We start from the raw sequence: 115,343 nt of genomic DNA on the forward strand, positions 1-115,343 counted from the left end.
CTTACAAGTAGTCAGAGCCCGTTAATGGGTGATGGCGTACCTTTTGTAGAATGGACCGGCGAGTTACGATTCCATGCGAGGTTAAGCTGAAAAGGCGGAGCCGCAGCGAAAGCGAGTCTGAATAGGGCGAATAAGTATGGGGTCGTAGACCCGAAACCAGGTGACCTACCCATGTCCAGGTTGAAGGTGCGGTAATACGCACTGGAGGACCGAACCCACGTACGTTGAAAAGTGCGGGGATGAGGTGTGGGTAGCGGAGAAATTCCAATCGAACCTGGAGATAGCTGGTTCTCTCCGAAATAGCTTTAGGGCTAGCCTCGGACACGAGGAATCATGGAGGTAGAGCACTGTTTGGACGAGGGGCCCTTCTCGGGTTACCGAATTCAGATAAACTCCGAATGCCATTGATTCACGTCCGGGAGTCAGACTACGAGTGATAAGATCCGTAGTCGAGAGGGAAACAGCCCAGACCACCAGCTAAGGTCCCCAAGTATCTGTTAAGTGGAAAAGGATGTGGGGTTGCTCAGACAACTAGGATGTTGGCTCAGAAGCAGCCATCATTTAAAGAGTGCGTAATAGCTCACTAGTCGAGTGACCCTGCGCCGAAAATTTACCGGGGCTAAACAGATCACCGAAGCTGTGGACAGAACCATTGATTCTGTGGTAGGAGAGCGTTCTAAGGGCGTTGAAGCGAGACCGTGAGGACTGGTGGAGCGCTTAGAAGTGAGAATGCCGGTATGAGTAACGAAAGACGGGTGAGAATCCCGTCCACCGAATGACTAAGGTTTCCTGGGGAAGGCTCGTCCTCCCAGGGTTAGTCGGGACCTAAGCCGAGGCCGATAGGCGTAGGCGATGGACAACAGGTTGAGATTCCTGTACCAGTTGATTTTGTTTGAACAATGGAGGGACGCAGGAGGCAACGGAATGCGCGCTGATGGATATGCGCGCCCAAGCAACAAGTCTGGGAAGGAGTCAAATGCTTCTACCCGCGAAGGATGAGTTGTGATGGGGAGGGAAATTAAGTACCGAAGTTCCCGCAGTCACACTGCCAAGAAAAGCTTCTCGTTAGAAATCAACTGCCCGTACCGCAAACCGACACAGGTAGTCGAGGAGAGAATCCTAAGGTGAGCGAGCGAACTCTCGTTAAGGAACTCGGCAAAATGACCCCGTAACTTCGGGAGAAGGGGTGCTGACCGAAAGGTCAGCCGCAGTGAATAGGCCCAAGCGACTGTTTATCAAAAACACAGGTCTCTGCAAAATCGAAAGATGACGTATAGGGGCTGACGCCTGCCCGGTGCTGGAAGGTTAAGAGGAGAGGTTAGCTTTCGGGCGAAGCTTCGAATTGAAGCCCCAGTAAACGGCGGCCGTAACTATAACGGTCCTAAGGTAGCGAAATTCCTTGTCGGGTAAGTTCCGACCCGCACGAAAGGCGTAACGATTTGGGCACTGTCTCAACGAGAGACTCGGTGAAATTATAGTACCAGTGAAGATGCTGGTTACCCGCGACAGGACGGAAAGACCCCATGGAGCTTTACTGCAGTTTGATATTGCGTGTTTGTGCCGTATGTACAGGATAGGTAGGAGCCAATGAAGCCGGGACGCTAGTCTCGGTCGAGGCGACGGTGGGATACTACCCTTGCGGCAGGAACACTCTAACCCGCGGCCCTTATCGGGCCGGGAGACAGTGTCAGACGGGCAGTTTGACTGGGGCGGTCGCCTCCTAAAGTGTAACGGAGGCGCCCAAAGGTTCCCTCAGAATGGTTGGAAATCATTCGTAGAGTGCAAAGGCAGAAGGGAGCTTGACTGCGAGACAGACAAGTCGAGCAGGGACGAAAGTCGGGCTTAGTGATCCGGTGGTTCCGTATGGAAGGGCCATCGCTCAACGGATAAAAGCTACCCTGGGGATAACAGGCTTATCTCCCCCAAGAGTTCACATCGACGGGGAGGTTTGGCACCTCGATGTCGGCTCATCGCATCCTGGGGCTGTAGTCGGTCCCAAGGGTTGGGCTGTTCGCCCATTAAAGCGGTACGCGAGCTGGGTTCAGAACGTCGTGAGACAGTTCGGTCCCTATCCGTCGCGGGCGTTGGAAATTTGAGAGGAGCTGTCCTTAGTACGAGAGGACCGGGATGGACACACCGCTGGTGTACCAGTTGTTCCGCCAGGAGCATCGCTGGGTAGCTATGTGTGGACGGGATAAACGCTGAAAGCATCTAAGCGTGAAGCCCCCCTCAAGATGAGATTTCCCATCACTTGAAGTGAGTAAGACCCCTGAGAGACGATCAGGTGGATAGGCGGGAAGTGGAAGTGCAGCGATGCATGGAGCGGACCCGTACTAATCGGTCGAGGACTTAACCAAAAACAGGCAGCGACGTAATGCGGTGCCTGGTCCGACTTTGTTTATCATGTTGTGTATTCAGTTTTGAGGGAACAATGTTTCCTTAACCCCATAAAAATGTGCGGTGGCGATGGCTGGAAGGCCACACCTGTTCCCATCTCGAACACAGAAGTTAAGCTTCCAAGCGCCGATTGTAGTGAAGGGTTTCCCTTTGTGAGAGTAGGACGCTGCCGCGCATTTTTATATTTTATGGAGGTTTAGCTCAGTTGGGAGAGCGTCTGCCTTACAAGCAGAATGTCAGCGGTTCGAGCCCGTTAACCTCCATTTGTTTTATGAGTTATTAGCTCAGTTGGTAGAGCATCTGACTTTTAATCAGAGGGTCGCAGGTTCGAGCCCTGCATAACTCATTTTTAGAATAACTATCTAACTAATAATCAGCGGGTGTGGCGGAATTGGCAGACGCACTAGATTTAGGATCTAGCGCCGCAAGGCGTGGGGGTTCAAGTCCCTTCACCCGCATTCTGAGCCGGCTTAGCTCAGTTGGTAGAGCATCTGATTTGTAATCAGAGGGTCGAGGGTTCAAATCCTTTAGCCGGCATCTCTGCGGAAGTAGTTCAGTGGTAGAACATCACCTTGCCAAGGTGGGGGTCGCGGGTTCGAACCCCGTCTTCCGCTTTTGATTTGAACTTCACAAAATATTAGGCACCCATAGCTCAATTGGATAGAGTACTTGACTACGAATCAAGCGGTTGCAGGTTCGACTCCTGCTGGGTGCATTCTTTAACGGGAAATAGCTCAGCTTGGTAGAGCACTTGGTTTGGGACCAAGGGGTCGCAGGTTCGAATCCTGTTTTCCCGATTGCAACAAAATATTATGTCATAAAATATAAAATACTATTATCGCGGGGTAGAGCAGTTGGCAGCTCGTCGGGCTCATAACCCGGAGGTCACAGGTTCGAGTCCTGTCCCCGCAATTTTTCATTTTTTACGGCTTGATAGCTCAGTTGGTAGAGCACTTGATTGAAGCTCAAGGTGTCGGCAGTTCGATTCTGTCTCAAGCCATTTGTATGGTATTTATTGCGGGTGTAGTTTAGTGGTAAAACTACAGCCTTCCAAGCTGTTATCGCGAGTTCGATTCTCGTCACCCGCTTTTTTAGGGGCCTATAGCTCAGCTGGTTAGAGCGCACGCCTGATAAGCGTGAGGTCGATGGTTCGAGTCCATTTAGGCCCATTTGAATAGTTTTTATTGGCCCGTTGGTCAAGCGGTTAAGACACCGCCCTTTCACGGCGGTATCACGGGTTCGATTCCCGTACGGGTCATTATTATATTATGGAGGATTACCCAAGTCCGGCTGAAGGGAACGGTCTTGAAAACCGTCAGGTGTGTAAAAACACGCAAGGGTTCGAATCCCTTATCCTCCTTACTTTTTAGTCTAAATAGACTGAAAAAATCATTACTATTATCGCGGGGTAGAGCAGTTGGCAGCTCGTCGGGCTCATAATCCGGAGGTCACAGGTTCGAGTCCTGTCCCCGCAATTTTTATTTTACATATATACAGGTTCCGTGGTGTAGGGGTTAACATGCCTGCCTGTCACGCAGGAGATCGCGGGTTCAAATCCCGTCGGAACCGCCATGCGGGTGTAGTTTAGTGGTAAAACTACAGCCTTCCAAGCTGTTATCGCGAGTTCGATTCTCGTCACCCGCTTCTAAAGATAAAAAAAGCTAAGACTTCAATGTCTTGGCTTTTTTTGTTTTAAATTACAGATGAAGATAGGATAATCCTTAAGAACAAAACCTATAGATTGTCCTTTTTTAAATGGAGATATTTAAAAGAACGCTATATAAAACGGTTATTAAACAAACAAAATTAGCTACATAAAGATCTGGTCTAAGCTTATTTCTCAGCTGCTTTACTGTTAAAGGAAATGAATAGATTAATAGAACACTAAAAAAAAGAATTTGCTTCCAAATAAGAACGTTTTGAATATTGAAGAGTATAAAAATGATTACAATCCCGATAATAAAGCTAATCATACTCAAAATGTTATTCTTTTCAATTAATAAATCTTGATAAGGTGAGTAGCTTTTCTTTATCTCTCGAGCAGCAAGAAGTTTTTCTTGTTGATTCAATGTAATGGGAATCATTAGGAAGAGAGTAGGGAGAAAGTAGGGAAGAATTTGAATGGAAATAAACTTTGTTTGAAGATAATAAGAAATTAGGCCAATTATAAATGTCTGAAAGAAAATTTGGAGCAACAAATAATATTCTGTATCTTCCATTTTGACTCCTTTATAAAAGGCTAAAATAATAAAGAAGCAGTAAAGAACAAGTAAAGCTGATATGATCCAGTTTGTGGCAACTAATAACAAAGTCAATAAAATAATTAAAATTGAATAAAAAATATAAGGAATAGATTTTGGTATGGATAAGTCACCACTTGAATTCTTAAAAAATGCAATTTCCATTGCTTTTATTAAGAGTAAAAAAAGATAAAGTAATAAAAAAGGATAAAATTGAAATGAAGCTTTTTTAGCACCGAGAAAAGTACCTACGAATAGAATAGCTAGTGGTGATAAAAGCCAAGAAACGAAAGGAATATTTGTGTACTTAAAGATTTTTTTACTGAGTTCTTCCATGTTAGACATCCTCTACAATCGTATTTAGCCTATCTTCCTTCATAATAGAAGACCCCCTAATCCTTGTCAAGTGAACTTCCTCTCTTAAAAGCTTATTAAAGTATAAATGAACGATTCGATTGAAAAAATATATTCTTACCTGATAAGAGTTGATTTTTCTTCATAAGAAGCGTATAGTAGGCATGTTATTGTTAAAAAGGCTGAAGTAATATCCCGATAGGATCCGCTATAGTGGAGACGCCTTGTAACCGAAAAATGGGGGAATAAAAATGGTAGAGAAAAGATTATTTACATCTGAGTCCGTTACAGAAGGACACCCAGATAAGATTGCTGATCAAATAAGTGATGCAATACTAGATAAGCTATTGAGTATGGATAAAACAGCTCGTGTGGCTTGTGAAACAATTGTTACGACCGGTTTAGTTATGGTATTTGGAGAAGTAACAACTTCTGCATATGTAAATATTCAAGAAGTGGTTCGTGATACTGTAAGTGAAATAGGATATACACGTGGGAAATTTGGATTCGATGCAGAGAATTTGGCTGTAATGGTTTCTTTAGATGAACAGTCTGCAGATATTGCTCAGGGAGTAAATCAATCATTTGAAAATCGTGAGCAAGATGAATCTTCTGAAGATGATACGAATTTGATTGGTGCAGGAGACCAAGGTTTAATGTTTGGCTTTGCTATCAATGAAACCGAAGAATTAATGCCCTTGCCGATTAGTTTGAGTCATAAGTTGACGAAACGTTTAACAGAGCTAAGAAAAGATGGTACCTTGCCATATTTGCGTCCAGATGGAAAAACTCAAGTAACCGTTGAATATGATGAAGAGGGAAAACCGCTGCGAGTTGACTCAGTTGTACTAAGTACACAACATGATGAATTCGTAACTCAAGAAATGTTAAAAGAAGATATTTTAGAGTATGTAATAAAAACTGTTATTGATTCATCATTATTAGATGAAAATACGAAATATTACATAAATCCAACTGGTAGATTTGTTGTTGGAGGACCAAAGGGAGATTCTGGTTTAACTGGTCGTAAAATTATTGTCGACACTTATGGAGGGTACGCACGTCATGGGGGGGAGCATTTTCAGGAAAAGATCCAACAAAAGTTGATCGTTCTGCAAGTTATGCTGCTCGCTATATTGCAAAAAATATTGTCGCTGCTGGTTTTGCTGAGAAATGTGAAATTCAACTAGCATATGCAATTGGTGTCGCTGAGCCTGTATCGATTTCAGTAGATACTTTTGGAACGGGAACAGTTTCTGAGGAAAAATTAATTGCCGCTATTCGTCAATTTTTTTCATTAACACCTTCCGGAATTATTCATATGTTAGATTTACAACGTCCAATTTATAAAAAAACAGCTGCTTATGGACATTTTGGTAGAGAAGATGTAGATTTTACGTGGGAGAATACCGATAAAGTAGAACAGTTAAAAAATCTATTAAAATAAAAGAAATAAAAAACTATTTTGCAGTTGCAAAATAGTTTTTTATTTCTTTAGAATGATAATTACTGTCTTTTTTCAATTGCAATCAGGAATGGTGGAGTGTTTTTCTGATTTATAAATTGATAGAGTAGAACCGTGTATTTTGATTGATCTAGTTCTTTTACATAATCTAATAGAGCTTCTTTTTCAAGTTTACCATTCAGGGGCCACTATAGACAACTAGTAAAAGCAAACCACCTATTTTTAAAGAAGGTAAAATCGCAGAAACACTTTTTAATGTTGTTTCTTTTTCTGTTGTAATTTCCTTATTACCTCCTGGAAGGTATCCTAGATTAAAAATCGCTGCTGAAATTGGTTTTTCAGTAGATAAAAAGAGTTCTACTTGTTCATGACCAACTTGATGCAGCTCGACTCGACTTTGAAGTCCGACTTCCTGTAATTCTTTATAAGTATGATGAATAGCTTTTTCTTGCACATCAAAACCAATAACTGTGCCAGTTTCTCCTACTAATGTAGCTAAAAAAAGGGTATCCTTTCCTTTTCCAACTGTTGCATCAATAACTGTGTCTGGTTCTTGAACAATGTTCTTTAATAACTGATGACTGTATTCAATCGCTTTTTCTAACATTTACTGACCTCTTTTTAATTTTATTGTATCATGAACGTGATGAAGCAAGGGGAAAATTATTATTTTTTCATCTTTATTTGATTTAGATATTAAAAATAATCATTTTGAGAAGGCTAAATACATTTCTTCAAATATTACAAGAGTATTACTTTTTTTACAATTTGAATATATAAAGACTTATGAAGCCCATTCACACTATAATAAGAATAGTTTAACAAAACTTAAGAATTTATTAATTAAAAAATGAGATTTATAAAGTTTACGATAGGAGTGGTATGGTTGAGTATTTCTAGAAAAGAGTGGCTAGCGGGTAAACAGGAAAAGGAATGGAATGAAAAAATTCGTCATTCTGCTAAAAAAATGAGAATGAATTTTGCAGTTATCAGTGCGTCTGTTCTTCTTGCTAACTTAGTAGAACCAGTGAAGCATGTGATGGCAGCAGAAAAAACAACAGAAACACAGAATGAAGTAAAAACTTATTCTGAAAATCCTTTTCTTAACTCTCTCGTTCCTTCTGCATCGAGTATTGCACAGAAAAATGATTTATATGCTTCCGTTATGTTAGCACAAGCAATTCTAGAGAGCGGATGGGGTAAAAGTACGTTAGCTTCAGAACCCAATCATAATTTATTTGGAATTAAAGGAAATTATGAAGGCGAATCGGTTAATATGGGCACTTTGGAAGATAGTGGAAACCAAAATTACTATCCAATTCAAGCAGATTTCCGTAAATATCCTTCGTATCATGAATCTTTAGAAGATTACGCTTCACTTTTAAGAAATGGAACAGGATGGGATCCACTTTTCTACGATGGAGTTTGGAAAAGTAATGCGTCATCCTATCAAGAAGCTACTTCTTATTTAACAGGAAGATATGCAACCGATAGTGCTTATAATTCAAAACTAAATAAAATTATTGAATCAAATGAATTAACTAAATATGACACACCTTCTACCACTGTTCCTTCAGTTGGAACAGAAGAAGTAGTGGACCAAAATATTTCTGCAGCAACGAACACGAGTTATACAGTAAAAAGTGGTGATACCTTATATGCGATTGCTGGTAAATACGGTATTTCCTTAAATGATTTGATGAAATGGAATCAACTAACTAGTAGTTTTTTACAAATAGGCGATATTTTACTGGTTTCCAACAAGAAAGTTGAGACGCCTGTAAATACTCCTGTATCATTTGAAAAAGTAGATACAGAAGAAAGCGCAGTAGAACAAAGTAAACCAACGAGTCTTTCTGTCTATAAAGTTAAATCGGGTGATTCTTTATGGAAAATTGGCCAATTAAATAATGTCACTGTAGCACAATTAAAAGAGTGGAATAACTTGAAAACAGATATCATCCAACCAGGACAAAGTTTACGTTTGATGAATCAGGTTGCACAGGAAGAAAATACGGTAACCGTTCCTGAAAAACCAACAACGGAAAGTAAACCTGTTCAGAATCAGCCCGTACAAACAATAACATCAAAAACAGTAACGGTTGCTTCAGGTGACACTTTATACAAAATTGCTAACCAAGCAAATGTTAGTGTGGCACAATTGACTGAATGGAATCAATTGAAATCTACCATAATTTATCCAGGTCAGAAGTTAATCCTACAAGTCAACAAAGCGAATACAGGAACCACTCCTAGCAAAGAAGAGAGTATTCCAGTGAAAGACCAAGTAGTAGAAAATGTAAAACCAGCTACTTCTTCTAAAGCTTATTCCGTAAAATCAGGAGATACTCTTTATCGAATTGCTAATCAAGCGGGAGTTTCTGTTAAAGAGTTGAAAGAATGGAATCAATTGAATTCTAATATTATTTTAATTGGTCAAAAACTACAAATAGCAAAGGCAACAACTCCTATTCAAGTTGAAGAGTCAACAAGTCAGACAACTGAAAAAGTGTCTCAAACACATTCCGTTAAAAGTGGTGACACACTTTATGCTATTTCAAAACAATATGGTGTATCTATTACTCAACTAATCGAGTGGAATCACGTTACGAGTAATATGATTTACGTTGGACAACAATTACAAGTTAAATAAACAGCTAACAAAAATATTGAATTATCAAGGATACTCTGATACAATTGTGAGTACATAAATGAAATACGATGAGAAGGATCAGTAAAAGATAATGTTCTATAGAGAGTGCATGGTTGGTGTGAATGCATGAACAGAATCTTTGAACTCACCTTTCAGTTGCAATGCTGAATAGTATAGTAAGTATTGACGGATCGCCACGTTATCGGCATGAGAAGATGAATTTTTTTTCATTTCAATATAGGTGGTACCACGATTCTGTCGTCCTATAGTCCTTTCCATAGATGGAAGGACTATAGGACTTTTTTTATGTATAAAAATAAAAAAATCAACAAAAAGAATAGGAGAAATACGCATGGCTTATAATCACCGCACAGTCGAGAAAAAGTGGCAAAAATATTGGTTAGAAAATGAAACCTTTAAAACAGAGGATTCAACTGAGAGACCTAAATATTATATTTTAGACATGTTTCCATACCCATCTGGCCAAGGATTACACGTAGGACATCCTGAAGGGTATACAGCCACAGATATTCTTGCACGTACAAAAAGATCACAAGGATACAATGTTCTTCATCCAATGGGGTGGGATGCTTTCGGATTGCCTGCAGAACAATATGCATTAGATACCGGGAATGATCCAGCAGAATTTACAGAACTCAATATAAAAACGTTCGAACGACAAATTAAGTCATTAGGATTTAGTTATGATTGGTCAAGAGAAATCAATACAACGGATCCTAATTACTACAAATGGACGCAATGGATTTTTACAAAGTTATATGAAAAAGGATTAGCCTATGAAGCAGAAGTATCCGTTAACTGGTGTCCAGCATTAGGCACTGTATTGGCGAACGAAGAGGTGATTGATGGTTTAAGCGAGCGTGGTGACCACCCTGTTTACCGAAAACCAATGCGTCAGTGGATGTTGAAAATTACTGCTTATGCAGAAAGATTACTCGATGATCTTGATTTAGTTGATTGGCCAGAAAGCATTAAAGATATGCAACGGAACTGGATTGGTCGTTCAGAAGGATCAAACGTTGATTTCAAAATAAAAGACACTGATCAAACATTTACCGTGTTTACTACTCGTCCAGATACACTATTTGGTGCTACCTATGCAGTATTAGCTCCAGAATTACCGTTAGTTCAAGAAATTATATCTAGCAATCAAAAAAATGAAGTAGATGCTTACATTGAAAAGGTTTCAAAAAAGAGTGATTTAGAGCGTACAGAACTGTCTAAAGAAAAAACAGGGGTATTTACTGGAGCGTATGCAATAAACCCTGTAAACGGACAAGAAATTCCTATTTGGATTGCTGACTACGTATTGTCTACCTATGGAACAGGAGCAATCATGAGTGTACCTGCGCATGATACAAGAGACTATGAGTTCGCCAAAAAATTCGACCTAAAGATTATTCCAGTTCTAGAAGGTGGAGATGTTGAAAAAGAAGCTTATACGGAAGATGGATTACATATAAATTCTGAATTCTTAGATGGAATGGATAAAGAAACAGCTATTGACACAATCAATGATTGGTTAGTAGAAAAAGGACTTGGAAAGAAAGTTGTCACTTATCGTTTGCGTGATTGGTTATTTTCTCGTCAACGTTATTGGGGAGAGCCTATTCCAGTTATTCATTGGGAAGACGGAACTACCACTACGATTCCTGAATCAGAACTACCATTGCTATTACCAAAAACAGATAAGATTCAACCAAGTGGTACGGGTGAATCCCCACTAGCAGTTATTGAAGAGTGGGTAAATGTAGTTGATTCTGAAACAGGGATGAAAGGTAGACGTGAAACCAATACCATGCCACAGTGGGCTGGTAGCTCTTGGTACTTCTTACGTTTTATGGATCCACATAATCCAGATGCTCTTGTAAGTGAAGAAGCACTTGATTACTGGCAAAACGTTGATCTTTATATTGGTGGTGCGGAACATGCGGTCCTTCACTTATTGTACGCTCGTTTCTGGCATAAATTCCTTTATGACTTAGGCATTGTTCCTACGAAGGAACCTTTCCAAAAATTATTCAATCAAGGGATGATTTTGGGAGAAAATAATGAGAAGATGTCAAAATCAAAAGGAAATGTAATCAATCCAGATGACATCGTAGAAGAATTTGGAGCAGATACTCTTCGTCTTTATGAGATGTTTATGGGGCCTTTGGATGCCTCTACTGCTTGGAGTGAAAAAGGGATCGAAGCGAGCAGACGTTTCTTGGACAGAGTATGGCGATTAATTATGGATGATGAAGGAAAAGTACGAGATCGTGTTACCAAAGTCAATACAGGTGTATTGGATAAGGTTTATCATCAAACTGTGAAAAAAGTTACCGAAGATTATGATTTATTACATTTTAATACTGCTATTTCACAGATGATGATTTTTGTAAATGAAGCTAATAAAGCTGATTCTTTATCAATTGAGTACATGAATGGTTTTGTTCAACTAATTGCTCCGGTTGCTCCACATTTAGCTGAAGAGCTTTGGGAAAAACTAGGTAATTCAGACGGAATTAGTTATGTTGTTTAGCTAACCTATGATGAAAAATATTTAGTGGAAGATGAAGTAGAAGTTATTTTCCAAATCAATGGTAAATTAAGAAGTAAAGCGACAGTCCCTGCGACTTTATCTAAAGAAGAGCTTACTGAAGTTGCGATGCAAGATGAAAAAATAAAACAAATAATCGAAGGAAAAACAATTCGCAAAGTAATTGCTGTACCAGGAAAACTAGTAAATATTGTAGCAAATTAATTTTTTTATATTGAAAAAAGGTAACGGAACTGCATAAATTTATGCAGGTTCTGTTACCTTTTTGTTTACTTTATTATTAAGTTTTGACCTACTCGAATTAGATTGGTGTTAGAAATATTGTTATCTTTTGCTATTTTAGCAATGGTAGTTTTGTATTTTAAGGCAATAGAGTAAAGAGTGTCTCCAGCTTTTACAGTATAAGTAGTACTTGCAGCAGGTGGAGGAGTAGTCGTTCCACCACTTGTTCCCGAAATTTTGAGTACTTGTCCAATACTAATCAAATTCGCATTTTTTATATTATTTGCATTTACAATACTTTGTACCGTAACACCATACCGAGAGGCAATCACAGATAAAGTGTCTCCAGCTTTTACGGTATAGGTGGTACTGCTAGCCGGTGGAGGCGTAGTGGTTCCACCGCCACTTGTTCCAGGAATTTTGAGTGTTTGCCCAATACTAATCAAATTCGCATTTTTTATATTATTTGCACTTACAATACTTTGTACCGTAACACCATACCGAGAGGCAATCACAGATAAAGTGTCTCCAGCTTTTACGGTATAGGTGGTACTGCTAGCCGGTGGAGGCGTAGTGGTTCCACCACCACTTGTTCCAGGGATCCTGAGTGTTTGCCCAATACTAATCAAATTTGCATTTTTAATACTATTTGCACTTACAATACTTTGTACCGTTACTCCATACTTCATCGCAATTGAATAGAGAGTATCGCCAGATTTAACACTGTAGCTAGAGGATCCTGCAGGTGGAGTGGAAGGATTCCCTCCAATATTTAGTAACTGGGAAATGGTAACAAAAGAATATCCCATGTTTTTCAAACGAGGAATAATCGTTTCTAGAGCAGCTAGCGTACCCGTTGCTCCTTGACCAGTATGCATCAAAATAATCGCACCAGGTTCTATGTTATTCATCACAATATTTACGATATCAGTGGAGGAATTTCCCATCCAGTCTTTGGAGTCAATGGTCCAATGAAGAGTATATTGATACCCTGCATTCCCAACAGTATCCAAAACAGTCGCATTAGTTGATCCATAAGGAGCACGGAAAAATGGTTTTGTACTTTTTCCAGATATATTTGAAATTATTTTTTCTGTATTGGAGAGTTGGTTTATCATTTCTGCAGAAGTTATACCAGTGAAATCAGGATGGTTGTAGGAGTGGTTTCCAATATCATGTCCAGCATTGACAACATCTTTTACAGGTTGAGGATGACTTTGGGCACCAGCACCCGTCAGAAAAAAGGTTGCTTTTATACTATGTTTTTTCAGTGTGTTCACGATAGCATTAAAATTCGTGCCATCAGAACCATCATCAAAAGTAAATGCGACAACTTTTTGGCTTGTATTTCCTCTCATTATAAATTCTGAACGTGCAGCTTGGACGGTAGGAGTAATAATTAAAAGAAATAAAATTAAAGCAGAAATGATACTAACGACACGGAAAAAAAGCTTAGAAGGAGAATGCGTTTTCATTTTAATACCTCTTTTCTGTATTCCAAAGGCAAAAAATTAATTATCCAACAGTAGGATGAGAAAAGGTAGATGAGAAATAAAAAAGAAGGAGAAAGAGGGGGAACAGAAGTAATAAGAAATCATTAATCTTTCTACTTAAATTATATCATAAAACAGAGTGATATCCAACGTTATACCAGTCATTGTCCTTTTAAAAAGTTTGTTTACATGGAAATAGACAAGGAAGAACGCTATAATACATAAAGGTAAAAATTTCATAGAATGACTGATTTGAAAAGAAAAATTTATTTGGTAAAATATTTAAAGTGATGAACAACATATTGAAGTAGAGGTAAAAAACATGACAGAATATAATTCAAGAGTAGAAAGAAAAAAAGCCGAAAAAGCATTGAAGAAAGCAGAAAAAGAAGCTGCAAAAAATATAAAGAAACAGAAAATGAATACAAAAAGGAAAATGAAAGATGTTCATATCTCTTCAGATTCAGAAAATATACCTGTGTCTGAACTCCCTATTGAAGCAGCAGTAGAAATATCTGACATCTCTGCTGGAGACAAAATGATTCAAGGAACATTTTGGATGACGTTTGGCAGTATTTTTTCAAGATTACTGGGTGCTTTGTACATTATACCTTGGAATGCGATGATGGGATCTAGCTCAGATATAGGAAACGCATTATTTGCGGTTGGTTATCCACCTTATCAATTATTTCTTGCCTTGGGAATAGCTGGTTTTCCTTCTGCTATGTCCAAAAAAATAGCTCAGTATAATGCGAAGAAACAGTATCGAGCAGGAGAAGAACTATTTAAGAAGAGCATGGTTTTTATGTTAATAACCGGTGTCATAAGTAGTATCATTATGTACGCGATTGCTCCAATTATTGCCTCAAATAGCCCAGGTTCTTCAGTTGAAGATAATACGTTAGTAATTCGGGCGTTGGCACCAGCTTTACTTGTTGTACCAGCCATGAGTCTTGTTAGAGGGTATTTCCAAGGGTATCAAAATATGATCCCTTCTGCGATTACACAAGTAGTAGAACAAGTGGTTCGTGTTGTGTATATTTTATTTGCTACTTTTTTGGTCATGCAAGTATTTAATGGAAGAATCGCAGTTGCAGTAGCTCACTCTACTTTTGCAGCCTTCATTGGTGCGGTAGCTTCTTGTATGATGTTAGTATGGTACTATCGGAAGCATATGCAAAAATTTGCACCTGTTATTGAGAGTAGTCCAGATGATGTAGAAATCGATATTAAAAGTGCTATTAAAGAAATGCTCAAAGAATCGATTCCATTTATTCTAATTGGATCAGGAATCACCTTTGGGAAGTTGATTGATCAATTTTCCTTTTCCCGTTTTATGGCAGTAACAACAGAGTATAATACAGTTACAATAGCAAAATTATATGGATTATTTAGTTTTAATGCAGATAAATTGATTATGATTATTATTTCTTTAGCCGTTGGACTTTCTGCAACTGCTATTCCCTTATTAGTAGAAAACTATACTCAAAAAAATATAAATGGATTACGAGAGCAAATTAAAAAGATTTTTGAATTATTTGCATTTGTTATGTTCCCTTCTGCATTAGGAATGATGGTCGTTTCTAAACCTATCTATAATTTATTTTATGGGGTTTCTGATTACAATATTCAAGGGGTACAGCTTCTTGCGATTGCATCCATTATGAGTATTATTTTAGGAGCGTTCACCATTTCTGCAACGATTCTTCAATCATTCGGAAAACATATCCAAGCTATTTTATATTTAGGAATTGGCTTATTGGCTAAAATGATTTTACAATATCCAATGATTGCATTATTTGAAACGGCGGGACCGTTGTATTCGACGAGTATCGGATTCCTACTAACAACTGTACTTTGTATGTGGAACATTCACAAAATTGTTTCTTTTGATCTACGAAGTATTGGTAAATCGGTTTTAATAATTTCACTAATTACCGGCTGGATGACTTCCGTAGCATTCATCGCACGTTTATTATTGGAAGTCTTCCTTTCACCAGATCGTAGATTAACCGCTCTATTACTAGTTGCAGGAATTGCTGTAGCTGGAGGTAGTGTCTTTATGTACCTTGCACTGAAGACAAGGATTGCTGATCAAGTATTGGGAAATCGAATCGGTTCTCTACGTCAGAAATTTCATATTAAATAAAACTAGTTAAATAGGGGGATTGTATGCGACTGGATAAGTTTTTATCTCATAGTGGATTTGGTAGTCGTAAAGAAGTAAAACTCCTTTTAAAAAAGAAACAAGTACAAGTGAACAGCCAAGTACAGACAAAAGGAGATTTCAAAATTTCTACGAAAGAGGATGAAGTCACTGTCGTAGGAGAAAAGGTTCTCTATCAAAAATATGTTTATCTTCTATTAAATAAACCTCAAGGAGTATTGAGTGCTACAGAAGATTCAAAACAAAAGACAGTCATCGATTTAATTGACGAAACGTATTCACATTATGATCTTTTTCCAGTAGGGAGATTAGATAAAGATACGGAAGGTTTGTTATTGCTAACGAATGATGGAGAATTGACTCATTTTTTGCTTTCTCCTAAACGTCATGTGAAGAAGACCTATTTTGCTCATATTGATGGAATCATGACCGAGGATGATCAAGAATATTTTAAAAAAGGAATCACGTTAGAAGATGGCTCCAAATGTTTGCCCGGCCATCTTGAAGTTTTGAAAAAAGATGAGGCTAATAATAGTTCTGATGTTCTTATTACCATAAAAGAAGGGAAATTCCATCAAGTAAAACGAATGGTACTTGCTTGTGGAAAAGAAGTGACATTTTTGAAGAGAGTAACAATGGGAAGCTTGCGGCTGGATGAGACTTTGCAACCAGGAGAATATCGAGAGCTAACTGAAAAAGAACGTACAGAACTTCAACAATTCTTGCCAGAAGAATAAAGACAAGGGAAATTTACACATTATGGAAGTACTTCGTTCAAAAAAATGATAAGATAGAAAAAGACAAGCTCATTTTTTAAGAGCTAGTAATAAGGGGAGTGACAATATGGAAATAAATTGGCAAAAAGAAGTAGAGTCAAGAAAAGAAGCATTGTTGGAAGACCTATTTACTATTTTAAAAATAGACAGTGTACGAGATGATGCAAAAGCAACAAAAGAAATGCCTGTAGGTCCAGGACCTAAAGAAGCTCTTGAAGCCTTTTTGGAAATTGGAAAAAGAGACGGGTTCCTAACTAAAAATGTCGGCAATTTAGCTGGTCATATTGAATATGGTGAAGGCGAAGAATTGATGGGAGTATTTGGACACGTTGACGTAGTTCCTACTGGATCTGGTTGGGATACAGACCCATTTGAACCAATTATCAAAGAAGAACGAGTATACGCTCGTGGATCAAGCGATGACAAAGGGCCTTCTATGGCTGCCTACTATGCAATCAAAATCATTCGCGATCTAGGTCTGCCAGTATCAAAACGAGTACGAATGATTATTGGAACAGATGAAGAGAGTGGTTGGCAGTGTATGGACCATTATTTAGCAAATGAAGAGCTTCCTTCATTCGGTTTCTCTCCGGATGCTGATTTCCCAATCATCAACGGTGAAAAAGGAAACACAAGCTTATATGTACGTTTTAGATCTGATGTAGCAGGTGGCAAAAATCAATTAGTTAGTTTTGATGCCGGTCTCCGTGAAAACATGGTTCCTCAAGATGCAACAGCAATCTTCACGAGTCAAGAAGCGGAACGAATTGAAGCAGACTTTTTCACTTTTATTGAAAATAATCCTGTAACAGGAACGATTGAAACAGAAGGTGAGAAAATTACGATTGAATTAGTAGGTAAATCTTCTCACGGAATGAATCCCTCAGCTGGGATAAATGCAGGTACCTACTTAGCGACCTTCTTAAATCAATATTCATTTGGAGGAGATGCTGCTACATTCTTCCAATTAATTAGCGAAATGATTCATATGGAGCATGGAGCTAATAAATTAGGGTTGGCTCATACAGATGAAATTATGGGAGAGTTGACCATGAATGCTGGTATTTTCACATTCACACCAGAAGAGGGTGGACTAGTTGCATTAAACTTCCGTTATCCTACTGGGGTTACTGAGGAAGGTTTAGAAATTAAACTTGAAACAGCGTTGCATCATTTTGGTGTTACCATAGAAAAAGGTGGACATGGAAAGTTACCACATTATGTGCCGGCAGATGATCCTTTGGTAAGTACTTTGCTTGCTGTCTATGAAAAACATACCGGTGTGAAAGGTAAGGAACGTTCAATTGGTGGTGGTACTTATGGACGTCTACTAGAACGTGGAGTTGCCTATGGTGCTTTATTCCCTGACAGTATTGATACGATGCATCAAGCAAATGAATTTTTAGCTCTTGATGATTTATTTAGAGCAACAGCAATTTATGCAGATGCAATATATGAATTAATTAAATAAAATTTAAAAGCCACCATTTCCTTTTTTAAATTCGGAAATGGTGGCTTTTTGATACAGAAAAGAATAAATAAATTTATGTTACAAAGGGGTTACAAATGCGTCAATTTCTTTACGAGCGAATTGTGAACAATATAAATTTAATTAGACACAAATTCAATATAGTCTTACCACTACAGGATTTATTGGTTGAAAATCAAACATAGTGAAACTTATAGAAAATAATAACATTATATTTTATTAATAAAGCGGTAATTAGATAAATCCTATTTTTCTTTATTTGACATAGAACTGTCATCTTCCTATTACAATAAGGTATTGCTTCAGTGTTATACTAAGCCTTGTGAGTAACAACAAAGGGGCGTAAACATTGAGAAAAAAATACTTTGCACTAGCATCAACAATCTTGCTTCTTTCTCCATTGGCTGGGGGAGTAACAGCTCAAGCAGATACCTTAGACGAATTAAACCAACAAAAACAACAACTTGAAACTGAATCTCAAAATGTACAAAGTGAAATTAATGAAAAGGAATCTTCGCTACAAGAACTAGCATCACAAAAAGTAGTTTTACAAGAAAAAGTTGAAGAAATGCAAAACAGTATTAATGACCTTCTTATAAAACTAGAAAAACAAGAAGAAAAACTGCTTGAAATCGAAGCAAAAATAGATGAATTACAGAAGAAAATTGAAGCTTTAGAGCTAGTGATAGAACAACGCAGTGAAAAATTAGATAATCAAGCACGTGTGATCCAAACGGAAGCAAGTATGACTGATATGGTATCCATCGTGATGTCAGCTGAAAATTTCAGTGAAGTAGTTGGGAAAATCACTACTGTTTCTAAGCTAGTAACAGCTAATAAAGAAATCATTGTTCAACAAGAAAATGATAAAAAAGAAGTTGAAGAAAGCAAACAAGCTGTTGAAGATGAAAAAACTGCAGCTGAAGAGCTGAAACAAGAAATTATCATTGCCAAAAATAATATTATTGCACAAAAAGCGGAACTAGATGAACAAATTTCTCTAGTGATTGAAAATGCAAATCTTACAAGTAGTGAAAAAAGCAAACTAGAATCTACTAAAAATAGTCTAGATTCACAAACACAAGCGGTAAGAAATGATATTTCAGCAGAAGAGGAACGAATTGAACAAGAAAGAATTGCTCGTGAAAAAGAAGAGCAAGAACGAGTAGCTCGTGAAGCAGCCTCGGCGGCTGCCGCTGCCGCTGCTGAAGAAGTAGCAAACAATCTGTATGCTTCAACGAATTCAACTTCTAGAGAACCAGTAACTAATACAGGTGGATTTGTTCGTCCAGCAAGTGGATATAACTCTTCTTCTTTTGGATATAGAATTCATCCAATCGATGGTTCATATCGTTTACACACGGGCATGGATATTGCCGGTGGAGGTGCTATTCTTGCAGCGCAAAGTGGAACTGTTGAATTTGCAGGATATAACAGTTCATATGGGTATCATGTAATCATTAATCATGGAGTAATAAATGGTGTTAGTGTAAAAACTCTATATGCACATATGATTTCTGGATTGTTGGTTGCTCCAGGACAGAGCGTTGGACAAGGGCAACAAATAGGAACAATGGGAACAACAGGGAGTTCTACAGGGGTACATTTACACTTTGAAGTATATGAAAATGGCGTCGTAGTGAATCCTTTAAACTATATTTCACTTTAATTGAATGATCAGTAGCTGGATAGATTAACTTCTATCCAGCTTTTTTTATCGACTTCAATAGAAATGTTGTTATAATAAAGAAGACTATAGGGAGGTATGATTTTGGAAAAAATAACATCCACAAAAAATACAAAAGTAAAACAATGGAAAAAATTACATTCTTCTAAAGGAAGAAAAGAATTTGGTCAGTATATATTAGAAGGCGAGCACTTGTTTCAAGAAGCAAAAAAAGCTGAAATCCTTCTTCAAGAAGTAATCGTTACACAAAGTTTTTTAGATAAACAATCTTCATTGGATCTAACTGGTTTGTCTTCATCTGTTTTTATTGTAACGGACGAAATTATGAAAGTAATCTCCCAAACACAAACATCTCAAGGAATTCTTTGTATTTTAAATATGACAGAAAGCCACCTTTCTGAAAACATAAGTGGGAAATTAGTTTTATTAGATGGAGTTCAAGATCCTGGAAATGCAGGAACGATAGTGCGAACTGCTGATGCTGCTGGTTATTCAGGAGTCGTATTTGGAACGGGTAGTGTCGATCCTTATAATGATAAAGTAATTCGCTCCATGCAAGGTAGCCACTTTCATATTCCTATTTATCGAGGGGATTTGAATGAGGTTATTCATCCCTATATCAAACAAAATATTCCTGTTTATGGGACTGCACTAGATGAACGAGCACAAGATTTTAGATCCGTAGCAAAAACTTCGTCGTTGGCAATTATTTTTGGAAATGAAGGAAATGGAATCTCTGAGAAAATTTTAGAGAAAACAACTGAAAATTTATATATTCCTATTTTAGGTGAGGCAGAATCGTTAAATGTTGCAGTAGCAGCTGGTATTCTTATTTATCATTTTCTTTAATCATGATAAAAGACAGGTGTTCATTATCCCTTCCATTTATTAAGAAAATGATTAGAATCCGGTATTTCTCTTTGAAATACTCCATATAAAGATAGGAAAGGCTTTTCAATTCTTCTATTTGTTGTATAATATACCCCGTACACTTAATAAGAGGAGACGAATGAATGAGTATGAATGATTGGAAGAAAGATGAAGAATTTCTTTTATACGTGACGGATTTACTCGAAAGAGAAGAAGTTAAAAAATTAGAAGAAATTACCCAACACTATCACAGCACTCGCTTAGAACACTCCATTTCTGTTTCCTACCATAGTTTTTGTATTGCTAGGAAATTTAAACTCGATAAACGAGCAATTGCACGTGCTGGTTTGCTCCATGATCTATTTTATTATGACTGGAGAACAACGAAGTTTGATGAAGGAACACATGCCTACATGCATCCTCGTATCGCTTGTGCAAATGCCGAAAAGTTAACGGTTTTGTCTGATCTAGAAAAAGATATCATTATAAAACATATGTGGGGAGCAACAATGGCCCTACCAAAATATAAAGAGAGTTTTGTTGTGACCATGGTTGATAAGTATTGTGCTTGCCATGAAGCAATGGCCCCAACTCTTGTTAAATCAAAGAAAAATTTCAGAAGTAAATGGGCTTCAATCAAATCAAGTATTTTAGCCAACTCAATCACCTTTTGACGAAGGATTGTGTCATTGTCTGAATTTTAATCATGATTTACTATTATCGTGAGGTGATATAGATGGAAGCTTTAAAAGGTGAGGAATGTATCTGTCCAAAATTCGAAAAAACTTTTTTAATTATCGGAAAAAAATGGTCTGGTTTAATTATCGAAGTTCTTTTATTAGGCGATAGAAGGTTTAAAGAATTATCGGAGCAGATAAAAGGAGTTAGTGATCGAGTTTTAGTGGAAAGACTAAAAGAGTTAGAGGACGAAGGAATTGTCCTTCGTACAGAACGGATGGATGGACCTGTAAAAGTTCTTTACAGCCTGACTGAAAAAGGAAAAGATTTGAATGATGTAATGAAAGAAGTCCAGCGTTGGTCTGATAAATGGATGAAAGCCTAGTCTTGACGACTTTCTCTTTTCCTGTTACATTCTTACTATACATATAGCTATATAAATATAGATAAAGCGTTGATGGGAAAATCCATTAGATAACTTTTTACAGGGAATATTTGCCTTAGACTGAAAGCAAATTAAAAAGGAATCATTGGAACTTCACTCCCGGAGCAAACTTTGGGAATTGCTTTTGCAATGAAAAAAGTTTCGGCTTAAAAAGTCGTTAGAAAATGAAGTGTTGTTCTTCTTTGAGGAACAAAAAAAGGGTGGTACCACGATATCTCGTCCCTTACCAGGGATGGGGTATTTTTTTATACAATTTTTTAGACGGAGAGGGATCAATATGGAACTAAAAGAGAAGTTAGAAGGACTTCGATTGCAAGCATTAGAAAAGATTAAAAACTCTGAAAACTTGAAAGAACTAAATGATTTTCGAGTTGCCTATTTAGGGAAAAAAGGACCAATTACAGAAGCCTTGAGAGGGATGAAAAATCTATCTCCAGAAGAACGACCGGTGATTGGTACATTAGCGAATGATATTCGTGACGAACTAAGTGCAACCATCCAGACTATTCGAGAAAATTTAGAAACACAAAAATTAGCAGAAGATATTCAAAAGGAAAAAATAGATGTAACGTTACCTGGTAAACAAGTACAAATGGGTACCAAACATGTCCTTACTCAAATTCTTGAAGAAATTGAAGATTTATTTTTAGGGATGGGATACCAAATTGTTGATGGTCCAGAAGTGGAATTAGATGAGTACAACTTCGAAAGAATGAATCTACCAAAAGATCATCCAGCTCGAGATATGCAAGATACTTTTTATATTTCAGATGAAGTGTTGTTACGTACGCATACTTCTCCGGTTCAGGCTCGTACAATGGAAAAACACGATTTTTCTAAAGGCCCACTAAAAATGATTAGTCCTGGAAAGGTTTATCGTCGAGATAATGATGATGCAACACATTCCCATCAATTTACTCAAATTGAAGGGTTAGTGATTGCGGAAGGAGTTACCTTAGCAGATTTGAAAGGTACTTTAGACTTATTTGCTAAAAAGTTATTTGGTGATGACCGTGAAATTCGATTACGTCCTAGTTATTTTCCTTTTACCGAACCATCTGTTGAAGTAGACGTGAGTTGCTTTAAGTGTGGCGGAACTGGATGTAATGTATGTAAAGGAACCGGTTGGATTGAAATTTTAGGATCTGGAATTGTCCACCCAAATGTATTAGAAATGTCTGGAATAGATTCAACAAAATATTCTGGATTTGCTTTTGGTATGGGGCCAGAACGTGTGGCTATGCTGAAATATGGGATTGATGATATTCGTCATTTCTATCAAAATGATATCCGGTTCTTGAATCAATTCAAAGTAAAGGAGCAGTAATCGATGAAAGTTTCTTATAAATGGTTAAAAGAATATATTAATTTGGAGGGAATTACTCCTTCCGAACTTGCTGAAAAAATGTCTAGAACCGGTATCGAGGTAGACGATTTGTTAACACCTGGAAAAGGGCTATCAAAGCTGGTTGTTGGAGAAGCACTACAAGTAGAAAAACTACCAGAAAGTGACCATTTGAAAAAATGTTTAGTAAATGTAGGAACTGATGAACCCATCCAAATTATTTGTGGAGCACCCAATATTGCTGAAGGTCAAAAGGTCATTGTTGCTCTTCATGGGGCTCGTATTTCTGGAAACACTAAAATTAAAAAAGGTAAAATTCGTGGTGAAGTTTCTAATGGAATGATCTGTTCGTTAGATGAGTTAGGTTATTCAGATAGTGTTATTCCTAAAAAATATACAGAAGGAATCTATGTGCTTCCAAGTAGTGCTACACCGGGAGAAAATCCACTTTCACTCTTGGATTTGGATGATTCTATTCTTGATTTAGATATCACACCTAACCGAGCAGATGCCCTAAGTATGAGAGGAGTTGCTCATGAAGTTGCAGCTATTTATGGAAAAGAAATCCAGTTTCCTGCAAAAGAAACTTCAGAAAAAAAGGTACGATTGACCAATATATCCAAGTTGAAGTAGAAAATGAAGTGGATACACCTGCATACTATATTCAAGTAATAAATAATGTACGAGTAAAAGAAAGTCCGTTGTGGTTACAAACAAAACTAATGAATGCAGGAATGCGTCCTGTAAATAATGTAGTTGATATTACTAACTATATCCTTATGGAATATGGCTAACCGTTGCACGCATTTGATTACGATAAAATTGGATCAAAAGAAATTAAAGTTCGTCGGGCAGCAGAAGGAGAAAGCTTGAAAACGTTAGATGGTGTTGAGCGAATAATGAATCCTTCTGATATTGTTATTACGAATGGTACACAACCCATAGCATTAGCTGGAGTAATGGGAGGACATGATTCTGAAATAACAGAAGAAACGGTTACAGTAGCACTTGAATTTGCTATGTTCGAGGCCGTATCCATTCGCAGAACAGGAGCTAAATTTAATTTACGAAGTGAATCGAGCGCACGCTTTGAAAAAGGAATCAATACCGGTACCATTCAAGAAGCTGGTCAACATGCTGCTCAAATGATGCATGAGCTGGCGGGTGGTACCATTGTAGAAGGTACTGCAGCGGCAACTTCTTTTGTTTCAAAAAATCAAGAAGTTTCGATTACTCTAGAAAAAATTAATCGTACATTAGGAACCGATATTGATCAAGATCAGGTAGATACGATTTTAAACCAACTAAGCTTTGAACATACAATGGTAAATAATAAAATAGTTATTTCTATTCCGCCTCGAAGATGGGATATTTCTATTGAAGCAGATATTATAGAAGAAGTAGCCCGTATTTATGGATATGATCGTCTTCCTTCTACTTTGCCAGTTACACCATCTATTCCTGGTGAGTTAACAGCTCAACAAACACTAGTACGTATGTCACGTAATTATATGGAGGCAGCTGGACTCACACAAAATATTAGTTATGTACTGACTACTGCTGAAAAAGCAATTCAGTATTCCCAAGATGGTGATCAAGCAGTAAAATTAGCTTGGCCAATGAGTGAAGATCATAGTACCTTGCGAGTAAACTTACTGTCTAGTCTACTAGAAAATGCATCCTACAATATGGCTAGAAAAAATTCTGATATTCAATTTTATGAAATTGGAAAAATATTCCTTCCTAGAAAGGGAGAACGCCTTCCTGAAGAATCAGAACGGATTGCAGGAGTACTGAGTGGATTAACACAACAAAAAAATTGGCAAACCGAATCGGAAACAGTTGATTTTTATTATGCGAAAGGAATCATCGAGGAATACTTTACCCTTTTAGGTGTAAACGAAAAGATTCGTTTTGAAGCTACGGAGAAAATGGATTGGATGCATCCAGGCAGGACTGCTCATATTTATCTAAATGAAAACATAATTGGGTATGTCGGACAAATTCATCCAAATACGGCAAAAGAATATGACTTAGCTGAAATGTATGCATTTGAATTAAATATGGATCTTCTCTTAAATGAAGATAGAGAAATAGTTACCCAACAAACCATTCCAAAATATCCAGGGACGAATCGTGACTTGGCAATATTAGTGGAAGAAACTATAACTCATCAAGACATTGCTAAAATAATTACAAAATATGCTGGAAAATATCTAACAGATATTCAACTTTTTGATATTTATCAAGGAAAAGGAATTGCTGATGGAATGAAATCAATGGCGTATTCCCTTTCGTACTTGAATCCAAATGCTACATTAACGGATGAGGATATTCATCCATCTGTTGAAAAAGTAGTGGAAGCTTTACAAGAAGAATTAGGTGCGATTATTCGATAGAAAAAATAGGACAGAGGCGTTTTCGCCCTTGTCCTATTTTTTTGAAGAAATTTTGAAGTATGTCTATTCTTTACTTAAAACAATTGCTTTTTGTGTATTAGCAAAATGGATTTTTGCTGTCCTTTCAAGACCTTCCATACCATAGCGGTTATAGATTTTAGCAGCAACTCGATCACTTTGAATTCCAGCACCACTGGGAAGTCGGATTCCAACTTCTTCTGAAAGTTCATCCAGTGATTTTAAGAAATGATAACGAGCAATAATCGAGGCTGCTGCAACTGCTAAATGACTTGATTCGGCTTTTGTTTTAAAATAGACATTCTCGAGAATTTGTTTCTCTTCATCCTCAATATGTTTTTTGTATGTAGAAGGTAATTCAAACTGATCAATTAGAATTGCTTCTGGATGAATAGGATCTATTTGTTTGAGAAGCTTTAATAATGTGTGATTGTGTAAAATTGCTTTCATTTTCCCTTGTGACATAGTTGGTTGGATTTCATTGTACTTTTGAGGAGTCACAACGGTAAGAGCATACAGTACTTGTGTTTCTAGCTGTTTTGCAATTTGGATAATTTGTTGATCGTTTAAATTCTTGGAATCACGTACGCCTAATGATTTTAAAAGGGAGTGCTGTTCCTTAGGTGCATAGACAGCACAAACGGGAAGGGAACCAAAGTAACTTCCATTTCCAACTTCATCACTACCTATAATAGACCACTCAGAAAAATGATCTGGAAGTGAAGAAGAGGAAGCGGTTCTAGAAGGTTTAGATACACCTTTTTTTAACGAAGGTTGATCGAGACTTTGCCAGTTGCTTGCTTCTTTTTCAGCATTTTTCCCTTGGAAAAGAACTTTTCCTGATTTGTATGCAGTAATAGTAGTGTCATTTTTTTTAGCAGTAAAGACACTGTAGGGAATAGAGGAAACCATTGAGGAAGAATAGTATGACTTCATTTTTGAAAGTATTTTTTTATCTATTTGAATTACCATTTGTGACATGTATGAGACTCCTTTTTTATTAATATTTCTATTCTAACATAAGGAGGATTATTCATGAAAAAAAGATACAATAAAATCAACCAGTTGTTTTTACTGTAATGTCAATTAAAACATGGTAAAATATATTAGATGTAGTATTACAAGGAGGATGGAACATGACGGACAATAAACGTCGCTTTAAAACAAAAATCGCAGGTAGAAATTATACGATTTTAGCGAAGAAGCCAGCGATGCATTTACAAGCAGTATCTGAGATAGTTAACAGTAAAATCATGCAAATTAAAGAAGCAATGCCTGCTTTGGATGTTGAACAACGATCAGTTTTGGTCACTATTAATACGATTTCAGAAATGATTGAAAAACAGGAAGAAGTCGAACATTTAAAAGAAATTATCACTAAATTAGAAAAAATAAATGAAACTCAGCAAAAAAAGATACAAAATTTAAATCAATCAGAAGCAAATGTTTCCCAAGCAAAGATTCTAATCGAACCGGTTGAACAAGAAAAAATTGAGAAAAAACAAATTTCTCCTAGGAAGCAAAAAAAAGCTTCCTCACGTTTTGTCAGGCCGACGACGACATCTGGAGTAGTTTTGCAAAGAGCTAATATGAAAGATAAAAGAGAGAATAAAGAGATTCCTCCTTATTCGAAGAAAAAAGAGAGAGCACGTTAAACAAGACTAACGGCCCACAGGAGAAAAGGTGATTTTATGTTAACGTTGATTATTATGTTCATTTTGTTTATTGGTATTTATTCTGGAGTAAGAAGAGGACTTCTTTTACAATTGATTTATACAGTAGGGTATATAGTTACTTTTTTTACAGCACGTGAGTATTATGTAAGGATTGCGGATAAGCTAGAAATGCTTGTTCCATATCCCCAACCAGGAATTGGTGAAAGTATGCCTTTTTATAGTGAATTACAAGTCTTACATTTAGATGTCGCTTTTTATAATGCATTAGGATTCTTAATTATTATCGTAATAGGTTGGTTTTTAACTCGGATTGTAGGGCATATGCTTTCATCACTTACTTTTCTACCAATTATTAAACAGGTAAATTCTATCGGTGGAGGTATTTTAGGGTTCGTTATGCAGTATGCTGGAATTTTCCTCTTGCTGTATTTTTTGACTTTGATTCCTCTGGATTTTATACAGAATTTATTAGATCAAAGTAAGTTAGCAACATGGATTATTTCGAATACACCGTATCTTTCTAAAACCATTTTTAATTGGTGGGTAGGAATGATTTCCTAATCTCAAAAATATTAATTCAACCAGTAAAGGGGTGATGAGGTTGAATTCTAAAATCTTAAAAACACTTGAATTTGATAAAATAAAACATCAGTTAATGAAACATGCATCTACTGAAAGTGGTAAAGCAGAAATTCTTTCCTTACTACCGTCTCCTAACATCGAAAATGTACGAATATTACAAGATGAGACAGAAGATGGATGCAAAGTAGTTCGTTTGAAAGGTGGATTACCAATTCCACGCTTGAAAGATATACGAATGCATTTAAAAAGATTACAAATTGGTGGATCCCTAAATGGAAAAGAAACGGCTAAAATTGGTAGGGTCTTACGTACTACTAAAGAAGTAGTCGATTTTTTCCGTTGGTTTGAGGAAAATGAAGTTGAATTTAATCGTCTAACAGAAATTGTAGAACAGTTGATTGATTTACCTGATGTTCGTAAAAGAATTATTTCTTCTGTTTCAGATGATGGGGAACTATTAAATGAAGCTAGTGTAGAACTAAATCGAATTCGTAATGCAATCCGAACTAATGAATCATCTATTCGATCGAAGCTTGATGAAATCATTCGTGGGAAAAAAGCTCAATATCTGAGCGATGCAATTGTGACCATACGAAATGATCGTTTTGTAATTCCAGTGAGACAAGAACATAAAAATTCTTTTGGTGGAGTCGTTCATGACCAAAGTGCAACAGGGCAAACTCTTTATATTGAACCTCAAGTAGTATTAGACTTGAATAATAAACTTCGCTCTTTACATGCACAAGAAAAACAAGAAGAAGAACGGATTTTATATGAAATTTCAGCAGAATTAGAACCGTACATTCATGAGTTACAGCTAAATAATGGTGTGTTGACCCATTTAGACGTTATCCATGCAAAAGCTCGTTACGCGGACAGTATGAAGGCGACAAGGCCTCACTTGAATGGAGACAACCATATTGCTATTTGGAATGCTCGCCATCCATTAATTGATCCAGAAGATGTTGTCCCAAATGATTTAATTTTAGGTGAAGAATATCAATCCATTATTATAACGGGTCCCAATACAGGTGGAAAAACAATCGCATTAAAAACCTTAGGAATAATTCAATTAATGGGGCAAGCTGGACTACAGATTCCTGCTACAGAAAACAGTCAAATTGGTATTTTTAACGAAATTTTTGCCGATATTGGTGATGAGCAATCAATTGAACAAAACCTAAGCACATTTTCTTCACATATGACAAATATTGTTTCCATTATCGATCAAATAGATGAAAAAAGTTTAGTATTGTTTGATGAACTAGGATCTGGTACCGATCCTCAAGAAGGTTCGTCACTGGCAGTATCCATTTTAGATTATGTAGGTAGTAAAAATAGTTACGTCATGGCAACTACTCACTATCCAGAATTAAAATTATACGCATACAATCGACCCGCGACTATCAACGCTAGTATGGAATTTGATTCTGTTTCACTAGCACCTACTTATCGACTCCAAATTGGAGTTCCAGGAAGAAGTAACGCGTTTGATATTTCAAGAAGACTTGGTCTTCCCGAACAAATTATTGAACAAGCAAGTGGGTTTATTGAAGAAGATAGTCAAGTTCTAAATGAAATGATTGCAGATTTGGAACAAAAACGTCGTAAAGTTGATCAAGAGTCCCTTCGACTCAATCAAGAATTATCTGAATCAGAAGGTTTATTGAAAGAATTGAAGGTTAACAAAGAGAAATTTGAAGAGTCTAAAGAGAAATTTTTAGAAGAGGCTCGTAACGAAGCAAATAAAATGGTAGACACAACTCGTGAAGAAGCAGAGTTTTTGATGCAAGAAATTAGAGAGATGCAACTGAATCTCAAAAATAATACAACTGTAAAAGAACATGAGCTAATCGATTTACGCAAACAATTTGGAAATTTACGAAAAGGAGAACCACTCGAAAAAAATAAAGTTTTACAAAAAGAAAAAGAAAAAAAACGTCTTCAAGCAGGTGATGAAGTACTTGCACAAGCATTTAGCTAGCGAGGAGTGTTATTGGATGAATCTTCACCAGGTGAATGGGTTGTTCAACTGGGAATCATGAAGATGAAAATAAAAGAATCGCAGCTTACAAAATTGGAAGAAGAGCCAGTACAACAAAAGGGTCGAAGTAAGAGGAAAATTGCAAGTGTTAAAATGGCTTCTGATAGCCATGCTTCTACTCAATTAGATCTGAGGGGACAGCGATATGAAAATGCATTGGCAGCATTAGACAAGTATTTAGATGAAGCGTTGTTAGCAAGCTATCCCCAAGTAACGATTGTTCACGGAAAAGGAACAGGAGCGCTTCGAGAAGGGGTAACAGATGCTCTAAAAAGACATCCACAAGTAAAATCATTCCACTTTTCACCACCAAATGCGGGTGGGAATGGCGCAACGGTTGTTATATTCAAAGGCTGAGCAGAAAAATAGCAGTCTGTTTTATGCTTTGTTATAATAAGAGTATACAAATTAAAAAGGGGGATAATAATGGTTAAAGCAATTACAGATGCAGAATTTAAAACAGAAACAGACGAAGGTGTAGTATTAGTAGATTTTTGGGCAACATGGTGTGGACCTTGCCGGATGCAATCTCCAATCATCGATGAGTTGGATACAGAAATAGGCGATAAAGTTAAATTTATGAAAATGGATGTAGACGAAAACCCATCTACTCCTCAAGAATTTGGAATAATGGGAATTCCTACTCTATTAGTTAAAAAAGATGGAGAAGTTGTAGAAAAATTAGTTGGATATACGCCAAAAGAAGCTCTTGAAGAAATTCTTGAAAAATATACGAACGCGTAAATAGAATGTTTGAAAAGAACCTTGGAAGCTATGAGCTGACAAGGTTCTTTCTTTTTTACTAGGTATACTAGGTTTATAATGGAAAAAACATAATAAATCATGCATACTAGTAATAGGATAATTATTTTTTGAAAGGATGGGATCATATGAAAAATGCACGAAAATGGATGGGACTTTTTTTCCTTCTCATTCCTGTATATCGCTACGTAAGTAATTGGCGTGAAGAAGAAAAAAGAAATGAATTAAAAAATTAAAAAGGAGCCGAAAACAATAAAATGTTTTCGGCCCTTTTTTAGCTAATTCCATGTACTCTTTTTACTTTCATACCAATCATAATTCCATTCCCTGGATCCCTGATTTTTAAGCAATGGTCTAGATTTGTAATGGTTTCTTCGGTTTGTGATTCAGGAGTAACAAGTAACAAAAGATCTTTTTCGGGTTCTAATGCTACAGAAAGAATCGTTTGTTTTTCATGTTGGCCAGATCCACGACCTTTTAAGAAGGTTCCTGAGCTTGCACCAGATTTCTGTACTGCCTCAATAGCTTTTCCACTTTTACCTCTATCCATAATGGTAATAATTGCTTGATATTCCATATTTCCCCCTCCTTTTATTACTGATTTCAATTCATTGTATCACAATAAGGTGATTCTTCGGAATATTTGTTATAATAAAAAGAGAAGGAATAAATTAGTAAGGGAAGGTAATATGAATAAAAAAGCAATTGGATTCTTGGATTCTGGTGTTGGGGGACTAACTGTTGTCAAACAAGCGATGAAGCAGTTACCTAATGAATCAATTTATTATATTGGTGACTCCGCACGATGTCCATACGGTCCCAGACCTCCTGAAGAAGTACGTAGATTTACGTGGGAATTAACTCAGTTTTTATTAAAAAAAATATAAAAATGCTTGTAATTGCTTGTAACACAGCAACAGCAGTTGCATTAGAAGAAATACGTGACCAAGTAGATATCCCGGTAATTGGGGTAATTATGCCTGGAAGTAGAGCAGCAATTAAGTACTCTACGAATCATCGAATCGGAGTAATTGGAACAAAAGGAACAATTGATAGTAAATTATATGAAAAAACATTAAAAGAAAAGGATACAAGTATTGAAACATTTGGACTTAGTTGTCCGAAGTTTGTTCCTCTTGTAGAGAGTAATCAAATACAAAGTTCTATTGCTAAAAAAGTAGTTTCAGAAAGTTTGCAACCTTTAAAAAACCTTCACTTAGATACATTAATTTTGGGGTGCACTCATTATCCGTTACTACGATCTCTGATTCAAAATGTGATGGGTAGCTCAGTGACGTTAATTGATTCTGGTGCAGAAACGGTTTCAGAAGTCAGTACATTACTCGATTCTTATGAACTCGCTGTTCATTCAAATCCCGAAAATAAAATAGAACGTCATTTTTATACAACCGGTTCACCTCTTTTGTTTAGAGAAATTGCAGAAGAGTGGCTAGAAAATAAAGAGTTTACTGTTGAGAAAGTTATACTATAAAATCATTTTAAAAAAGGAAGAAAATAGATGATAGAAAAACAAAAAAAGATATTAATTGCGACTAGGAATAAAGGAAAAGCTAAAGATTTTTCTCTTCTTTTAGAACCGAAAGGCTATATTATTGAAACGTTATTAGATTATCCTGAAGTGCTTGATGTAGAAGAAACTGGATATACATTTGAGGAAAATGCTCGTCTGAAGGCGGAGACAATTAGTAAAGAATTTGGATTGCCAGTATTAGCAGACGATTCTGGAATTATAGTGGATGCATTAGAAGGCCAACCGGGAGTATATTCTGCTCGTTTTGCTGGTCCACAAAAAAGTGATTCTGCAAACAATGCGAAAGTGCTTGCTATGCTTGGTGAAATGAATCATGTGTCACGAACGGCTCACTTTCATTGTACATTAGTATTAAGCCGACCTGAAAAAGAAAGCCTAGTAGTTGAAGGCGTTATTGAAGGGGAGATAGCAAAGTTTCCGTCAGGAAATAATGGATTTGGTTATGATCCTTTATTTTATATTCCAGAATTAGGCAAAACAATGGCTGAACTGACTGATCAAGAAAAAAGTGAAATAAGTCATCGAGCTGTTGCAATGAAAAAATTAAATGAAAAAATTGATTTATGGATGGTGTGAGAATGCGTTTAATTATTGTTAGTGATAGTCATGGAAATAGTAAGATTCTAAATGAAATAGCATCACGTTACATAGGGAAAGTTGATGCTTTCGTCCATTGTGGTGATTCTGAACTAGATAGCTCCAATTCAATCTGGAATACGATGGATACTGTATCAGGTAATTGTGACTTTGATTGGAATATGCCGGATATTTATGTGAATAATCAAATTGAGTATCCCTACCTAGTGGTTCATGGTCATCAGCATGGAGTGAAGTATTCTCTGGAACAACTGAAACAGGAAGCAAGAAATCAAAACGTGAATTTTATTTTTTATGGACATACTCATATTATGAAGTTTGATAAAGAAGATGGAATATTTATAATAAATCCTGGTAGTATTAGTCAACCTAGAGGACAATTAAAAGAAAAAACCTATTGTCTTTTGGAAGTAACAGAGGATAAAGTCTCTATTCAAGTGTTTAATGATACTCACTCCGAGCTTCAGGCATGGAATGAAACATGGTCTCGCCAAAAATGAGTATGAAAAAGAGATGGATGAATGAGGTGGGGGAAAATGATTAGCAATGAAATCCAAACATTACTACTTGAAGAAAAGGGCAGTGACTTTATTATTAGTAGTGAAAATGTAGCAAATGTAAACTGCAATAACAATCTTTATCACGCGCTACTAGTTCTTTCTCAAGTGAAGTATTCCACTATTCCCGTTTTGGATAATCAGTCTCATATAAAAGGATTGATTTCTATGCCTATGATTATTAATGCCATTATGGGAATTGACGCCATTCGTTTTGAAGAAATGGAAAAATTACGAGTAGAAGAAGTAATGAGAAAAGAAGTTCCTACAATATTAAATACTTCAGATTTAGAGGACATTTTACGTAAACTAACAAACAATAATTTTTTATGTGTTGTAGATGAAAATGAAGTATTTCTTGGAATTATTACGAGAAAGGAAATTCTGGGACGTGTGAATCATTTAGTGCATGAATTGCATCGTCAATATAATTTGACTGCAAAAGATTTTGCTGGAATAAAAAAGTAAAGAAAATAAAAAGTGGTTGCAAATTTCATTGCGACCACTTTTTTTATTTTCTATTCTTCTCTTATGATATTTGGAGTAGGCATTTTGATTCCAGCTTTTTGGAATGCATCTAAGTATTCCTTTAAGAAAAGATGTTGGATTTGGAACTGTTCGCCATTTAATGTATAAAACATAATTTGGTAGGAAATTAAACCATTTCCTATATTCGTAGGTCCAAAATAAGTAGGACCCTTTATAATTTCAGGATGGTTTGGTATGGTTTTTTCATCTACTTTTTGCATAATAGAATTAATTAAAGCTAAATCTGTATCTGGATAGAGCGTCAAATCAACATTTGCACGCATTTCATTACGGGAATAGTTGCTGATTACTTCAATTGTATGATTCGGAAGAAAATATAACGTTCCATCAAATCCCTTAATTTGTGTGGAGCGTAGACCAATTGACACAATATTTCCTGATATATCACCTATTTTTACAGAATCACCTGCATCAAATTGATTTTCTAAAAGAATAAAAAACCCGTTAACAATATCACTAATAAATGATTGAGCTCCTAGACCAATTGCGATCCCAGTTATTCCTGCTCCGGCCAGTAAAGTAGACACAGGTATCCCGATAATAGAAAGAACACTATAAATGATAAAGAAGGCAATGATATAACTAACCGCATTGTCTAGCATTTTATAAATAGTTCCTGAACGATTTTCTGAAGTAATAATTCTTCGACCTTTTCGTTCGAATGTTCGTTTCAAGACTGATTTAATTACCCGTTTTAAGATTGCAAAAAAAATAAGAATCAAAATAATATAGATTGCTTTTGTGATTATTTCGGAAATAACACTGGACCATTCGATACTATCCCACCATCTAATGAAATAATTTGAAGATTCTACAACGTTTTGTATAGTATCATCTACTGCATTAGTATTCGTACTGCTTAAAATGAACATTTTTTTCCTCCTTAGTAATTTTTGTGTAAACACTAAAACAGACTATCATGATTTATCTTTGTCGTCAAAAAGAAAGTAGCAATTATGATTGATTGTTAAAAGGGGTATCAATGGAATAAACAAAAATCTTATGGTATCATTTTATTAACATATCACGTATATAGAAAAAAGTATTTTCTACTTTTAAGACTATTTACGAATAAATGAAAAGGAGTGAGGTTAGTATATGTCATGGGGTGAAATAGCCGGTTTAATAGCGGCATTAGCATTTGTAGTATTGGTGGTCTTTTTAGTTCTTGCTATTCGAAAGGCAACAAAAATATTAGATGATGTTTCAAAAATTGCAGAAGAAGCAAATAGTAGTATTTCTATAATTACTAAAGATGTAGATAATCTTTCCATTGAAGTAGAAGGTTTATTGAATAAAACGAATACATTGATGGATGATTTAAATGGTAAGATTAGTAAAATTGATCCATTATTTACTGCAGTTGGGGATATAGGTGTTACAGTTTCAGATGTAAATCAATCTACCCGAAATTTAGCAAATACCATTACAAGTGGAAGTTCTGGAAAATCTAAAAAAAGTTCCACAATTAGTAAGTTAGGAAGAACGGCAACAACATTAAATCGTCGCCGAAAAGAGAAAAAAGAGTTAAAAGATAGCGATATTACTGTATACTAATAAATAGATAAGAATTTTATTATCTCAAATTGATTATAAGGAGAAATGCAAAATGAGTAAAAATGACGGCGGATTTGTATTAGGAGCAATTATAGGGGGAGCAGCAGCAGCGGTTACTGCTTTACTATTTGCTCCAAAACCAGGAAAAGAATTACGTGAAGACATTACAAATGAATTAAATAACTTAATGGATAGCGCTCATGACTATGCTGACATTGCAGTTGAAAAAGGTAATGAGTTAGTTGATGTAGCTAAAGAAACAACAGGAGATATCAAAGTTAACTTGAAAGATACAACAGCTAATTTAAAAACTCAGTTTTCTGATACATCTAAAAGCATGTCTGAAGATTTTAAAAAAGCAAAAACAGAATTAGATAAATCTTTTCATGATGTAAAAGGAAAAGCAACAGATGCTAAAGAGATGGCATCTCAAATTACTGAAGAAGGTAAAGAAGAAGCTTCTACAGTGAATGAAAAAGTAGTAGATGATGCAACTAAAGCAGCAGAAGATATAAAAGCATAAAAAGTCATTCAAAAAAGAGCTAGGACGAAATTGTCCTAGCTCTTTTTTATTTTAAATGCTTGTATGTATCTATATCTGTTGGGAATGAAGTAAAAGAATGGAAACCTACTTCATCTAAGTATCCACAATCTTCTATACGAACTCCAACATCATCCGTAATATAAATCCCTGGCTCGATTGAAAAACACATATTTTTATCTAATTTTAGCTTGTTTCCGGACATAATAGAAGGGTATTCATGAACACTTTGTCCTAAACCATGTCCCAGTCGATGATTGAAGTAGACACCATATCCTTTATTAGTTATTACATCACGGGCAATTGCATCTAACTCTTCTGCAGTCATCCCAATCTGTACCTGTTGCATCGCTTGATCATGAGCCTTTAGTACCGTTTCATATACCTCTCTTTGATGTTCGCTTGGCTGATCACCAAAGAATAAGGTTCGGGTGACATCGCTTGTATAGCCATTATGTACGACACCTAAATCAAATAGGACAAATTGATCTTTCTCCAACCGATTGTTTCCTGGTTCACCATGAGGACTAGCAGCATTTTTTCCAAAAAGAACCATCGTATCGAAACTCATTTGCTTAATTCCGCGTTTTTTTAATTCATACTCAATCTTTGCTACTACTTCTAATTCAGTGATTCCAACTTTAAGTGTTTCTGCACCAATTCTTAGTGATTCGTCAGCCCAATATCCTGCCTGTTTCATTTTTTCAAGTTCAGAAGGATTTTTTTGTAATTTTAAAAGTTCAAGAGTATTAGAAAAATCATGGTTATAATGACTTTCAGGGAAAGCAGATTCTAAATACTCCTTTTTCAAAAGAGTAAGATAGTTTTTTTCTATTGCCCAATTTAATAAAGAATGATTTTCTTTTGAAAGTTTATTTTTAATAATTTCCCATGGGTTTTCTGTATCTAAATAGCTAAATACTTCAAAATCTTCTACAATATTTTTAGCATCTTTTTCGTCTAAAGCAGGTGTGAACAAAAAGGAAGTACCATTTTTTAAAATAATTGTTGCCAAGATTCTTTCATGCGGATCGCTTCGAAAGCCGGTTAAAAAATAAACTGTATTTGGATTATCAAAAAAAGCAATATCAACATTTTCTTCCATCATTTTGTTAATTATTTTTTGTATAGGTTTTTTCATCTTTTCAGCTCCTTTTATAAAAGTATAACATATAGAGAAAATAAACCGGTTTATGAAAAATGAAAGAAGTTTTTGAAACTTTCATGAAAACACTCTTAAAACGCTTGCAATATTATTAAAAGAATGGTAAATTTTTTCTAGAGACAATTTAAAATTAATTTTTAAAAATTAAATAAAATAAAAATAAATGGAGGAATCACTATGGACAAACAAACAATTACAATTTATGATGTTGCGCGTGAAGCTAATGTTTCTATGGCAACTGTTTCAAGGGTAGTCAATGGTAACCCGAACGTAAAACCATCTACACGTAAAAAGGTATTAGAAGTTATTGAGAAATTAGATTATAGACCGAATGCAGTGGCTCGTGGATTGGCAAGCAAGAAAACAACAACGGTTGGAGTAATTATTCCAGATGTTACTAATTTATTCTTTGCTTCTCTAGCAAGAGGGATAGATGATATTGCGACGATGTATAAATATAATATTATTTTAGCAAATTCAGATGAAAATGAACAAAAAGAAACACAAGTATTGAATACGCTACTTGCAAAACAAGTTGATGGAATCATTTATATGGGAAATACTATTTCAGAAGAACTTCGTGCTGAATTTTCCCGATCGAGAACGCCAGTTGTATTAGCAGGTACAGTGGATCCAGAACAACAAGTTGGTAGTGTAAACATTGATTATATTGCAGCAACCGAAAATGTTTTGAGTAAAATGATTAAAAATGGTGAGAGTAAAATTGCCTTTGTTTCAGGTCCGTTAAGCAATCCTATTAATGGTCAGTATCGTTTGAAAGGATATAAGAATGCTTTACTTTCTGCAGGGATCGCTTTTGATGAAACGTTAGTATATGAACGAAAAACGAATGTAGAAAATGGTGAAAAATTAGCACAGCAGCTAATTGAAACAGGAGTTACAGCGGCATTTGTTTCTGATGATGAGCTAGCAATTGGCTTATTAAATGGACTGATTCTTTCTGGTGTGAATGTACCAGAAGAATTCGAAATCATTACAACAAACAATTCTAAAATTGTTGAAATGGCACGTCCAAAGCTAAGTTCTATTATGTTGCCACTTTATGATATTGGTGCTGTATCCATGCGTCTTTTGACTAAAATTATGAACAAAGAAGAAGTAGATGAAAAAACAATTACTTTGCCATACAAAATTGCATACCGAGGTACTACAACTGATTCGTTGGAACAAGAGTAAAACTAACTAAATAAAAATAGAAAAAACGGAGTGGGGATCAACTCCCACTCCGTTTTTATTAGAATAGAGGGAAGGGTGATTAATCGTCATCCTTCTCTTTTTCTGCTTCTTCTTTTTTCTTTTCTTCTTCTTGCTTTTTCTTTTCAGCGTCAGCTTTAGCTTTTTCTGCTTCTTGTTTTTGTGTATCTTCTTGTTTTTTCTTAGCATCTTCTTGTTTTCTTTTTTCTTCTGCTTCTTTTTTCGCTTGTTCTTCTTTAGCTTTTTTCTCAAACTTATCCCAGAAAAGATTTTTTAAGTCATTCTGGTTGGCACCAGGTACAAAATCATATGTAATTGCTTTAGGTAAGTTATCGGATTTAAAAATTTCGGTATTTTTACTGCCATCAATGTTTGCAGTAATAGAAGTTCCAGGAATCGCTACTTTTCCAGGAAGGGTTCCTGTCTCTGCAACAAATTGGGCCTCCACGATTCCTTCTGGTTTTGCATGTGTCAATTCTGTTCCAAACACTTCTGGATCTACTTCATTAATTTTATTAGCAATGAGAGACCAATACCGCATATTGTTGGAAGAAGGGGCACCTGTGCTATTTGGATCATAGAATGTATGCTTTTCTATGGCATTATTATAACCTACCCAAGAACTGAGAGTAACGGTAGGTGTACTACCAATAAACCAATAGTCTTCATTAAATTCTGTTGTACCAGTTTTAGCTGCAAAGTCAGCACTAAAGTTTAAATACCCATTTACTTGATTAGAAAAGCCTAAATTAATAACATCACGAAGGATATCTAACGTTAAGTAAGCAGCTTGAGGGGAGAACACTTCAACGGGTTCAGACTCATGTTGAAAAACAAGATTACCATTTGCATCTTCTATTTTTTCAATTAAATATGAATCAATAAATTTCCCTTGGTTAGCAAATACGCTAAAAGCATTGGTTTGCTCTTCAATAGAGGTCAAAGTTGATCCTAATGAAAATGCAGGATTTATTTTAGTATCGTCAATCTTTTTATAATTCATTTTATCCATAAACTGATAAGGTTCCATTCCATTGGTTAACATTTCATAATAAAGTTTGGCTGTCGGGTTGTTCATTGAGTTATACAATGCTTTACGAGCAGGTACTAACGTATTTGAAATAACTCCACCAATGTTAGAAACATCCCACTCACTGCCATCTGGCTGAATAATTCCTGTACGACTATCGGGTAACATCGTAGCTGGTGTAATGAGATTCATTTCTATTGCTGGACCATAAACGGCAAGTGGTTTGATCGTTGAACCAGGGGAACGATAGGCATCAAAAGCATGGTCGTTTTGATCAATCGAAAAATCTCGTCCACCAATAAATCCTAGTATTTTTCCAGTCTGGTTTTCTATCATAATACTACCTGATTGTGCTAATTCCGTTACTTCCATCGTTTCTCCGGTTTCTTCATGGATGTAAGTGTCTATAAAGGTAGGCCCAAGATTTCCACCATACTCAGCTACTGCTTGTTGCATAGCTGCGTAGATATCTTTATTAATTGTAGAGTATACTTTGTATCCGGAACTATTTAGTAACGTCTGGTTGCGGAAATAATATTCATTATATAAATCTACATTTGCATCTAATTCCTCAAATGTTAATCCATTTTTTTCTGCTTCTTGTGTCATCAGAACTTCGATCGTTTGTTTTTCAACTTGTTGGTAAAGATAATTATTTTGATTTAAATCAGATTCTTGTGCAGTAATGAAGTCTTGTGTAATATCATATGCGATTGCTTCTTCATATTCCGCTTTTGTTATTTCTTCTTCTGCATACATTCGGTAGAGAACAGCTTGCATTCGCTCAACACCTTCGGATGTATCCTCTTTTCTTTCACCTTCAACGGTAAAAGGAGTATATCCATATGGATTTTGAGGTAAACCAACAAGGAATGCTGCTTGTGGTAAGGATACTTCATTGGCTTTTACACCAAAAATTCCTGTGGCTGCTTCTTCAATTCCAGCTACATTTGAACCTGCACTATTTCTACCAAAAGGAGAAACATTCAAATAGGCTGTTAAAATTTCATCTTTATCAAAATAATTTTCTAGACGCATTGCTAGTAATATTTCATTTGCTTTTCGTGAAAAAGTTACTTCACTGGATAAAATTTGTTGTTTGATGAGTTGCTGGGTAAGGGTAGAGCCTCCCGTTGTTTCACCAATTCCTGTTGCTTCCGTTATTAATGCTCGAAGAACTGCTTTTGGAACGATCCCATTGTGCTCATAAAAATATTCATCCTCTGTCGAGATTAAGCCTTTTTTGATTAAAGGAGAAATTTCTTCACCCGTCACCATCGTCCGATGCAAATCTGTCCGGATTTCTGAAATTAAATTTCCATCATTATAATGCATGCTAGAGACTAGTTCTACATTTCCAATAGCTTGCGCCATTTCTTCTTCTGTCGGTGGTTTTTCTTCTGAAATTAATGCTGCAAAGAATCCCATTCCTGTTCCTAACCCTAAAAATCCAATTAGAGATAGTAAAACAACTAGTACAATCATCATATTTTTAAAAACTCCGTAAATGATGTTAAAGCCAAACGCACCTGTTTTTAAGCCTTTTTTAGCCAATGCTTTTCCTTTTTCAGAAGTGTCATTATCAATATAGGCTTCCTTAAGTTTAGTTGCTTGAAGTTGTATCTGTCTTTTTGATTTTTTAAAAATAAAACCATCTTGGAATAAAAATTATTCCATAATTCCTTTACTTGAGCAAGGAACTCGTCGAATTTAGGTTCATTCGAATTATTCATTTCATCCCTCTTTCTTCATTCGTAGTCTGTGCTATTATATCAGATAAGCTTTTCGATGGCTATTCTCTTACACTATTGGAACAAAAAAAGAAATCAGTTAGTAATATAACTACTGATTTCTTTGATTATAACTATTTATTTTCTTCGATTGTAGCAAGTCGTTCTTCTACTTCTTTTTCAGAGAGATTATTTTGTATGACATATAAATTAGGAGAACTAGTACGGCATTCGTGAGAACAACTTCTCATATATTTAAATTCATTTTCTTCCGAACATAGCATTTGTCGATTACATTTTGGATTTGCACAATTCACATATCGTTCGCATGGAGAGCCATCAAACCAATCTTTACCTACAACAACATGTTCTTTTTTATTAATATCTACTCCGATACGAGTATCAAAGACGTACATTTTTCCATCCCATAGTTCTCCCTGAACTTCAGGATCATTTGCGTAAGTAGCAATTCCACCATGGAGTTGTCCCACATCTTCAAATCCTTCTTTTAGAAGCCAACCCGAAAATTTTTCACATCGTATTCCACCTGTACAGTAGGTAACAACTCGTTTGTCCATAAACTGTTCTTTGTTTTCTCGTATCCATTCTGGTAATTCACGGAAATTATGAATATCAGGTCGAACGGCACCACGGAAATGACCTAAATCATACTCATAGTCATTTCGTGCATCGATTACAATCGTATCTTCATCTAAAATTGCTTCCTTAAACTCGTTAGGAGAAAGATATTGACCCGTTACTTCATTTGGATCTAAATCATCTTTTTCTAAATTTAAAGTTACTATTTCTGGACGAAAGCGAACAAACATTTTTTTAAAAGCATGTCCATCTGATTCATCTATTTTCCACATAATATCTTCGAAACGTGAATCTTGTTTCATGTAATCCATATAGGCTTCTGTTTGTTCATAAGTACCGGAAACTGTTCCATTGATTCCTTCTTCTGCAACTAAAATCCTTCCTTTTAGACCTAAGTTTTTACAAAAATTGAGATGTTCTTGTGTATACATTTCTGGATTTTCAATTGTTACATATTTATAGTAAAGTAAGACACGATATTGTTCATTCATTTTTTATTCCTCCATTTTACGCTTTGTATCCAACTATTAATTATACACTTCTAATCAATCAAAATCTACTTTTCTAATTAGAAGAAAGTAAAAAGTATATTAAAAAAGAAACCCGCTAATATTTAGCGGGTAAAGCCAATTATTTTTTTATGTATTTATCTGTTAATTCAATAAAACTTCTAGCATCTTCAGCCATTATTTCTATTCCTTGTTTCCAAAAATCTGGTTTAGTTATATCTTTTCCTAAATGTTTCAAGACTAAATCTTCAGTGCTCATAACTGCTGTATCTCTCAATAGAGCTATATATTTTCCCTCAAATCCATCTGGATTTTTCTTATACTCAGCAAAAATACTTAAACTAAATAGGAAACCAAATGTATAAGGGAAATTATAAAATGGTACGTTATCAATGAAGAAATGTAATTTAGAGGCCCAAAAATGAGGATGAAGTTCACTCAAGTGATCTTGGTAAGCTTCTTTTTGTGCTGCTTCCATTAACTCGGAAAGTCTATCAGCTGAAACTAATCCTTCTTGTCGTTCTGCATAAAATGATTTTTCAAACAAAAATCGAGAATGAATATTCATAAACATTGAAGTTGCGCCTTCTAATTTAGTGTCTAAAAGAGAGATTTTTTCTTCCTCCGATTTAGCTGCATCTACAGTTGCACTAGACACTAATGTTTCAGCAAAAGTGGATGCCGTTTCTGCTACGTTCATTGCATAGTTCGTATTTTTTAAAGGCAAGTCCCACATGGTATAAGAATGGAAAGCATGACCGATTTCATGAGCAAGAGTACTCATATCGCTTGACGAACCAGTGAAGGTCATGAATATTCGTGATTCTTTTGATTCTGGTAAACCTGTACAATATCCACCAGGGCGTTTTCCAGCGCGATCTTCAGCTTCTACCCACTGTTTGTCTACTAAATTTTGAGCAAAGTCTGCTAATTTTGGACCAAACGTACGGAAATTTTCAATAATAAAATCTACAGCTTCATCATAACTGAATATTCTGGGTTCAAAATCACCAACAGATATGGGTGCTTCTACATCATACCAAGCAAGTTTGTCTTTCCCCATCAAAGCTGCTTTCCGATCTAAAAAGTCGAAGAAAGGTTGTTTACTAGAGCTAATGGCATCCCACATCGTATCTAATGTTTCTTTTTGTATACGGTTATAGCGTAATGGCTTTTCTAAGAAATCGTCAACACCGTGTAGTTGATAATCGGCTAAACGGAATCCTTGCAGTCGATTTAAGGTGTCTGCAAACAACGGAGCATTTTCTCCCCAAGCTTTTTCCCATTCACCGAATATTTTTTTTCGAATTTCAGGATCTGGATCAGAATACATCCGGTTCATTGCTTGTCCTGCAGATAGCTCCTGAATCTTTCCGTTTTTATCTTCAACTGGAATTTTTATGAAGGAAACCAATGTATTATAATGAGAACTCCATCCATTAAATCCATCTGGTCGAAGCATGGAAAGAATTTTTTCTTCCGGTTCACTTAATAATCTAGAGCCTTCTTCACGGATTTCAGTTAGTGCAAATTGAATGGGGAGAAAGGAATCTAGTTCAAGTAATTTTTTAAAATCTTTTTCAGAAATAGCTGCAATTTTTTTAGTCAAAGATGTGTTTAAAATAGAAAAACGACTTCTTAATTGGGATATTTGATCTTTTACAATTCCAGCGTGTGTATCTGTTACGTCTGCAGATTGAACGGCGGTAATAAAGCTGTTTGATTGAGAAATAGCACGCTGAATTTCATCGCTCTTATCTAATAACTCTGAGAGTATAGAATATTCAGGTTTATCTTTTTCTGGCTCCCAGCTGTCATTTAAAGAGTGGTACTGATCTAAGAGGGAACGAACGGTCGTTAGTTTCTCTTGTAAAGTAGTTGAATGACTACCTCCTGTAAAAATGGACTCCAAATCCCATGTTTGTTGATATTTCATAATATAATTCCTTTCCAAATCTATACTATATTTGTATTACATATGCTTAACTTTAGTTGAAGAAGATGGAAAAAGCAAAAGAATTCTAAGATTTCGATGAAAATTAGCCTAAGAACATTTAAGTACTAATTGCCATCTGCTCGTAAAATTGATAAAATAAGAGAATGTAAATAAGAAGAGAAGAGGGATTTGAATGGCAGGACATTCAAAATGGAGTAAAATTAAGAATTCAAAAGGTGCGGCCGATCAACAAAGAGGAAAAGTATTTCAAAAGTTTTCCAAAGAAATTTATGTAGCAGCAAAGAATGGTGGTCCTGACCCTGCTACAAATCCAGCTTTACGTTTAAAAGTTGATAAAGCGAAAGCAGCAAATATGCCAAATGACAATATTAATCGAGCTATAAAAAAAGCAACTACAGCTGGTGAGGGTGAAAATTACGAAGAAGTAAATTATGAAGGGTATGGTCCAAATGGTGTTGCCGTATTGGTTCATACACTGACTGACAATCGTAATCGAACTGCTACAAATATTCGAGTTGCTTTCAATAAAAATGGTGGTTCTCTTGGAGAAACAGGTTCTGTTAGTTATATGTTCGAAAGAAAAGGGTACATTGCAATTGATCGGGAAAATTTAGATGTAGACGAAGATACAATGTTGATGAGTGTGTTAGAGGCTGGCGGAGAAGAATTGGAGACAAGTGATGAAGTATTTGAAATTTACACGAATCCTTCTGATCTAGCAGATGTTCGAGATGCCTTACAAGCTGAAGGGTATATACTTGCTCAAACGGAGTCAACAATGGTTCCACAAATAATGGTACAGGTTGATCCTGATAAAGAAGAACTATTTTTAACAATGATTGAAAAATTAGAAGATGACGATGATGTTTCTGAAGTGTTCCATAATGCAGAACTTTCAGAATCATAATGAAATGTAAAAAAGAAGTTGAGAGAATTAATTCTCTCAACTTCTTTTTTTTCGTTTCTTTCTAGCATCTGCATCCGTAGGTAAATTTTCACCTATTTCAACAAATTCGTTAATTTTTTGTTGTGATTCTTCATCCGATAGTACATATGAAAAACCTTCACCAGTGACACTTTGAACCTCTGTTAAGACAACAAATGCGTTTGGATCGATTTGTTTCACTAATCTACTTAGAGGCATCACTTGTTGACGGCTAATAACGACCATAATTACTTTTGTAGGATTACTCCTAAAATATCCTTCAGCATTGAATAAAGTCATGCCTCTTCCTAATAAACGGTCAATTTCATTTGCAATTTCTTGGTGTTTCTCCGAAATAATCATTACAGATTTTTTAGGATTGTAGCCTTCTAGAATAAAATTTAATACTTTCGTTTGAACATAAAGATGAACAATCGTTAAAACGACATTCTCTAATCCAATAATAAAGATAGAAGGGACTACAATCAGAATATCTAGGATGAGTAATGAAACACTAGTGCTCCATCCAAAATATTTATTAATAATTAAGGCAATAATATCTGTTCCTGCAGTTGAACCACCGGCTTGAAAAATCACTCCAATTCCAAAACCTACCAAAGCTCCTGAACAAAGTGGGGCTAAAATAGCATGTTCCATTATGAAATTCCAATCAGCAGTAAGGTAAAGAAAAATAGATGTCAAGATAGTCGCAAAAATAGTGAGTCGCATAGTACGTTTATCTAAATATCGATATCCAATTAATAAAATAAATCCATTGAATACAATCGTAGAAATATAAACAGGAATCTCTGACACATAAAAAATCATTAAACTTAGTCCTGTAACTCCACCTTCACCTAAATTATTGGGGATGGAAAACATGTTAATTGCTATTGAAAATATGAATGCTCCTATGACAGATAGAAAAATTGATCTACTTAGACCTCTTTTCAAAGTAAATCCCTCCTTTTATATAAAACCTTTACTAGTATAGCAAATTTTAAATACTTTTTAACTAAAATAAAGAAATCTCTTCTAAAAAGATAAACAAAAAATGAAAATTCATTAAAACACGTATTTATACTATGTATGTACAAAAATAATAGGAAGGAGGATTTCATTGGAGAAGAGAGCAGCAGATTTATTGAAACTAGCAGTTAGTAGAGGAGTCAGCGATATTCATATCCTTCCTGACCAAACTAGTTATAAAATTCATTTTCGAGTTTCTACGGGAATGCAAAAGGTGTCAGAGTATCCTTTAGAGCTTGGAGAAAGATTGATTTCATATTTTAAATTCCTATCAAATATGGATGTAGGGGAGAGACGAAAACCCCAGTCAGGTTCTTGTAGCTATTTAGTAGATCAAACTACCATTGAACTCAGATTGTCTACTATATCCAATTACCTGTATCAAGAATCCCTCGTTTTAAGAATTTTATATTCTCAAACAAATGAATTGAATGAAGATATGCAAGTGTTTTTCAAAAAAGATTCCCTGCACTTAGAAAAACTTTTAAATTATAAAAGTGGGCTTATCCTTTTTTCTGGGCCTGTTGGTTCTGGTAAAACAACAACCATCTATCATCTTTTACGCAAAAAATATGCAACAGAACCAATCCAAATCATTACGATGGAAGATCCAGTAGAAATTAAAGAACCCAATTTTTTACAAACACAAATAAATGAAAAGGCTGGTATTAGTTATTCTGCCTTAATTAAACAAAGTTTACGGCATCATCCAGATATTCTTGTGATTGGAGAAATTAGAGATGAAGAAACAGCTAAAATGGTTATTCGTAGTGCACTGACTGGTCATTTAGTATTAGCAACCATCCATGCAAAAGAATGTTTAGGAGTATTAGAGCGAATGCTGGAGTTAGATGTTTCCTACGAACAACTGAAGCAATCTTTGATTGGAATTGTTTCCCAACGGTTAATTAACAAGTATTGCGCAATATGTGAGGGACCTTGTTCAGTTTTTTGTGAACATTTTCCTGTTCATCAAAAGAGAGCTGTTTTGTTTGAAATAATATCCGGAGACTCTTTAAAAAAAGTAATGGACAAGAAAGGAGGGAACCCGCAATTTAAAAGAAGGAACCAAAAGTTGCGGACCGCCTATGTATGTGGCTTTATTACAAAGAAAGATTTTCAAGAGTATCAACTCTTCTAAAAAATGGAAGATTCATCAGCAAAGTTATTTTTTAGAACGTCTCTCTGAATTATTAAAAGAAGGATTTTCTTTAGGAGAGGCTTTATCTTTTCTTCAAATGATGATGGAAAAAGAAAAGAAAGATATTGAAGGTATGATGGAAAAAATGGAAGAAGGAAAATCGTTTCCAGAATCATTAATTCAATTTGGCTTTTCAGAACAAGTGATTAGTCAACTCCATCTCTCTTTGCTACACGCTAATTTTACAGATACATTAAAACTTTGCTCTACTCACATTATTGAAAAACAAAAACAATTTGGAAATTTAAAAAAAGTAGTGGTTTATCCTCTTTTCTTATTACTATTTTCTATATTTATGTTATTAGCGATCCGAGAAGTTTTATTACCAACGTTAGAGTCATCTTTACTATCAAATGAAGAGAGTACAAATTATTTTGTTTACATTTTACTTTTTTTTCTAAAATATCTACCTCAACTGTTACTAGGAGCTATTTTCATTTTCGGGCTTATTTACGTCCTTTTAAAAAGATGGCTTTCACACAAAAACGTGTTGGAAAGGGCAAGCATCTTTTGTAAGGTACCAATCATTGGAAAATGGTATCTCAATTATTATAGTTCTTTATTTAGTAGAGAACTATCTTACTTTTACTTAAATGGACAATCTATTTACAAAATTGTAGAAGCACTTCAAGCAGAGACTTCAACATTATTCATGCATCAAATTTCGTTAGTAATGGAAGAAGGATTAAAGAAGGGAGACCATCTAAAGATAATTATTGATCAGTTTCCTTTTTTTAGAAAAGAATTAAGTTGGATCATCTATCAAGGAGAGTTAACCAGTCAGGTAGGAGTCAAATTAAAAATTTATAGTCAAGAATGTCATCGAACGATGATGCAAGATATAGAAAAAAAGATTAATTTATTGCAACCTTTGTTGTTTTCATTTATTGGATTCATTGTTGTTTTTGTTTATGCCATATTGATGTTGCCCATGCTAAATATGATAGGAGGATTTTAAGATGAAAAAATTTAGAAAGTATTTAAAAGATGATCGTGGTTTTACTTTGGTAGAAATGGTAATTGTATTATTTATTATTTCTATACTAAGTTTGATATTTATACCAAATATCGCAAATACAAAAAAAGATGTAGAAGATGATGGCAGGAAGGCATTAACAACCGTTATTCAAACACAAGCAGATTTGTATGAGTACAAAAATAGTGAAAGACCTACTTTAGATGTATTAGCTGAAAAGAAGTACATAACAGATGGACAAAAACAAAAAGCAATAGAATGGGGAATTCTTACAGAAGTGATTGAATGAAATGAGTAAAAATATTCTTCAAAATCAAAATGGCTTTACACTGTTTGAAACGCTAGTTGTTCTTTCGATTACAACGCTTCTCGTTTTACTCATTCCCATTCAAGGTTTTATGGATACAAACGAACTTTCCGAACAATTTTTCTTTGAGGACTTTTTAACACAGTGGGAAAATGCCCAAAATTATGCAGTTATTACGGGTGAACCAGTAAAAGTGGAATTACGTAAACCAATAAATGGGATTTCTCAAATTAAATTTATAACAAATAATGGAAATGTTACTTTTATTGATCAAAAAATCAGTGTACCAGCGAGTGTTTCTATCTTAGAAAATCAATCCTATTGGATCAAAAAATCATCAGGGTATATCACTCCACAAACCATTATTTTTCGAACGGAACGATATCTTTTTAAAATCAAAATTCAATTTGGAAATGGACGTTATCATATTGAAAAAACTGAAATATGAAAAGGGATCAATTTTATTAGAGAGTATTGTAGCGTTATCCATTATTAGTTTAGTAATTCTTACATTTTTTCCCTTCCAAACAAATATGCGACAATTATTACTAGAACGAAAAAATGAAGTTGAGTTCTGGCGTTTCGCTCAAGACTATGTGAGGCAAGAAATAGTAGTAAAAGAACCAACAAATTTTGGACAACGTATTTCAGATGGAAATCAGTTAGTGGCTAGTTGGAAGGGAAATGTTCATTCATTGACGATTACGAATTACAATCAGGAAGTGATTACTATTGAATATCTTTCTAGCGATTAAAATGAATTTGAAAAATCAAGAAGGATTTACCTTGTTAGAAAGCTTACTTGCTTTATTTGTAAATAGCTTGATCGTCTTATTGATTGGTTCTCTTTTACATTCAGCACAAAATATGAAAGATTCTCTTCAGCATGAGAAAAATATTGAATGGCATATTTTTTTAAACCAAGCAGAACATGATCTCCTTAATAAAAAAATAAAAAGTAGAACACCTAAAATCATTACTTTGTCAGAAGATGGTACAAAAACTACGTATACGTATATGTTAAAAGCAACCGAATTAAGAAGACAAAAAGATAACACCGGATATGTCCCCATGCTTACAGAAGTACGAGATTTAAATTTTCAAGATGCTATAGGGGGGATAAAAATACAGAGTGTGTTCAAAAATGAAAAGGAGATGGAGGCCTATCTACCTATTGAAATATACACAGAAAAAGAATTGAATTCATTGAATAATGAACAAGGTGGAATTCTCCCCATAGTTTTAGTAAGTATTTTTTTATTGGAGCTTAGCTTTTTTGGAACGTTTCGCATTTATCAAAATAAAATGTATACATATGAAACATTAGTCAATCATTACCAATCTCAAACTCTTTTTGCTTATTCCGAAAAAATAATAAAGGATGAATTTATTTTATCTGGAAAAAAAGTGCCAAGTAGTTTTAGTTTTAATATAGGGGAAGTCATGATAGTTAGCCTCTCATCAGAACAGTATCAAATCACTAGTCAGTTAACAAGTGGTTTTAGTGAGAAGAAAGAAGTAACGATAGTAAAAAAAATCCCCACAAATGACTCGCAACAAACTGATGAATTTGAAAGTAAAAAAGGATCTGTCCCCCAAAAAAACAGCCGATGATTCTTATCGGCTGTTTTTGAATGTCCAAAATAATAAAGCTTTTTCAACTATTTTCATAATACTGTCCTTACACACGGTTTATTTGTTATAATGGATAAGGTTATTTGAAAATTAATGGTACATAAATGGAAGGAAGTAGATGAAATGAGCAGACTTTCAAAAATACAAGCAATTTTAAAAAATAAGGAGCTAGATGCACTCCTAGTAACGAGCCCTTATAATTTACGTTATGTTTCAAATTTTACAGGAACAACAGGCTTAGCCTTAATTACACAAGAGCAAGCTTTTTTCATAACTGATTTCCGTTATACAAAACAAGCAGCGGATCAAGCAAAAGGTTTTGAAATCGTTCGGAATAATGGTCCAATTTTTGATGAAGTCAAAAAAATTGTTGAGAGTAAAGGACTTATTCAATTAGGATTTGAAGATACTCATGTTTCTTTTCGTAGTTTTGATCAATTAGAAACAATGTTAGATTGCGACTTAATACCTTCTTCAGGAATAGTTGAAGAGTTGAGAGAAATCAAAGATGAATCAGAAATTGCTATTATCAAAAAAGCATGTGAAATTGCAGATGCTGGTTTTAAATACATACTTGATTACATCAAACCAGGTGTTTCAGAAATTGAAATTGCAAATAAACTTGATTTTCATATGCGAGAACTAGGAGCAACAGGTGTTTCTTTTGAAACCATTGTTGCGAGTGGCTATCGATCCGCTATGCCTCATGGTGTAGCTAGTGAAAAACTAATTGAACAAGGAGATTTTGTAACTCTTGATTTTGGTTGTTACTATAATGGCTATGTATCTGATATGACAAGAACGGTTTCAGTAGGAGAGCCACTTCCTAAACTCAAAGAAATATACAAAATTGTTTTAGAAGCACAATTAAAAGTCTTAGAAGAAGCAAAAGCAGGTATGACAGGTATCGAAGTAGATCGTATCGCTCGTGATGTTATTTCTTCTTATGGATATGGTGATTACTTTGGTCATTCAAATGGACACGGAATTGGATTGGAAATTCATGAAGGTCCAAATACTTCTCAAAAAGCGCCAAAAAAACTAGTTGTGGGAAATGTGATAACAAATGAACCAGGAATCTACTTGGATGGAATCGGTGGAGTTCGGATCGAGGACGATTTGATTATTACAGCAACTGGAAATGAAATCCTTACACATTCTACAAAAGAATTAATAATCCTATAATTAAGTACCACGAAACGATCAGAATATGGTAAACTAAAGCAAAAGTTCGACTCAGGAGGAAAAAACATGATATCAGTAAATGATTTTAAAAATGGTTTAACAATTGAAATGGACGGTGGACTATGGAAAGTCGTTGATTTCCAACACGTTAAACCTGGTAAAGGTGCAGCTTTTGTACGTACAAAGCTTAAAAACCTTCGAACAGGTGCGGCTCAAGAAAAAACATTCCGTGCTGGTGAAAAAGTTGGACGCGCACATATTGATAATAAAAAAATGCAGTACTTATACGAATCAGGTGGTTCTCATGTGTTTATGGATACAGAGAATTACGAACAAATTGAATTAAACTCAGATCAAATTGAACATGAATTAGACTTCTTAAGAGAGAATATGGAAGTTCATGTAATTATGTATGGTTCAGAAACTCTTGGAGTAGATTTACCAAACACTGTTGTATTAGTCGTTGAAGAAACAGAACCAGGTATTAAAGGCGATACAGCATCTGGTGGTTCAAAACCAGCTAAAATGGAGACTGGATTATACGTAAACGTACCTTTCTTTGTGAACGTAGGAGATAAACTAATTATTAATACGACAGATAGCTCTTATATTTCTAGAGCATAACTAGAAAATGATTCATATAAATAATTAAAGTAAGGAGACGTTTACGATGGAAGAAACAAAAATACCATTAACAAATAAAGATGTAAATTTAGGTAAAATTGAAATTGCACCTGAAGTAATCGAAGTAATATCAGGTATTGCAGCAAATAAAATTGATGGACTATACGCTATGCAAGGAACGTTTAAAACTGGCGTAAACGAGTTACTAGGACGTTCTTCTTTAAATAAAGGAGTCCACTTAGAAGTAGACGAGAATGGTCTTTCTGTTGATGTATATTGTTATGTAAAATATGGTGTCTCAGTACCGAAAGTAGCATTGGAATTACAACTAAAAATTAAAGAGCAGATTCTTTTCATGAGTGATTTAGAAGTTAGCATGGTAAATGTTCATGTTGTAGGACTTGTTAATCCAAAAGAAGATGGAAAGAATTACCAAGTGATGCATACAGAACTGGAGGAAAACGAGTGACTTTTCCATCCTTAAACCGACACCAGATTCGGGAAAAAGCACTTCAGACTATTTTTCAATTAAATTCCAATGAAGAGTTAAGTAGAGAAGAAGCCATTCAGATGGCACTCTTAAGCGATATTGAAGACGCAGAAGAGGGGTTAGTTATGATCGATCAACCTTACTTAAGTCGTTTAGTAGATGGAGTATTGGATCATTTGGATGCTATTAACGAATCCATTCGTCCGTATTTAAAAAACTGGTCTTTAGAAAGATTACCCAAAACCGACACAATTATTTTACAAATAGCTGTTTATGAAATGCTATATGCTCAAGATGAAGAAGTTCCTCAAAAAGTTGCTTTAAATGAAGCAATTGAACTTGCAAAAGAATATTGTGATGAAAGTTCACGGAAATTCATTAACGGAGTATTATCCAATCTGATAGATAGCACAGAAAAACCTTAATGACTGAGTCATTGGGGTTTTTCTTTTTTATATGAAAGGAAAGATCGCACGTGTTCCCGTTCAATACTAGATTATGGTAAAATAGTAGAAGCGAACAGAAATCGTAGCAGAAGGGATGATGAAATGAAAACAGAGTTACTCGACGGGAAAAAATTGGCCCAAGATATGCAACTTCAGATGAAAGAACGAGTCAATAAATTAAAAGAAAAAGGAAAAATTCCAGGTTTGACAGTTATTTTAGTAGGAGAAAATAAAGCTAGTCAGACATATGTACGAAACAAAGAAAGACAAGCCAAAAAAATAGGAATTCATTCGACGATCATCCGGCTTCCTGATACAACAACTGAAGAAGAAGTGATAAATGAAGTAGAAAAATTGAATGAAAATCCAGCGATTCATGGTATTTTAGTTCAATTACCTTTACCCAAACAAATGGATGAACAAAAAGTACTTCGATCCATTCGTTATGAAAAAGATGTAGATGGATTCCATCCAATGAATATGGGGAACTTTCTGTTGGGCAATCAAGCAACCTTACCATGTACACCTTATGGAATTATGACCTTATTAAAAGCTAACGGAGTAGAACTAGAAGGAAAACGTGCTTTAGTTATTGGACGAAGCAATATTGTAGGAAAACCGATGGCCTTGATGCTAATGAATGCCAATGCTACTGTAACGATTGCCCATTCTCGAACTGAAAACCTAAAAGAATTAGCTCAAAATGCAGATATTTTAATTTCTGCAATTGGAAGTGGACACTTTGTTACAGCTGACTTTTTAAAGTCAGCTGCTGTTGTAGTAGATGTAGGAATGAATCGAGATGAACACGGTAAATTAATTGGTGATGTAGATACGGAAGGAGCGATGGGAATCGCTAGTAAAATTACTCCTGTTCCTGGAGGGGTTGGTCCCATGACCATCACGATGCTATTGGAACAGACCATCAAAAAAGTAGAAGATGAATTGAGGTGACTTCGTGAGCAAACAGTATCTCACGGTAACTGCTTTAACTAAATATATTAAAAGGAAATTTGATGCGGATCCGTATTTGGAGAGAGTATACTTAACAGGAGAAATATCCAACTATAAAAAACGTCAAAACCATCAATATTTTAGTATTAAAGATGATCATGCCGTCATCCAAGCAGTAATGTACAAAAGAGAGTTTAGTCGCTTAAAATTCCAACTTCAAGAAGGAATGAAAATTCTTCTGGTTGGTAGAGTAAATGTTTATGAAGCAAGTGGCAATTATAATATCATTATTGAACATATGGAACCCGATGGAATTGGTGCTCTTTATCAAGCTTATACTGATTTGAAAGATAAATTGGCAAAAGAAGGTCTTTTTTCAGCACCTAAAAAACCATTGCCTGTATTCCCTAAAAAAATTGCTATCGTAACAAGTCCCAGCGGAGCAGTTATACGAGATATTATGACAACGATTAAAAGAAGATATCCGATCGCACAGTTAGTGCTTTTTCCAACGGTGGTCCAAGGGAAAGACTCCGCTCCTGATATTATTAAAAATTTGAAAAAAATTAATGAAGCAAACGAATATGATGTGGTTATTATCGGACGTGGTGGCGGATCTATTGAAGATTTATGGTCATTTAATGAAGAAAAGGTCGTACGCCAAATTTTTTCTATGGACGTTCCGATTATTTCATCAGTAGGACATGAAACGGATACAACATTATCCGATTTAGTAGCTGATGTGAGAGCAGCGACACCTACAGCAGCAGCAGAGTTGTCTGTTCCCGTTCTTGCAGATGTGCTACAGCATATCCAAAACCAAAAGCAACGATTGTACCAAGTAATGCGAAGTATGTTTGCAGTACGTCAAGAGAAATTGAATCGTCTGATGCATTCCTATGTTTTTAGGCAACCAAATCGAATTTATGAAGCACATATGTTGAAGGTTGATCAAAGTACTACTCAGTTACAAAATGAAATGATTAAAAGAGTAACCGAAGCACAGCACCGCTACCAACAAACTTCTCTGCAATTACGAAATGTTAACCCAATAACAAAGATACGCCTTCTTGAAAAAGAATTACAAGATATCGATGGGGATTTACACGTTACAATGAAACGTTATCTATTAGAAAAAGAACGTGATATGGTCCAATTGATGCAATCATTAGACTTTTTGAGTCCACTTAAAATTATGACCAGAGGATATTCTTATGTCACGCTAGAAGACCAGGTTGTCAACTCGATTCAACAAATAAAAGTAGGCGATTACGTGAATATTAATTTAAAAGATGGGAATGTCCGTACAGAAATAAATAAGATTGAGGAGAAGAAACATGTCTGAAAATAAAAAAGAAAAACGAAGCTTTGAAGAAGCCTTACAAGGTTTAGAAAAAATAGTAAACCAATTGGAATCAGGTGATGTACCATTAGAAGATGCTCTATCCCAATTTCAAGAGGGAATGGAATTGAGCAAATATTGTCAAGAAACTTTAAATAATGCTGAACGAACGTTAACGAAGATGATTGGAAATGATGGGACGGTTCAGAATTTTGAAGAGCCGAATACCGCTGGAGGAGAATAATGAAATGGACTTAAAAGCTTTTTCATCTCAATATATGGAAAAATTTGATAATTTCTTAGTATCCTCTTTATATGAATACAGTGCTGATAGCAATTCCTTACAAGAAGCGATGAAATATTCCCTTTTATCAGGTGGAAAAAGATTTCGTCCTTTACTTTTATTTGCAGCCGTTCAACTCGGAAAAGGAAACGTAGAAGATGCTTTTTCAACTGCAGTAGCGCTTGAATGGATTCATACCTACTCTTTAATTCATGACGATTTACCTGCCATGGATGATGATGATTATCGAAGAGGGAATTTAACGACACATCGAAAATTTGATGAAGCAATTGCTATCTTAGCAGGGGATGCTTTGTTAACGGCAGCATTTTCACTTATTTTAAATCAAGAAAAACTATCTGCAAATGAACGACTACAGCTTACCTCCTCTCTTGCAGAGGCAGCAGGACCTAAAGGAATGGTTGCTGGCCAGATGGAAGATATTGAAGCAGAATCCAAAGAACTTACCATTCAACAATTGGAGTCCATTCATAAAAGAAAAACAGGAGCACTCATTGAATTTGCAACGTTTGCAGGGAGTGTACATTCAGGTGTGGACCAAGTGGTTGTAGAGGCATTGCATGAATATGCAGAGCATCTTGGATTGGCTTTTCAAATTCATAATGATTTGAAAGATGTAGTTTTTAATGAAACAGAAACAGGGAAAGCAACTGGAAAAGATGAAGAACTTGAAAAAAATACATATCCTTCTATTTTAGGGATAGAAAAAGCTAAAGAAAAACTAACAGAGGAAATTGATGGGGCTATCAAAGCGATCACTTCTTTAGAAGATGATGCGTATTCCTCTGCAATTGATCAACCAAGTATCTCACTATTTATTGAATTATTAGAGTATGTCAAAATTTAATGACAAGGGGAAGACCTATGGAAAAAGAAAGAATCGATTTGTTGGTTGTCCAACAGGGATTATCAGATTCACGTGAAAAAGCAAAACGAATGATTATGGCTGGTCAAATTTATGATCAGAATAATCAACGCTATGACAAGCCAGGCGAAAAAATCCCTCTTACAACAGAACTGAAAGTAAAAGGGGAGTCTTTAAAATATGTTAGTCGGGGTGGTTTGAAACTAGAAAGAGCCTTACAAATCTTTCAATTAAACCTAACGGATAAAATTGTTTTAGATATTGGCTCTTCTACTGGAGGATTTACAGACGTTTCTTTACAAAATGGAGCAACTCTTTGTTATGCTTTAGATGTTGGAACCAATCAATTAGATTGGAAACTTCGTAATGATGAACGAGTCATAGTAATGGAAAAAGTGAATTTTCGATATAGTAAACCAGAAGATTTCACACATGGTCAACCTGAATTTGCGACGATTGATGTATCTTTTATTTCTCTTAAATTAATTCTACCTGTTCTTAAAACGATTATTACGACAGGAGGAACAGTGGTCGCCTTAATCAAGCCACAGTTTGAAGCAGGAAAAGATAAGGTAGGTAAAAAAGGTATTGTATCTGATCCAAAAATTCATCAAGAGGTTTTGGAGAAAGTTTTACTCTTAGCTACTTCTCATGGATTTGATGTTAAAGGGATTAGTTATTCTCCTATAACCGGTGGTACTGGGAATATTGAGTTCTTAGCTCATTTAGAGTCCAGTGAATTAGAAATAGGTGAAATAGCCGATGTTGTTTCAATTCCTCATGTGATTGAAGAGGCTCATTCGATACTTAAAAATAAAACAATTATTTTAAAATAGGGCATACCTCGCTAGTCAAGAGCAAAAGGAGAATCTATATGCTGCAAGAGTTATCTATTAAAAACTTTGCCATCATTGAAAACCTTCAAGTAAGCTTTGAAGATGGAATGACTGTACTAAGCGGGGAAACTGGCGCTGGTAAATCAATTATTATTGATGCAGTTGGCTTATTAGCGGGTGGAAGAGGGTCCGCTGATTTGATCCGCCATGGAGAAAATAAAACAGTGTTACAAGGACAATTTGAAATGCCATCTTCCCAACGACTTAAAGAGTTATTAAACGAATATGGAATTGAAGCAAGTGAAAACCAAATTATTTTACAAAGGGAACTTTCAAGAAATGGAAAAAATGTGGCACGGATTAACGGAACCATAATTACTGTAGCCGTACTGCGAAAAATCGCTGAAAACCTAATTGATATTCATGGACAAAATGAACATCAAGAATTGATGAATCCCCAAAAGCATTTGATGTTATTAGATCGGTTTGGAGATGAAGAAGATCAAGTAATCTTGAACCAGTATCAAAAACTTTATGAAGGCTATCAAACTACAAAAGCAGAGTTAAAAGAACTTCTTTCTGATGAAAAAGAAAATGTTCAACGAATTGATTTATTGAATTTTCAAATAAATGAAATTGAAGAAGCCAAACTTGAAGATGATCAGGAAGAAGAGCAGTTAGAAGAAGAACGCAATCGCTTAGTGAATTATCAAAAAATTATCCAAGGATTGACGCTTTCTTACGGAGCAATACAAGAGGACGAAGGAAATGGATTAGATCAAATTGGCTTAGCAATGGCTGCTTTAGAAAAAATTCAAGACTTTAGTCTTACCTATCAAACGATTTATTCAGATCTTTCCGCTGCCTACTATCAACTTCAAGAATGTGCTTTTTCTATTCGGAATGAAATGGATGAGATGAGTTATGATGAAGAAAGATTAAATGAAATAGAAATCCGGTTGGAACTCCTTCATCAGTTACGAAGAAAATATGGTAGTTCAATTTCTGATATAAAGACCTATTACCAAAAAATTGCTTTGGAATTAGATAAAATTTCAAACCGGGAAAGTTATGCTGAAAAGCTTACAAATACCTTTAATGAAATAAAAAAAGAACTCCTAGAAGTCGGAAAAAAGTTAACTGAAAAAAGAAAAAAGACCGCACTTTTACTGAAAAAAGAAATCGAAAAACAATTAAAAGAATTATATATGGAGAAAGCTAGTTTTGAAGTCCACTTTCATGAAAATGAAAAGCAAATGATCCGTTCTGATGGTCTAGATTCTTTAGAATTTTATATTGCTACAAATGTCGGTGAACCGCTGAAACCATTAGCAAAAGTTGCTAGTGGAGGAGAACTATCTCGGATGATGTTAGCATTGAAAACTATTTTTACACAGACTCAAGGAATCACTAGTATTATTTTTGATGAAGTAGATACAGGAGTGAGTGGAAGAGTAGCTCAAGCGATCGCTAATAAAATTCATTTGGTTTCAGAATATTCACAAGTGCTCTGTATTACTCATTTACCACAAGTAGCAGCAATGGCAGACCATCATTTTTATATAGAAAAAGAAGTTTACAGTGATCGTACTAAAACTCATGTCCATTCTATTGTCAAAAAGGAACGTATCAATGAGATTGCTCGTATGTTAGCTGGAACAGATATTACTGATTTATCTGTAGCACATGCAAATGAGCTATTAGATTTAGCTATGAAGCAAAAGGCTTAATATAATCATAAAGAGGAAGTGAGGAATATCTATCCCAAATTAATTGTTGTTGTTGGACCAACTGCAGTTGGAAAAACTTCATTAGCCATTCGAATTGCGAAACAAGTGAATGGTGAAGTTATAAATGGTGACTCGATGCAAGTATATAAAGGGTTAGACATTGGAACAGCAAAAGTAACCGAACAAGAAAAAGAAGGAGTTCCTCATCACTTAATTGATATTTTGGATGTTACTAAACTTTATACAGCCAATGATTTTAAGACAGATGCAGAAGCAGCCATTTCTCTTATTCAACAAAAAGGTAAAATCCCTATTTTGGCAGGAGGATCGGGTCTTTATATTGAAGGACTTTTATATGATATGGAGTTCGGACGAGTAGGGGAAGACCCAGTATATCGTTCTAAACTTCAAAAACAGTTGGATGAAGAAGGACCTGAAGGAGTTTGGGAAAAACTAAACCAACTAGATCCTGTTGCTGCGACAGCACTTCATGTCAATAATTCAAGAAGAGTCATTCGTGCTCTTGAATCCATTCAAATAAGTGGTAAACTGTTTTCTGAACAAAATGAACAGCAAAAAGAAAAACGATATGATGCTCTGGTGATTGGTTTAACGACGGACCGTCCGTTACTTTATCAACGAATCAACGAACGCGTAGACCAAATGATTGAAGAAGGATTGCTTGAGGAAGCAAAATTGCTTTTTGAATTGAAAAACGTAAAAGATACCCAATCATATAAAGGTATTGGCTACAAAGAGTGGTTTCCGTACTTTGAAGGAGAAATCAGTTTTGAAGCTGCTACTGAAAAAGTAAAGCAAAACTCACGCAAGTATGCAAAAAGACAATTAACTTGGTTTAGAAATCGTATGGATGAAATCCAATGGTTTGATTTAAATAAGCCCAATAGTCAAGAAGAGATCGATAAAACAGTCGAAGCTTTTTTAAAAGCTAAATAAGAGACCGAATGGAAGTTGGTGCCAGAATGGAAACAACAAAAGAAAAAGTTATATTAGTAAGTGTTCAAACAAAGCAATCGGATCGACAATTCGAATATGAGTTAGATGAGCTGGAAAAACTAACAGAAACAGCTCAAGGACAAGTTGTAGCAGTCTTGACTCAAAAAAGAGATCGAAAAGATGGAAGAACCTTAATTGGTAAGGGTAAATTAGAAGAATTAAAACATTTAACTGAAGAACTTGAATGTGATACGGTTATTTTTGAACAAGAATTATCTCCGCGAAATATGAAGAATATTCAACAAGAAATTGAATGTAAAGTGATTGATCGAATCCAATTAATTCTGGATATTTTTGCAATGAGAGCAACTAGTAAAGAGGGTCAACTTCAAGTATCTTTAGCACAGTTGAACTATTTATTACCTAGATTAATGGGACAAGGAGTAAACATGTCTCGTTTAGGTGGGGGAATTGGAACTCGTGGACCAGGTGAAACAAAGTTGGAAACCGATCGTCGTCATATTAATAAACAAGTAACAGAAATTAAAAGAGAACTCCAAGAAACGGAAAGCCATCGAGAGCGTGCAAGAATAAAAAGACAATCAAGTGGGATTTTTCAAATTGGTTTAATTGGGTATACAAATGCGGGGAAATCTACGTTACTGAATCGCTTAACGGATGCAGAGACGTTTGAAGAAAACCAACTTTTTGCAACTTTGGATCCTTTAACAAGAAAAATGAACTTTCCTAATAAGTATCAAGCAACTCTAACTGATACGGTAGGATTTGTTCAAAATTTACCTACGCAGTTAATTCATGCGTTCCACTCAACATTGGAAGAAAGTAGAGGAATGGATTTATTCCTTCATGTAGTAGACGCTTCTTCTGAATATGTGGAACAGCAAGAAGAAACGGTTTTAAATTTAATTAAAGATTTAAATATGCAAACTACTCCTATTGTCACAGTTTATAATAAAAAAGACCTTCTTGAAGGAGAGTTTCAACCACGCCTTTATCCAAATATAGTCATCTCTTCCTTAGATTCAGATGACATTCAACTTCTTAAAGAATTTATATGGGAAGAAATCAGAAAATTATTAATTCCTTATGAAATGGAAGTAGCGCTAGATAAAGATGGGGGCGCTAAGTTAAATAGCCTGCAACAAGATACATTTGTAGAATCACTTGATTTGATAGAAGAAACAAATCATTATTTAGTAAAAGGATTCGCAAAAAGGAATTCAAAATGGTTGGGAGAAGAAAACGTAGATGATGCAAACGACAGATGATTTAAATAAAATTGTAGAAAAAGTAGATATGAAAATTGAAGAACGTTTTAAAAAAGTTCAAAAAGTAGCTTTACATAACCAAAAAAAGGTATTAGATGGCTTCTGTTCTTGCCAAGTTAGTGATTATCATTTTAATCCAAGTACGGGTTATGGGTATAATGATTCAGGTAGAGATACACTCGAAGAACTATATGCACAAATTTTCAAAGGGGAAGCCGCATTGGTGCGTCCACAAATTATTTCTGGTACACATGCGATTTCAACGGCTTTATTAGGTGTCTTAAGACCACAGGATGAATTATTATATGTAACTGGTCAGCCATATGATACGCTGCTAGATATTGTTGGCCTTACGGGGAATGGAATCGGCTCTTTAAAAGAATATAACATTGGATATAATCATGTAGATTTGATGGAAAATGGCAAAGTTGATATTCCTACTGTTTTGGAAAAAATAACAAAGAATACTAAAGTAATTGGTATTCAACGTTCTCGTGGCTACGCGGATCGTCCTTCTTTCACAATAGATGAGATTGAAGAAATGATCGCAGCCATTAAACCGCATGCTCCAAATGCTATTTTCTTTATAGATAATTGTTATGGAGAATTTGTGGAAGAAAAAGAACCACTTGAAGTAGGTGCAGACTTGATTGCAGGTTCTTTAATTAAAAACCCAGGTGGCGGTATTGTTAAAATGGGTGGTTATATCGTAGGACGTGAAGACTTGGTTGACATGTGTGCCTATCGTTTAACTACCCCAGGAATTGGTCGAGAAGCAGGAGCAACGCTATATAGTCTTTTAGAGATGTATCAAGGTCTATTCTTAGCCCCTCACGTAGTAGGAGAGGCTGTAAAGGGTGCTATCTATACAGCAGCACTTCTGGAAGAGTTTGACATAGAATCTACCCCGAAATGGGATAGTCCTCGTACAGACCTTATTCAAATGGTTGCCTTGCCTTCAAAAGAACAGATGATTTCCTTTGCACAAACCATCCAAAAGTATTCACCAGTTGATTCATCGGCACTTCCAATTCCAGCTCCTATGCCAGGGTATGAAGACGAAGTAATTATGGCTGCTGGAACTTTCATCCAAGGTGCTAGTATTGAATTATCCGCAGATGGCCCTATTAGACCACCATATCTCCTATATATACAAGGTGGATTAACGTTTGAACATGTGAAACTTGCAGTTACTGCAGCTGTAGAAGAGACGTTTATTAATAGTTAATTGAGAAAATTGTAATACGTAAAAAGAATCATCGGAGTGTTGCTAATTTTATTAGTAGCACTTTTTTTGTTGCAATTTATTTGACTATTTTTATCGTAATTATTAGAGATTAGAATTATTTAATAAGTAATCTTAACTATAGAACTTATTAAAATTTACAGGATAACATTTTAAATTGAAATGATATTTCATTTAATTAATAAAAAAACGAAATATCATTTCCTTTTAAAAAAATATATGTTATTATATGAATGTAAGGGATTTCACAAAAGGAGGTGAGCAAATGGAAGAGATTATATTTGAAATTATAGCAAATGGTGGAGATGCAAAATCATCTGCATATGAAGCAATAGAAGAATCAGAAAAAGGAAATTACGAGAGAGCTGAAGAATTATTAAAAGAAGCAGATGAAGCTTTGAAAAAAGCTCATAATGTACAAACTAAAATAATAACAGATGAAGTTAATGGAAAACATATCCAAGTGTCCGTGTTATTTGTGCATGCTCAAGATCATTTAATGACTGCTATGGAGGTGAGAACGTTAGCAGAACGTTTTATAAACCTAAATAAAAAAATTAATACATTAATGGAACGTCATTAAAAGGATGTGACTAAATGACTGAAAATCATATTAAAAACAAAAAAAATTTATAATTAAGACCGATTATTCCATTCCTAGATTTGGTTTTAAGCAATCCATTTTATTGTTACTTACTTTATTTATTACTTTTACTCTAGGTACTGGAATAGTAGAAAATGTATCTAATAGTTTGGCGTTACCTGCTTTACTTGTTGTATCATCAGTAATTGGTTATTCAATTTCTTTTATACAATTTTATAAGAAAGAGAATGTAAAAAAATCTAGAATGATTATTGGTAGTTTATTTTCGTTATTAGCGTTTATTATGTTATTTAGTTTTTACTATGCAAATACAATACTGTAATTTTAAAGAAGGAGGAAACATTATGAGAGTTATTCTTGTGTGTTCAGGTGGGATGTCTAGTGCAATAGCTGCAAAGTCTTTAAAGGAAGCAGCTCAAGCTGACGGCATTGATATGGAAGTACATGAGTCAAGTTCAGTAAAATTTCAAGAAATGGTCAAAGAAGATTACGCCTTAGCACTAGTTGCTCCGCAAATTAGACACCATTTCGATCGCTTGAAAAAAGATGCAGATAGTGCAGGAGTACCAATTTTACAAATTAAGCCAAGAGGTTATTCACCAATTGGGGGTAAATTTTTATTAGCTCAAATTAAAAAAGAAGCTGGACAAGTGCTTAAATAAAAAGGGGGAAAATTAATTGTTTGATAAATTTACTGTGTTCTTAGATGAAAAATTGTCTACTCCGATGGCAAAATTATCTGAACAAAAACACTTAAGAGCAGTTCGTGATGGTATTGTAGCAACTTTACCAATCATCATTGTTGCATCAATGTTTTTAGTAATTGCATTTTTACCCAATTCATTACCTGAATCATGGGGTTTCACACAATTCTTAGCAGATAATCAATTTAAAATTTTATTGCCATACCGTATGTCTATGTATATTATGACTTTATATGCAGTTTTTGGAATCGGATACTCATTAGCTAAATCATATGAATTAGATGGTCTTTCTGGTGGTATTCTTGCAGAATTAGCCTATTTATTAACAATTATTCCAGCAATTATTCCAGGCGCTAGTGAAGGTGTTATGGAATTAGCTACTGGAAATGCAGAATTAACTACTTTTATTGAAGCAGTCCCTACTGGATTTGTTATCCCTATGGCAAATCTTGGATCTGGCGGAATGTTTATTGGTATTCTAAGTGCATTTATTGCTGTTGAGATTTATAGATTTACAGAACGTAGTGGATTCAAAATTTCAATGCCAGAGCAAGTACCTGCATCAATTGCGCGCTCATTTGAAGCAATGACACCAACTGCTATTGTGATTCTTTTATTCGCTACAGTGACCATGTGGCTAGAAGTAGATGTCCACAGTATTATTAATTCAATCGTAGCACCATTAGTTTCTGCATCAGACACTCTCCCATCTATATTGCTAATTACTTTTCTAAATAGCTTCTTTTGGTTCTTTGGAATTCATGGGGCTTCTATCGTAGGATCTATTGCACGTCCATTGTGGTTAGTATTATTGGAACAAAACTCTTCAGCATACGCTATTGGGGAAGCGATTCCTAATATGGCACCTGAACCTTTCTATCAATGGTACATGTACATTGGCGGTTCTGGAGCAACAATCGGTTTAGCATTAGCACTATTTTTCGCAAAATCACAATATGCAAAAACACTTGGTAAAACAGCGTTTGTACCTGCATTATTTAACATTAATGAACCATTAATATTCGGTACTCCAATTGTTTTAAACCCAACATTGTTAATTCCATTTTTATTAGCTCCAATGATTAACGCTGTTGTTGCTTGGTTTGCTACTAGCTTAGGATTAGTTAATAGAATGGTCGCACTTGCCCCTTGGACATTACCCGGACCTATTGGAGCTTTCCTAGCAACGGGAAATGATTGGCGAGGTGCATTATTAAATATCTTCCTAATCATTCTTGCTACATTAATTTATTATCCATTTGTTATGATGTATGATAGACAATTACTTGCTGAAGAACACGAAGAACTTCATGAAAATTAATCAATAAAAATTGAATAACTTTAGTTAAGAGGTCCTTTAGTTAGGACCTTTTTAAATAGAAGGAGACTATTATGAGAAAATTAGGTATATCTATTTATCCTGAAAAATCATCAAAAAAAGAAATGTTTGATTATATTGATATAGCTTCAGAACATGGATTTAGTAGAATTTTTTCTTGCTTATTATCAGCTGAAGAAGATAAAGAAGAAATAATTAGCCATTACTCAGAAATTAATAATTATGCACGAAATAAAAATTTTGAGGTTATTGTTGATGTTTCACCTAGAATATTTGAAAAATTACAGATAAGTTATAATGATCTCACGTTTTTTAAACAGTTAGGTGCTGATGGATTACGTCTTGATTTAGGGTTCACAGGAAGTGAAGAGTCTTTAATGACTTTTAATGAGCACGGGTTAAGTATAGAGATAAATATGAGTAATAATGTTCATACAATTGATACTATTATGGACTATCAACCAAATCAATATAATTTGCTTGCAAGCCATAATTTTTATCCTCATCGTCATACTGGACTAAGTTTAGAATTTTTTAAACAATGTAGTGCACGATTTAATAAATATGGACTACGAACTTCTGCTTTCATCTCAAGTAACAATAAAAATACGTTTGGGCCATGGCCTGTTACAGATGGATTACCAACACTTGAAATCCATCGAAACTTACCTTTAGATATCCAATTAAAACATTATATCGCACTCAATATCATAGATGATATTGTAATATCAAATTGCTTTCCTTCAGCAGAGGAAATGAGTGCAGTAAAAAAATTAGACTTATCAATTGTAACGTTTGATGTAGTCCCTATATTAGAACTACCTGAAACAGAAAGAAAGATAATGTTTGATATGCTTCACTTTAATCGTGGAGATATTAACGAAAATCTGATACGCTCTACTCAAAGTCGAGTAAAATATAAAGGTCACTCATTCCCAGTATTCAATGCACCAGAAGAAATCAAACGAGGAGATATCATTATTGAAAGTAGCGAATATGGGCATTATGCAGGAGAAATGCAAATCGCACTAACAAACATGCTAAACAGTGGGAAAAGTAATGTAGTAGGCTCAATTCGTTCAGAAGAACATTTTATACTTGATGAATTGAAACCATGGCAAAAATTCAAATTACAATTATCTAAATAAAAATAGAGAGGGAATTAAAAATGACTAATGTAACTGCCTTAATAAAAAGTATAAGAGACCAATTACCCAAGGCAGAAAAACGATTAGGGGACTATATTCTTAAAAATCCCGGAGAAGTTTTATATATGACAGCACAAGAACTAGGTGAAGTAAGTGGAACAAGTGCAGCAACTGTCATTCGCTTGAGTAAAAAACTGGAAATGAAAAGTTTTTCCCAGTTAAAAATATTTTTACATAATGAATGGGATAGGGATAGCAAAGAAGGTTATTCTGATATTACTCCAGAAGAATCCATAATGGATATCAAAGAAAAATTACTTGGCAATGCCTATCAATCATTATCCGATACACTTTCTTTATTAGACAATGAACGAATTGAACAGGCAACAAATGCAATTGAAAAAGCAGATATTATTTATATTTTCGGAATGGGGTCTTCTTATCTAGTAGCAGAAAATATAGGACAAAAATATAGTCGAATTGGTAAAACTTGTATTGTTTTAAATGATATACACGGATTAATCACTGCCATGGTCAATAGTAAATCAGATAATTTATTTATTGGAATCTCAAACTCAGGAAGAACTTCAGAAGTTCTTAAATTAATTAAATTAGCTAATAAAAACAATATGCAAACAATGAGTATTACGCAATTTGGAAATAACCCTATCTCAAATGAAGCTAACATCAAATTACAGCATATACGTGTAAATGAACCAGCTTATCGAGGAGCAGCAACCGTTTCATTACATGTTCAATTCTATTTAGTAGACGTTTTATTTTATACTTACTCATCAAAGCATTATGAAGAGGTAATGCATCACATTATTACAACACGGGAAGAAATAATGTCTTATAAAGAGAAATAAGTTTAAGAAAGTGAGAAGAGAATGGAAAGTTTAAATTTAGCAAAATTAGAAACGGAACAACAAAATCAAAAATCCTTAAAAATTGATCGAGTAAGCACAAAAGAAATGTTAGAAATGATGAACGATGAAGATTTAACGGTAAGCAAGAGCGTCAGAAAAGAAATTCCAACAATTTCTAAAATCGTTGACTTAGTTTATACCTCTTTAGAAAATGGGGGTCGTCTTTTTTATATTGGCGCAGGTACCTCTGGTCGACTAGGGGTCTTAGATGCATCAGAATGTCCACCTACTTTTGGGGTATCTTATGAACTCGTACAAGGATTGATTGCTGGCGGGGAAAAAGCGATTCTTAAAGCACAAGAAGGGGTAGAAGATCAACCTGAAGAAGGTAAAAAAGATTTAATCAGTCGTAACTTAACGAGTAAAGATGTCGTGATTGGTATTGCTGCAAGTGGAAGAACACCATACGTTACGGGTGCATTAAATTATGCGAAGGAAATAGGAGCTTCAAGCGCCAGTATAAGCTGTGTGAGTAAAGCAAAAATTTCAGAAGCAGCAGATATAGCCCTTGAAATAATTACAGGTCCAGAGATTATTACAGGGTCTACTCGATTGAAAGCAGGAACTGCACAAAAAATGATTTTAAATATGATTACCACAAGTGTGATGATTAAGTTGGGAAAAGTTTATCAAAACTATATGGTAGATCTTCAACCTACAAATAAAAAATTAGTTAGTCGTGCACAAGAGATGATAAGAGATATTACTGGTGTCGATCAATCCAAAGCAATAGAGTTATATGAAGCAGCGAATGGTCATGTAAAAACAGCGATCATGATGGAATTGGGAGGATTTTCAGCTGATTGCGCACGAAAACAACTTGAGTTAAATAAAGGGCATATTTCAAGAGCAATTAGAAAGGTCGAAAAAGAATAGAGGCACTGAGATGTATTATATAGGAATTGATGGTGGGGGAACGAAGACCTCATTTAAAATTTTTGATGAACAAGAAAATTGTATAGATAGTGTTTTAAAACCTACATGCCACCTTTTACAAGTGAGTTCTAGACAAGCAACTCAACTCTTAAAAGAAGGTGTAAATGAGCTGATAGAAAAACTTCCAAAGGAGGAAGACATTTTAATTGGTATAGGTTTGGCAGGATACGGTAAAGATAAATTTCTTAGAAATGAAATTGAAAAGGTTTGTCAACAAGCCTTTCATCCGTATGAATTTTATGTATTCAATGACGTAAGTATTGCTTTGGAAGGTTCGTTAAATGGTCAGGATGGCATATTAGTTGTTGCAGGAACTGGTTCTATTGCTCTTTCTAAAAAGAATGAAGAGTATATGCGTACAGGTGGTTGGGGCTATATGCTAGGGGATGAAGGAAGTGCGTACTGGATAGCAAAGGAAGTTTTTCGACACTATACTTTACAAATTGATGGACGTGCAGAAAGAACTCAGCTTGTTCATATTGTTAAGAATAAACTTGAATTAGAAGAAGAGTATGATTTAATTTCTTATATGGCAAGTAAAATAAAAAATGACCGTCAAGAGATTGCAAACCATGCGATTATTTTAAACGAGCTTATACTCATTAAGGATCCAGTTGCATTTGAAATACTCGATGCACTTGCTTCACAATTAAGTCTTTTAATTAATACACTTGGTAAAAACTTTAAAAAGAATATAAACGTTTCTTATATTGGTGGAGTTTTCAATCTTGGGGAGGAATTATTTAAAAGATTAAGAGCTAAATTATCTACACACATCAGTTTAGTAGAACCTATATATTCTCCTGAAATTGGTGCAATTATTAAAGCTAAAATAAACTATTCTAGGGAAGATTAACATCCTTATTAAATGGAAATTATAATTGTTTTAGAAATGAAGGAAAAGTGTCATAAGTGTTGAAAGCTTTATTGTATTTCTCAAAATAATTTATTTACGGAGGGACTATGGACTTTAAAACTGAAATTAAACCAATTCTTTGGGGAGGCGCTACAGCATCCAGTCAATATGAAGGAGGATGGAATGAGGGCGGTAAAGGCTTAGATACACAGGAATGTCGACCATATTTACCAAAAACTAGTAATGCAACAACTCAGACACGATTACTCACACGTAAAAATATTGATGAAGCAAAAAAAACGAAGACCCAGATGTATTACCCGTTTCGTAAAGGAACTCAAGGCTACTATCATGTAGAAGAAGATATTAATTTGTTGAAGGAATTAGGTATTGACGTATATCGATTGTCTATTAGTTGGGCTCGTCTATTTCCTACAGGAGTAGAAAGTGAACCCAATCAAGCGGGAATTGATTATTATACTGAAGTAATTACCAAAATTAAACAGGCTGGTATGAAAATTTTTCTGACAATGAACCATTATGCGGTACCCATTCATCTTGTTGATGAATATGGCGGATGGTCTAGTCGTGAACTTATTGATCTTTACGTTCATTTTGCAAATGTCGTATTTATAAATTGGGGAAATCAAATTGATTATTATCTTCCGTTTAACGAAATAAATGCTGGCTATTTTTCACCTTATAATGGGTTGGGTATTCTAAAAGAAGAAAATGCTGATTATGATTTATCAAAAGTCTTCCAAGGACTACATAACCAATTTGTTGCAAGTGCAAAAACAATTGCACTTGGACGTGAGCTGACAAAAGCGAAATCTGGTTGTATGGTATCTGTATTTTGCTATTACGCAGAAACACCTAATCCAGATGACAATATGAAATTGATTCAAGAAGAAAATATTAATCAATGGTTTTGTTCCGATGTTTTAATGCGCGGGTATTATCCTAGCTATATGACGCGTTTTTTTGAGGAAAATAAAATAACACTAAATATTGAACCAGAAGATTTAAAATTTTTAGAAAACGATACGGCAGATTTTGTTTCCTTCTCTTATTATCAATCAAGTGTCATTTCTATAAACGAGCGAGAAATGACAGCAGGAAACTTAGTTGCAACAATAAAGAATCCATACTTAAAAGCTACTGAATGGGGATGGCAAATTGATCCAGTCGGTTTAAGGATTTCACTCAATAAAGTTTATGATCGATATCAAAAACCTGTTTTCATTTCTGAAAATGGTTTCGGAGATTATGACTCATTAAAGCCAGATGGAACAATCGAAGATAAAAATCGAATTAGATATTTTGAGACTCATTTTGAACAAATCAAAGAAGCTCTTAGAGATGGTGTTGATTTAATTGGTTACATTATGTGGGGTGTGATTGATATTGTATCTGCAGGTAGTTGTGAGATGGAAAAACGCTATGGTGTTATTTATGTAGATGCGGACAACAATGGTGAAGGAACTTATAACCGTTATAAGAAAGACAGCTTTAGCTGGTTTCAAAAATACATTGAAAAAGAAAAGTTGATTGAAAATTAAAAATTGGAAAAACTACCTCTTGGAAGCTAGATAAAAAAATCTGCCTTCCAAGGGGTAGTTTTGTTAAAATTATAAAAGGAATGAGATACTTTTGTTTAAAAGTTTAAAACTTTTCCAATGATTTTAATTTGTTCTTGTTCATAAGATATTTCTGGATATTTTTCATTTAAAGGTTTTAAAATGAAATGTTCTTCTTCAAAGTCATAAAGAACCTTCCTGCATACTATTCCAATTCTTATTACTTCTAAAATGGCTATTTCTCCATCTTTAATCGTAGGCTGTGTCCTACAAAATAAAGTGCTCCCTTTATCGATTATATCTTCCATACTGTCATCAATGATATGAAAAATAAAGTCTGCCTCTATAGGGATGCGTATGAGATTATTTTTGGGTCCAGAGTTCGTTTGATCGTTTTTAAAATATAAATTAATAATTTTATTTTGGTTTTCAAGTAATTCTTTTGCATATCGAAATATTTTTTCTTGATTATTTTTATTAAGTTTAGGATAGAGTGTCAATAGATCACTATGCTCTTTCTTTTGAGGAAAAAAATATTCAATCTTTGTTTTTAAAAATCGTGAAATTCTAAAGAGGTTTGAGACAGAAGGTTCCTTCTTTCCGTTTTCAATGGCTGCTAAATCTTCTTTTTTCACCGAAACTTCTTTAGCAAGTTCAACTTGTGAAATCCCCTGTATTTTTCTAAAAAAAACGATTCTTCTTCCTATGAATTGCGATATAAAATTCAAAATAAAAATCCTCTCGTGTTATAAATGTAAAGACGTTTAGCTAGATCATTAATGGATACTCCTCTTTTACTGCAACGATTTTTAACTATATCAAACGATTAGATGTTTTATCTTTATAACTGAACGTTACAATTTGTAAGCTAGAAACATATTTAAATGTAGCTAAGATCATTGAGGAATATAGAATTGGTATATATATAACGCTTACTATGCTATTTCCATATATTAAACGATTCGCATAAAATGTCAATGCTTATTACAAGTAAAAGAAATGTTATTCATTCCATATCCATTCCGAAGTAAAAAAAAGTTGCTAATTTAATGTTGGGTCCTCAAACCTTTATTAAGTTAGAAACTTTAGTAAACTTTATAATTCAAATTTATTTAGTTTTTATTATTTATTCCTTTAATCAATCTGTGTTACGAGTAGTGAAATGACTCCAGGTCAGACTCTCTTCAATCCAAGTTTCTAGTACTGCCAAGTGGGGGAAGTGGGGTATGTTTTAAGTTAAATTTTTTAATAGTTTTTGTGTTTGTCTATATTCAAATGCTTCAGGGAATTCAGTTAACTCAACAATTAATTCTTTATGATTATCTAGAATTTTTTTAATGTTTGAAAAAGACACACGAAAATATTCTTTTCTCGAATTAACTTGATTTACTTTATATTTTGATAAAGCATTATGAATTTCGGTTTCCAACGCAAAAGCTTGTTCACTAAACATTAATGCGTGGACGTCAAATTGAAAGGGAACCGATGCACTACTTAATTCACGGATTCTTTCTAGCGGTTCAAGACGACGTGTTACGCCAATTTTATAAATGTCTTCACCGAATGATCCAATGTTAGAAATAACATATATATAACCAGCACTAGCATGGCCTTCGCGGTAATCGATATCCTCTTCTATTTCATCTAACTCTTCTAGCTTATTTTTATACTCTTGAAGTTGCAACTTTAATTTTTTAATCTCAGAATTATCAGCTGACTCAAGGAGTTCTTTAACTTTAGCCACCATATTGCTATAGTGAGTTCTATCTTTATCTAATTGCTTACGTTTTGCTTTAATTTCAGCCTGGAGTTTCTTATCTTCGCGTTCTTTTTCCCGCTGTTCACGTAATAACTCTTTTTCCTCTTGCTTTTGTAGTTCATATTCAGCTGCAAGATATAATTCCTGTTTTTTTAGGTAGAGATAGCCAGGTGTAATTACAATGCTGTTTCTTTTATACAGTCTGTTCAATTGATCAAAAGAGCGCTCTAATGCTACTACTTTACTTACAACGTTTGAGACAGTGATCTTTACAAGTAATGCATCAGCCTCACCATTAAATCCTCTTATCATAGCTTGTATAAGTTGGTTCTGCATAGTTTTTCCTTGTGCAGCACTGTCATTAAGAGTCATTGAAGTAACAATATGTCCAGCTGTCTTATTTTTCACCATTTCTTTTTCCTTAGCACGTATGTTATCTAACTTTTCTTTATATTTAGTAGCATCAGAAAACTTATATCTTCTTTCATAAAAACCATAATCTTGAATATTAATATCTTCTTGAGTATTAATAATAGCATTTTCTAGCTCACGTAAAATTTTTTGTTTTTCAGCTACTTTATTCTGTAAAACGATTAATTTAGCTTCCAGTTGTTCATCTTTAGGTTTACCTATGTTTAAAACTCCAGAGACTATTTCGTTATTTTCCTTAATACCATCCATAGTATTTTCAAGTTCATTTTTAACTTCTAGAACACCTTTATTAAGTACACTCTTGGCTTTATTTAACCAACCCATATTAATTTTCCCCTTTTAGATTATTTAGAAAAATAATTTCACACTATTTGATTCAATACGGTAACCATCGGAATCTATTAAATTATTAGTACGTCAATTTTAAAATTAAGCTAGACAAATCTGATTCAAGCTTAAACCACTAAAATGCTTATCTACTAATTTTATTACGGTTTGATACTGTTGATCCGTGGCTTTACTAAATTTTTCAATCTTATAAGTATGGACCCAATCGCGGTAATACTCCGTAAATCGCTTTTCACCTGCATAGATATCTAAACGGACATATAATTTCTTTTCGATTTCAGCAGCAACGACTTGCGCTTCCTTTTTTTATTTTAAATCTATTGCCGGCTTTTCTTCGGTATTTATCTCCATCTTTGTAACTGACGATAAATTTCCATCCAGTATTTAGCTTTTCAAAACTTGCCATGATTTTACCTCCTATTTATGCTAAAATAGGGTATAGAAATAGACTTATCTTAGGTTTGTTTTCGATAAACACCACTTTCGCTTTTGCCAGGGAGAGTGGTGTTTTTTTATTGAAACTCAACTTTATCAAAACTTTCTATTTTTGTGACAGAACTGTGAAATAAGTACTCAGTTTCTTTTCTAACTCTGTTTGCTGAATATCTAATTTTATATCTTAGAGCAGGATATGAACGGTATATATTTTTAATGTTTTCTTCATAGTCATATGTGGTTATCCATTTATAGTGACTCATCATGTCAATGCATTTCCTTAATTCAATATGATTATCGTGATCAAAGAAGTTCTTATATAAATTTTTCCCTTGTTTGTAATAAGGTGGATCAAAAAAGATAAATAAGTTTTTAGGATTTTCATTTAACAAAACGTTATTAATTAAATCATTTGCTTCTAAATTATAAAGTTTGATTCTAGCTTTTTCGTTATAGATATCTCTAATTTTTTCAATTAATCCTTCTTTATTGAATCTGCAATCGAGTTTGTAAGCAGATTCTTGATTATAACCACCAATGGGACCACCACTAATAATTCCAGAACGGTTTGTTCTATTTAAAAAGAAGGTGGCGAATCCCAATTCAATAGAATATTGGTGACTATTAATAAGATTAGTATAAATTTCTTTTTGAATATGCCACTCTTCAATTGTGATTGGAATATCTCTAATCATTTTGATGAATTGTTTGTTATCATTTAAAATTGCATTCCAGATACTATAAATGCCTAAATCTAAATCATTTATAATTATTGAATCTACTTCATTGGAAAAGAGGAGCTCCATTCCGGCTCCGAATCCGCCCGAAAATGGCTCACAATATACAATATTTTGCATTTCATTAATTTGCAATAAGTTTTTTAGAAATTCCGAAAGCTGCGTTTTCCCACCTGGGTATCTTAATGGGGATTTTGTTACTGGCATGTTTATCACCTCTAATCAAATGTTATCAAATAAACTTAATCTTGGACATAGTTATTTATCCAATCGTTAGAACTTACTCCATGAAATTCAGCTGCTTTTTTAAAGCAAATATTTAAGTTTTTAAAAAAATTATATACTTCAGAATAATTTTCAGAGTCGTTAATCCAGTCAGTAGTTACAAATCTCCAAAAGTGTATATGTTCATTAAATATTCTTTTGTTTGATTCTCTTCGCATCCCTCTGGTTGATTTTCCATCAACCTGTGATGCAGATAATCTTTCTTCAATTTCATTAATTTTATTCGAGATGTTATTCCTAAAGTGAGTTCTTGAATATCCAGTCTTGACTAGCACTTCATTATCCCAAAATCTTGTATCTTCTGAACGGAGTAATTTTTCTGCATGTTTAAATAGCAAAGTTTCAGGAGATTCGCTGCCTGGTAAAGTAATAAGTTGATTATTAAGGTTATTTTGTGAAGACTGATCGCCATCTAGAATGTTAATCGAGCGCAAAGTCGACTTCAACAAGATAGTATCGTTAGCTATATTTTTGATAGTTTCACTTGAAAAGTTTGCATCCACTAAATGAAAAAATTTGGAAATATTTATGTCAGTGACATTTTCGTAATGCGAAAATAATATTTTTAAAAATGACCTAGCTTCTTCGTCTTCGGTAAAAATTGGAATCAGATTATCTACGTAAGATTCCTCCTGAGTAATTTCTTTTAAGTGTCTTTCAATCTTATATATATCTGGATCTAACATAGGTGTAACCTTAAAAATATTATCAATTAAATATATTATATTTGTTGTTGATGGAGTTTTCAACGAATGTTCTATCAATGAAAGACTATGTGATGTAAATAAGACTTGAATATGAAACTCTTTACTATATTTTGTAATGATATCAAAAAGTTTATTTTGAAAAGAAGGATGAAGTGTAGCATCGAATTCATCTATAAGTAAGATGCTTTCAACCTCTTGATTAGAGTTAATTGATTCATAGTAATATTTAAGTGAAATTAATGCAAGAATAATTATAAATAGATTATCTTCTCCGGCTGATATAGTATTTGAATCGATTCCAGTTTTATCAGTTGAAAAATCAGGCCGATTTTTTATTGCCCCCATACTAAACATTGTTATAACGTCAATGTTATATCCTGTGAAATCAAAGTACATTTTTTGTATTTCTTCAATATACTCCTTAGGTAAGGTATTGGCTAACTTTTTTATTAACTCATCAGAATCAAACTCACCGAACGAAAACAATCTAAATAGACCTAAATATATAATTGGTATCTTCGGTAATGAATCTCCACTATCTGGACGATATTCAGGTTTTACAGCAAATCGTCTCTTAGTCTCTGTTGAAGAGTTATGTCTTCTGAATGAGAGACTATAATCATTTAAATAAGTACAATTATATAATTCGCCAGTAACACCGTAGGCCGGATCATTGTATTCTTTGTCCCCTCTAGTCAAGCTTTCAATTTTTGGATTTGTTAATTTATTTAGTTGATTTATTACTTTTAGAGAATTTTTATCATTAACTTTCTCATCTGTGGTAGTTAACCTCTGAAATGAGTTACTGACTATGTGAATAATAGAAGATTTACAAGTTCCATTTGAACCTGAAATAATATTTAAATACGGTGAAAAAATAAGATTAATATCCTTTAATTTTCTATAAGTATTAAATTGGATTTCTTTAATCACTTTACTGCCTCCATCCTATGCTATAATAGTATAAAGGCATTTTAAAAAGGGTGCCTCGCTACACCTCACTCCATACCGCCAAGTAGGGGAGTGGGGTGTTTTTGTTTAATGCTCAACATCAACTGCGTAAGTCGCAATAACGTTATTTGAACCCGAAGGTACAAAATCTAATTCAATTTTATTTTGTGGCTCTTCTGTTTCGATGTAAAATTCAGAACTTCCAGACCTTCCTTGTGCAACTGGATCTCCACCATTTTGTTGACTAATGTTTGGCAGTAGTTTTCCATTCTCGTTGAAAACTTGGAAATCATGAAGTCCGAATGACAGATTTTCTGGATAGGAAATATTTTTATAATCAACTGAAATCAATATTAATTTATTAACATCAAAGTAATCGCCGTTCTTTATATAATCTGGAAAAGCTTCTGGGTTATCAGTGACGTTAGTAACAACAACTTCGGCAGAGACATCTTCAGACCCTTCAAAAATAAGACCAACAGGTTCATTTAGAACATATGGTAACTCTGCCATTTTCGACTCTTCCTCAGAAGTGACTTCTGACTCCAAAGATTCTGATAATTGTTCTTCTTCATTTGCTCGTTCTGATGATTCAATTGAGGAAGATCCTATATCAGCATTTTCTAATTCACCGCAACTTGCTAACAAAAAGGTACACAAACCAACAACAATAATTTTTTTCATATTAATTCCTCCAATGAATGATATAATGTTTTTATACCTTTCACTGGTAGTTAAAAATCCTACTCTGGCCGTCGAAAGCTATGGGGTGGGATTTTTTATATATTTCCATACTTAACATCTAAAGCCATCTTAATCTTAAACTCTTCTATTAGTTGTGTGTAGTTATATATTCCGTCATTTTCGGCAATGATTCTATTAATGGACTAATTCAACGCTTCTTGCTCCATTTTTAGGTGGGGGACCTTCATTTTGTATAAAATTGAATACTCAGAATGAAACTTAAAGTGAGCCAATTCATGAATCAAAACCTCTTTTGCTTTTTCCTCACTCAAATATTGATTGATAAAAATCATGTTCATCTCTACTAATGAATAACCATCTTTTTTTAATTCCACAAATTGTACATCTATTCCGAGTTCCTTAACCTCTGACAAGACACGCTGCATTAACTCACCTTCTATTCAATTCCGTATTTTCCTTTCAAAAACGCCAAGATTGCTTCTCTCTCATGTTAATTATTTTGTTCTCATCGAAACTCATGGCGTTATCAACCATTTTAGCTAAATCCGTTTCCGTGTAAGTAGTTTTTTCTCAGCCTACTAAGAAGTCTAATCTTACTCCAATGTAATCTGCAGCTTTACTAAGATTTTTGATAGTAGGATTTTGTTTCTACCATTTATATATTGCATTTTTGCTAAAGCCTAGCTCAGTAGCAATAGTCTTTAAATTTTCCCTTTGTTCATCAGCAAGGAACTTTGTTTATTCAAATATTGTTATATCAATATTTTTTCGAACAAATAAATATACAAAATATTATCATTGGTTGACGAACGCACTTTTTGTGTTTTTATTCACAATTTAGTCTGTTATCAAAAAATATAGTTTATAACACCTTATCAAATATTTAGATACATCGATAAGCGGATATTTTATAAGTTTATTTGCTATACCTAAACATTATCCTGTTAAATAATAGAAGTCAATAGGTTTTATACGTTTAGCTAACTTTTTTAAAATAAGAAATGAGAATTAGAAATTATGCCTGAATTTTTTTAATCATTTGTAAGAAAGAAATATCTCACAAAAACACTCGGGTCTATTCACTAATGAAAACCCACAATATCTTAACGAAGTATTAAACGGAAAAAAACTGGACCAAAGCTGACTATTGTTAGGATGCTAGAGATCAAATGGGGAGGGTGTTATGAATATCATACTTGCTATTAAAAAAGTTAAAGAAAAGCAAAGAGGAATAACAAGGGCATATCTTTGCATTTCAACTATTAAAAACAATATAAAATATTGGCAGTAATAGAACGTCAAGATGTCTCTTAGAGAGAGGATACCATGTACACAACGAGGAAAGGAGGAAAGGGTAATCTTGGTAAAACCCATCCCAAATTATTTTATTACAAACATATGATCAGTCAACTACTCAAACACATCTTATATACCTATTTCATCTACTTTTCTATATGTGCTATTTCCTAGTATCTTCAATTCGTCTGACACATTTTATAGAAGAAACGCGAAAATTCATTGTCTGTATTACAGAAACACTAATTATTTTGATGGTATTCTTCTAGTAACATATTCATTGTGGTATCCTGTGTTGTTTAATAGAGAGAGGCTAAATTATGCAAACGTATAAAATTATTCTTATTTAAAGAAAATTCTTATGTTGATAATTTTAAGGTTTTTCCATAGATATATCTCTATTCAGATAAACTCCTTATAAACAAATAATTCCGAAATAAAAAAAGTTGCTAACTTAACGTTGGGTCCTCAAACCCTTGTTAAGTTAACAACTTTTATTATCTACATGATTTCTTTTACGTCTCAGGAGGGATTCGAACCCCCGACCGTTCGCTTAGAAGGCGAATGCTCTATCCTACTGAGCTACTGAGACAACAAATATTCTTTAATTAGCACATTTACTATTATATGAAATATTTGCTCAAGTGTCAATAGCATTTAGCATTTATTTTATAATTAACTAGCTTAGTTTTCATGTTATTTCAAAATTGGCTAAAGTATGGTATAATGAAGCTACGCAAAAAATAACAATGGTCATTCATATCTGATAAAGTAGGGGAGATCATAAAATGAGTAATGAGATTTCAAAGGAAACAAAGACAATGATTGAAACGCAGTTAAGAAAAGGAACGAGTAATTCTCGTATCGCTAATCTACTAGGCGTGTCTTATGAAGAAGCATTAAAAGTGGTGGAAAGTATTAAAGAATCCATTCGTCCAGAAGTAGGGGATGAGATTCGATTTACGTTTAGAGACCACAAAATGGTTGGAATTATTCAAAAGTTATTAATCAACAGTGCCGTTGTTGAAATATATTGGGATTCATCTGAAGCTACCATGAGAGACATTTGCGAAGATAAAACGATTGTAAATTTCAAAGATATTATTGAATTTATAAACGTAAAAGAAGTAGAAGATGAATCAGTAGAAATAGAAGAATAAAGCCATTTTCCAGCAGTTGAAACTGCTGGTTTTTTTATTTTTTGATTTGTCAATTTAAGCTAGACAAAATAGATTCATCTAGGTAACTCAAAAATACCTCCAGTGGCGTCCGGTATGCTAAAGATTTTCGTGGAATATTGTTTCGCTTGTTCGCAACGGAAGAGACGAAGGCTTGGTCCACTTGATTGAAATCCATTTCTTTTGGCAACCCATCTCTTCGCAACAAGCCGTTGGAGTTTTCATTTAAGGCACGCTGTGAAGGCGTTCCGGGATCGGCGAAATAGATTGCAATGTCCTGTTGATTGCTTAAAGCTTTCCAATTGGAGAATTCTTTCCCGCAATCAAAGGTGATTGATTTGAATAAATGCCTAGGGATCGATTCAAACCATTGGTTCATCGTTTTCTCGATATCGTTCGCCTTCCGCCCCTCGGGCTTCAAAGTGATGATGACTTTCGATAGACGTTCCACTAAGGTGATAACGGCACTCTTGTGGTGGGCACCGACAATCGTATCGCCTTCGATGTGGCCGAATTCTTCCTTGAATGTCGGGTAATCAACCTTCCTTTCAGCAATATTCCGCTTGAAGGCCTGTTTTCCGCGACGTTCTTGATGACCGTTCGGTTTTCTCTTTCCCTTCATGGGCAAGGTGGTTTCATCAAACACCTTTTCTTTGAAGCGACGATAAAGAGTCCGCATGGAGCAATCAATCGGCATCTCTTCCCGACCCTTGATGATATCAGGAGTCCAGCCTTGTGCAATTTTTTCCTTGATGTAGGTCTGTTGTTCCGCTGGCAATACGATTTTACGCCGTCCGCAACGCTTCTTGTTTCTCTTGTATTGTTGGTAGTATTCCAAGGCCGTGTGGCCTTCTTTCAAAAAATGGATGACATTGTAAATAGGTGTTCGAGATCGTTTTAGATACGCAGCTATTTCGGAAACTTTGATATTTTGGTGGTAGTAAGACTCTATCATCACTAATTCATCCGTGGTAAGATGGGTGTAGGTCATTCGTGATCACTCCTATGTATTCTTTAGACGGAATTACATTTTGAGTGTACCACGAATGGCTCTTTTATTTGTCTAGCTTAATTTTACAATCGGCGTTTTATAATCAAAATAGTAATTATTCTTGACAATATAAAAAATGTTTATTATAGTTTGATAGTCGAATACTTTGATTATCAAACTATTTGTCATTCAAACCTGTTTTAAATATAAGTGCAAAAGGAGGGAGCCATTCTTTGAGTCATTCCATTGATAAAGTAAATTCATATTTAGTAACTATTTTTAATGAAGTTTTAGGTATTGAAGAAGAAGCGTTGCGTACAAGTAACTTTTCAGATATTTCCATAAAAGAAATGCATACTATAGAAGCAATCGGTATGTATGGTGAACACACATCTTCGGAAGTAGCTAAAAAACTTAATATAACAGCAGGTACCTTATCTGTTGCAATTAATACATTAGTGAAAAAAGGATACGTTGTTCGAATCCGATTGGAAAATGATCGAAGAGTTATTAAACTTGGACTAACCAAAAAAGGGAAACTGATTTATCGTCTTCATGACAAATTTCATAAACAAATGGTCATACGAACAATTGAAGGAATGGGTGACGACGAAGTTGATGCTTTGTTAAGAGGATTAGACAATCTCCATAGTTTCTTATTTGAACTGGTTGAAAATATTGGAGAACGGGATTGATATAATGGGTTTTAAAATTACATCAACAGGTCACTATGTGCCTTCCTTAGTCGTTACGAATGAGGACCTGACTGAGTTTTTGGATACAAGCGATGAGTGGATTCATAAACGAACAGGGATTTCTGAAAGACATATCTCAACTGGGGAGAACACTTCTGATTTAGCGAGTGCTGCTGCCAAGAAGATATTGGAAAAAAGAGGGATTTCTGCTTCTGAAATTGATTTCATTATTGTTGCAACCATGACTCCTGATGCCTCCAGTCCATCCACTGCCTGTTTAGTACAAAGTAAAATAGGTGCGGATCAAGCTTTTTGTATGGATATTAATGCTGCTTGTTCAGGCTTTGTTTTTGCACTGTCAACTGCAGCACATTATATGAAAAGTGGATTGTATCAAAAAGGCTTAGTATTGGGAGCCGATACGATGTCCAAAGTAATCAATTGGGAAGATCGTTCGACAGCCGTATTATTTGGAGACGGTGCAGGTGGTTTACTCTTGGAGCATGGAGATGAAGATGGAGAAGATTGTATTTTAGCAGAAGATTTGCATTCCGATGGGGTTCGTTATTTGGCTCTTACTGCGAATCAAAAAGATGTTCAAAATCCTTTTCATGCAAAAGAAGAAAGCCAACCAACCTATCATCTTGAAATGGACGGTAGAGGAATATTTGATTTCGTTATTCGGAGCGTTCCAAAAACGATTGAAGATGTTATTAAAAAAGCTAATTTAGAAAAAAATGATATTTCTTGGGTAATTGCCCATCAAGCTAATATCCGTTTGTTAGAAGCGATTAGCAAAAAAGTGAAAATTCCTTTTTCAAGATTTGCAAGAAACATTGCTACAACAGGAAATACTTCTGCAGGAAGCATTCCCATTTTACTCGATCAAATGATCGAATCAGGGGAAATAAAATTAGATAGTAAAGAAAAAGTACTATTAACAGGATTTGGTGGTGGCCTCACGTGGGGTTCAATCATCATTACTTTATAATAAAAAATAATAAAAAATAAAACACAAAAATTTGGAGGAATATAAAATGACATTCGAAAAAATTCAAGCAATAATCGTGGACCAGTTGGACAAAGATGAAGAGGAAGTAAAATTAACAACAAATTTCCGTGAGGATTTAGAAGCAGATAGTTTAGATTTATTCCAAATCATCAACGACATTGAAGACGAATTTGATATCAAAATTGAGAGCGATGAAGGAATCAACACAGTTGAAGATTTAGTAAAACACGTTGATGCTCAATTAGCATAATTCTCTTAAGAAAGTGGGCTCTTGTATGAAATCAGTTTTGTGTGAAATGTTGGGGATTGAGTACCCAATTATTCAAGGAGCAATGGCTTGGGTAGCAGACGCTGATTTAGCGAGTGCTGTTTCCAATGCCGGAGGACTTGGAATGATCGGTACCGGTCATGACCCGGTAGAAATAGTAAATGAAAAAATTGCCGATATGAAAACCAAAACCGACAAACCTTTTGGAGTAAACATTATGCTTTTAAACTCTCATGTTGAAGAGGTTGTAAAAGCGGTGTGTGCTTCAGGAGTCAAAGTTGTCACAACTGGTGCAGGAAGCCCAGGTAAATATATGGATCAATTTAAAGCTGCTGGAATTTCTGTTATTCCAGTAGTTGCTTCTGTAGCTCTTGCACGTCGCATGGAAAAAGATGGGGCAGATGCGGTTATTATTGAAGGGATGGAATCAGGCGGACATATCGGTAAGTCCACTACCATCACTCTTTTACCACAAGTGGTAGATGCCGTAGATGTACCTGTTATTGCAGCGGGCGGAATTGGGGATGGCCGAGGGATGGCAGCAGCGTTCATGTTAGGAGCCGCTGGTGTTCAGGTTGGAACCCGTTTCGTTGTAGCAAGAGAATCCAATGCTCATCAAAACTTTAAAGACGCGATCTTAAAAGCAAAAGATATTGACACAGTAGTTACTGGACTCATTACCGGACATCCTGTTCGTGTATTGCGGAATAGATTGACTCGTGAATATTTAAAAGCAGAAAAAGAAGAAACGAGTAAAGAAAAACCAGATTTTGATCGTTTAGAAAAAATAGGGACAGGAGCTTTGCGAAAAGCTGTTGTTGAAGGCGACAAAAATTATGGTTCGATGATGGCTGGACAAATTGCAGGAATGATTACAAAAGAAGAAACTTGTAAGGAAATCATAGAAGATTATATGACTACGAGTAAAAAAATGATTTTAGCTCAAGCAAAATTATGGACAGAATAGTAAAACAGAGGTGAAAGTATGTCAATAGCATTTGTTTATAGCGGTCAAGGAGCACAATATACCGGGATGGGCCAAGAGCTTTATGAAGAATTTGATGAAGTTCGTTCTATTTTTCAAGAAGCTTCTACTATTCTGGGGTATGACATGGAAAAATTGTGTTTTAAAGAGGGAAGCGAATTAAACCTAACTGAATATACACAACCAGCCATCCTGACAGTCAGCTATGCCATTGACCAACTTCTGGCTTCAAAAGGTATCCAGCCAGCGATTGTAGCTGGCTTAAGCCTTGGGGAATACACAGCACTGGTGAAAGCCAATGCTTTTTCTTTTAGAGAAGCACTAGAGTTGGTTTCGAAACGTGGGAAGTATATGAGTGAAGCAGTCCCAGCAGGACAAGGGAAAATGGTAGCTGTAATGAACGCCGAACGTTCTTTGATAGAAGAAACTTGCAGAGAAGCATCAAAAACTGCTTATGTTGCCCCGGCTAATTACAATATGCCTACGCAAATTGTAATTGGAGGAGAAATTGAAGGAGTTGATAAAGCAGTTGAATTGCTAACTGAAAAAGGTATTCGAAGAATGATTCCTTTAGAAGTAAGTGGTCCATTCCATACAAAGCTTCTTCATTCTGCGGCTGTAAAGCTTAGAGAAGACTTAAATAACATTGTTTTTCAAAAGACAAGCATTCCTGTCATTGGGAATACGGAAGCAGAAGTGATGGAGGTACAAGAAATACCATCTCTGTTAGAAAGACAAGTAGAATCAGCTGTAAAGTGGGAAGATTGTGTAAATAAAATGATTTCTCTTGGCGTAGATACGTTCGTTGAGATAGGACCAGGAAAAACGTTAAGTAAGTTTATTAAAAAAATCAATAAAGAAGTGACGATTTTAAACGTTGAAGATAAAAAGTCACTAGAAAAAACATTGGCATATTTCAATCAAGAACAATCAGCCGGAAATGAGGAATAAATTTGGACTTAAAAGGAAAAACAGTACTTGTAACGGGCAGTTCTCGTGGAATTGGAGAAGCGATCGCTCTTGCATTTGCTCAACAAGGTGCCAATATCGTTCTAAATGCTAGAAAACCTGTTTCTGAAGAAATGACGAACAAACTGACTGCATTAGGAGTAGAAGTTGAAACTATTTTGGGCGATGTCAGTGAATTTGATACGGCAAAAATGATTGTCGATAAAACAAAAGAACTTTTTGGTTCTATTGATGTTTTAGTTAATAACGCTGGAATTAATCGTGATAAATTAATTATGAGAATGACTGAAGAAGATTTTGATGCAACCTATCAAGTAAATCTAAAAGGTTCTTTTAATATGATTCGTCACGCATTGCCTCTTATGTTAAAACAACGTGTGGGAAGTATTATCAATATCTCTAGTGTAGTAGGCGAAACAGGAAATGTCGGACAAGCTAATTATGCAGCAAGTAAAGCGGGAGTTATTGGTTTAAGTAAATCAGTAGCTCGTGAAGCAGCTGCTAGAGGCGTTACTTGCAACACCATTACACCAGGATTCATTGAAACAGATATGACCGATGCACTTTCAGATAAAATTCAAGAACAAATGATGAGTCAAATTCCCTTGAAACGATTTGGTAAAACCGAAGATATTGCCGATGCGGCAGTTTTCTTAAGTAAAAGCGACTATATCACTGGACAAACCATCCGCGTTAACGGCGGCATGTACATGTAAGGAGGAATAATATGGAACGAGTAGTAATTACTGGTATGGGTGCTATTACGCCTCTTGGCAATACAGTAGAAGAATTTTGGGATGGAATCAAGAACGGAAAAAACGGAATTGGTCCTATTACTAAATTTGACGCAACAGAGACAGGTATTTCTGTTGCTGCAGAAGTAAAAGACTTTGATCCTACAAAATATATGGGTCGTAAAGAATACAAACGAATGGATTTATATTCTCAATATGCTGTTGCTGCATCCGTGCAAGCAATGGAACAAAGTGGAATCGATATGGATAAAATCGATGTCACTCGTTTTGGTGTGATTATTGGTTCAGGGATTGGTGGATTACCACAAATGGAATCTGGAATCATTAAAATGAACCAAAAAGGACCGAAACGTGTACCACCTATGTTTGTACCAATGACGATTGGAAATATGGCTGCGGGTAACACCTCTATCAAGTTAGGTGCTAAAGGACTAAGCCTTGATATCGTTACTGCCTGTGCCTCTGCAACCAACTCTATTGGGGAAGCATTCCGTAACATTAAACATGGTTACTCTGATTTAATTGTTGCAGGGGGAGCAGAAGGAACCATTTGTGAGATTGGTATTGCTGGCTTTGCGGCTTTAACTGCGTTATCAGAAAGTGCGGATCCAGATCGCGCCTCTACACCATTCGATAAAGAGCGAAATGGATTTGTGATGGGTGAAGGCGCTGGTGTGTTAATGCTAGAAAGTCTAACACATGCTCAAGAACGAGGCGCAAATATTCTTGGAGAAGTAGTAGGGTACGGTAGTAATTCAGATGCGTATCATATGACGGCTCCAAGTGTAGATGGAAGTGGAGCTGGAAATGCAATGCTCTTAGCTATGAAAGAAGCAGGAATTGATCCAGAAGCAGTTGATTACATCAATGCTCACGGAACCAGTACTCCTGCAAATGATTCTTCAGAAACATTAGCCATTAAATATGCGTTAGGTGAAGAAAAAGCTCATCAAGTAGCTATTTCTAGCTCGAAAAGTATGACTGGACATCTACTAGGAGCAGCAGGTGGAATCGAATCAGTCATTAGTGTGAAAGCAATGTTAGAAGGATTCGTTCCTCCAACGATTGGTTATCAAGTTGCTGATGAACAGTGTGATCTGGATTATGTTCCAAATACTGGCCGAAAACAAGATGTTCAGTATGTTTTAAATAACTCCCTAGGCTTTGGCGGACATAACGCTGTCTTGTGCTTTAAGAAATGGGAGGCTGCAGAGTGAAATTTGAACAAGTTAAAGAATTAATCAGCTTGATAGACCATTCTTCTCTTAAAGAATTTGAATTTTCTCAAGAAGATTTCTCTGTTCGTATGTCAAAAAATGAACAAGCTTCTTTTTCTACCTCAACGGGATCAAAAGAACCATCAGAGATTCGTTCGAATCCAACCAAAAATGAATCTTCTGCGACTGAATTAGTAGAGAAAGTAACTTCAGAACCTTCTTCGAAAAAAGAAGAAAAAGAAGGAAAATACATTCTTTCACCAATTGTTGGGGTCGTTTATTTAAGACCAAGTCCAGAAGCAGAAAACTACGTTTCTCTTGATGAAACAATCGCTGAAGGACAAGTTGTTTGTCTTGTAGAAGCAATGAAAATTATGAATGAAATTAAAAGTGAATTGAACGGAAAAATTGTAGAAGTATTAATTGAAAATGAACAGGTAGTGGAATATAACCAACCTTTATTCCGTATCGTTTAATAAAAGGAGCCGAAAAAATGAGTATTATGACTGCACAAGAAGTAATGGATCTAATCCCAAACCGCTACCCAATTTTTTTCATTGATAAGGTAGAAGAACTTACACCAGGTGAGCATATCGTTTGTTACAAAAATGTGACGATTAACGAACCTTTCTTCCAAGGACACTTTCCAGGAGAGCCAGTTATGCCTGGCGTATTAATTGTTGAAGCATTAGCACAAGCAGGATCGATTCCTTTGTTAACATTAGATAGCTTTAAAGGACAAACTGCATACCTTGGTGGACTAAACAAAATTAAGTTCCGTCAAAAAGTAGTACCAGGAGATGTTCTTCGTCTACAAGTTGATATTGTAAAATTGAAGAAATTTGCCGGAATTGGATATGGTCAAGCCTTTGTTGGAGATAAAAAGGTTGCTGAAGCAGAAATGACATTTATCATCGGGAGATGAGTATGCTGAAAAAAGTATTGATTGCCAACCGAGGAGAAATTGCCGTTCGAATTATACGAGCCTGTCATGAAATGGGTATACAAACCGTTGCTGTCTATTCTGAAGCAGACCGAGAAGCGCTTCATACGCAACTAGCAACGGAAGCCATTTGTATTGGTCCTGCAAGAGCAAGTGATTCCTACTTAGATATGACTAGCATCTTAAGTGCCGCAGTTGTAACAGGAGCACAAGCGATTCATCCAGGATTTGGATTTCTTTCTGAAAATAGCATCTTTGCGACGATGTGTGAAGAAATGAATATTAAATTTATCGGACCGAAACCGGAAACGATTGATTTGATGGGAAATAAATCAAATGCACGTAAAGCGATGATGGAAGCGGATGTTCCAGTCATTCCTGGTAGTAAAGGATATATCAATGATGAGCAAGATGCCATCGAAAAAGCAGAAGAGCTAGGATATCCAGTTATTTTAAAAGCTGCTTCAGGTGGTGGTGGAAAAGGGATGCGACGAGTGATGAACTCAGAAGAATTGATTCCTTTGTATTCTCAAGCAAAAGCAGAATCAAAAGCTGCTTTTGGAGATGATCGCATGTACATTGAAAAAATTATTAGCCCAGCACGTCATATTGAAATTCAAATTTTAGCAGATGAGCATGGAAATGTAATTCACTTAGGGGAACGAGATTGTTCTCTTCAAAGAAATCATCAAAAAGTTTTAGAAGAGTCACCTTCGACATTTATTACAGAAGATACTCGAGAGAAGATGGGAAAAGTTGCTGTACAAGCTGCTCAGCATGTTGGGTATGAGAATGCAGGAACGATTGAATTTCTTGTTGACCAAAATGAAGATTTTTACTTCATGGAAATGAATACGCGTATTCAAGTAGAGCATCCAGTCACTGAAATGGCCACTGGAATTGATATTGTAAAAGAACAATTAAGAATTGCAAGTGGATTAGAATTAACCATTAAACAATCGGACATCCAACTTACTGGACACACGATTGAATGTAGAATTAATGCAGAAAATCCAGCCAAGCAATTCCGACCTTCTTCTGGAACGATTGATTACTTATTTCTACCGAGTGGTGGAAATGGTCTCCGTGTGGAAAGTGCAATGTACGGTGGATATACCATTCCTCCTTTTTACGATTCCATGATTGCAAAAATTATAACTAAAGGTGAGAACCGTCAAGAAGCGATTGCAAAAATGCGAAGAGCATTGCAAGAGCTCGTTATCCATGGAGTGGATACAAACCAGGAATTCAAGAAGCAATCCTTGAAGATCCTCGATTTGTTGAGGGAGATTTTGATACGGATTACTTACAAAATGTCTTTTTAAAAAATTGGCAACCTGAGGAGTAAACGTGATAGAATAATGAAACAAATAGATGAGAGGCAAGAGGTGATGAAATGAAACTATTTCGTAAACGGCCATATATCCCCTTAGAGCCATCCTCTGCGGTAGAAGAAGCGCAACAAAAGCCCGTTGTACCAGAAGGATTATGGGAGAAATGTCCCAACTGTAATAAGACGATATACAGCAAAGATTTAGGTAGTGAGAAAATTTGTCCTCATTGTCAATATAATTTTCGAATTACTGCAAAAGAACGAATCAGTTTACTAGTGGATGAAGGAAGTTTTGAGGAATGGGAACAACTCTTGCCCATAGAGAATCCATTAAATTTCCCAGGATATGAAGAAAAACTGATGGTTACAAAAGAAAAAACAAATATGGATGAAGCAGTGGTAATCGGGAAAGCTCAGATTGAAAACCAAGAATTGATTTTATGTGTTATGGATTCTAATTTTTTCATGGGGAGTATGGGGAAAGTCGTGGGTGAAAAAATCACTCGTGCTTTCGAAATAGCTATTAATCTTCGTCTACCTGTCGTGATCTTTACTGCCTCAGGAGGCGCTCGTATGCAAGAAGGAATTCTGTCCTTAATGCAAATGGCAAAGATTAGTATTGCTGTATCCAACCACCAAGAAGCGGGCCTCTTGTATATTCCTGTCCTAACTGATCCCACTACTGGTGGGGTTACGGCTAGTTTTGCAATGCAAGGCGACATTATCTTAGCAGAACCAGGTGCAACAGTTGGCTTTGCTGGGAAAAGAGTTATTGAACAAACCATTAAAGCAACACTTCCAGAAGGATTCCAAACGGCAGAACATCTTTTACAAAAAGGGTTTATTGACCGAATTGTTCCTCGGACCAAACTGCGGTCTGTTTTAGGATTTCTTTTGAGTATCCACCTAGATGTAGAAACGGAGGTGGACTCATGAAAGAGGCTTATGAAATTGTTCAAGCTGCAAGAGAAATTAATCGTTTTACTACAAAAGAGTTAGCAGAAAATATTTTTGATGCTTTTTTTGAATTACATGGCGATCGCCGATTTGGTGATGATCCTGCTATCTTAGGGGGAATTGCCTCTTTAGAGGGCCGTGCAGTAACGGTTATTGGTACTCAAAAAGGTCATGATGTAAAAGAAAATGTGCATCGTAACTTTGGAAGTCCGCATCCTGAAGGCTACAGAAAGTCAATTCGTCTGATGAAGCAAGCAGAAAAATTTGGACGCCCAGTTATAACCTTTATAAATACTTCAGGAGCTTTTTGTGATGTCGAATCAGAAAATCGAGGAATTGGCGAAGCAATTGCTGAGAGTCTACTCGTGATGTCACAATTAAAAGTACCTATTCTTTCTATCTTTATTGGAGAAGGAGGAAGTGGGGGAGCTTTAGCTTTAGGTATGGGAAATCAAGTCTGGATGATGGAAAACAGTATGTACTCGGTATTGTCACCAGAAGGATTTGCCTCAATTCTATGGAAAGACTCTAGTAGAAGTAAAGAAGCTGCAGAAGTGATGAAAATAAGCCCACAAAATCTTTTAGATTTGGATGTAGTGGATAAAATTATTCCTGAAAGTAAGAGAAAAAAGAAAATGAAGAATGAAGATGTTTTGCATTTGATGCGAAAAGAAATTATAGGAACACTGAATATGATGGATGAATGGACGCAAGAATACATCGTTCAACAACGTCAAAAGCGATTCCGCCAATTTTAACAGATATCATTCATAGAAAGTTTGTTAGTCTTCTACTGGAGATTAGCAAGCTTTTTTCATTTGTGCTATTCTAAGAACGGACACAAAGGAAAGGAGTGCAACTACTATCGATCAACCAATTCCGTTTCCCAAAAATTTTGACTCCTATGTATCCATGGCAATGGAAGCATTTCAGTATAATGATTTTCCAAAAGCCGTGGAGTACTTAACGAAAGCATTAGCGATTCAAAAAAACGAGGAGCTACTACAACTTTGCTTGACAATGATGCAAGATACGGAGCAATTTTTAGAAGGCGTTCAGTTATTAAAACTGCAAAAGCCTGAATTGTGGAATTCAACAGATGTTTCTCCATTAGATGTACACTTGATTACTTTTTTAATTTATGCGAAAGAATTAGATGAAGCAAAAGAACAAATTTCGAAAAGAGAAAAAGTATTATCAAATGGAGATAGTGATAGACACCTCTTTGATGTTTTACAGCAAAACTTAAATATCATAGAAGAAAAACAAAAAGATGAACGAAATAAAAAAATCGCGGTCGTTCAAGAAGAAAGCACGTATATTTTAAATGAAGGCTACCATCGGCAAGCTAAGTTTTTAAAGGAATACACAATTCTTCCTGAAAAAGAACTACGAACTATTTCTCAATCATTTCTAACAGATCAGAAAGTTCATGCATTTTTGAAAACGGATATTTTACAAACTCTGATACAAAAACAAATAGACATGAAAGTAACTATTTCAAAAGAAAGCTATTCTAAAACTTTAAATATAAAAGAGCTATATCCGATTCAACAATCGTTACTTCTTATAGAAAGCCAGAATTTTTTTGCCAAATACGATATACAAAATCCAGAATTACAAAAACAAATGGAAACTAATTTCTTTCTTCATTGTGCATATTATTATCCTTTTGAAAAAGAGGTGTTGTATTCAGTGGTAGAATGGCAAGAAGCAATGAATCAGATCACCTTATCAACGGGAACTATTTTAAATAAAGAAGAAAAAAAGCTGATACAAAACATTCAAATAGCTGAAAAAAACTTAAATATATTAACGGACATGTAAAATAATGATAAAACTATCAAACATCTTTGACGGAAGGGGCTTTCACCTTTATAATATAGATGAGTTGATTGTTTTAAAATGCTTGTGATGAATATGGAGGAGGGTCTATAATGGCATATGGAAAAGTGAAATGGTTTAGTAATGATAAAGGGTATGGCTTCATCGAGTTCATGGATGAAGAAGATGATATTTTTGTTCATTTCACAGGAATTGCTGCTGAAGGATTCAAAACTTTAAGAGAAGGCCAAAGAGTAGAATTTACAATAGCAGAAGGTGCTAGAGGCCCGCAAGCAACAAATGTACAGGTATTAGAAGAAGAGGACACTCAAATGACGACCTCTGAAGAAAACGTACCTGTTGAGTAAAGAGGTTATGATCAATGTATCGGATTTTTATTGATGGTGCGGCAAATCCTACACAGAAAACGTCAGGGGTAGGAATTCTTATTGTTCACCAAGGAGAACAAATTCAGATCAGCACGCCCCTAGAAAAATATTACGACAATCACGAAACAGAAATGATTGCATTCATTGAAGTATTGCAATACTTAGTCGATCAAAAAATAACAGATGAATTGATCCTTTGCCATACTGATAGTAAAATGCTCCTCACAGCTATTGAAAAAAGATATAGTAAAAAAGAAAATCATCGAATCCTATTGAAAGAAATCTTGCCATTATTAAATGAATTTTCAAATTTTCATTTAAAGTGGATTCCTGAAAAGGAAAACAAGGGTGCAGATCATTTAGCAAAAGCAGCTCTAATAAAAGCAAAAAAATACGTAGAATCTAATTAAATTAGACTCTACGTATTTTTTATAGTTTACTTATTTTATTGGAGGAGTTCCTTCAGCATTTGATACAACTGCATCTATTTGGATAAGAGCTTCCATCGGTAAAGTTGAAATACCAACGACTGTTCGCGCAGGAGAACCATCTGGAAAGAATGTCTTATAAACGGTATTTACGGCATTCATATCTTCTATATTTTTAAGGAAGATATTTACTTTAACAACATCTTCTAAAGAGTGATCAATACTTTCAATAATCACCTTCATATTCCTTAAACACTGTTCAGCTTGTTCTTTTACACCACCAGTGACTAATGTTCCTGTTTTTGCATCTATTGGTAGTTGTGCAGAAAGATGATTGTAATGAGAAAAAGCTACTGTTTGTGTTGACAAAGGATTTTTAGGTGCTGCATCTGTGTTATTTGCTTCTATAATTAATCCATGACGATCTTCTACAAGCTGTGGTGGAGTACCATCTCCATGTGATACGACTGCTTCGATTTGGACTAAAGCATCCATTGGAAGATTTTTTGCGGCGATAACTGTTCGTGCAGGGAAATAAGCTACCGCTCGTGCAATAGATGAGTCTGGGAAAAAGGTAGTATAGACTTCATTTACCGCTTCTAAGTCATCATAATTTTTAATGAAAATATTAATTTTAACAATATCATCAAAGGGAACATCGATGCTCTCTAGAATTGCTTTTATATTTTGTAAACATTGGATTGTTTGCTCTTTTATACCTCCGGAAATTAATCTACCAGATTTTGGATCAATCGGTAATTGAGTAGAAAGATTATTGTAATGAGAGAAAGCTACTGTTTGGGTAGAGAAAAGACTGATTGGTGCATTTATTGTATTATTTGTAAGTTTAATTAAGTCTCCGGATTGAGGCGCATTTGGAATCGTTCCTTCACCATATGAAAGGAGAGCATCAATTTGTACGGAAGCGTTCATTGGCAAAGAATCAATTGCCACTACAGTTCTTGTAGGAGTATAGCTAGGAAATACATTTTTATAAACTTCATCTATAGCAACGGTATCTTTTATATTCGTGACATATATTGTAACTTTAACAATATCATTCATTACATGATTGATACTGTTAACAATTTCTTTAATATTTTTAAAACATTGCTCCGCTTGCTCTTTAATTCCACCCTCTACTAATTTCCCAGATACTGGATCGATCGGTAATTGAGCAGAAAAATTATTGTAGTGAGAATATGCTACGGTTTGTGAGCATAGTCCATCATTCATAGGTGCTTTTTCTGTATTTCTGGATAATACTGCATTATATTCGTTCATATTATTATTCCCCTTTTAAAATATATTCTGGTGCCTCGATATCATTCAACCATTCAAACTACTTTTCGTATCTTGTAAGGTTGAAGTTGTTCTACGAGAATGCGCTTACATAGTTGCATACGTGTAGAATACACTATATTTGTAAATTAAGAAAGAAAAAATCCACCAGCACTCGTAATTTCTAAACGAATACTGATGGGGTTTGATTATTTTTCGGTATTTCTTTTACGTTGTGGACGTTTACCCCAAAATTGGAAGTAGTCTACGCGAAGACGCCCATTGTATAATTTTCTTTTTTTAGTAGCTCTTCGGCCATAAAAACGTTCAAACTCCAAATCACTTGTCAATATATACTTACTCCAAGTAGGAAGAGAGCGATAGGTATCTCCCATTTGACGGTATAATTCTTCGATATAGTCTTGTTCTTCCAAACGTTCTCCATAAGGAGGATTTGCAACAATAATCCCGAATTCTTTTTCTGTCTTAAAATCACTTAGTTGCATTTGTCTAAAGCTAATATACTCTTCTACGCCTGCTTTTTTTGCATTACTTTGAGCAATTTCAATCATTCTGCCATCTATATCTGTTCCTAGTATATCTAATTCAACAGAATAATCAGCAGCCATTTTTGCTTTGTGTCGTTCTTCTGTCCACATATTTTCTGGGAATATATTCCAATCTTCCGAAACAAACGAACGTTGTAGTCCGGGAGCAATATTAAGCCCCATTAGAGCAGCTTCAATTGGAATAGTTCCAGAACCACAGGTAGGGTCGTAGAAAGGCTTATTCGGTCTCCAAGTAGTCAATTTGATGAGGGAAGCTGCCATGTTTTCTTTAATAGGAGCTCCTCCTTTTTCAGATCGATATCCTCTCTTAAACAAACTAGAACCAGATGTGTCAATGGTGATGGTAACTATATCTTTCAAAATAGCTACCTCTATTGGATATTGAGCACCGGTCTCAGGAAGACGAGTTCTACGGTGATAAAACGATGAGATTTTATCTACAATTGCTTTTTTTACGATGGCCTGACAATCTGGAACACTGTATAAAGTTGATTTTTGAGATTTACCCGATACAGGGAAATTTGCATCCATCGGAAGAATATCCTCCCATGGTAAAGCCTTTGTTTTTTCAAATAATTCATCAAAAGAAAATGCCTCAAACATTCCAAAGACAATCTTAATACGATCTCCCGTACGGATCCATAAATTAGTTTTAATAATATCTTCTTCTGTCCCTTTAAAAAAAGCTTTTCCATTTTCTACTTGGACTTCATAACCCATCTCTTTTAGTTCATCACCAGTTAGCGCTTCGATTCCGCTTGCAGCTGTAGCAAGTAATTGATATTCAGTCATTATATTCTCCTTTCTACATTTTTGTTTCTTTTCTTTTTTTAACTTATCAAAAAAAGGGCGGGACACCAGTCCTGCCCTTTAGTATTGTTAGTATAAAACCTGATCTGTAAATTCCTGTAAGCCATGTTCTGTTCAGCAGAAAAGTCAGGCCTTTTCCGCATTGGTAATCATCTGTCTGCATTTCTGCCTCTTTTTTTCGTTGAATTCCTTAAAAAGAGTGCCCCTACCAAAGTTTGGGTTGCTCGCTCGTGGGGTTTACCCGTTCCACTATCAAAGTTTCCTATGATATCTCGTCTCTGTGGCACTTTCAAGAATACTCAAGCATAGACTTTCATCCGTAGCTTTTTTTTCTGCCGTCAATCTTTCGATTGCCTTCGCTTATTTTTTCGCTAAGCACGAACACTACAAGCATCTCAGCTTGTGCGAGCATGGACTTTCCTCAGCCTCACTTATGTGAAACCGCAATTACCCGGAATTTACAGATTTTAAATCTATTTATGAACCTAATCCATTTTCGTCACGTTTATCCTCTAACTTCGAACCAAAAACATGTTTTTCTAAATTAGATAGTCGTTTCAAAATATCAAAATTTGTTACGCCACTACCAGTATTAGTTGTTGCTTGTGTTCGTTTTCCTAATGATGCTTGCTTTGTAAGCTCATCCACTCGATTACGAAGACGTTCATTTTCACTCTGTAAGTAGGTCATATCTTTTTGGTAAGATTCATAATCGCGAATAATCATATCTAAAAATTCATCAACTTCACCGCTATTATAACCACGCATAGCAGTTTTAAATTCTTTTTGTAGTATATCTTTTGTTGTTAGATTTTTATCGGCCATCTTTACACCTCGTTCGTGATTCTCATTTTCCTCTTTTACTTGAACCATTATAACAAACTTAAAGAAGGAATACAATTGAACGGAAAAAATGCTCGTACAAAAATTACTATAATATTTTCAATAGAAGTCTTTATATATAAATAATGTTGAAAACTATATAAACTTTATAAAATTTGGTAAAATAACGATAGTGATCAAAAGTAAACTGGATTATTTAAGAATCAGTAATAGATTGGAAGTACACGATGAAAATAAAAAAAATATTTAAAGAAGGGAACTCTACCGAAGAAATCGCTCAAAATCTTTTAGGCAAACTGTTAGTACACGAAACAATAAAAGGAAGAATTTCTGGATTTATTGTTGAAACAGAAGCTTATCTAGGTGTCCCTGATTTAGCTGCTCATAGCTATGGAGGGAAAAGAACCAAACGAACAGAAGCGATGTTTCAAAAACAAGGCACCTTATATGTTCATGTGATGCACACTCATGTTCTTTTAAATATCAGCACACAAGCAGAAGGGACTCCAGAAGGGGTTTTAATTCGTGCGATAGAACCGTATGAAGGAATCTCGTACATGGAAAGCCAACGTGCTAAACACGGTTTTCACCTTACAAATGGACCAGGAAATCTCACAAAAGCATTAGGGATAACTATGGAGCAATATGGGGATTCTATTTTTGGAGAAACACTTTATTTAGATGAACATACGATTCGAATACCAAAAGAAATTACAGGTACACCTCGGATCGGTATTGCTAACAAAGGAATCTGGACAGAGAAACCTTTACGATTCATTGTTTCAGGAAATCCGTATGTATCAAGAAGAAAACATAAAATTTCACCTGATTATGGGTGGAAAGAAGTTTGAAGGGAGTAAGCACATGCAAAAGAGTATGATTGAAAAAATTAATGAAACAATGAAAGACTTACATTTCCCATGTGAATGGCGGATTGAGTGGTTTAAGCAAAAACACATGATTGAGATTGTTATTATGATTCCTATTTCTGCAAAAAATAATGAAGAAAAGGTTACAGATCGTTATGGAATCGTAAATGAAAAAGCTGATTTTATTTTTGAGGATACAATTTTGTTGTATGATATTCATTTAGCAGAAATCAAAGATGATAATTATATAACCGCTATTGAATTTGATGAACCAGATGGCCTCTACGGGGGGACGATTCAAGCAATCTGTAAAAATTTACGAATTACGGTAGGAGAAGCAATCGTTCAGCTGAAAGAATTTTTCTCTGAAGAAGATCAAATGAGATTTGAAATGGAATGGAAAGACGAGAATTACCAAAGTACAATTCGAACATTAAAAAATACCGGAAGATTCGATGAGTACCTATATATATACCCATCTGATATTACCGAAGATCTGGAGGGAAATCATGGAATGGAATGAAGTAGTAATCGTTACCTCTACTGAAGCGGTGGATGCAGTTGCTAATCTTTTTATGGATGCAGGAGCAAAAGGAACCGCAATAGAAGATGAATTAGATTTTATTAATTTAAAAGACGATGGATTTGGACAAATTAAAGAATATAGAGAGCAGCCAGAAAAAATCACCACGTTTATGTAAAAGCATATTTTCCTAACACGGAAGCTTTTACGGATACACTAAAAGTAGTTCAGGATGGAATTGAACGTTTAAGTAGAATTGAATTATTTCCTAATCATTTTGAATTAAAAATTAATGATTTAAAAGAAGAAGACTGGGAAAATTCTTGGAAAGAGTTCTACCATCCTTTGCGAGTTACACGTTACTTAACGATTGTTCCTCATTGGGAAGAATATAGCCCCGCTGAAGATGATGAAAAGATCTTACGAATGGACCCCGGTATGGCTTTTGGAACAGGAACACATCCAACCACTAAACTTGCCTTACAAGCCTTGGAAACAACGATTAGAGGAAATGAAAAAATTATGGATGTGGGAACTGGGTCCGGAGTGTTAAGTATTGCGGCAAAAGCATTGGGTGCAAAAGAAGTATTGGCATTTGATATTGATCACGTTGCTACGAGACAGTCAAAAGAAAATATTCAATTGAACCCGTATGCTCTTGATATAGTCATAAAAGAAAATAACTTGCTAGAAGGGTTAAAAGATTCGAATGCAGATATTATTGTTGCAAATATCCTTACAGAAATTTTACTAAAAATGACGAAAAATGCTTGGCAGAATTTGAAAGACGGTGGAACGTTTATTCTTTCTGGAATTATTCAAAGTAAACGAGATGAATTACTAAAACAGTTGCTGGAGGATAACTTTATTTTAGAACAAGAATTAATTATGGATGATTGGCATTGTTTCATTTGTAAAAAAGAAGTGGAGAGTAACGAATGCAACGCTATATGATATCCCATTCATTAGAAAAATTTCCAGAAGCTCCTATTCAATTGGTAGGGGAGCATTATCATCATATGAAGAATGTGATGCGATTCAAACCGAAAACCAAAGTATTTTTAACGGATGCAACGGGTTATTCGTGCATTGCAGAAATTACTTCTTTAACAAATGAATATGTAGAATTACACTGGGTGAAAGAAGAAACTATAAATAGAGAGTTACCCGTTCATGTTACGATTGCTTGTGGATTATCGAAAGGAGATAAACTAGATCTTGTCGTACAAAAAAGTACTGAATTAGGCGTCAATAAAGTTATCCCTTTTAAATCAAAATATTCTGTTGTAAAATGGGATGAAGGAAAAGTTAAAAAGAAACAACAACGATTTCAAAAAATTGCTTCTGAAGCGGCTGAACAATCACATCGTCAGTCTGTACCCGTAATAGAAGAAATGAAGAACATAGAGCAGTTAATTAACTATTCTCAAACATATGCACATAAATTAGTTGCCTATGAAGAAGAAGCAAAAACCGGCGAATTGGGTCGTTTTGTCCAAACCTTACAGAAGATGAAACCTGGGGAAGACTTACTTATTGTTTTTGGACCAGAAGGTGGACTAGATCCTAGTGAGATGGAACTATTTCAGGATCATGGGTTTATTTCATGCGGGTTGGGGCCTAGAATTATGCGGGCGGAAACAGCACCACTATATACACTGGCAGCTATTTCTTATCATTATGAATTATTAAATTAAATGGAGGAGAACAACATCGAAAATTTAAATAAATACATTGACCATACTATTTTGAAACCTGACGCAATAGAGGAAGAAATTAGAAATTTGTGTGAAGAGGCTGCACAATATAATTTTATGTCCGTTTGTATCCAACCATACTGGGTAAAAAAAGCAAAAGCCTTTTTGGATGGCACAGATGTAAAAGTATGTACCGTTATTGGTTTTCCACATGGAGCGAATACAGCTGAAGTAAAAGCGTACGAAGCAAAACAAGCTGTACAAAATGGAGCTACCGAAGTAGATATGGTCATTAATATTGGAGCGTTGAAAGACGGCGATTATACATATGTACAAAATGAGATTGCTGGTGTTGTAAAAGCAATAGAAGGGCAAGCTATTTTAAAAGTAATTATTGAGACAAGTCTATTAACCGACCAAGAAAAAGAAAAAGTTTGTCAACTTGCAGATGCCGCAGGAGCAAATTTCGTGAAGACTTCAACAGGATTCTCTACTGGTGGAGCCACTCTTTCAGATGTTCGCTTAATGAGAAAAACAGTTCAAGAGAGTGTTGAAGTAAAAGCAAGTGGCGGAGTCCGTTCTTATAAAGATGCTCTAGATTTCATCGAAGCAGGAGCCACTCGTTTAGGAACTTCAAGTGGTAAGAAAATTGTCGATGAATGGCTGCTTGAAAAATAATTTATAAAAAGTAAAACTGGACTCTTTCAAATGGTTAAAGTAGCCATTAAAGGAGCCAGTTTTTCTTTTTGTTTACTGATTTAATTTTGTTGGTAAAATAAACGGAAGCATTCGCTTAATTGGTGTGATTAGAGTATAATAATTAGTAATAATTATCACTGCAAGTAGGCATAAAAAACTAAATATATTGCCATATAAGACAAATAGCTCTCATTAATTATTTTGATTAGTAGAAGTCTTTATGTTGAAATCAGGAAAAAGAAAAGGGGTGACTAAATGCCTAAAAATAAAGCATATACAAAAGAGGAAGTAATCGGAATATGCGCATTGTATATGAATGAAACGCATGTGGCATTTGTCCAAAAAGCCGCTGATTTTGCGGAAGAAGCCCATAAAGACCAATATAGAAAGTCAGGAGAAAAATATTTTATTCATCCTACTCAAGTTGCTGCTATTTTAGCAGAATTAAAGTTGGATCCTGAAACGATTGCGACTGGATTTCTCCATGATGTAGTGGAAGATACACCTTATACTTTAGAGGATATTGAACATAAATTTTCTAAAACTGTTGCGGTACTAGTCGATGGTGTTACAAAATTAGGGAAAATAAAATATAAATCTCATGAAGAACAATTAGCTGAGAATCATCGTAAAATGTTGCTCGCAATGGCAAACGACATTCGTATTATAATGGTTAAATTAGCGGATAGACTACATAATATGCGAACCTTAAAATACCATAGACCTGATAAGCAATTAAGTATATCTAATGAAACGTTAGAAATTTATGCACCACTAGCCCATCGGTTAGGTATGAATCGAATGAAATGGGAATTGGAAGATATTTCTTTACGTTACTTGAACCCACAAGAGTACTATCGAATTGTACACTTGATGAATAGCAAACGAAATGAACGAGAACACTACATTGAAGACACCATTGAAAAAATTAAATTTTCTATAGAAGAACTGAGTATTCATGCAGAAATTTATGGAAGACCCAAACATATTTATTCTATTTTCCATAAGATGAACGATAATAAAAAACAATTTAGCGAGATTTATGATTTATTAGCGGTTCGCGTAATTGTTGATACAATTAAGGACTGTTATGCAGTATTAGGGGCCATTCATACGAAGTGGAAACCAATGCCTGGCCGTTTTAAGGATTATATTGCTATGCCGAAAGCAAACATGTATCAATCCCTACATACTACAATTATTGGGTCAAAGGGAACACCGATTGAAATTCAAATTAGAACGATGGATATGCACCAAGTAGCTGAGTATGGAGTTGCAGCACACTGGGCTTATAAAGAAGGGATTACTGATAAAATTGAAGGAGATGATAATCTCCAAAATCAATTGAATTGGTTTGGTGATTTAATAGATCTTCAAGATGATTCCCGAGATGCAAGTGATTTTGTAGAGAGTGTTAAAGAAGATATTTTTAAAGATAAAGTCTATGTGTTTACGCCTAAGGGTGACGTAATGGAACTACCTTCAGGAGCAGGGCCATTAGATTTTGCATACAGTGTTCACTCAGAAGTAGGAAATAAAACTGTAGGAGCAAAAGTCAACAAAAAAATAGTTCCATTGAATTATAAATTCCAAAATGGAGATATCGTAGAAGTGATGACTTCTCCAAATTCTTTAGGACCTAGTCGTGATTGGGTTAATCTAGTAACGACTAACAAAGCAAAAAATAAAATAAGACGCTTTTTCAAACTACAAGATCGAGAAAAAAATATTGAAAAGGGAAAGGATTTGTTAGAAAAACAAATTCAAGAAATGGAATTCTCCCCTAAAGAATTTTTAACGAAACCTGGTTTGAAAGATGCAACGCAACGATTCAACATGGGAACAGAGCAAGACCTTTATGCGGCAATGGGGTACGGAGAGTTATCACCGTTTATTGTTGCTAATAAATTAACTGAAAAAGCTCGAAAAGAAATAGAACAAAAGAAAAAATTAGAAGCAATGGAAACAATCGATCAAACTTCTAAAAAAGATTCTACGAAAATGAAAATTCGTCATGAAGATGGAATTGTTATTGAGGGAGTAGACAACTTACTCATTCGAATTAGTCATTGTTGTAATCCCGTTCCTGGTGATGACATTATTGGATATATCACAAAAGGAAGAGGAATATCTGTACATCGTGCAGATTGTCCGAATGTTAACGTTTCGGAAGAAAATCAAGCACGTTTAATTGAAGTGGAGTGGGAAGATACAGGAACTGCTTTAATTGACTATGAAACGGAACTAAGAGTGGAAGGATACAATCGTTCTGGACTACTGAATGAAGTGTTACACGTAGTTAATACGATGACAAAAAATCTAAACAGTGTGAACGGAAAAGTAGATAGTAATAAAGTTGCGGTGGTTACTTTAAGATTAGGAATTCAAAATCTGTCTCAACTAGAAAAAATTGTAGATAAAATTAAAAATATTCCTGATGTTTATAGTGTTCGTCGAGTAACGTTATAAAAAAAGTCAATTGAAATTAAATCCTAAAAAAAGGAAAAGAAGAGAGTGATTATGTGCGGGTAGTGATTCAAAAAGTAACACAAGCAAGCGTTGAGATAGACAAAGAGATTGTAGGCAAAATAGGAAAAGGATTTACACTCTTAGTTGGAGTAGGTCAAGAAGATACTTCTGAAGATGTAGCCTATTTAGCAAGAAAGATTTCTTTGATGCGAGTTTTTGAAGATGAAGAAGGGAAAATGAACCTAGCTTTATCAGACGTAAAAGGAGCTATTCTTTCTATCTCGCAATTCACTTTATTAGCGAATACGAAAAAAGGAAATCGACCAAGCTTTATCGAAGCAGCTGAACCAAAACTTGGAGAAACACTCTATCAGGAGTTAAATGATCTCCTGGTTCAAAAAGGGTTTCAAGTAGAAACAGGAGTTTTTGGTGCAGACATGCAAATTTCTTTAGTGAATGATGGACCAGTTACCATTATTCTCGATAGTAAAAACAAATAAAAAAATCAAGCAGATCCTCAATGAAGGGAGAACTGCTTGATTTTTTTAGTTATTCAAAATATTCTACTAACGCTTCGTATAGGCTATCGGCAACGAGACCTCGATAATAATCAGTATCAAATGTGTTTAAATCGTCATTATTATTGATATATCCTAATTCCAATAGGACTGAAGGCTGTGTGTTTTCTCTTAGTACTAAATAGTTACCAAATCGGGAACCGTTGTTTTGTAAAGGAAGAAATTGTTCGAGTTTACTATTCATTAATTCAGCTAGAGCCAGATGTTCATCTTGATAATAATAGGTTGTTACACCTGTTCCGTAAACATCTTCTGGAGTTGAGTCGTAATGAATACTAATAAATAAATCTGCATTAGATGAATTACTAATCCATGCGCGTTCTTCTAAAGAGATATCTTCATCTGCTGATCGAGTCAAAATAACATTTGCTCCAGAAGATCTTAACTTTTCTGCAACTCGTTCTGCCGTTTTTAAAGTTACTTCTTTTTCATAAAGATCAATTCCTTCAGCTCCTGGATCAATTCCTCCATGTCCTGGATCAATAACGATTGTTGCTTCAGAAAGGGTAGTATTTGTTTGAACGATATTATTTTCCTCAGTGGAGGAATTTGTATCTACAAGCCAAGTGGCTATAAAACCTGTTTGACCATCAGAATCAAGAATTTCATAAAAATCTCCATTCGTTCCAACTAGTGAATAGGAATCTCCCTTATTAGCATTCCATAGAATTTTTTTATCTAATGATGGACCTGATCGAACGTTGACATCATTAAATAGTACCAACGCTGTATTTTCATCAATAGCTACGGCTGTCTCTTCTTGTGAGGACTCTGTTTCGATTGTTTCCTGAATAGAACCAGGAGAAATTTCTATTAATGATGATAAAATCCAAGCGACTTGATCATTATAATGTATTTGACTCCAACCATTTTCTTCATATAACAAATCAAACTTATCTCCAGAAACAGCTGATCCAACAATATCTGAATCATCATTGTTTTCTTCACGAATATTTACTGAAGACTCCAATACTGTAGCAATTAAATTTTGAGAAGCAGCTACTTCGGTGTTATTAATGAGCCAACTAGCAATCCAACCAATTCGGTTATCCGCTAATCTTACCTTGTACCATTCATTCTTTTCAGCTAGAACATTAACAGCTGTTCCACCTTGAATTTGAGTCATGATGTCATAGGTAAGTCCAGGGCCGAGTCTAACGTTTACTACACTGGCTTCAATAAGGACATTCGTGTAATTAGCAAGAGCAACGGTTCCAAGTGAACCTACACTCATAAATAAAATGACTAAGACAAGAAAAAACATGTTTCTTTTCTTTCTTATTTTTTCCATTTTCGGCCCCTTTCTGTATATTTATATACTCTTTGTCTATTATTATAGCAAATTATGGAAACGATATGCAAAGCCTTTTCATAATTCTTTTTAATTTCTTTTTAAAGTACCTTTTAAATAGATGAACCTTGACAAAAACTCTTTCTTCTAGTATCGTAAATATAATATTTTATCCAGAGAAGACTATAGTAAAACCATCATCATTTGATAAAGAAAGAGTGGACTAGGCTGAAATCCATTCCAAATAGCTGGTTCGAAAGACGAGTTGGAGGATTGATAGTGAAAAGCTATCACGTTGCAGGCGTTAGCTGTTAGAGAGAAGTTTTTTGCTTCTAAATAAAGGTGGTACCACGTTTGCAATGCGTCCTTTCCCAGATTACGGGAAGAGGGCTATTTTTTTTGAAGTTTTGAACTATTGAATGAAGATATATTAAAGGAGAGGTTTTAAAATGATTCAACGGCCAAAAGGTACGTCAGATACATTTCTTCAAGAGATGGAAACCTGGCAGTATATCGAAGAAACAGCAAGAATTTTAATGAATGATTATCAGTTTTCTGAAATACGTACTCCTATGTTTGAAAGTTATGATTTATTTTCAAGAAGTGTAGGGGATACCAGTGATATTGTTTCAAAAGAGATGTATGACTTTTTCGATAAAGGGAAACGCCATATTGCTTTGAAACCGGAAGGAACGGCACCAATTGTGCGTGCGTATGTAGAAAATAAACTATATGGCCCAGAATACCCTAAACCACTAAAAGTTTATTACCTAAGTCCTATGTTCCGTTATGAAAGACCTCAGGGTGGTCGTAGCCGTCAATTCCATCAATTAGGGATAGAAGTATTGGGAAGTAGTAATCCAGCTGTAGATGTAGAAGCAATGGCTTTAGCTATGGACCTATTAAAAGAAATTGGTATACAAGATATTAAGCTTGTTATGAATTGTTTGGGTAAAAAAGAAGATCGGTTACAATTTAGAGAAGCATTGATTTCTTATTTAGAACCATTTTATGAAGAGTTAAGTGAGGATTCAAAGACTCGTTTACATGTAAATCCATTGCGTGTACTGGATAGCAAAAATAAACGTGACAAAGAAATTGTTGCAAATGCACCAAGTATCCTGGATTATCTTTCCGAAGAGTCAAAAGAACATTTTGATACCGTGAAAATGATGTTAAATGAATTAGGGATTTCTTTTGAGATTGATAGCAAGATGGTTCGTGGATTAGATTACTATCAAGATACCATTTTTGAGATTGTAACAAACTCTCCTGCTTTTGGTGCAGAAACTACCATCTGTGGCGGAGGAAGATATGATGGAATGGTGGAAGAATTTGGTGGTCCTCAAACTCCAGGGTTTGGTTTTGGATTAGGACTGGAGCGACTTGTTTTATTAATGAATAAACAAAACGTAGAAATTCCTAAATTAAATGAATTGGATGTATTTGTAGTTGGTTTAGGTAAAGAAACCAATTTAGAAACGTTGAAACTCGTACAAGCAATCCGAGGGGCTGGTTTCTCAGCAGATCGAGATTATATGGATCGAAAAGCCAAGACTCAATTCCGGAATGCTTCTCGTTTAGAAGCTAAAATTGTCTTAACCGTTGGTGAAGAAGAACTAGAAAAGAAAGTAGTAAAATTAAAAGTAATGAAAACCGGAAAAGAAATCGAAGTATCTTTTAGTGATATCCAAAATGATTTTGAAAAGATATTTAATAAAGAAACAGCCGATATGACAGCTTATAATGAGTTTTTCGGGAAAGAATAAGAATTAATAAAATGATTTAATGAGGAGCAATGACATTGGAAAAAAGGACAGAGTACTGTGGAGAAATCACAGAGGATTATGTAGGTAAAGAAGTTGTAGTAAAAGGGTGGGTAAACCGTCGAAGAGATTTAGGTGGCCTCATTTTTATTCATTTACGTGATCGAGAAGGTATTGTTCAGATTGTTTTCAACCAATCCAACGATGATGAGCTCTTCAAATTAGCTGAAACCGTTCGAAATGAGTATGTATTAGAAATTAAAGGCATGGTTGTGAAACGCCAAGAAGACCAAGTAAATCCGAACGTCTCCACGGGCACAATTGAAATTGAAGTAACGCAAGCTAAAGTCTTAGCAGCAGCAAAAACACCTCCATTTTATATTGATGAAGATGAAAGTGTTTCTGACGAGTTGCGAATGAAATATCGGTTCATTGACTTACGTAAGGAAAGAATGTTAAATAATCTAAAACTACGTCATCAAACAACAAAATCAATTCGTAATTTTTTAGACAACCATGATTTTATGGATGTAGAAACTCCTTATCTAACGAAGTCTACTCCAGAAGGGGCTCGAGATTATGTAGTTCCTTCTCGTATCCATGCAGGATCATTTTATGCTCTCCCTCAATCTCCGCAGTTATTTAAGCAACTTTTGATGGGGGCGGGAATTGATCGCTACTATCAAATCGTTCGTTGTTTCCGTGATGAAGACTTGCGTGGAGATCGTCAACCAGAATTTACTCAAGTAGATTTAGAAACAAGTTTTCTTTCTGCTGAAGAAATTCAAGAAATTACTGAAAAAATGCTTGTAAAAGTTATGAAAGATACGTTACAAATTGACATACCAAGTCCTTTCCCAAGAATGTCCTATTCTGAAGCGATGAATCGATTTGGTTCAGATAAACCAGATACTCGATTTGGTTTGGAATTAATTGACCTAGAAGCTTTTGCCGAAAAGACAGAGTTTAAAGTCTTCAAGCAAGCTCTTAAAAGTGGTGGTCAAGTTAAAGGGTTAAACTTAAAAGGAAAAGCAGATAACTATTCTCGTAAAGATATGGATGCGTTAACTGAATTTGTAAAAAAATATGGTGCAAAAGGTTTGGCGTGGGTAAAAGTTACTGAAGATGGTTTAAATGGAGCGGTAGCTAAATTCTTTGCCGATGACCGTGCATTACTATTAGAAGCAATGGACGCACAACCAGGTGATTTATTGATGTTTGTTGCAGATAAGAAAGAGGTTGTTGCTCAATCTTTAGGAGAGTTGCGTCTGAAATTTGGTAGAAAATTTGATATGATTGATCAAAATCAATTCAATTTTCTGTGGGTAGTAGACTGGCCTTTATTGGAATACGATGAAGATGAGAAACGCTTTACGGCTATGCATCATCCATTTACAAGACCTAATGATGAAGACATAGAGATGTTAGAAACGAATCCTGAGCAAGTACATGCACAAGCGTATGACATTGTCTTAAATGGTTATGAAATTGGCGGAGGGTCATTGCGTATCCACACACGTGAGGTACAAGAAAAAATGTTTGCAGCACTAGGTTTTACTCCAGAAGATGCAGAGAAAGAATTTGGTTTCCTAATGGAAGCATTTGATTTTGGATTTCCTCCACATGGTGGAATTGCTTTGGGGCTGGACCGACTAGTTATGTTGTTAGCAAAAGAAAATAATATTCGTGAAGTAATTGCCTTCCCTAAAAATGGAAAAGCTTACGATACGATGACAAATGCTCCTAACGATATTAGTGATAGACAATTACAAGAACTGAATTTGAAATTGACGATTGAAGAGTAATCCTTAGGAAGAATAAGACCTAAATATTTCTACGAAAAAGACACTATGTTATAATAAATTAATATAGTGTCTTTTTTCTATGGTTTCAGAAAAAATAAAAAGATATACTCAGGAGGATATATGCTTAAATTAGGTTCACACGTATCGATGTCTGGTAAAAAAATGTTATTGGGAGCAGCTGAGGAAGCTCACTCCTATGGTTCCAATGTTTTCATGATTTATACAGGTGCGCCACAAAATACTAGGCGGAAAAGTATCGAGGAAATGAATATTCCTGCAGGAAAAGAATTTATGGAAGCAAATCAAATGGTGGAGATTGTTGTTCATGCACCGTATATTATTAACTTAGGTAATACGACTAAGCCTGAACACTTTGGATTTGCTACTCAATTTCTTCATGATGAAATTCAACGATCACAGGCGTTAGGTGCTAAACAAATTACCATGCATCCAGGAGCTCATGTTGGAGCAGGTCCAGATAAAGCAATTGCCCAGATCATTAAAGGATTAAACGAGGTTCTGGACCATAATCAAACTGCTCAAATCGCTTTAGAAACGATGGCAGGCAAAGGAACTGAAATCGGTAGAAACTTTGAGGAACTCGCAGCAATTATCGATGGAGTTACTCATAATGAAAAGTTATCGATTACGTTAGATACTTGCCATACTCATGATGCTGGATATGCTATTCGCGAGGATTTTGATAGTGTTTTGGAACAATTTGATAGAATTATTGGATTGGATCGACTCAAAGTAATGCACATTAATGATTCTAAAAATGAAAAGGGTGCTCACAAAGACCGTCATGCTAATATTGGAGAAGGATATATCGGTTTTGATGCCTTGAATTTTATTGTCCATCATCCACAATTAGAGACTTTACCAAAAATTTTAGAAACTCCTTTTGTTGGGGAAGACAAAAAGAATAAAAAAGCTCCCTATAAGTATGAAATAGAGATGTTCAAAAATCAAACGTATAATCCTCAGCTACTAGAAGATATTCTTTCACAAAAATAAAAATAAAAATAAACGAGACAGAGTATGATTCTCTGTCTCGTTTATTTTAGTGGTCAAATTTAGTTCCTAATACATTACGCATAATAATTTCTGTTGTCTCTTCAATGGAACGACGCGCTACATTAATGACGTAACAATCAAGCTTTTCATATAAGTTTGCAGCAAATTCAAGTTCATCTTCTATTCTTGCAGAATTAGAGTATGCTGTGTCCGGTGAAAGTCCATATGCAATCATTCTTTCACGACGGAAATTAATTAAAACTTCCATATCATTTGTAAGACCAACAATTTTCTTAGGATTTACTTCCCATAACTCATCAGGAATATTCGCTTCCGGAAGAATAGGTAAATTAGCCACCTTTACATTTTTATTAGCTAAAAACATGGATAAAGGCGTTTTTGAAGTACGAGAAATCCCCAGTAAAACTAAATCAGCTTCTAGTAGTCCTTTTGGATCTTTCCCATCATCGTATTTCACTGCAAATTCAATCGCACTAATACGATTGAAATATTCATCGTCTAGGCGGTGCAATGCCCCAGCTCGTTTCGTTGGATTCATTCCGGTTAAAGCAGTGATATCTAAGGTAAGATCTTGTAAAATATCATAATTATGAAGACCTTCTTCTGCACAAAAATCTTTTGTGCGTTGACTTAGATCATCCACAACAAGAGTATGAACAATTAATCCGTTTACTTCCTTTGCTTTTATCAATACTTTATCTAAATCTTTTTGCTTTCGAACAAATGGATGGTGGTGCAAAACTGGTTTTAAATCTGGAAATTGTGCTAAGACTGCTTGGATTACTTTTCTTGCTGTTTCTCCAACAGAGTCAGAGACTACAAAAAAATGTAATTCATTTGATTCCATAAAATAATCACCCTTCAATATATATATTCATTGCTTTCTTCTTTATAATATACTACAGTAACGATAGAATTGATAGATAGAGAGGGAGAAAACTTAATGAATTCAGCCATTCAGGAAGCTCTAGATAAATTAAAACAACATGGTTTTAAACATACAAAAATAAGACAAGAGCTTATTGAACTTTTTGCGGATGAATGTCGATATCTTTCTGCTAAACATGTTCAAAAAAAATTAGAAACTAAAAATCCGTCCTTGAGTTTTGATACGATTTATAGAAATTTATATTCGTTTGTTGATATTGGCATATTAGAAATGACTGAGTTAAATAATGAAAAATTATTCCAAATTACTTGCCTTCATGATGATCATCATCATCATCACTTCATATGTCAACGATGTGGAAAAACAACTCAACTGGAGATGTGTCCAATGGATTTCTTTGAAGAGCAGTTAGAGAATTACAGATTGCTATCTCATCGCTTTGAAATATTTGGAATTTGTGACCAGTGTCTTGCTTTAGAAAGTGAATAAAAGCGGAGTGTTTGTTTTTTTTAATAAAAAGTATTGCAAACAATCACGCCTGTGGTATAATATCAAAAGGACAATTCCTTTTAAATTTATTATTAAATTTCAATGGAACGGTTACTTTTACTGCTCGGAGGGAGGGATTAGTTGATGTCAAAGACAACAGTTCGTAAAAACGAATCTCTTGACGACGCTCTTCGTCGCTTTAAACGTGATGTTTCCAAGACGGGTACTCTTCAGGAAGCACGTAAGCGGGAGTTCTATGAAAAACCGAGTATAAAGCGTAAGAAGAAATCAGAAGCTGCTAGAAAACGCAAATTCTAATATCAATTGAAAACAATAAGAAATGCATAGAGAGCCCTCGACTTATGTCTAGGGCTTTTTCTGTTTTTTCTTCTAAATGTACGAACAAGTAAACGGCTTATGAATATATGGAACGAAAACATACATTTGGGAGCTCTGATTATGTTATAATTAGATCACTAAACCATTACGGAGGAGTGTAGTATATTTGACTGATCATGAAAAATATCCCGTAACCATTAATATGGAGGTAGAAGATCCATCTGTATTACCACAATTATTGGGATCGCAAGATAAGAATATCCAACTATTAGAAGAAGCTTTAGATGTCATTATTAACATCCGAGGCATTCACATTGAAATAAAAGGTACAAAAGAACATAATGAGACAGTCGAATCCTTATTAAACCAACTACAAGAATTAATTAGCCGTGGAATTCCTATTTCTCAAACGGACATTGTGACAGCAATCCAAATGGCTCAACGAGGAAGTACTGATTTTTTCTCTAATTTATATGATGAAGAAATTAGTAAAACCTATACAGGAAAAGTAATTCGAGCAAAAAATATTGGTCAAAAACATTACTATCAAGCAGTAAAGCGAAATGACATCGTATTTGGAATTGGTCCAGCCGGAACCGGTAAAACCTTTTTAGCAGTAGTTATGGCTGTTAAAGCCCTCAAAGAAGGTAAAGTTCAAAAACTTATTGTTACAAGACCAGCCGTAGAAGCTGGAGAAAACTTAGGCTTTTTACCAGGAGATTTAAAAGAAAAAGTAGATCCTTACCTACGTCCAATCTATGATTCCTTATATGCTGTTTATGGAATGGAACATACGACACGTCTGATGGAACGGGGTGTTATAGAAATTGCCCCGTTGGCCTATATGCGAGGGAGAACACTAGATGATGCGTTTGTTATTTTAGATGAAGCACAAAATACAACAACCGCACAGATGAAAATGTTTTTAACCCGTTTAGGATTTGGGTCTAAAATGATTATTAATGGTGACAAAACACAAATTGACTTACCAAAAGGAGTTCGATCGGGTTTAATTGATGCAGAAAATAAACTAAAAGGTATTTCTGAAATTGCTTTTGTTTCATTTGATGCTCATGATGTAGTACGTCATCCTGTTGTTGCTGATATTATTCGTGCGTATGATGAAAAAGAATAAAGGGATTGAGAGACCATATGATAGAAATAGATTTTTTTGATGAAACAAATGTAGTACAGACAAAGGAAAAAGAACTAGTTATAAAATTATTAACTTTTGCTTCCCAACATCTCCAACTTCAAGAACATGCAGAAATGTCAGTTACGATTGTAACAAATGAAAGAATTCAAGAGATTAATAGTGAATATAGAAATAAAAATGTCGCAACGGATGTCATTAGTTTTGCTTTAAATGATGATAGTGAAGATGATTTCCCTATCAACCTAGAAAGTATGGGAGAGGATTTCCCATTTAATTTAGGAGATATTATTATCTCACAAGAAAAAACAGCAGAACAAGCAATTTTGTATGGCCATAGCTTTGAAAGAGAACTAGGTTTTCTAGCACTGCATGGCTTCTTACATTTGAATGGATACGATCATATGAATCCTGAAGATGAAAAAGAAATGTTTGATCTGCAGAAAGAGATATTGGATGCCTATGGTCTTAAAAGAGAATAATCATCGTCAAAAAAAGCTTGGAAAAACAAGAAATTTAGTGCTTCGATTAAACATGCTCTTCAAGGAATCAAAACGATTGTAACGGAAGAACGAAATATGCGAAAACATATTAGTTTTGGAATTTTTCCAATTCTTTTGGGATGGTTCTTTAAGGTTAGCTCTATGGAATGGATTATTATTATTACTTGTATTTTTTTAGTCATTATCATGGAGTTTTTAAATACAATTTTTGAAACAGTAGTTGATATGGTTACGGAATATACTTTCCATCCTCTTGCAAAAAAAGCAAAAGATATCGCTGCAGGTGCTGTTTTAGTAACGGGGATTTTCACCCTCATCGTAGCAGCAATCATATTTTTGCCAAAGTTTATTTCATTATATATCTAAAGGAGGAAGGAACGTATGAACAATAATAAAACATTTAAATCAGGATTTATTTCTATCATTGGACGACCAAATGTTGGGAAATCAACATTATTAAATAGATTTGTAGGACAGAAAATTGCCATTATGAGCGATACTCCTCAAACAACTCGTAACAAAATTCAAGGGGTAGTCACAACAGATGATTCTCAAATGGTCTTTATTGACACTCCTGGAATTCATAAGCCCAAACATCGTTTAAATGATTTTATGCTGAAAAGTGCGTATAGTACATTTGGACAAGTCGATGTTATTTTATTTATGGTTAATGCAGAAGAAAAACGAGGACCTGGAGATAATTTTATCATGGAAAAAATCGAAAAAATTACAACTCCAAAGTTCTTAGTAATCAATAAAATTGATAAAATTAAGCCAGAAAAGATTTTAGAAATTATAACGGACTATACTTCTGTACACAAATTTGATGAAGTTATACCAATTTCTGCAACAAATGGTAACAATACGGATGCTTTGCTAACAACCATAAAAAAATATTTACCAGAAGGTCCTCAATATTATCCAGCAGATCAATTGACCGATCATCCAGAGTATTTTATCGTATCTGAATTTATTCGAGAAAAGGTTCTTCAACTTACAATAGAAGAAGTGCCACATTCTGTAGCAGTAGTAATTGATTCCATGCAGCGAAATGAGAACGATAAGGTTCATGTATATGCCACGATTATTGTTGAAAGAGCTAGCCAAAAAGGAATTATTATTGGAAAAGGCGGTAAAATGCTTAAAGAAATAGGAATACGCGCAAGAAAAGACATTGAAGCCATGCTTGGAGATAAGATTTTCTTAGAGCTTTGGGTTAAAGTCCAAAAAGATTGGCGTAATAAACAAACCTATTTACAAGATTATGGTTACCGACAAAAGGACTATGAATAAAAAAGGCTATGCCGAGTTTAGTGGTATTGTTTTGTCCATCCGAAAACACAAAGAAAAAGATGCGTTAATTAAAATTTTTACTTTGGAATTTGGGAAAAAAATGTTTTTTATTCGCAACTATAATAAATCCAACAGTCCTATGAAATCTGCCTTGCTTCCTTTTACGTATGCGTCCTATATCGGAAGTATAAATGAAAATGGCCTGTCTTTTATTCAGGACTACAAAGAAGCAGAGACTTTTTCTGCCATTCAAAAAGATATTTACCGCAATGCATATGCTACTTATTTGGCAAATCTAGCAGATGCAGCTATAGAAGATAGTATCCCCAACTCTCATATCTTTCAATTGCTTCTTTCTTGTTATCAATCGATATCAAATGGATTTGATGCAGAGATGATTACTAATATTTTTGAAGTAAATATGCTTAAATATTTTGGAGTCTATCCGGAATTAGAAGCATGTCGAATTTGTGGTTCAAAACAAGAACCTTTTGACTATTCTGCAAAATATTCGGGTGTTTTATGTCAAAATCATTTTTCAGAAGATCCTAATCGATTGCATATTGCTCCTGCAGCAATCTATTTTTCGAGAATGTTTTTAAAAATTTCTCCAGATCAAGTGAGTTCGATTAAATTAAAGCCAGAAAATAAAGAAGCGATCCGTTCGTTTATTGATTTCTTTTATGATGAATATGTTGGAATGAAACTCAAAAGTAAATCCTATATTGATCAAATGTATCAGTGGGAGAATGCCTTTACGATTCCGGTACGTTCTTCTAAAAACACGAAAGAAGATGTTATAGAAGAGAATGAAGAGGAAGTATAATTTTTTCTTGACATTGAGGAAGGCCATGCTTACTATTATTTGTATAAGTGAATAACAGACGATGACGATGAAAGTACAATTGAATGCAATCTTCAGCGAATTTGGGATAGTGGGAGCCAAGTGGTTAATTTAATTGGAAAGGCACATCAGAGTTTTAAAGAAACACAAGAGCTGGCTTGTCCAGAAGTAGGGTGGAACCGCGAGTATACTCGTCCCTATGCTGCATTTTATGTAGCATGGAGACGAGTTTTTGTATTTTTTTAATAAATCAGAACCAAAGAAAATGTTTATAGAGGAGTTTTAAAATGGAAGAAAAATTGACTGTTCAAAAAATGATTCAAGTTCTTCAAAATTATTGGGCAGAACGTGGTTGCTTATTACTAAATTCCTATGATGTAGAAAAAGGTGCTGGAACAATGAGTCCCTATACATTTCTACGAGCAATTGGACCAGAGCCTTGGAATGCTGCTTATGTAGAACCATCTCGCCGACCAGCTGATGGAAGATATGGCGAAAATCCAAACCGTTTATATCAACACCATCAATTTCAAGTGGTTATGAAACCATCACCAAAAGATATTCAAGAATTATATTTAGGAAGTTTAAAAGCAATCGGAATTAATCCTCTAGAACATGACATCCGTTTTGTAGAAGATAACTGGGAAAATCCTTCTCTTGGATGTGCAGGATTAGGTTGGGAAGTATGGCTAGATGGTATGGAAATTACACAGTTTACCTACTTTCAACAAGTAGGTGGTCTAGAATGTAATCCTGTAACTAGTGAACTAACTTATGGAATAGAGCGTCTTGCATCTTATATACAAGATGTAGAAAGTGTTTATGACTTAGATTGGTCAGATGGCGTAAAATATGGAGAGATTTTCTTCCAACCAGAGTATGAACATTCTAAATATTCTTTTGAAGAAAGTGATCCTGAATTATTATTTAATTTATTTGAAGAATATACGAAAGAAGCCAATAAACAAATTGAAAATGGATTAGTTCATCCAGCCTATGATTACGTTTTGAAATCTTCTCATGCTTTTAATCTATTAGACGCTCGTGGAATGGTATCTGCTACAGATCGAGCAGGGTTTCTAGCCATCATTCGTAATATGGCACGCAAATTAGCTAAGAAATTTGTAGAAAAGAGAAGAGAATTAGGTTATCCATTACTTCCTAAAGAAGAAAGTGAACGATTGTTGAAGGAGGAATCCAAATGAAAAAAACATTATTGTTTGAAATTGGTTTAGAAGAAGTTCCAGCTAAATATGTACGAAATAGTAGCGTTCAGCTAAAAGAACGTCTGATTACCTTTTTAAAAGAGAAAAGAATAGAACATGGTGATGTTTCTTCTTTCGCAACACCACGTCGTTTAGCTGTTATGGTAAAAGAAGTTTCAGATAAACAAAAAGATATTATTGAAAAGTCGAAAGGACCTGCTCGGAAAATTGCAGTAGATACAGATGGTAATTGGACCAAAGCAGCTATTGGTTTCGCAAGAGGACAAGGACTTTCTCCTGATGATCTATCGTTTGAAGAAATTAAAGGGATTGACTATCTTCATGCGAATAAAGAAATAAAAGGAAGCGAAACAACACATATTTTACGTGAATTGCCTACCGTAATTAAAGCAATGACTTTTCCTGTATCCATGCATTGGGGTAACCACACTTTTAAATACATTCGTCCG

General features: G+C 34.9%; 104 protein-coding genes, 17 tRNA genes, 2 rRNA genes, 1 other RNA gene, 9 pseudogenes, 1 riboswitch and 2 other annotated features (2 of these 136 running past the window's edge). Of the genes and pseudogenes, 106 read left to right on the forward strand and 27 right to left on the reverse strand.

Annotated features, from left to right (window positions below; translation table 11 throughout):
- The 18 genes from LZ578_RS06095 to LZ578_RS06180 all read left to right on the forward strand — a co-directional run.
- Nucleotides 1-2,357 (forward strand): 23S ribosomal RNA (locus LZ578_RS06095); it begins 560 nt to the left of the window's first position.
- A gap of 99 nt (nucleotides 2,358-2,456) precedes the next feature.
- Nucleotides 2,457-2,572: ribosomal RNA gene (rrf, locus tag LZ578_RS06100) — 5S ribosomal RNA — on the forward strand.
- A gap of 15 nt (nucleotides 2,573-2,587) precedes the next feature.
- A tRNA-Val gene (locus LZ578_RS06105) sits at nucleotides 2,588-2,660 on the forward strand.
- 10 nt (nucleotides 2,661-2,670) lie between these two features.
- A tRNA-Lys gene (locus tag LZ578_RS06110) sits at nucleotides 2,671-2,743 on the forward strand.
- A gap of 30 nt (nucleotides 2,744-2,773) precedes the next feature.
- Nucleotides 2,774-2,855, forward strand: a tRNA-Leu gene (locus tag LZ578_RS06115).
- A gap of 6 nt (nucleotides 2,856-2,861) precedes the next feature.
- Nucleotides 2,862-2,934: transfer RNA gene (locus LZ578_RS06120), tRNA-Thr, on the forward strand.
- 5 nt (nucleotides 2,935-2,939) lie between these two features.
- Nucleotides 2,940-3,011: transfer RNA gene (locus tag LZ578_RS06125), tRNA-Gly, on the forward strand.
- 27 nt (nucleotides 3,012-3,038) lie between these two features.
- A tRNA-Arg gene (locus LZ578_RS06130) sits at nucleotides 3,039-3,112 on the forward strand.
- An 8-nt stretch (nucleotides 3,113-3,120) separates the two neighbouring features.
- Nucleotides 3,121-3,194 (forward strand) — tRNA-Pro (locus LZ578_RS06135).
- A 42-nt stretch (nucleotides 3,195-3,236) separates the two neighbouring features.
- A tRNA-Met gene (locus LZ578_RS06140) sits at nucleotides 3,237-3,309 on the forward strand.
- A 15-nt stretch (nucleotides 3,310-3,324) separates the two neighbouring features.
- A tRNA-Phe gene (locus tag LZ578_RS06145) sits at nucleotides 3,325-3,397 on the forward strand.
- Between the two features lie 17 nt (nucleotides 3,398-3,414).
- Nucleotides 3,415-3,485, forward strand: a tRNA-Gly gene (locus LZ578_RS06150).
- Between the two features lie 7 nt (nucleotides 3,486-3,492).
- Nucleotides 3,493-3,566 (forward strand) — tRNA-Ile (locus tag LZ578_RS06155).
- A 17-nt stretch (nucleotides 3,567-3,583) separates the two neighbouring features.
- Nucleotides 3,584-3,655 (forward strand) — tRNA-Glu (locus tag LZ578_RS06160).
- Nucleotides 3,656-3,667: 12 nt separating this feature from the next.
- Nucleotides 3,668-3,757 (forward strand) — tRNA-Ser (locus LZ578_RS06165).
- A 42-nt stretch (nucleotides 3,758-3,799) separates the two neighbouring features.
- Nucleotides 3,800-3,872: transfer RNA gene (locus LZ578_RS06170), tRNA-Met, on the forward strand.
- 21 nt (nucleotides 3,873-3,893) lie between these two features.
- Nucleotides 3,894-3,969, forward strand: a tRNA-Asp gene (locus tag LZ578_RS06175).
- Between the two features lies 1 nt (nucleotide 3,970).
- Nucleotides 3,971-4,041: transfer RNA gene (locus LZ578_RS06180), tRNA-Gly, on the forward strand.
- Nucleotides 4,042-4,148: 107 nt separating this feature from the next.
- Here the strand turns inward: LZ578_RS06180 and LZ578_RS06185 are convergent.
- Nucleotides 4,149-4,973, reverse strand: coding sequence for a hypothetical protein (locus LZ578_RS06185; protein ID WP_235144257.1), 825 nt, complete (start codon nucleotides 4,971-4,973; stop codon nucleotides 4,149-4,151).
- Between the two features lie 195 nt (nucleotides 4,974-5,168).
- Nucleotides 5,169-5,245: riboswitch (SMK box riboswitch) on the forward strand.
- On the opposite strand from LZ578_RS06185, the pseudogene metK reads away from it, so the two are divergent.
- Nucleotides 5,243-6,438 (forward strand): annotated as a pseudogene (metK, locus tag LZ578_RS06190) (methionine adenosyltransferase). It overlaps the preceding riboswitch by 3 nt.
- Nucleotides 6,439-6,497: 59 nt before the next feature.
- Here metK and LZ578_RS12615 read toward each other — a convergent pair.
- Both LZ578_RS12615 and LZ578_RS06195 read right to left on the reverse strand, forming a co-directional pair.
- A complete protein-coding gene (locus LZ578_RS12615) occupies nucleotides 6,498-6,638 on the reverse strand; it encodes a class I SAM-dependent methyltransferase (RefSeq protein ID WP_311198613.1) in 141 nt (46 codons plus the stop codon).
- The gene (locus tag LZ578_RS06195) at nucleotides 6,635-7,063 is read right to left on the reverse strand and encodes a class I SAM-dependent methyltransferase (protein ID WP_311198563.1); all 429 of its coding nucleotides are present in this window, start codon (nucleotides 7,061-7,063) and stop codon (nucleotides 6,635-6,637) included. Before LZ578_RS06195 ends, LZ578_RS12615 begins: the two co-directional genes overlap by 4 nt.
- A 279-nt stretch (nucleotides 7,064-7,342) precedes the next feature.
- On the opposite strand from LZ578_RS06195, the gene LZ578_RS06200 reads away from it, so the two are divergent.
- Together LZ578_RS06200 and leuS are read left to right on the forward strand one after the other, a co-directional pair.
- Nucleotides 7,343-9,109 (forward strand): LysM peptidoglycan-binding domain-containing protein, encoded by a 1,767-nt coding sequence (locus LZ578_RS06200; RefSeq protein ID WP_235144258.1) that lies wholly within the window; start codon nucleotides 7,343-7,345, stop codon nucleotides 9,107-9,109.
- A gap of 59 nt (nucleotides 9,110-9,168) precedes the next feature.
- Nucleotides 9,169-9,378: a binding site (T-box leader), on the forward strand.
- An 83-nt stretch (nucleotides 9,379-9,461) separates the two neighbouring features.
- A pseudogene (gene leuS / locus LZ578_RS06205) lies at nucleotides 9,462-11,876 on the forward strand (leucine--tRNA ligase).
- A 65-nt stretch (nucleotides 11,877-11,941) separates the two neighbouring features.
- Here the strand turns inward: leuS and LZ578_RS06210 are convergent.
- Nucleotides 11,942-13,369: a LysM peptidoglycan-binding domain-containing protein gene (locus LZ578_RS06210; RefSeq protein ID WP_235144259.1), complete on the reverse strand. Its 1,428-nt coding sequence runs from the start codon at nucleotides 13,367-13,369 to the stop codon at nucleotides 11,942-11,944.
- Nucleotides 13,370-13,709: 340 nt separating this feature from the next.
- Here LZ578_RS06210 and LZ578_RS06215 point away from each other — a divergent pair, with 340 nt between their 5' ends.
- The 9 genes and pseudogenes from LZ578_RS06215 (at nucleotide 13,710) to pheT (ending at nucleotide 25,243) form a co-directional block, all read left to right on the forward strand.
- Nucleotides 13,710-15,536 (forward strand): polysaccharide biosynthesis protein, encoded by a 1,827-nt coding sequence (locus LZ578_RS06215; RefSeq protein ID WP_235144260.1) that lies wholly within the window; start codon nucleotides 13,710-13,712, stop codon nucleotides 15,534-15,536.
- Nucleotides 15,537-15,559: 23 nt separating this feature from the next.
- Nucleotides 15,560-16,291, forward strand: coding sequence for a pseudouridine synthase (locus LZ578_RS06220; RefSeq protein WP_235144261.1), 732 nt, complete (start codon nucleotides 15,560-15,562; stop codon nucleotides 16,289-16,291).
- A 106-nt stretch (nucleotides 16,292-16,397) separates the two neighbouring features.
- Nucleotides 16,398-17,801 (forward strand): dipeptidase PepV, encoded by a 1,404-nt coding sequence (gene pepV / locus LZ578_RS06225; RefSeq protein WP_235144262.1) that lies wholly within the window; start codon nucleotides 16,398-16,400, stop codon nucleotides 17,799-17,801.
- A 367-nt stretch (nucleotides 17,802-18,168) separates the two neighbouring features.
- Nucleotides 18,169-19,488 (forward strand): murein hydrolase activator EnvC, encoded by a 1,320-nt coding sequence (locus LZ578_RS06230; protein ID WP_235144263.1) that lies wholly within the window; start codon nucleotides 18,169-18,171, stop codon nucleotides 19,486-19,488.
- Nucleotides 19,489-19,590: 102 nt separating this feature from the next.
- The gene (locus LZ578_RS06235) at nucleotides 19,591-20,355 is read left to right on the forward strand and encodes an RNA methyltransferase (RefSeq protein ID WP_235144264.1); all 765 of its coding nucleotides are present in this window, start codon (nucleotides 19,591-19,593) and stop codon (nucleotides 20,353-20,355) included.
- Nucleotides 20,356-20,519: 164 nt separating this feature from the next.
- Nucleotides 20,520-21,050 carry an HD domain-containing protein gene (locus LZ578_RS06240; protein WP_235144265.1) on the forward strand — a complete coding sequence of 177 codons (531 nt, stop codon included), beginning with the start codon at nucleotides 20,520-20,522 and terminating at the stop codon, nucleotides 21,048-21,050.
- Nucleotides 21,051-21,112: 62 nt separating this feature from the next.
- Nucleotides 21,113-21,439: a helix-turn-helix domain-containing protein gene (locus tag LZ578_RS06245; protein ID WP_235144266.1), complete on the forward strand. Its 327-nt coding sequence runs from the start codon at nucleotides 21,113-21,115 to the stop codon at nucleotides 21,437-21,439.
- 337 nt (nucleotides 21,440-21,776) lie between these two features.
- A complete protein-coding gene (gene pheS / locus LZ578_RS06250; protein WP_235144267.1) occupies nucleotides 21,777-22,826 on the forward strand; it encodes a phenylalanine--tRNA ligase subunit alpha in 1,050 nt (349 codons plus the stop codon).
- Between the two features lie 3 nt (nucleotides 22,827-22,829).
- Nucleotides 22,830-25,243, forward strand: a pseudogene (gene pheT / locus LZ578_RS06255) (phenylalanine--tRNA ligase subunit beta).
- A 63-nt stretch (nucleotides 25,244-25,306) separates the two neighbouring features.
- On the opposite strand, the gene rnhC reads toward pheT, so the two are convergent.
- Entirely contained in the window at nucleotides 25,307-26,242 is a 936-nt protein-coding gene (rnhC, locus tag LZ578_RS06260) for a ribonuclease HIII (protein ID WP_235144268.1), read from the reverse strand.
- Nucleotides 26,243-26,397: 155 nt separating this feature from the next.
- Between rnhC and zapA the strand changes: the two genes are divergently transcribed.
- From zapA to trxA, 4 genes and pseudogenes are all read left to right on the forward strand, one after another.
- Nucleotides 26,398-26,916: a cell division protein ZapA gene (gene zapA / locus LZ578_RS06265; RefSeq protein ID WP_235144269.1), complete on the forward strand. Its 519-nt coding sequence runs from the start codon at nucleotides 26,398-26,400 to the stop codon at nucleotides 26,914-26,916.
- Nucleotides 26,917-26,952: 36 nt separating this feature from the next.
- Nucleotides 26,953-27,498, forward strand: a complete 546-nt coding sequence (locus tag LZ578_RS06270) for a CvpA family protein (protein ID WP_235144270.1) — start codon at nucleotides 26,953-26,955, stop codon at nucleotides 27,496-27,498.
- Between the two features lie 40 nt (nucleotides 27,499-27,538).
- Nucleotides 27,539-29,920, forward strand: a pseudogene (locus tag LZ578_RS06275) (endonuclease MutS2).
- Between the two features lie 69 nt (nucleotides 29,921-29,989).
- Nucleotides 29,990-30,307, forward strand: coding sequence for a thioredoxin (gene trxA / locus LZ578_RS06280; protein WP_235144271.1), 318 nt, complete (start codon nucleotides 29,990-29,992; stop codon nucleotides 30,305-30,307).
- Between the two features lie 292 nt (nucleotides 30,308-30,599).
- On the opposite strand, the gene LZ578_RS06285 is transcribed toward trxA, so the two are convergent.
- Entirely contained in the window at nucleotides 30,600-30,902 is a 303-nt protein-coding gene (locus LZ578_RS06285; protein WP_235144272.1) for a hypothetical protein, read from the reverse strand.
- A 112-nt stretch (nucleotides 30,903-31,014) separates the two neighbouring features.
- On the opposite strand from LZ578_RS06285, the pseudogene racE reads away from it, so the two are divergent.
- The 4 genes and pseudogenes from racE to cbpB all read left to right on the forward strand — a co-directional run bounded on the left by racE (nucleotide 31,015) and on the right by cbpB (nucleotide 33,499).
- Nucleotides 31,015-31,817 (forward strand): annotated as a pseudogene (racE, locus tag LZ578_RS12695) (glutamate racemase).
- 30 nt (nucleotides 31,818-31,847) lie between these two features.
- Nucleotides 31,848-32,453, forward strand: a pseudogene (locus tag LZ578_RS12700) (XTP/dITP diphosphatase); the annotation flags it as partial.
- 2 nt (nucleotides 32,454-32,455) lie between these two features.
- The gene (locus LZ578_RS06300) at nucleotides 32,456-32,974 is read left to right on the forward strand and encodes a metallophosphoesterase (RefSeq protein ID WP_235144274.1); all 519 of its coding nucleotides are present in this window, start codon (nucleotides 32,456-32,458) and stop codon (nucleotides 32,972-32,974) included.
- A 36-nt stretch (nucleotides 32,975-33,010) separates the two neighbouring features.
- Nucleotides 33,011-33,499 carry a cyclic-di-AMP-binding protein CbpB gene (gene cbpB, locus LZ578_RS06305; RefSeq protein WP_235144275.1) on the forward strand — a complete coding sequence of 163 codons (489 nt, stop codon included), beginning with the start codon at nucleotides 33,011-33,013 and terminating at the stop codon, nucleotides 33,497-33,499.
- A gap of 50 nt (nucleotides 33,500-33,549) precedes the next feature.
- On the opposite strand, the gene LZ578_RS06310 is transcribed toward cbpB, so the two are convergent.
- Nucleotides 33,550-34,452 carry a mechanosensitive ion channel family protein gene (locus LZ578_RS06310; RefSeq protein ID WP_235144276.1) on the reverse strand — a complete coding sequence of 301 codons (903 nt, stop codon included), beginning with the start codon at nucleotides 34,450-34,452 and terminating at the stop codon, nucleotides 33,550-33,552.
- Between the two features lie 226 nt (nucleotides 34,453-34,678).
- On the opposite strand from LZ578_RS06310, the gene LZ578_RS06315 reads away from it, so the two are divergent.
- Both LZ578_RS06315 and LZ578_RS06320 read left to right on the forward strand, forming a co-directional pair.
- Nucleotides 34,679-35,137 (forward strand): DUF948 domain-containing protein, encoded by a 459-nt coding sequence (locus tag LZ578_RS06315; RefSeq protein WP_235144277.1) that lies wholly within the window; start codon nucleotides 34,679-34,681, stop codon nucleotides 35,135-35,137.
- Between the two features lie 52 nt (nucleotides 35,138-35,189).
- On the forward strand, nucleotides 35,190-35,660 hold the full coding sequence (locus LZ578_RS06320; RefSeq protein ID WP_235144278.1) for a YtxH domain-containing protein: 471 nt from the start codon (nucleotides 35,190-35,192) through the stop codon (nucleotides 35,658-35,660).
- Nucleotides 35,661-35,706: 46 nt separating this feature from the next.
- Here the strand turns inward: LZ578_RS06320 and LZ578_RS06325 are convergent, their stop codons facing one another.
- Nucleotides 35,707-36,819 carry an aminopeptidase P family protein gene (locus LZ578_RS06325; RefSeq protein WP_235144279.1) on the reverse strand — a complete coding sequence of 371 codons (1,113 nt, stop codon included), beginning with the start codon at nucleotides 36,817-36,819 and terminating at the stop codon, nucleotides 35,707-35,709.
- 201 nt (nucleotides 36,820-37,020) lie between these two features.
- Here LZ578_RS06325 and ccpA point away from each other — a divergent pair, with 201 nt between their 5' ends.
- Nucleotides 37,021-38,040 carry a catabolite control protein A gene (gene ccpA, locus LZ578_RS06330; protein ID WP_235144280.1) on the forward strand — a complete coding sequence of 340 codons (1,020 nt, stop codon included), beginning with the start codon at nucleotides 37,021-37,023 and terminating at the stop codon, nucleotides 38,038-38,040.
- Nucleotides 38,041-38,119: 79 nt separating this feature from the next.
- Here the strand turns inward: ccpA and LZ578_RS06335 are convergent, their stop codons facing one another.
- The 3 genes from LZ578_RS06335 to LZ578_RS06345 all read right to left on the reverse strand — a co-directional run bounded on the left by LZ578_RS06335 (nucleotide 38,120) and on the right by LZ578_RS06345 (nucleotide 43,863).
- Nucleotides 38,120-40,642 carry a transglycosylase domain-containing protein gene (locus tag LZ578_RS06335; RefSeq protein ID WP_235144281.1) on the reverse strand — a complete coding sequence of 841 codons (2,523 nt, stop codon included), beginning with the start codon at nucleotides 40,640-40,642 and terminating at the stop codon, nucleotides 38,120-38,122.
- A gap of 310 nt (nucleotides 40,643-40,952) precedes the next feature.
- Entirely contained in the window at nucleotides 40,953-41,909 is a 957-nt protein-coding gene (locus tag LZ578_RS06340) for a rhodanese-related sulfurtransferase (RefSeq protein WP_235144282.1), read from the reverse strand.
- A gap of 139 nt (nucleotides 41,910-42,048) precedes the next feature.
- Nucleotides 42,049-43,863, reverse strand: coding sequence for a M3 family oligoendopeptidase (locus LZ578_RS06345; protein WP_235144283.1), 1,815 nt, complete (start codon nucleotides 43,861-43,863; stop codon nucleotides 42,049-42,051).
- 193 nt (nucleotides 43,864-44,056) lie between these two features.
- On the opposite strand from LZ578_RS06345, the gene LZ578_RS06350 reads away from it, so the two are divergent.
- Nucleotides 44,057-44,791 (forward strand): YebC/PmpR family DNA-binding transcriptional regulator, encoded by a 735-nt coding sequence (locus LZ578_RS06350; RefSeq protein WP_235144284.1) that lies wholly within the window; start codon nucleotides 44,057-44,059, stop codon nucleotides 44,789-44,791.
- Between the two features lie 36 nt (nucleotides 44,792-44,827).
- Here LZ578_RS06350 and LZ578_RS06355 read toward each other — a convergent pair whose 3' ends face one another.
- Entirely contained in the window at nucleotides 44,828-45,763 is a 936-nt protein-coding gene (locus tag LZ578_RS06355) for a YitT family protein (RefSeq protein ID WP_235144285.1), read from the reverse strand.
- 166 nt (nucleotides 45,764-45,929) lie between these two features.
- Here LZ578_RS06355 and comGA point away from each other — a divergent pair, with 166 nt between their 5' ends.
- From comGA to LZ578_RS06490, 27 genes are all read left to right on the forward strand, one after another.
- The gene (comGA, locus tag LZ578_RS06360; RefSeq protein ID WP_235144286.1) at nucleotides 45,930-46,979 is read left to right on the forward strand and encodes a competence type IV pilus ATPase ComGA; all 1,050 of its coding nucleotides are present in this window, start codon (nucleotides 45,930-45,932) and stop codon (nucleotides 46,977-46,979) included.
- Complete coding sequence (comGB, locus tag LZ578_RS06365) at nucleotides 46,933-47,997, forward strand: competence type IV pilus assembly protein ComGB (RefSeq protein ID WP_235144287.1); 1,065 nt, start codon at nucleotides 46,933-46,935, stop codon at nucleotides 47,995-47,997. Before comGA ends, comGB begins: the two co-directional genes overlap by 47 nt.
- Nucleotide 47,998: 1 nt before the next feature.
- Nucleotides 47,999-48,304: a competence type IV pilus major pilin ComGC gene (gene comGC, locus LZ578_RS06370; RefSeq protein ID WP_235144288.1), complete on the forward strand. Its 306-nt coding sequence runs from the start codon at nucleotides 47,999-48,001 to the stop codon at nucleotides 48,302-48,304.
- 1 nt (nucleotide 48,305) lies between these two features.
- Complete coding sequence (gene comGD, locus LZ578_RS06375) at nucleotides 48,306-48,770, forward strand: competence type IV pilus minor pilin ComGD (RefSeq protein ID WP_235144291.1); 465 nt, start codon at nucleotides 48,306-48,308, stop codon at nucleotides 48,768-48,770.
- The gene (locus LZ578_RS06380) at nucleotides 48,751-49,077 is read left to right on the forward strand and encodes a type II secretion system protein (RefSeq protein ID WP_235144292.1); all 327 of its coding nucleotides are present in this window, start codon (nucleotides 48,751-48,753) and stop codon (nucleotides 49,075-49,077) included. Before comGD ends, LZ578_RS06380 begins: the two co-directional genes overlap by 20 nt.
- Nucleotides 49,055-49,936, forward strand: a complete 882-nt coding sequence (gene comGF / locus LZ578_RS06385; RefSeq protein ID WP_235144293.1) for a competence type IV pilus minor pilin ComGF — start codon at nucleotides 49,055-49,057, stop codon at nucleotides 49,934-49,936. Before LZ578_RS06380 ends, comGF begins: the two co-directional genes overlap by 23 nt.
- Nucleotides 49,937-50,080: 144 nt before the next feature.
- Nucleotides 50,081-51,142: a Xaa-Pro peptidase family protein gene (locus LZ578_RS06390; protein ID WP_235144297.1), complete on the forward strand. Its 1,062-nt coding sequence runs from the start codon at nucleotides 50,081-50,083 to the stop codon at nucleotides 51,140-51,142.
- A 66-nt stretch (nucleotides 51,143-51,208) separates the two neighbouring features.
- Nucleotides 51,209-51,766 (forward strand): elongation factor P, encoded by a 558-nt coding sequence (gene efp, locus LZ578_RS06395; RefSeq protein WP_235144298.1) that lies wholly within the window; start codon nucleotides 51,209-51,211, stop codon nucleotides 51,764-51,766.
- Between the two features lie 46 nt (nucleotides 51,767-51,812).
- Nucleotides 51,813-52,235, forward strand: coding sequence for an Asp23/Gls24 family envelope stress response protein (locus LZ578_RS06400; RefSeq protein ID WP_235144299.1), 423 nt, complete (start codon nucleotides 51,813-51,815; stop codon nucleotides 52,233-52,235).
- A complete protein-coding gene (gene nusB / locus LZ578_RS06405) occupies nucleotides 52,232-52,681 on the forward strand; it encodes a transcription antitermination factor NusB (RefSeq protein ID WP_235144301.1) in 450 nt (149 codons plus the stop codon). The genes LZ578_RS06400 and nusB overlap by 4 nt, the downstream gene beginning before the upstream one ends.
- A gap of 123 nt (nucleotides 52,682-52,804) precedes the next feature.
- Nucleotides 52,805-53,656: a bifunctional methylenetetrahydrofolate dehydrogenase/methenyltetrahydrofolate cyclohydrolase FolD gene (folD, locus tag LZ578_RS06410; protein WP_235144302.1), complete on the forward strand. Its 852-nt coding sequence runs from the start codon at nucleotides 52,805-52,807 to the stop codon at nucleotides 53,654-53,656.
- A 4-nt stretch (nucleotides 53,657-53,660) separates the two neighbouring features.
- Complete coding sequence (xseA, locus tag LZ578_RS06415; protein ID WP_235144304.1) at nucleotides 53,661-55,001, forward strand: exodeoxyribonuclease VII large subunit; 1,341 nt, start codon at nucleotides 53,661-53,663, stop codon at nucleotides 54,999-55,001.
- A complete protein-coding gene (locus LZ578_RS06420; RefSeq protein WP_235144305.1) occupies nucleotides 54,994-55,242 on the forward strand; it encodes an exodeoxyribonuclease VII small subunit in 249 nt (82 codons plus the stop codon). The genes xseA and LZ578_RS06420 overlap by 8 nt, the downstream gene beginning before the upstream one ends.
- A gap of 4 nt (nucleotides 55,243-55,246) precedes the next feature.
- Nucleotides 55,247-56,149 (forward strand): polyprenyl synthetase family protein, encoded by a 903-nt coding sequence (locus tag LZ578_RS06425; protein WP_235144306.1) that lies wholly within the window; start codon nucleotides 55,247-55,249, stop codon nucleotides 56,147-56,149.
- A 17-nt stretch (nucleotides 56,150-56,166) separates the two neighbouring features.
- Entirely contained in the window at nucleotides 56,167-57,003 is an 837-nt protein-coding gene (locus tag LZ578_RS06430; RefSeq protein ID WP_235144307.1) for a TlyA family RNA methyltransferase, read from the forward strand.
- 38 nt (nucleotides 57,004-57,041) lie between these two features.
- Nucleotides 57,042-58,733, forward strand: coding sequence for a DNA repair protein RecN (gene recN, locus LZ578_RS06435; RefSeq protein ID WP_235144309.1), 1,692 nt, complete (start codon nucleotides 57,042-57,044; stop codon nucleotides 58,731-58,733).
- An 18-nt stretch (nucleotides 58,734-58,751) separates the two neighbouring features.
- Entirely contained in the window at nucleotides 58,752-59,690 is a 939-nt protein-coding gene (miaA, locus tag LZ578_RS06440; protein WP_235144310.1) for a tRNA (adenosine(37)-N6)-dimethylallyltransferase MiaA, read from the forward strand.
- 26 nt (nucleotides 59,691-59,716) lie between these two features.
- Entirely contained in the window at nucleotides 59,717-60,979 is a 1,263-nt protein-coding gene (gene hflX / locus LZ578_RS06445) for a GTPase HflX (RefSeq protein WP_235144311.1), read from the forward strand.
- Nucleotides 60,963-62,207, forward strand: a complete 1,245-nt coding sequence (locus LZ578_RS06450; protein ID WP_396326733.1) for an aminotransferase class I/II-fold pyridoxal phosphate-dependent enzyme — start codon at nucleotides 60,963-60,965, stop codon at nucleotides 62,205-62,207. The genes hflX and LZ578_RS06450 overlap by 17 nt, the downstream gene beginning before the upstream one ends.
- Before the next feature lie 283 nt (nucleotides 62,208-62,490).
- A complete protein-coding gene (locus tag LZ578_RS06455; protein WP_235144317.1) occupies nucleotides 62,491-62,808 on the forward strand; it encodes a PTS lactose/cellobiose transporter subunit IIA in 318 nt (105 codons plus the stop codon).
- 365 nt (nucleotides 62,809-63,173) lie between these two features.
- Nucleotides 63,174-63,491, forward strand: a complete 318-nt coding sequence (locus tag LZ578_RS06460) for a PTS sugar transporter subunit IIB (protein ID WP_235144318.1) — start codon at nucleotides 63,174-63,176, stop codon at nucleotides 63,489-63,491.
- 16 nt (nucleotides 63,492-63,507) lie between these two features.
- Nucleotides 63,508-64,854, forward strand: a complete 1,347-nt coding sequence (locus LZ578_RS06465) for a PTS sugar transporter subunit IIC (RefSeq protein ID WP_235144320.1) — start codon at nucleotides 63,508-63,510, stop codon at nucleotides 64,852-64,854.
- Between the two features lie 71 nt (nucleotides 64,855-64,925).
- Nucleotides 64,926-66,020 (forward strand): DUF871 domain-containing protein, encoded by a 1,095-nt coding sequence (locus LZ578_RS06470; RefSeq protein ID WP_235144322.1) that lies wholly within the window; start codon nucleotides 64,926-64,928, stop codon nucleotides 66,018-66,020.
- A 20-nt stretch (nucleotides 66,021-66,040) separates the two neighbouring features.
- A complete protein-coding gene (locus tag LZ578_RS06475) occupies nucleotides 66,041-66,889 on the forward strand; it encodes a MurR/RpiR family transcriptional regulator (protein WP_235144323.1) in 849 nt (282 codons plus the stop codon).
- A 21-nt stretch (nucleotides 66,890-66,910) separates the two neighbouring features.
- The gene (gene murQ / locus LZ578_RS06480) at nucleotides 66,911-67,825 is read left to right on the forward strand and encodes an N-acetylmuramic acid 6-phosphate etherase (RefSeq protein WP_235144325.1); all 915 of its coding nucleotides are present in this window, start codon (nucleotides 66,911-66,913) and stop codon (nucleotides 67,823-67,825) included.
- 10 nt (nucleotides 67,826-67,835) lie between these two features.
- Nucleotides 67,836-68,741, forward strand: coding sequence for an N-acetylglucosamine kinase (locus LZ578_RS06485; RefSeq protein ID WP_235144326.1), 906 nt, complete (start codon nucleotides 67,836-67,838; stop codon nucleotides 68,739-68,741).
- Nucleotides 68,742-68,848: 107 nt separating this feature from the next.
- Complete coding sequence (locus tag LZ578_RS06490; protein WP_235144327.1) at nucleotides 68,849-70,303, forward strand: glycoside hydrolase family 1 protein; 1,455 nt, start codon at nucleotides 68,849-68,851, stop codon at nucleotides 70,301-70,303.
- Nucleotides 70,304-70,398: 95 nt separating this feature from the next.
- Here LZ578_RS06490 and LZ578_RS06495 read toward each other — a convergent pair whose 3' ends face one another.
- The 8 genes from LZ578_RS06495 to LZ578_RS06525 form a co-directional block, all read right to left on the reverse strand.
- The gene (locus tag LZ578_RS06495; RefSeq protein WP_235144332.1) at nucleotides 70,399-71,049 is read right to left on the reverse strand and encodes a LexA family transcriptional regulator; all 651 of its coding nucleotides are present in this window, start codon (nucleotides 71,047-71,049) and stop codon (nucleotides 70,399-70,401) included.
- 503 nt (nucleotides 71,050-71,552) lie between these two features.
- A complete protein-coding gene (locus LZ578_RS06500; RefSeq protein ID WP_235146412.1) occupies nucleotides 71,553-72,761 on the reverse strand; it encodes a DUF4041 domain-containing protein in 1,209 nt (402 codons plus the stop codon).
- A 376-nt stretch (nucleotides 72,762-73,137) separates the two neighbouring features.
- Nucleotides 73,138-73,266: a hypothetical protein gene (locus tag LZ578_RS12485; protein WP_255763812.1), complete on the reverse strand. Its 129-nt coding sequence runs from the start codon at nucleotides 73,264-73,266 to the stop codon at nucleotides 73,138-73,140.
- Between the two features lie 106 nt (nucleotides 73,267-73,372).
- Nucleotides 73,373-74,239, reverse strand: coding sequence for a DNA adenine methylase (locus tag LZ578_RS06505; RefSeq protein WP_235144334.1), 867 nt, complete (start codon nucleotides 74,237-74,239; stop codon nucleotides 73,373-73,375).
- 35 nt (nucleotides 74,240-74,274) lie between these two features.
- The gene (locus LZ578_RS06510) at nucleotides 74,275-75,957 is read right to left on the reverse strand and encodes an AAA family ATPase (protein WP_235144336.1); all 1,683 of its coding nucleotides are present in this window, start codon (nucleotides 75,955-75,957) and stop codon (nucleotides 74,275-74,277) included.
- A gap of 105 nt (nucleotides 75,958-76,062) precedes the next feature.
- On the reverse strand, nucleotides 76,063-76,659 hold the full coding sequence (locus LZ578_RS06515; RefSeq protein WP_235144338.1) for a hypothetical protein: 597 nt from the start codon (nucleotides 76,657-76,659) through the stop codon (nucleotides 76,063-76,065).
- 203 nt (nucleotides 76,660-76,862) lie between these two features.
- Nucleotides 76,863-77,105, reverse strand: a complete 243-nt coding sequence (locus LZ578_RS06520) for an ImmA/IrrE family metallo-endopeptidase (RefSeq protein WP_235144339.1) — start codon at nucleotides 77,103-77,105, stop codon at nucleotides 76,863-76,865.
- Nucleotides 77,106-78,494: 1,389 nt separating this feature from the next.
- Nucleotides 78,495-78,568, reverse strand: a tRNA-Arg gene (locus LZ578_RS06525).
- A 196-nt stretch (nucleotides 78,569-78,764) separates the two neighbouring features.
- Here LZ578_RS06525 and LZ578_RS06530 point away from each other — a divergent pair.
- Nucleotides 78,765-79,136 (forward strand): DUF2187 domain-containing protein, encoded by a 372-nt coding sequence (locus tag LZ578_RS06530; protein WP_235144341.1) that lies wholly within the window; start codon nucleotides 78,765-78,767, stop codon nucleotides 79,134-79,136.
- A 49-nt stretch (nucleotides 79,137-79,185) separates the two neighbouring features.
- Here LZ578_RS06530 and LZ578_RS06535 read toward each other — a convergent pair whose 3' ends face one another.
- Nucleotides 79,186-80,145: an IS30 family transposase gene (locus tag LZ578_RS06535; protein WP_235144342.1), complete on the reverse strand. Its 960-nt coding sequence runs from the start codon at nucleotides 80,143-80,145 to the stop codon at nucleotides 79,186-79,188.
- Between the two features lie 233 nt (nucleotides 80,146-80,378).
- On the opposite strand from LZ578_RS06535, the gene LZ578_RS06540 reads away from it, so the two are divergent.
- The 15 genes and pseudogenes from LZ578_RS06540 (at nucleotide 80,379) to LZ578_RS06610 (ending at nucleotide 91,902) form a co-directional block, all read left to right on the forward strand.
- Nucleotides 80,379-80,840, forward strand: a complete 462-nt coding sequence (locus tag LZ578_RS06540) for a MarR family winged helix-turn-helix transcriptional regulator (RefSeq protein WP_235144350.1) — start codon at nucleotides 80,379-80,381, stop codon at nucleotides 80,838-80,840.
- A 4-nt stretch (nucleotides 80,841-80,844) separates the two neighbouring features.
- Complete coding sequence (locus tag LZ578_RS06545; RefSeq protein WP_235144352.1) at nucleotides 80,845-81,831, forward strand: beta-ketoacyl-ACP synthase III; 987 nt, start codon at nucleotides 80,845-80,847, stop codon at nucleotides 81,829-81,831.
- 46 nt (nucleotides 81,832-81,877) lie between these two features.
- A complete protein-coding gene (locus LZ578_RS06550) occupies nucleotides 81,878-82,102 on the forward strand; it encodes an acyl carrier protein (RefSeq protein WP_235144354.1) in 225 nt (74 codons plus the stop codon).
- A 25-nt stretch (nucleotides 82,103-82,127) separates the two neighbouring features.
- A complete protein-coding gene (fabK, locus tag LZ578_RS06555) occupies nucleotides 82,128-83,087 on the forward strand; it encodes an enoyl-[acyl-carrier-protein] reductase FabK (RefSeq protein ID WP_235144356.1) in 960 nt (319 codons plus the stop codon).
- 18 nt (nucleotides 83,088-83,105) lie between these two features.
- On the forward strand, nucleotides 83,106-84,056 hold the full coding sequence (fabD, locus tag LZ578_RS06560) for an ACP S-malonyltransferase (protein ID WP_235144361.1): 951 nt from the start codon (nucleotides 83,106-83,108) through the stop codon (nucleotides 84,054-84,056).
- 2 nt (nucleotides 84,057-84,058) lie between these two features.
- Complete coding sequence (gene fabG, locus LZ578_RS06565; RefSeq protein ID WP_235144362.1) at nucleotides 84,059-84,790, forward strand: 3-oxoacyl-[acyl-carrier-protein] reductase; 732 nt, start codon at nucleotides 84,059-84,061, stop codon at nucleotides 84,788-84,790.
- A gap of 11 nt (nucleotides 84,791-84,801) precedes the next feature.
- Nucleotides 84,802-86,046: a beta-ketoacyl-ACP synthase II gene (gene fabF, locus LZ578_RS06570; RefSeq protein ID WP_235144363.1), complete on the forward strand. Its 1,245-nt coding sequence runs from the start codon at nucleotides 84,802-84,804 to the stop codon at nucleotides 86,044-86,046.
- Entirely contained in the window at nucleotides 86,043-86,522 is a 480-nt protein-coding gene (accB, locus tag LZ578_RS06575) for an acetyl-CoA carboxylase biotin carboxyl carrier protein (RefSeq protein WP_235144364.1), read from the forward strand. The genes fabF and accB overlap by 4 nt, the downstream gene beginning before the upstream one ends.
- A gap of 17 nt (nucleotides 86,523-86,539) precedes the next feature.
- Nucleotides 86,540-86,971 carry a 3-hydroxyacyl-ACP dehydratase FabZ gene (fabZ, locus tag LZ578_RS06580; protein WP_235144365.1) on the forward strand — a complete coding sequence of 144 codons (432 nt, stop codon included), beginning with the start codon at nucleotides 86,540-86,542 and terminating at the stop codon, nucleotides 86,969-86,971.
- A gap of 2 nt (nucleotides 86,972-86,973) precedes the next feature.
- Nucleotides 86,974-88,337: pseudogene (locus tag LZ578_RS06585) on the forward strand (acetyl-CoA carboxylase biotin carboxylase subunit).
- 48 nt (nucleotides 88,338-88,385) lie between these two features.
- Nucleotides 88,386-89,258, forward strand: a complete 873-nt coding sequence (gene accD / locus LZ578_RS06590) for an acetyl-CoA carboxylase, carboxyltransferase subunit beta (RefSeq protein ID WP_235144366.1) — start codon at nucleotides 88,386-88,388, stop codon at nucleotides 89,256-89,258.
- On the forward strand, nucleotides 89,255-90,037 hold the full coding sequence (gene accA, locus LZ578_RS06595) for an acetyl-CoA carboxylase carboxyl transferase subunit alpha (RefSeq protein ID WP_235144367.1): 783 nt from the start codon (nucleotides 89,255-89,257) through the stop codon (nucleotides 90,035-90,037). The genes accD and accA overlap by 4 nt, the downstream gene beginning before the upstream one ends.
- A 160-nt stretch (nucleotides 90,038-90,197) precedes the next feature.
- Nucleotides 90,198-91,106 (forward strand): hypothetical protein, encoded by a 909-nt coding sequence (locus LZ578_RS06600; RefSeq protein ID WP_235144368.1) that lies wholly within the window; start codon nucleotides 90,198-90,200, stop codon nucleotides 91,104-91,106.
- 110 nt (nucleotides 91,107-91,216) lie between these two features.
- The gene (locus tag LZ578_RS06605) at nucleotides 91,217-91,471 is read left to right on the forward strand and encodes a cold-shock protein (RefSeq protein WP_235144369.1); all 255 of its coding nucleotides are present in this window, start codon (nucleotides 91,217-91,219) and stop codon (nucleotides 91,469-91,471) included.
- A gap of 14 nt (nucleotides 91,472-91,485) precedes the next feature.
- A complete protein-coding gene (locus LZ578_RS06610) occupies nucleotides 91,486-91,902 on the forward strand; it encodes a ribonuclease HI family protein (RefSeq protein ID WP_235144370.1) in 417 nt (138 codons plus the stop codon).
- 30 nt (nucleotides 91,903-91,932) lie between these two features.
- Here the strand turns inward: LZ578_RS06610 and LZ578_RS06615 are convergent, their stop codons facing one another.
- The 4 genes from LZ578_RS06615 to gpsB all read right to left on the reverse strand — a co-directional run bounded on the left by LZ578_RS06615 (nucleotide 91,933) and on the right by gpsB (nucleotide 95,405).
- Nucleotides 91,933-93,204 (reverse strand): RidA family protein, encoded by a 1,272-nt coding sequence (locus LZ578_RS06615; RefSeq protein WP_235144372.1) that lies wholly within the window; start codon nucleotides 93,202-93,204, stop codon nucleotides 91,933-91,935.
- Between the two features lie 206 nt (nucleotides 93,205-93,410).
- Entirely contained in the window at nucleotides 93,411-94,562 is a 1,152-nt protein-coding gene (locus tag LZ578_RS06620; protein ID WP_235144374.1) for a class I SAM-dependent RNA methyltransferase, read from the reverse strand.
- A 112-nt stretch (nucleotides 94,563-94,674) separates the two neighbouring features.
- Nucleotides 94,675-95,039: RNase P RNA component class B (gene rnpB, locus LZ578_RS06625), an RNA gene on the reverse strand.
- An 18-nt stretch (nucleotides 95,040-95,057) separates the two neighbouring features.
- Nucleotides 95,058-95,405 carry a cell division regulator GpsB gene (gene gpsB / locus LZ578_RS06630; RefSeq protein WP_235144375.1) on the reverse strand — a complete coding sequence of 116 codons (348 nt, stop codon included), beginning with the start codon at nucleotides 95,403-95,405 and terminating at the stop codon, nucleotides 95,058-95,060.
- A 245-nt stretch (nucleotides 95,406-95,650) separates the two neighbouring features.
- Here gpsB and LZ578_RS06635 point away from each other — a divergent pair, with 245 nt between their 5' ends.
- From LZ578_RS06635 to dtd, 8 genes and pseudogenes are all read left to right on the forward strand, one after another.
- Complete coding sequence (locus LZ578_RS06635) at nucleotides 95,651-96,274, forward strand: DNA-3-methyladenine glycosylase (RefSeq protein ID WP_235144376.1); 624 nt, start codon at nucleotides 95,651-95,653, stop codon at nucleotides 96,272-96,274.
- A gap of 13 nt (nucleotides 96,275-96,287) precedes the next feature.
- Nucleotides 96,288-96,815 (forward strand): DUF3013 family protein, encoded by a 528-nt coding sequence (locus tag LZ578_RS06640; RefSeq protein ID WP_235144378.1) that lies wholly within the window; start codon nucleotides 96,288-96,290, stop codon nucleotides 96,813-96,815.
- Complete coding sequence (locus LZ578_RS12490; RefSeq protein WP_255763813.1) at nucleotides 96,802-96,993, forward strand: 50S ribosomal protein L11 methyltransferase; 192 nt, start codon at nucleotides 96,802-96,804, stop codon at nucleotides 96,991-96,993. Before LZ578_RS06640 ends, LZ578_RS12490 begins: the two co-directional genes overlap by 14 nt.
- A 41-nt stretch (nucleotides 96,994-97,034) precedes the next feature.
- A pseudogene (gene prmA, locus LZ578_RS06645) lies at nucleotides 97,035-97,769 on the forward strand (50S ribosomal protein L11 methyltransferase); the annotation flags it as partial.
- A complete protein-coding gene (locus tag LZ578_RS06650; RefSeq protein WP_235144380.1) occupies nucleotides 97,754-98,512 on the forward strand; it encodes a 16S rRNA (uracil(1498)-N(3))-methyltransferase in 759 nt (252 codons plus the stop codon). The pseudogene prmA and the gene LZ578_RS06650, both read left to right, overlap by 16 nt.
- Nucleotides 98,513-99,190 (forward strand): deoxyribose-phosphate aldolase, encoded by a 678-nt coding sequence (gene deoC, locus LZ578_RS06655; protein ID WP_235144381.1) that lies wholly within the window; start codon nucleotides 98,513-98,515, stop codon nucleotides 99,188-99,190. It begins immediately after the preceding gene.
- 276 nt (nucleotides 99,191-99,466) lie between these two features.
- A complete protein-coding gene (locus tag LZ578_RS06660; protein ID WP_235144382.1) occupies nucleotides 99,467-101,680 on the forward strand; it encodes a bifunctional (p)ppGpp synthetase/guanosine-3',5'-bis(diphosphate) 3'-pyrophosphohydrolase in 2,214 nt (737 codons plus the stop codon).
- Between the two features lie 53 nt (nucleotides 101,681-101,733).
- Entirely contained in the window at nucleotides 101,734-102,180 is a 447-nt protein-coding gene (gene dtd / locus LZ578_RS06665; RefSeq protein WP_235144393.1) for a D-aminoacyl-tRNA deacylase, read from the forward strand.
- Between the two features lie 49 nt (nucleotides 102,181-102,229).
- Here dtd and LZ578_RS06670 read toward each other — a convergent pair whose 3' ends face one another.
- On the reverse strand, nucleotides 102,230-103,549 hold the full coding sequence (locus LZ578_RS06670) for an N-acetylmuramoyl-L-alanine amidase (RefSeq protein ID WP_235144395.1): 1,320 nt from the start codon (nucleotides 103,547-103,549) through the stop codon (nucleotides 102,230-102,232).
- A 167-nt stretch (nucleotides 103,550-103,716) separates the two neighbouring features.
- Nucleotides 103,717-103,921 (forward strand) — a binding site (T-box leader).
- Nucleotides 103,922-103,998: 77 nt separating this feature from the next.
- Here LZ578_RS06670 and hisS point away from each other — a divergent pair.
- The 3 genes from hisS (at nucleotide 103,999) to LZ578_RS06685 (ending at nucleotide 108,137) form a co-directional block, all read left to right on the forward strand.
- Entirely contained in the window at nucleotides 103,999-105,318 is a 1,320-nt protein-coding gene (gene hisS / locus LZ578_RS06675; protein WP_235144400.1) for a histidine--tRNA ligase, read from the forward strand.
- Between the two features lie 35 nt (nucleotides 105,319-105,353).
- Entirely contained in the window at nucleotides 105,354-107,120 is a 1,767-nt protein-coding gene (aspS, locus tag LZ578_RS06680) for an aspartate--tRNA ligase (RefSeq protein ID WP_235144402.1), read from the forward strand.
- Between the two features lie 120 nt (nucleotides 107,121-107,240).
- Nucleotides 107,241-108,137, forward strand: coding sequence for a deoxyribonuclease IV (locus LZ578_RS06685; RefSeq protein WP_235144404.1), 897 nt, complete (start codon nucleotides 107,241-107,243; stop codon nucleotides 108,135-108,137).
- Nucleotides 108,138-108,183: 46 nt separating this feature from the next.
- On the opposite strand, the gene LZ578_RS06690 is transcribed toward LZ578_RS06685, so the two are convergent.
- Nucleotides 108,184-109,005 carry a pyruvate, water dikinase regulatory protein gene (locus LZ578_RS06690; RefSeq protein ID WP_235144405.1) on the reverse strand — a complete coding sequence of 274 codons (822 nt, stop codon included), beginning with the start codon at nucleotides 109,003-109,005 and terminating at the stop codon, nucleotides 108,184-108,186.
- Nucleotides 109,006-109,101: 96 nt separating this feature from the next.
- Here LZ578_RS06690 and LZ578_RS06695 point away from each other — a divergent pair, with 96 nt between their 5' ends.
- From LZ578_RS06695 to glyS, 10 genes and pseudogenes are all read left to right on the forward strand, one after another.
- On the forward strand, nucleotides 109,102-109,536 hold the full coding sequence (locus LZ578_RS06695) for a Fur family transcriptional regulator (protein ID WP_235144407.1): 435 nt from the start codon (nucleotides 109,102-109,104) through the stop codon (nucleotides 109,534-109,536).
- A gap of 144 nt (nucleotides 109,537-109,680) precedes the next feature.
- The gene (rpsU, locus tag LZ578_RS06700; protein ID WP_235144408.1) at nucleotides 109,681-109,854 is read left to right on the forward strand and encodes a 30S ribosomal protein S21; all 174 of its coding nucleotides are present in this window, start codon (nucleotides 109,681-109,683) and stop codon (nucleotides 109,852-109,854) included.
- Nucleotides 109,855-110,077: 223 nt separating this feature from the next.
- Nucleotides 110,078-111,010 carry a PhoH family protein gene (locus LZ578_RS06705; protein WP_235146413.1) on the forward strand — a complete coding sequence of 311 codons (933 nt, stop codon included), beginning with the start codon at nucleotides 110,078-110,080 and terminating at the stop codon, nucleotides 111,008-111,010.
- 20 nt (nucleotides 111,011-111,030) lie between these two features.
- The gene (gene ybeY, locus LZ578_RS06710; protein WP_235146414.1) at nucleotides 111,031-111,510 is read left to right on the forward strand and encodes an rRNA maturation RNase YbeY; all 480 of its coding nucleotides are present in this window, start codon (nucleotides 111,031-111,033) and stop codon (nucleotides 111,508-111,510) included.
- 45 nt (nucleotides 111,511-111,555) lie between these two features.
- Complete coding sequence (locus LZ578_RS06715; RefSeq protein ID WP_235146415.1) at nucleotides 111,556-111,897, forward strand: diacylglycerol kinase family protein; 342 nt, start codon at nucleotides 111,556-111,558, stop codon at nucleotides 111,895-111,897.
- 15 nt (nucleotides 111,898-111,912) lie between these two features.
- Nucleotides 111,913-112,824: a GTPase Era gene (gene era, locus LZ578_RS06720; RefSeq protein WP_235144409.1), complete on the forward strand. Its 912-nt coding sequence runs from the start codon at nucleotides 111,913-111,915 to the stop codon at nucleotides 112,822-112,824.
- Nucleotides 112,817-113,650, forward strand: coding sequence for a DNA repair protein RecO (recO, locus tag LZ578_RS06725; RefSeq protein ID WP_235144412.1), 834 nt, complete (start codon nucleotides 112,817-112,819; stop codon nucleotides 113,648-113,650). The genes era and recO overlap by 8 nt, the downstream gene beginning before the upstream one ends.
- 120 nt (nucleotides 113,651-113,770) lie before the next feature.
- Nucleotides 113,771-113,914, forward strand: coding sequence for a hypothetical protein (locus LZ578_RS06730; RefSeq protein ID WP_235144418.1), 144 nt, complete (start codon nucleotides 113,771-113,773; stop codon nucleotides 113,912-113,914).
- A gap of 41 nt (nucleotides 113,915-113,955) precedes the next feature.
- Nucleotides 113,956-114,873 (forward strand): glycine--tRNA ligase subunit alpha, encoded by a 918-nt coding sequence (gene glyQ, locus LZ578_RS06735; protein WP_235144420.1) that lies wholly within the window; start codon nucleotides 113,956-113,958, stop codon nucleotides 114,871-114,873.
- A pseudogene (gene glyS / locus LZ578_RS06740) lies at nucleotides 114,870-115,343 on the forward strand (glycine--tRNA ligase subunit beta); it runs 1,589 nt beyond the window's last position. Before glyQ ends, glyS begins: the two are co-directional and overlap by 4 nt.

Source organism: Jeotgalibaca sp. MA1X17-3, from assembly GCF_021513155.1.
Lineage (GTDB): Bacteria > Bacillota > Bacilli > Lactobacillales > Aerococcaceae > Jeotgalibaca.

What these genes read in the sequence shown, in the direction of transcription:
- gpsB (WP_235144375.1), bottom strand. Translation starts at nt 95,405, where the DNA reads ATGGCCGATAAAAATCTAACAACAAAAGATATACTACAAAAAGAATTT.
- LZ578_RS06185 (WP_235144257.1), bottom strand. Translation starts at nt 4,973, where the DNA reads ATGGAAGAACTCAGTAAAAAAATCTTTAAGTACACAAATATTCCTTTC.
- cbpB (WP_235144275.1), top strand. Translation starts at nt 33,011, where the DNA reads ATGATTAGCAATGAAATCCAAACATTACTACTTGAAGAAAAGGGCAGT.
- LZ578_RS06695 (WP_235144407.1), top strand. Translation starts at nt 109,102, where the DNA reads ATGAATTCAGCCATTCAGGAAGCTCTAGATAAATTAAAACAACATGGT.
- murQ (WP_235144325.1), top strand. Translation starts at nt 66,911, where the DNA reads ATGGAAAGTTTAAATTTAGCAAAATTAGAAACGGAACAACAAAATCAA.
- LZ578_RS06520 (WP_235144339.1), bottom strand. Translation starts at nt 77,105, where the DNA reads ATGCAGCGTGTCTTGTCAGAGGTTAAGGAACTCGGAATAGATGTACAA.
- LZ578_RS06545 (WP_235144352.1), top strand. Translation starts at nt 80,845, where the DNA reads ATGGGTTTTAAAATTACATCAACAGGTCACTATGTGCCTTCCTTAGTC.
- recN (WP_235144309.1), top strand. Translation starts at nt 57,042, where the DNA reads ATGCTGCAAGAGTTATCTATTAAAAACTTTGCCATCATTGAAAACCTT.
- LZ578_RS06420 (WP_235144305.1), top strand. Translation starts at nt 54,994, where the DNA reads ATGTCTGAAAATAAAAAAGAAAAACGAAGCTTTGAAGAAGCCTTACAA.
- LZ578_RS06615 (WP_235144372.1), bottom strand. Translation starts at nt 93,204, where the DNA reads ATGAACGAATATAATGCAGTATTATCCAGAAATACAGAAAAAGCACCT.
- LZ578_RS06550 (WP_235144354.1), top strand. Translation starts at nt 81,878, where the DNA reads ATGACATTCGAAAAAATTCAAGCAATAATCGTGGACCAGTTGGACAAA.
- LZ578_RS06300 (WP_235144274.1), top strand. Translation starts at nt 32,456, where the DNA reads ATGCGTTTAATTATTGTTAGTGATAGTCATGGAAATAGTAAGATTCTA.
- LZ578_RS06530 (WP_235144341.1), top strand. Translation starts at nt 78,765, where the DNA reads ATGAGTAATGAGATTTCAAAGGAAACAAAGACAATGATTGAAACGCAG.
- LZ578_RS06660 (WP_235144382.1), top strand. Translation starts at nt 99,467, where the DNA reads ATGCCTAAAAATAAAGCATATACAAAAGAGGAAGTAATCGGAATATGC.
- fabZ (WP_235144365.1), top strand. Translation starts at nt 86,540, where the DNA reads ATGAGTATTATGACTGCACAAGAAGTAATGGATCTAATCCCAAACCGC.
- LZ578_RS06685 (WP_235144404.1), top strand. Translation starts at nt 107,241, where the DNA reads ATGCTTAAATTAGGTTCACACGTATCGATGTCTGGTAAAAAAATGTTA.
- era (WP_235144409.1), top strand. Translation starts at nt 111,913, where the DNA reads ATGAACAATAATAAAACATTTAAATCAGGATTTATTTCTATCATTGGA.
- LZ578_RS06215 (WP_235144260.1), top strand. Translation starts at nt 13,710, where the DNA reads ATGACAGAATATAATTCAAGAGTAGAAAGAAAAAAAGCCGAAAAAGCA.
- recO (WP_235144412.1), top strand. Translation starts at nt 112,817, where the DNA reads ATGAATAAAAAAGGCTATGCCGAGTTTAGTGGTATTGTTTTGTCCATC.
- hflX (WP_235144311.1), top strand. Translation starts at nt 59,717, where the DNA reads ATGGAAACAACAAAAGAAAAAGTTATATTAGTAAGTGTTCAAACAAAG.
- fabK (WP_235144356.1), top strand. Translation starts at nt 82,128, where the DNA reads ATGAAATCAGTTTTGTGTGAAATGTTGGGGATTGAGTACCCAATTATT.
- comGC (WP_235144288.1), top strand. Translation starts at nt 47,999, where the DNA reads ATGAAAAAATTTAGAAAGTATTTAAAAGATGATCGTGGTTTTACTTTG.
- accD (WP_235144366.1), top strand. Translation starts at nt 88,386, where the DNA reads ATGAAACTATTTCGTAAACGGCCATATATCCCCTTAGAGCCATCCTCT.
- LZ578_RS06470 (WP_235144322.1), top strand. Translation starts at nt 64,926, where the DNA reads ATGAGAAAATTAGGTATATCTATTTATCCTGAAAAATCATCAAAAAAA.
- LZ578_RS06195 (WP_311198563.1), bottom strand. Translation starts at nt 7,063, where the DNA reads ATGTTAGAAAAAGCGATTGAATACAGTCATCAGTTATTAAAGAACATT.
- LZ578_RS06505 (WP_235144334.1), bottom strand. Translation starts at nt 74,239, where the DNA reads ATGCCAGTAACAAAATCCCCATTAAGATACCCAGGTGGGAAAACGCAG.
- LZ578_RS06350 (WP_235144284.1), top strand. Translation starts at nt 44,057, where the DNA reads ATGGCAGGACATTCAAAATGGAGTAAAATTAAGAATTCAAAAGGTGCG.
- LZ578_RS06210 (WP_235144259.1), bottom strand. Translation starts at nt 13,369, where the DNA reads ATGAAAACGCATTCTCCTTCTAAGCTTTTTTTCCGTGTCGTTAGTATC.
- LZ578_RS06425 (WP_235144306.1), top strand. Translation starts at nt 55,247, where the DNA reads ATGGACTTAAAAGCTTTTTCATCTCAATATATGGAAAAATTTGATAAT.
- glyQ (WP_235144420.1), top strand. Translation starts at nt 113,956, where the DNA reads ATGGAAGAAAAATTGACTGTTCAAAAAATGATTCAAGTTCTTCAAAAT.
- zapA (WP_235144269.1), top strand. Translation starts at nt 26,398, where the DNA reads ATGACGGACAATAAACGTCGCTTTAAAACAAAAATCGCAGGTAGAAAT.
- LZ578_RS06705 (WP_235146413.1), top strand. Translation starts at nt 110,078, where the DNA reads ATGGAGGTAGAAGATCCATCTGTATTACCACAATTATTGGGATCGCAA.
- pepV (WP_235144262.1), top strand. Translation starts at nt 16,398, where the DNA reads ATGGAAATAAATTGGCAAAAAGAAGTAGAGTCAAGAAAAGAAGCATTG.
- LZ578_RS06400 (WP_235144299.1), top strand. Translation starts at nt 51,813, where the DNA reads ATGGAAGAAACAAAAATACCATTAACAAATAAAGATGTAAATTTAGGT.
- pheS (WP_235144267.1), top strand. Translation starts at nt 21,777, where the DNA reads ATGGAACTAAAAGAGAAGTTAGAAGGACTTCGATTGCAAGCATTAGAA.
- LZ578_RS06535 (WP_235144342.1), bottom strand. Translation starts at nt 80,145, where the DNA reads ATGACCTACACCCATCTTACCACGGATGAATTAGTGATGATAGAGTCT.
- LZ578_RS06460 (WP_235144318.1), top strand. Translation starts at nt 63,174, where the DNA reads ATGAGAGTTATTCTTGTGTGTTCAGGTGGGATGTCTAGTGCAATAGCT.
- LZ578_RS06490 (WP_235144327.1), top strand. Translation starts at nt 68,849, where the DNA reads ATGGACTTTAAAACTGAAATTAAACCAATTCTTTGGGGAGGCGCTACA.
- LZ578_RS06285 (WP_235144272.1), bottom strand. Translation starts at nt 30,902, where the DNA reads ATGGAATATCAAGCAATTATTACCATTATGGATAGAGGTAAAAGTGGA.
- LZ578_RS06345 (WP_235144283.1), bottom strand. Translation starts at nt 43,863, where the DNA reads ATGAAATATCAACAAACATGGGATTTGGAGTCCATTTTTACAGGAGGT.
- LZ578_RS12490 (WP_255763813.1), top strand. Translation starts at nt 96,802, where the DNA reads ATGGAATGGAATGAAGTAGTAATCGTTACCTCTACTGAAGCGGTGGAT.
- LZ578_RS06220 (WP_235144261.1), top strand. Translation starts at nt 15,560, where the DNA reads ATGCGACTGGATAAGTTTTTATCTCATAGTGGATTTGGTAGTCGTAAA.
- LZ578_RS06270 (WP_235144270.1), top strand. Translation starts at nt 26,953, where the DNA reads ATGTTAACGTTGATTATTATGTTCATTTTGTTTATTGGTATTTATTCT.
- LZ578_RS06600 (WP_235144368.1), top strand. Translation starts at nt 90,198, where the DNA reads ATGGAAGCATTTCAGTATAATGATTTTCCAAAAGCCGTGGAGTACTTA.
- LZ578_RS06500 (WP_235146412.1), bottom strand. Translation starts at nt 72,761, where the DNA reads ATGGATGGTATTAAGGAAAATAACGAAATAGTCTCTGGAGTTTTAAAC.
- LZ578_RS12485 (WP_255763812.1), bottom strand. Translation starts at nt 73,266, where the DNA reads ATGGCAAGTTTTGAAAAGCTAAATACTGGATGGAAATTTATCGTCAGT.
- deoC (WP_235144381.1), top strand. Translation starts at nt 98,513, where the DNA reads ATGGAGGAGAACAACATCGAAAATTTAAATAAATACATTGACCATACT.
- folD (WP_235144302.1), top strand. Translation starts at nt 52,805, where the DNA reads ATGAAAACAGAGTTACTCGACGGGAAAAAATTGGCCCAAGATATGCAA.
- LZ578_RS06670 (WP_235144395.1), bottom strand. Translation starts at nt 103,549, where the DNA reads ATGGAAAAAATAAGAAAGAAAAGAAACATGTTTTTTCTTGTCTTAGTC.
- LZ578_RS06620 (WP_235144374.1), bottom strand. Translation starts at nt 94,562, where the DNA reads ATGACTGAATATCAATTACTTGCTACAGCTGCAAGCGGAATCGAAGCG.
- LZ578_RS06315 (WP_235144277.1), top strand. Translation starts at nt 34,679, where the DNA reads ATGTCATGGGGTGAAATAGCCGGTTTAATAGCGGCATTAGCATTTGTA.
- comGD (WP_235144291.1), top strand. Translation starts at nt 48,306, where the DNA reads ATGAGTAAAAATATTCTTCAAAATCAAAATGGCTTTACACTGTTTGAA.
- LZ578_RS06340 (WP_235144282.1), bottom strand. Translation starts at nt 41,909, where the DNA reads ATGAATGAACAATATCGTGTCTTACTTTACTATAAATATGTAACAATT.
- trxA (WP_235144271.1), top strand. Translation starts at nt 29,990, where the DNA reads ATGGTTAAAGCAATTACAGATGCAGAATTTAAAACAGAAACAGACGAA.
- LZ578_RS06640 (WP_235144378.1), top strand. Translation starts at nt 96,288, where the DNA reads ATGCAAAAGAGTATGATTGAAAAAATTAATGAAACAATGAAAGACTTA.
- LZ578_RS06650 (WP_235144380.1), top strand. Translation starts at nt 97,754, where the DNA reads ATGCAACGCTATATGATATCCCATTCATTAGAAAAATTTCCAGAAGCT.
- LZ578_RS06515 (WP_235144338.1), bottom strand. Translation starts at nt 76,659, where the DNA reads ATGAAAAAAATTATTGTTGTTGGTTTGTGTACCTTTTTGTTAGCAAGT.
- LZ578_RS06610 (WP_235144370.1), top strand. Translation starts at nt 91,486, where the DNA reads ATGTATCGGATTTTTATTGATGGTGCGGCAAATCCTACACAGAAAACG.
- LZ578_RS06690 (WP_235144405.1), bottom strand. Translation starts at nt 109,005, where the DNA reads ATGGAATCAAATGAATTACATTTTTTTGTAGTCTCTGACTCTGTTGGA.
- hisS (WP_235144400.1), top strand. Translation starts at nt 103,999, where the DNA reads ATGATTCAACGGCCAAAAGGTACGTCAGATACATTTCTTCAAGAGATG.
- fabF (WP_235144363.1), top strand. Translation starts at nt 84,802, where the DNA reads ATGGAACGAGTAGTAATTACTGGTATGGGTGCTATTACGCCTCTTGGC.
- LZ578_RS06485 (WP_235144326.1), top strand. Translation starts at nt 67,836, where the DNA reads ATGTATTATATAGGAATTGATGGTGGGGGAACGAAGACCTCATTTAAA.
- LZ578_RS06390 (WP_235144297.1), top strand. Translation starts at nt 50,081, where the DNA reads ATGAGCAGACTTTCAAAAATACAAGCAATTTTAAAAAATAAGGAGCTA.
- LZ578_RS06240 (WP_235144265.1), top strand. Translation starts at nt 20,520, where the DNA reads ATGAGTATGAATGATTGGAAGAAAGATGAAGAATTTCTTTTATACGTG.
- LZ578_RS06455 (WP_235144317.1), top strand. Translation starts at nt 62,491, where the DNA reads ATGGAAGAGATTATATTTGAAATTATAGCAAATGGTGGAGATGCAAAA.
- LZ578_RS06245 (WP_235144266.1), top strand. Translation starts at nt 21,113, where the DNA reads ATGGAAGCTTTAAAAGGTGAGGAATGTATCTGTCCAAAATTCGAAAAA.
- fabD (WP_235144361.1), top strand. Translation starts at nt 83,106, where the DNA reads ATGTCAATAGCATTTGTTTATAGCGGTCAAGGAGCACAATATACCGGG.
- accA (WP_235144367.1), top strand. Translation starts at nt 89,255, where the DNA reads ATGAAAGAGGCTTATGAAATTGTTCAAGCTGCAAGAGAAATTAATCGT.
- rnhC (WP_235144268.1), bottom strand. Translation starts at nt 26,242, where the DNA reads ATGTCACAAATGGTAATTCAAATAGATAAAAAAATACTTTCAAAAATG.
- rpsU (WP_235144408.1), top strand. Translation starts at nt 109,681, where the DNA reads ATGTCAAAGACAACAGTTCGTAAAAACGAATCTCTTGACGACGCTCTT.
- LZ578_RS06430 (WP_235144307.1), top strand. Translation starts at nt 56,167, where the DNA reads ATGGAAAAAGAAAGAATCGATTTGTTGGTTGTCCAACAGGGATTATCA.
- ccpA (WP_235144280.1), top strand. Translation starts at nt 37,021, where the DNA reads ATGGACAAACAAACAATTACAATTTATGATGTTGCGCGTGAAGCTAAT.
- LZ578_RS06450 (WP_396326733.1), top strand. Translation starts at nt 60,963, where the DNA reads ATGCAAACGACAGATGATTTAAATAAAATTGTAGAAAAAGTAGATATG.
- LZ578_RS06635 (WP_235144376.1), top strand. Translation starts at nt 95,651, where the DNA reads ATGAAAATAAAAAAAATATTTAAAGAAGGGAACTCTACCGAAGAAATC.
- LZ578_RS06475 (WP_235144323.1), top strand. Translation starts at nt 66,041, where the DNA reads ATGACTAATGTAACTGCCTTAATAAAAAGTATAAGAGACCAATTACCC.
- LZ578_RS06605 (WP_235144369.1), top strand. Translation starts at nt 91,217, where the DNA reads ATGGCATATGGAAAAGTGAAATGGTTTAGTAATGATAAAGGGTATGGC.
- LZ578_RS06320 (WP_235144278.1), top strand. Translation starts at nt 35,190, where the DNA reads ATGAGTAAAAATGACGGCGGATTTGTATTAGGAGCAATTATAGGGGGA.
- LZ578_RS06310 (WP_235144276.1), bottom strand. Translation starts at nt 34,452, where the DNA reads ATGTTCATTTTAAGCAGTACGAATACTAATGCAGTAGATGATACTATA.
- LZ578_RS06325 (WP_235144279.1), bottom strand. Translation starts at nt 36,819, where the DNA reads ATGAAAAAACCTATACAAAAAATAATTAACAAAATGATGGAAGAAAAT.
- efp (WP_235144298.1), top strand. Translation starts at nt 51,209, where the DNA reads ATGATATCAGTAAATGATTTTAAAAATGGTTTAACAATTGAAATGGAC.